This window comes from Streptomyces sp. SAI-135 (assembly GCF_029893805.1).
Classification (GTDB): domain Bacteria; phylum Actinomycetota; class Actinomycetes; order Streptomycetales; family Streptomycetaceae; genus Streptomyces.
Genome location: NZ_JARXYP010000002.1, coordinates 4,628,476 through 4,743,818, shown reverse-complemented (window position 1 = coordinate 4,743,818; position 115,343 = coordinate 4,628,476). Strand labels below are relative to the sequence as shown.

Annotated in this window: 99 protein-coding genes, 4 tRNA genes, 3 pseudogenes and 1 riboswitch (2 of these 107 only partly in view); of the genes and pseudogenes, 50 read left to right on the top strand and 56 right to left on the bottom strand. The window is 69.1% G+C overall.

The features are described 5' to 3' along the window. Positions 1-1,169, top strand: the 3' portion of a protein-coding gene (locus M2163_RS25940; RefSeq protein ID WP_280895166.1) for an ABC transporter permease. Its footprint begins 1,273 nt before the window's first position; 1,169 of the gene's 2,442 nt are visible here — the last part of the coding sequence; its start codon lies off the left edge, out of view; the stop codon is at positions 1,167-1,169. 127 nt (positions 1,170-1,296) lie between these two features. Here M2163_RS25940 and M2163_RS25935 read toward each other — a convergent pair. After that, positions 1,297-1,383: transfer RNA gene (locus M2163_RS25935), tRNA-Leu, on the bottom strand. 467 nt (positions 1,384-1,850) lie between these two features. Here M2163_RS25935 and M2163_RS25930 point away from each other — a divergent pair. The 6 genes from M2163_RS25930 to pknB all read left to right on the top strand — a co-directional run bounded on the left by M2163_RS25930 (position 1,851) and on the right by pknB (position 10,022). Further along, positions 1,851-2,717, top strand: coding sequence for a DUF3662 and FHA domain-containing protein (locus tag M2163_RS25930; RefSeq protein ID WP_280850467.1), 867 nt, complete (start codon positions 1,851-1,853; stop codon positions 2,715-2,717). A 10-nt stretch (positions 2,718-2,727) separates the two neighbouring features. Further along, positions 2,728-3,240, top strand: coding sequence for an FHA domain-containing protein (locus M2163_RS25925; protein WP_280850468.1), 513 nt, complete (start codon positions 2,728-2,730; stop codon positions 3,238-3,240). A gap of 128 nt (positions 3,241-3,368) precedes the next feature. After that, positions 3,369-4,907, top strand: a complete 1,539-nt coding sequence (locus M2163_RS25920) for a Stp1/IreP family PP2C-type Ser/Thr phosphatase (protein WP_280850469.1) — start codon at positions 3,369-3,371, stop codon at positions 4,905-4,907. Positions 4,908-4,934: 27 nt separating this feature from the next. Further along, on the top strand, positions 4,935-6,389 hold the full coding sequence (locus M2163_RS25915; protein ID WP_280850470.1) for an FtsW/RodA/SpoVE family cell cycle protein: 1,455 nt from the start codon (positions 4,935-4,937) through the stop codon (positions 6,387-6,389). After that, positions 6,386-7,858: a penicillin-binding protein 2 gene (locus tag M2163_RS25910; RefSeq protein ID WP_280850471.1), complete on the top strand. Its 1,473-nt coding sequence runs from the start codon at positions 6,386-6,388 to the stop codon at positions 7,856-7,858. Before M2163_RS25915 ends, M2163_RS25910 begins: the two co-directional genes overlap by 4 nt. A gap of 169 nt (positions 7,859-8,027) precedes the next feature. Continuing rightward, positions 8,028-10,022, top strand: coding sequence for a Stk1 family PASTA domain-containing Ser/Thr kinase (gene pknB / locus M2163_RS25905; RefSeq protein WP_280895165.1), 1,995 nt, complete (start codon positions 8,028-8,030; stop codon positions 10,020-10,022). 67 nt (positions 10,023-10,089) lie between these two features. On the opposite strand, the gene M2163_RS25900 is transcribed toward pknB, so the two are convergent. The 6 genes from M2163_RS25900 to M2163_RS25875 are packed head-to-tail and all read right to left on the bottom strand — an operon-like array spanning position 10,090 to position 14,361. Further along, a complete protein-coding gene (locus tag M2163_RS25900; RefSeq protein ID WP_280850473.1) occupies positions 10,090-10,827 on the bottom strand; it encodes a class E sortase in 738 nt (245 codons plus the stop codon). A 13-nt stretch (positions 10,828-10,840) separates the two neighbouring features. Next, the gene (locus M2163_RS25895; protein WP_280850474.1) at positions 10,841-12,019 is read right to left on the bottom strand and encodes a class E sortase; all 1,179 of its coding nucleotides are present in this window, start codon (positions 12,017-12,019) and stop codon (positions 10,841-10,843) included. Next, a complete protein-coding gene (locus M2163_RS25890) occupies positions 12,016-12,654 on the bottom strand; it encodes an aminodeoxychorismate/anthranilate synthase component II (RefSeq protein WP_280895164.1) in 639 nt (212 codons plus the stop codon). Before M2163_RS25890 ends, M2163_RS25895 begins: the two co-directional genes overlap by 4 nt. Next, complete coding sequence (locus M2163_RS25885; protein ID WP_155057297.1) at positions 12,651-12,812, bottom strand: hypothetical protein; 162 nt, start codon at positions 12,810-12,812, stop codon at positions 12,651-12,653. Before M2163_RS25885 ends, M2163_RS25890 begins: the two co-directional genes overlap by 4 nt. A gap of 52 nt (positions 12,813-12,864) precedes the next feature. After that, on the bottom strand, positions 12,865-13,554 hold the full coding sequence (locus tag M2163_RS25880; RefSeq protein ID WP_280895163.1) for a class E sortase: 690 nt from the start codon (positions 13,552-13,554) through the stop codon (positions 12,865-12,867). Positions 13,555-13,581: 27 nt separating this feature from the next. Then, positions 13,582-14,361, bottom strand: a complete 780-nt coding sequence (locus tag M2163_RS25875) for a DUF881 domain-containing protein (protein ID WP_280895162.1) — start codon at positions 14,359-14,361, stop codon at positions 13,582-13,584. A gap of 140 nt (positions 14,362-14,501) precedes the next feature. On the opposite strand from M2163_RS25875, the gene crgA reads away from it, so the two are divergent. Next, positions 14,502-14,756 (top strand): cell division protein CrgA, encoded by a 255-nt coding sequence (gene crgA / locus M2163_RS25870; protein ID WP_007383302.1) that lies wholly within the window; start codon positions 14,502-14,504, stop codon positions 14,754-14,756. Positions 14,757-15,020: 264 nt separating this feature from the next. Here the strand turns inward: crgA and M2163_RS25865 are convergent, their stop codons facing one another. Continuing rightward, positions 15,021-15,905 (bottom strand): rhomboid family intramembrane serine protease, encoded by an 885-nt coding sequence (locus tag M2163_RS25865; protein ID WP_280895161.1) that lies wholly within the window; start codon positions 15,903-15,905, stop codon positions 15,021-15,023. 103 nt (positions 15,906-16,008) lie between these two features. Continuing rightward, on the bottom strand, positions 16,009-16,542 hold the full coding sequence (locus M2163_RS25860; RefSeq protein WP_280850479.1) for a peptidylprolyl isomerase: 534 nt from the start codon (positions 16,540-16,542) through the stop codon (positions 16,009-16,011). A gap of 242 nt (positions 16,543-16,784) precedes the next feature. Here M2163_RS25860 and M2163_RS25855 point away from each other — a divergent pair, with 242 nt between their 5' ends. After that, positions 16,785-17,486 (top strand): DUF5324 family protein, encoded by a 702-nt coding sequence (locus M2163_RS25855; protein ID WP_280850480.1) that lies wholly within the window; start codon positions 16,785-16,787, stop codon positions 17,484-17,486. A 149-nt stretch (positions 17,487-17,635) separates the two neighbouring features. Continuing rightward, positions 17,636-18,580, top strand: a pseudogene (locus tag M2163_RS25850) (glycosyl hydrolase); the annotation flags it as partial. A gap of 91 nt (positions 18,581-18,671) precedes the next feature. Here the strand turns inward: M2163_RS25850 and M2163_RS25845 are convergent. Next, positions 18,672-18,744: transfer RNA gene (locus M2163_RS25845), tRNA-Ala, on the bottom strand. A gap of 184 nt (positions 18,745-18,928) precedes the next feature. Between M2163_RS25845 and M2163_RS25840 the strand changes: the two genes are divergently transcribed. Continuing rightward, positions 18,929-19,477 (top strand): DNA-binding protein, encoded by a 549-nt coding sequence (locus M2163_RS25840; protein ID WP_031036313.1) that lies wholly within the window; start codon positions 18,929-18,931, stop codon positions 19,475-19,477. Positions 19,478-19,718: 241 nt separating this feature from the next. Further along, positions 19,719-20,618: pseudogene (locus M2163_RS25835) on the top strand (serine/threonine-protein kinase); the annotation flags it as partial. Positions 20,619-22,272: 1,654 nt separating this feature from the next. On the opposite strand, the gene M2163_RS25830 reads toward M2163_RS25835, so the two are convergent. Continuing rightward, positions 22,273-23,694: a hypothetical protein gene (locus M2163_RS25830; RefSeq protein ID WP_280895160.1), complete on the bottom strand. Its 1,422-nt coding sequence runs from the start codon at positions 23,692-23,694 to the stop codon at positions 22,273-22,275. A gap of 247 nt (positions 23,695-23,941) precedes the next feature. Then, positions 23,942-24,070 (bottom strand): DLW-39 family protein, encoded by a 129-nt coding sequence (locus M2163_RS25825; protein ID WP_003999697.1) that lies wholly within the window; start codon positions 24,068-24,070, stop codon positions 23,942-23,944. A gap of 350 nt (positions 24,071-24,420) precedes the next feature. Between M2163_RS25825 and M2163_RS25820 the strand changes: the two genes are divergently transcribed. After that, the gene (locus M2163_RS25820; RefSeq protein ID WP_280895159.1) at positions 24,421-24,768 is read left to right on the top strand and encodes a DUF6344 domain-containing protein; all 348 of its coding nucleotides are present in this window, start codon (positions 24,421-24,423) and stop codon (positions 24,766-24,768) included. 251 nt (positions 24,769-25,019) lie between these two features. On the opposite strand, the gene M2163_RS25815 is transcribed toward M2163_RS25820, so the two are convergent. The 10 genes from M2163_RS25815 to dnaA all read right to left on the bottom strand — a co-directional run bounded on the left by M2163_RS25815 (position 25,020) and on the right by dnaA (position 38,156). Next, positions 25,020-25,301, bottom strand: a complete 282-nt coding sequence (locus M2163_RS25815; RefSeq protein WP_348541377.1) for a VOC family protein — start codon at positions 25,299-25,301, stop codon at positions 25,020-25,022. A 26-nt stretch (positions 25,302-25,327) separates the two neighbouring features. Then, positions 25,328-25,404 (bottom strand) — tRNA-Ile (locus tag M2163_RS25810). A gap of 111 nt (positions 25,405-25,515) precedes the next feature. Continuing rightward, a complete protein-coding gene (locus M2163_RS25805; RefSeq protein ID WP_280895157.1) occupies positions 25,516-26,316 on the bottom strand; it encodes a DUF3566 domain-containing protein in 801 nt (266 codons plus the stop codon). 18 nt (positions 26,317-26,334) lie between these two features. Beyond that, entirely contained in the window at positions 26,335-28,932 is a 2,598-nt protein-coding gene (gyrA, locus tag M2163_RS25800; RefSeq protein ID WP_280850499.1) for a DNA gyrase subunit A, read from the bottom strand. A gap of 42 nt (positions 28,933-28,974) precedes the next feature. Beyond that, the gene (gyrB, locus tag M2163_RS25795; RefSeq protein ID WP_280850500.1) at positions 28,975-31,023 is read right to left on the bottom strand and encodes a DNA topoisomerase (ATP-hydrolyzing) subunit B; all 2,049 of its coding nucleotides are present in this window, start codon (positions 31,021-31,023) and stop codon (positions 28,975-28,977) included. Positions 31,024-31,419: 396 nt separating this feature from the next. After that, complete coding sequence (locus tag M2163_RS25790; protein WP_280850501.1) at positions 31,420-31,962, bottom strand: DciA family protein; 543 nt, start codon at positions 31,960-31,962, stop codon at positions 31,420-31,422. Next, positions 31,959-33,080, bottom strand: coding sequence for a DNA replication/repair protein RecF (gene recF, locus M2163_RS25785; protein WP_280850502.1), 1,122 nt, complete (start codon positions 33,078-33,080; stop codon positions 31,959-31,961). The genes M2163_RS25790 and recF overlap by 4 nt, the downstream gene beginning before the upstream one ends. Positions 33,081-33,132: 52 nt before the next feature. Next, a complete protein-coding gene (gnd, locus tag M2163_RS25780) occupies positions 33,133-34,008 on the bottom strand; it encodes a phosphogluconate dehydrogenase (NAD(+)-dependent, decarboxylating) (RefSeq protein ID WP_280850503.1) in 876 nt (291 codons plus the stop codon). A gap of 138 nt (positions 34,009-34,146) precedes the next feature. Beyond that, a complete protein-coding gene (gene dnaN, locus M2163_RS25775) occupies positions 34,147-35,277 on the bottom strand; it encodes a DNA polymerase III subunit beta (RefSeq protein ID WP_037707198.1) in 1,131 nt (376 codons plus the stop codon). Between the two features lie 869 nt (positions 35,278-36,146). Then, positions 36,147-38,156, bottom strand: coding sequence for a chromosomal replication initiator protein DnaA (gene dnaA, locus M2163_RS25770; protein WP_280895156.1), 2,010 nt, complete (start codon positions 38,154-38,156; stop codon positions 36,147-36,149). Between the two features lie 384 nt (positions 38,157-38,540). Here dnaA and rpmH point away from each other — a divergent pair, with 384 nt between their 5' ends. The 9 genes from rpmH (at position 38,541) to M2163_RS25725 (ending at position 45,442) form a co-directional block, all read left to right on the top strand. Next, positions 38,541-38,678, top strand: coding sequence for a 50S ribosomal protein L34 (rpmH, locus tag M2163_RS25765; protein WP_005482975.1), 138 nt, complete (start codon positions 38,541-38,543; stop codon positions 38,676-38,678). Between the two features lie 21 nt (positions 38,679-38,699). After that, a complete protein-coding gene (rnpA, locus tag M2163_RS25760) occupies positions 38,700-39,071 on the top strand; it encodes a ribonuclease P protein component (protein WP_059208182.1) in 372 nt (123 codons plus the stop codon). Next, on the top strand, positions 39,068-39,418 hold the full coding sequence (gene yidD, locus M2163_RS25755) for a membrane protein insertion efficiency factor YidD (protein ID WP_037707204.1): 351 nt from the start codon (positions 39,068-39,070) through the stop codon (positions 39,416-39,418). The genes rnpA and yidD overlap by 4 nt, the downstream gene beginning before the upstream one ends. A 3-nt stretch (positions 39,419-39,421) precedes the next feature. Continuing rightward, on the top strand, positions 39,422-40,705 hold the full coding sequence (gene yidC, locus M2163_RS25750; RefSeq protein ID WP_280850505.1) for a membrane protein insertase YidC: 1,284 nt from the start codon (positions 39,422-39,424) through the stop codon (positions 40,703-40,705). A 15-nt stretch (positions 40,706-40,720) separates the two neighbouring features. Then, positions 40,721-41,233 carry a R3H domain-containing nucleic acid-binding protein gene (locus tag M2163_RS25745; protein ID WP_037707207.1) on the top strand — a complete coding sequence of 171 codons (513 nt, stop codon included), beginning with the start codon at positions 40,721-40,723 and terminating at the stop codon, positions 41,231-41,233. A 118-nt stretch (positions 41,234-41,351) separates the two neighbouring features. After that, positions 41,352-42,068: a 16S rRNA (guanine(527)-N(7))-methyltransferase RsmG gene (gene rsmG / locus M2163_RS25740; protein WP_123990379.1), complete on the top strand. Its 717-nt coding sequence runs from the start codon at positions 41,352-41,354 to the stop codon at positions 42,066-42,068. Between the two features lie 265 nt (positions 42,069-42,333). Continuing rightward, positions 42,334-43,407: a ParA family protein gene (locus M2163_RS25735; protein ID WP_078935937.1), complete on the top strand. Its 1,074-nt coding sequence runs from the start codon at positions 42,334-42,336 to the stop codon at positions 43,405-43,407. Then, a complete protein-coding gene (locus M2163_RS25730) occupies positions 43,404-44,504 on the top strand; it encodes a ParB/RepB/Spo0J family partition protein (RefSeq protein ID WP_280850506.1) in 1,101 nt (366 codons plus the stop codon). The genes M2163_RS25735 and M2163_RS25730 overlap by 4 nt, the downstream gene beginning before the upstream one ends. A gap of 320 nt (positions 44,505-44,824) precedes the next feature. Continuing rightward, positions 44,825-45,442 carry a GNAT family N-acetyltransferase gene (locus M2163_RS25725; RefSeq protein WP_037707216.1) on the top strand — a complete coding sequence of 206 codons (618 nt, stop codon included), beginning with the start codon at positions 44,825-44,827 and terminating at the stop codon, positions 45,440-45,442. A gap of 53 nt (positions 45,443-45,495) precedes the next feature. Here M2163_RS25725 and trxA read toward each other — a convergent pair whose 3' ends face one another. From trxA to M2163_RS25690, 7 genes are all read right to left on the bottom strand, one after another. Then, positions 45,496-45,828, bottom strand: coding sequence for a thioredoxin (gene trxA, locus M2163_RS25720; RefSeq protein ID WP_003991504.1), 333 nt, complete (start codon positions 45,826-45,828; stop codon positions 45,496-45,498). Positions 45,829-45,872: 44 nt separating this feature from the next. Further along, complete coding sequence (gene trxB / locus M2163_RS25715) at positions 45,873-46,841, bottom strand: thioredoxin-disulfide reductase (protein ID WP_280850507.1); 969 nt, start codon at positions 46,839-46,841, stop codon at positions 45,873-45,875. 166 nt (positions 46,842-47,007) lie between these two features. Then, positions 47,008-47,904: a hypothetical protein gene (locus M2163_RS25710; protein WP_280895155.1), complete on the bottom strand. Its 897-nt coding sequence runs from the start codon at positions 47,902-47,904 to the stop codon at positions 47,008-47,010. Beyond that, entirely contained in the window at positions 47,901-48,626 is a 726-nt protein-coding gene (gene sigM, locus M2163_RS25705) for an RNA polymerase sigma factor SigM (protein WP_280850509.1), read from the bottom strand. The genes M2163_RS25710 and sigM overlap by 4 nt, the downstream gene beginning before the upstream one ends. A gap of 18 nt (positions 48,627-48,644) precedes the next feature. Then, a complete protein-coding gene (locus M2163_RS25700; protein WP_280895154.1) occupies positions 48,645-50,333 on the bottom strand; it encodes a protein kinase family protein in 1,689 nt (562 codons plus the stop codon). A 119-nt stretch (positions 50,334-50,452) separates the two neighbouring features. Beyond that, entirely contained in the window at positions 50,453-52,729 is a 2,277-nt protein-coding gene (gene murJ, locus M2163_RS25695) for a murein biosynthesis integral membrane protein MurJ (protein ID WP_280850511.1), read from the bottom strand. A gap of 44 nt (positions 52,730-52,773) precedes the next feature. Then, positions 52,774-55,143, bottom strand: coding sequence for a DUF6049 family protein (locus M2163_RS25690; RefSeq protein WP_280895153.1), 2,370 nt, complete (start codon positions 55,141-55,143; stop codon positions 52,774-52,776). Positions 55,144-55,400: 257 nt separating this feature from the next. Here M2163_RS25690 and M2163_RS25685 point away from each other — a divergent pair, with 257 nt between their 5' ends. Next, entirely contained in the window at positions 55,401-56,843 is a 1,443-nt protein-coding gene (locus M2163_RS25685) for a CCA tRNA nucleotidyltransferase (RefSeq protein ID WP_280895152.1), read from the top strand. Between the two features lie 83 nt (positions 56,844-56,926). Here M2163_RS25685 and M2163_RS25680 read toward each other — a convergent pair whose 3' ends face one another. The 3 genes from M2163_RS25680 to M2163_RS25670 form a co-directional block, all read right to left on the bottom strand. Continuing rightward, complete coding sequence (locus M2163_RS25680; protein ID WP_280895151.1) at positions 56,927-58,201, bottom strand: MFS transporter; 1,275 nt, start codon at positions 58,199-58,201, stop codon at positions 56,927-56,929. An 87-nt stretch (positions 58,202-58,288) separates the two neighbouring features. Beyond that, positions 58,289-59,371, bottom strand: coding sequence for an inositol-3-phosphate synthase (locus M2163_RS25675; RefSeq protein ID WP_125188603.1), 1,083 nt, complete (start codon positions 59,369-59,371; stop codon positions 58,289-58,291). A 44-nt stretch (positions 59,372-59,415) separates the two neighbouring features. Next, complete coding sequence (locus M2163_RS25670; RefSeq protein WP_280850516.1) at positions 59,416-60,096, bottom strand: PadR family transcriptional regulator; 681 nt, start codon at positions 60,094-60,096, stop codon at positions 59,416-59,418. Positions 60,097-60,447: 351 nt separating this feature from the next. On the opposite strand from M2163_RS25670, the gene M2163_RS25665 reads away from it, so the two are divergent. Both M2163_RS25665 and M2163_RS25660 read left to right on the top strand, forming a co-directional pair. Continuing rightward, positions 60,448-63,135, top strand: coding sequence for a transglycosylase domain-containing protein (locus tag M2163_RS25665; RefSeq protein WP_280895150.1), 2,688 nt, complete (start codon positions 60,448-60,450; stop codon positions 63,133-63,135). A 108-nt stretch (positions 63,136-63,243) separates the two neighbouring features. After that, positions 63,244-64,746: a glycosyltransferase 87 family protein gene (locus M2163_RS25660; protein WP_280895149.1), complete on the top strand. Its 1,503-nt coding sequence runs from the start codon at positions 63,244-63,246 to the stop codon at positions 64,744-64,746. A gap of 102 nt (positions 64,747-64,848) precedes the next feature. Here M2163_RS25660 and M2163_RS25655 read toward each other — a convergent pair whose 3' ends face one another. The 3 genes from M2163_RS25655 to M2163_RS25645 all read right to left on the bottom strand — a co-directional run bounded on the left by M2163_RS25655 (position 64,849) and on the right by M2163_RS25645 (position 67,569). Continuing rightward, positions 64,849-65,880, bottom strand: coding sequence for an alanine racemase (locus tag M2163_RS25655; protein ID WP_037707235.1), 1,032 nt, complete (start codon positions 65,878-65,880; stop codon positions 64,849-64,851). 74 nt (positions 65,881-65,954) lie between these two features. Then, a complete protein-coding gene (gene femX, locus M2163_RS25650; RefSeq protein WP_020134135.1) occupies positions 65,955-67,076 on the bottom strand; it encodes a peptidoglycan bridge formation glycyltransferase FemX in 1,122 nt (373 codons plus the stop codon). A gap of 178 nt (positions 67,077-67,254) precedes the next feature. Then, entirely contained in the window at positions 67,255-67,569 is a 315-nt protein-coding gene (locus tag M2163_RS25645; RefSeq protein WP_280850519.1) for a hypothetical protein, read from the bottom strand. A 263-nt stretch (positions 67,570-67,832) separates the two neighbouring features. Between M2163_RS25645 and rpsF the strand changes: the two genes are divergently transcribed. The 4 genes from rpsF to rplI all read left to right on the top strand — a co-directional run bounded on the left by rpsF (position 67,833) and on the right by rplI (position 69,562). Beyond that, entirely contained in the window at positions 67,833-68,123 is a 291-nt protein-coding gene (gene rpsF, locus M2163_RS25640) for a 30S ribosomal protein S6 (protein WP_007383258.1), read from the top strand. Between the two features lie 80 nt (positions 68,124-68,203). Further along, positions 68,204-68,803 carry a single-stranded DNA-binding protein gene (locus tag M2163_RS25635; protein ID WP_280850520.1) on the top strand — a complete coding sequence of 200 codons (600 nt, stop codon included), beginning with the start codon at positions 68,204-68,206 and terminating at the stop codon, positions 68,801-68,803. 57 nt (positions 68,804-68,860) lie between these two features. Then, on the top strand, positions 68,861-69,097 hold the full coding sequence (rpsR, locus tag M2163_RS25630) for a 30S ribosomal protein S18 (protein ID WP_006381652.1): 237 nt from the start codon (positions 68,861-68,863) through the stop codon (positions 69,095-69,097). A gap of 18 nt (positions 69,098-69,115) precedes the next feature. Then, complete coding sequence (rplI, locus tag M2163_RS25625; protein WP_020134131.1) at positions 69,116-69,562, top strand: 50S ribosomal protein L9; 447 nt, start codon at positions 69,116-69,118, stop codon at positions 69,560-69,562. A gap of 140 nt (positions 69,563-69,702) precedes the next feature. On the opposite strand, the gene M2163_RS25620 is transcribed toward rplI, so the two are convergent. Continuing rightward, positions 69,703-71,040 carry an MATE family efflux transporter gene (locus M2163_RS25620; protein ID WP_280895148.1) on the bottom strand — a complete coding sequence of 446 codons (1,338 nt, stop codon included), beginning with the start codon at positions 71,038-71,040 and terminating at the stop codon, positions 69,703-69,705. 459 nt (positions 71,041-71,499) lie between these two features. Here M2163_RS25620 and dnaB point away from each other — a divergent pair, with 459 nt between their 5' ends. After that, the gene (dnaB, locus tag M2163_RS25615) at positions 71,500-72,978 is read left to right on the top strand and encodes a replicative DNA helicase (RefSeq protein ID WP_280895147.1); all 1,479 of its coding nucleotides are present in this window, start codon (positions 71,500-71,502) and stop codon (positions 72,976-72,978) included. A gap of 97 nt (positions 72,979-73,075) precedes the next feature. Further along, complete coding sequence (locus tag M2163_RS25610; protein ID WP_280895146.1) at positions 73,076-74,461, top strand: serine hydrolase domain-containing protein; 1,386 nt, start codon at positions 73,076-73,078, stop codon at positions 74,459-74,461. A gap of 89 nt (positions 74,462-74,550) precedes the next feature. On the opposite strand, the gene M2163_RS25605 is transcribed toward M2163_RS25610, so the two are convergent. Next, positions 74,551-75,003 carry a GNAT family N-acetyltransferase gene (locus M2163_RS25605; RefSeq protein ID WP_280895145.1) on the bottom strand — a complete coding sequence of 151 codons (453 nt, stop codon included), beginning with the start codon at positions 75,001-75,003 and terminating at the stop codon, positions 74,551-74,553. A 220-nt stretch (positions 75,004-75,223) separates the two neighbouring features. Here M2163_RS25605 and M2163_RS25600 point away from each other — a divergent pair, with 220 nt between their 5' ends. Continuing rightward, on the top strand, positions 75,224-76,432 hold the full coding sequence (locus tag M2163_RS25600) for an MFS transporter (protein WP_280895144.1): 1,209 nt from the start codon (positions 75,224-75,226) through the stop codon (positions 76,430-76,432). A gap of 79 nt (positions 76,433-76,511) precedes the next feature. Here the strand turns inward: M2163_RS25600 and M2163_RS25595 are convergent, their stop codons facing one another. After that, positions 76,512-77,378 carry a GNAT family N-acetyltransferase gene (locus tag M2163_RS25595; RefSeq protein ID WP_280895143.1) on the bottom strand — a complete coding sequence of 289 codons (867 nt, stop codon included), beginning with the start codon at positions 77,376-77,378 and terminating at the stop codon, positions 76,512-76,514. Between the two features lie 223 nt (positions 77,379-77,601). Between M2163_RS25595 and M2163_RS25590 the strand changes: the two genes are divergently transcribed. Continuing rightward, positions 77,602-78,234 carry an HAD-IB family phosphatase gene (locus tag M2163_RS25590; protein WP_280895142.1) on the top strand — a complete coding sequence of 211 codons (633 nt, stop codon included), beginning with the start codon at positions 77,602-77,604 and terminating at the stop codon, positions 78,232-78,234. 228 nt (positions 78,235-78,462) lie between these two features. Further along, entirely contained in the window at positions 78,463-79,755 is a 1,293-nt protein-coding gene (locus tag M2163_RS25585) for a globin domain-containing protein (protein WP_280895141.1), read from the top strand. Positions 79,756-79,766: 11 nt separating this feature from the next. Here the strand turns inward: M2163_RS25585 and M2163_RS25580 are convergent, their stop codons facing one another. The 5 genes from M2163_RS25580 to M2163_RS25560 form a co-directional block, all read right to left on the bottom strand. Beyond that, on the bottom strand, positions 79,767-80,249 hold the full coding sequence (locus M2163_RS25580; RefSeq protein WP_280850530.1) for an NUDIX hydrolase: 483 nt from the start codon (positions 80,247-80,249) through the stop codon (positions 79,767-79,769). A gap of 88 nt (positions 80,250-80,337) precedes the next feature. Further along, a complete protein-coding gene (locus M2163_RS25575; RefSeq protein ID WP_280895140.1) occupies positions 80,338-81,258 on the bottom strand; it encodes a LysR family transcriptional regulator in 921 nt (306 codons plus the stop codon). 240 nt (positions 81,259-81,498) lie between these two features. Beyond that, positions 81,499-82,638 carry a cystathionine gamma-lyase gene (locus M2163_RS25570; RefSeq protein ID WP_280895139.1) on the bottom strand — a complete coding sequence of 380 codons (1,140 nt, stop codon included), beginning with the start codon at positions 82,636-82,638 and terminating at the stop codon, positions 81,499-81,501. After that, positions 82,635-83,126, bottom strand: coding sequence for a low molecular weight protein-tyrosine-phosphatase (locus M2163_RS25565; protein ID WP_280895138.1), 492 nt, complete (start codon positions 83,124-83,126; stop codon positions 82,635-82,637). The genes M2163_RS25570 and M2163_RS25565 overlap by 4 nt, the downstream gene beginning before the upstream one ends. 6 nt (positions 83,127-83,132) lie before the next feature. Then, positions 83,133-83,510, bottom strand: a complete 378-nt coding sequence (locus tag M2163_RS25560; protein WP_280850534.1) for a phage holin family protein — start codon at positions 83,508-83,510, stop codon at positions 83,133-83,135. A gap of 58 nt (positions 83,511-83,568) precedes the next feature. Here M2163_RS25560 and M2163_RS25555 point away from each other — a divergent pair, with 58 nt between their 5' ends. The 4 genes from M2163_RS25555 to M2163_RS25540 all read left to right on the top strand — a co-directional run bounded on the left by M2163_RS25555 (position 83,569) and on the right by M2163_RS25540 (position 86,107). Next, positions 83,569-83,886, top strand: a complete 318-nt coding sequence (locus tag M2163_RS25555; protein WP_280850535.1) for a cupin domain-containing protein — start codon at positions 83,569-83,571, stop codon at positions 83,884-83,886. A 158-nt stretch (positions 83,887-84,044) separates the two neighbouring features. Next, a complete protein-coding gene (locus tag M2163_RS25550; RefSeq protein ID WP_037711649.1) occupies positions 84,045-84,257 on the top strand; it encodes a DUF5326 family protein in 213 nt (70 codons plus the stop codon). 577 nt (positions 84,258-84,834) lie between these two features. Beyond that, complete coding sequence (locus tag M2163_RS25545; RefSeq protein WP_280897312.1) at positions 84,835-85,572, top strand: IclR family transcriptional regulator C-terminal domain-containing protein; 738 nt, start codon at positions 84,835-84,837, stop codon at positions 85,570-85,572. Positions 85,573-85,669: 97 nt separating this feature from the next. Beyond that, positions 85,670-86,107, top strand: a complete 438-nt coding sequence (locus tag M2163_RS25540) for an SsgA family sporulation/cell division regulator (protein WP_280850536.1) — start codon at positions 85,670-85,672, stop codon at positions 86,105-86,107. A 242-nt stretch (positions 86,108-86,349) separates the two neighbouring features. Here M2163_RS25540 and M2163_RS25535 read toward each other — a convergent pair whose 3' ends face one another. Continuing rightward, positions 86,350-88,167 carry a YibE/F family protein gene (locus M2163_RS25535; RefSeq protein ID WP_280850537.1) on the bottom strand — a complete coding sequence of 606 codons (1,818 nt, stop codon included), beginning with the start codon at positions 88,165-88,167 and terminating at the stop codon, positions 86,350-86,352. A gap of 72 nt (positions 88,168-88,239) precedes the next feature. Next, a riboswitch (TPP riboswitch) is annotated at positions 88,240-88,429 on the top strand. On the opposite strand from M2163_RS25535, the gene thiC reads away from it, so the two are divergent. Continuing rightward, the gene (gene thiC / locus M2163_RS25530) at positions 88,422-90,200 is read left to right on the top strand and encodes a phosphomethylpyrimidine synthase ThiC (protein WP_280895137.1); all 1,779 of its coding nucleotides are present in this window, start codon (positions 88,422-88,424) and stop codon (positions 90,198-90,200) included. (Overlaps the previous riboswitch by 8 nt.) A gap of 128 nt (positions 90,201-90,328) precedes the next feature. Here thiC and M2163_RS25525 read toward each other — a convergent pair. From M2163_RS25525 to M2163_RS25515, 3 genes and pseudogenes are all read right to left on the bottom strand, one after another. Next, positions 90,329-91,186, bottom strand: a pseudogene (locus M2163_RS25525) (hypothetical protein); the annotation flags it as partial. Between the two features lie 193 nt (positions 91,187-91,379). Further along, the gene (locus tag M2163_RS25520) at positions 91,380-92,444 is read right to left on the bottom strand and encodes a metallophosphoesterase (protein WP_280895136.1); all 1,065 of its coding nucleotides are present in this window, start codon (positions 92,442-92,444) and stop codon (positions 91,380-91,382) included. A 516-nt stretch (positions 92,445-92,960) separates the two neighbouring features. Further along, positions 92,961-94,073 (bottom strand): LacI family DNA-binding transcriptional regulator, encoded by a 1,113-nt coding sequence (locus M2163_RS25515; protein ID WP_078959685.1) that lies wholly within the window; start codon positions 94,071-94,073, stop codon positions 92,961-92,963. Between the two features lie 438 nt (positions 94,074-94,511). Between M2163_RS25515 and hisC the strand changes: the two genes are divergently transcribed. The 5 genes from hisC to M2163_RS25490 all read left to right on the top strand — a co-directional run bounded on the left by hisC (position 94,512) and on the right by M2163_RS25490 (position 103,060). Next, entirely contained in the window at positions 94,512-95,588 is a 1,077-nt protein-coding gene (hisC, locus tag M2163_RS25510; RefSeq protein WP_280895135.1) for a histidinol-phosphate transaminase, read from the top strand. Between the two features lie 233 nt (positions 95,589-95,821). Further along, entirely contained in the window at positions 95,822-97,330 is a 1,509-nt protein-coding gene (locus M2163_RS25505) for a cytochrome ubiquinol oxidase subunit I (RefSeq protein ID WP_280895134.1), read from the top strand. 18 nt (positions 97,331-97,348) lie between these two features. Then, complete coding sequence (gene cydB / locus M2163_RS25500) at positions 97,349-98,353, top strand: cytochrome d ubiquinol oxidase subunit II (protein WP_280850544.1); 1,005 nt, start codon at positions 97,349-97,351, stop codon at positions 98,351-98,353. Positions 98,354-98,412: 59 nt separating this feature from the next. Further along, the gene (gene cydD / locus M2163_RS25495) at positions 98,413-101,904 is read left to right on the top strand and encodes a thiol reductant ABC exporter subunit CydD (RefSeq protein ID WP_280895133.1); all 3,492 of its coding nucleotides are present in this window, start codon (positions 98,413-98,415) and stop codon (positions 101,902-101,904) included. Between the two features lie 94 nt (positions 101,905-101,998). After that, entirely contained in the window at positions 101,999-103,060 is a 1,062-nt protein-coding gene (locus M2163_RS25490; RefSeq protein ID WP_280895132.1) for a M23 family metallopeptidase, read from the top strand. 59 nt (positions 103,061-103,119) lie between these two features. On the opposite strand, the gene M2163_RS25485 is transcribed toward M2163_RS25490, so the two are convergent. The 8 genes from M2163_RS25485 to M2163_RS25450 all read right to left on the bottom strand — a co-directional run bounded on the left by M2163_RS25485 (position 103,120) and on the right by M2163_RS25450 (position 110,580). After that, positions 103,120-104,004 (bottom strand): HAD hydrolase family protein, encoded by an 885-nt coding sequence (locus M2163_RS25485; protein WP_280895131.1) that lies wholly within the window; start codon positions 104,002-104,004, stop codon positions 103,120-103,122. An 83-nt stretch (positions 104,005-104,087) separates the two neighbouring features. Continuing rightward, complete coding sequence (locus M2163_RS25480; protein WP_280895130.1) at positions 104,088-104,990, bottom strand: LLM class flavin-dependent oxidoreductase; 903 nt, start codon at positions 104,988-104,990, stop codon at positions 104,088-104,090. A gap of 52 nt (positions 104,991-105,042) precedes the next feature. Further along, positions 105,043-105,486, bottom strand: coding sequence for a hypothetical protein (locus M2163_RS25475; RefSeq protein ID WP_280850548.1), 444 nt, complete (start codon positions 105,484-105,486; stop codon positions 105,043-105,045). A gap of 25 nt (positions 105,487-105,511) precedes the next feature. Further along, on the bottom strand, positions 105,512-106,060 hold the full coding sequence (locus tag M2163_RS25470) for an RNA 2'-phosphotransferase (RefSeq protein ID WP_280850549.1): 549 nt from the start codon (positions 106,058-106,060) through the stop codon (positions 105,512-105,514). A gap of 122 nt (positions 106,061-106,182) precedes the next feature. Next, positions 106,183-107,121, bottom strand: coding sequence for a MerR family transcriptional regulator (locus tag M2163_RS25465; protein WP_280895129.1), 939 nt, complete (start codon positions 107,119-107,121; stop codon positions 106,183-106,185). After that, positions 107,118-107,987, bottom strand: coding sequence for a metal-dependent hydrolase (locus M2163_RS25460; RefSeq protein WP_280895128.1), 870 nt, complete (start codon positions 107,985-107,987; stop codon positions 107,118-107,120). Before M2163_RS25460 ends, M2163_RS25465 begins: the two co-directional genes overlap by 4 nt. Further along, positions 107,984-109,741, bottom strand: coding sequence for an SDR family oxidoreductase (locus tag M2163_RS25455; protein ID WP_280895127.1), 1,758 nt, complete (start codon positions 109,739-109,741; stop codon positions 107,984-107,986). Before M2163_RS25455 ends, M2163_RS25460 begins: the two co-directional genes overlap by 4 nt. After that, complete coding sequence (locus M2163_RS25450; RefSeq protein ID WP_280895126.1) at positions 109,738-110,580, bottom strand: M24 family metallopeptidase; 843 nt, start codon at positions 110,578-110,580, stop codon at positions 109,738-109,740. The genes M2163_RS25455 and M2163_RS25450 overlap by 4 nt, the downstream gene beginning before the upstream one ends. A 247-nt stretch (positions 110,581-110,827) precedes the next feature. Here M2163_RS25450 and M2163_RS25445 point away from each other — a divergent pair, with 247 nt between their 5' ends. The 6 genes from M2163_RS25445 to M2163_RS25420 all read left to right on the top strand — a co-directional run bounded on the left by M2163_RS25445 (position 110,828) and on the right by M2163_RS25420 (position 114,980). Beyond that, entirely contained in the window at positions 110,828-111,793 is a 966-nt protein-coding gene (locus M2163_RS25445) for an ABC transporter ATP-binding protein (RefSeq protein WP_280854150.1), read from the top strand. After that, a complete protein-coding gene (locus tag M2163_RS25440) occupies positions 111,783-112,691 on the top strand; it encodes an ABC transporter permease subunit (protein WP_280850554.1) in 909 nt (302 codons plus the stop codon). Before M2163_RS25445 ends, M2163_RS25440 begins: the two co-directional genes overlap by 11 nt. Beyond that, complete coding sequence (locus tag M2163_RS25435) at positions 112,688-113,599, top strand: ABC transporter ATP-binding protein (protein WP_059208138.1); 912 nt, start codon at positions 112,688-112,690, stop codon at positions 113,597-113,599. Before M2163_RS25440 ends, M2163_RS25435 begins: the two co-directional genes overlap by 4 nt. A 10-nt stretch (positions 113,600-113,609) precedes the next feature. Beyond that, the gene (locus M2163_RS25430) at positions 113,610-114,329 is read left to right on the top strand and encodes an ABC transporter permease (RefSeq protein WP_280895125.1); all 720 of its coding nucleotides are present in this window, start codon (positions 113,610-113,612) and stop codon (positions 114,327-114,329) included. 99 nt (positions 114,330-114,428) lie between these two features. Next, positions 114,429-114,626, top strand: coding sequence for a hypothetical protein (locus M2163_RS25425; RefSeq protein WP_280850557.1), 198 nt, complete (start codon positions 114,429-114,431; stop codon positions 114,624-114,626). Between the two features lie 266 nt (positions 114,627-114,892). Beyond that, positions 114,893-114,980, top strand: a tRNA-Ser gene (locus M2163_RS25420). Between the two features lie 185 nt (positions 114,981-115,165). Here the strand turns inward: M2163_RS25420 and M2163_RS25415 are convergent. Further along, positions 115,166-115,343: the end of an HAD family hydrolase gene (locus M2163_RS25415; RefSeq protein ID WP_280850558.1), read on the bottom strand. Its footprint extends 626 nt past the window's final position; 178 of the gene's 804 nt are visible here — the last part of the coding sequence; the start codon falls outside the window, past its right edge; the stop codon is at positions 115,166-115,168.

Genomic DNA, 115,343 nt, shown 5'->3' with positions numbered 1-115,343 from the left:
CGCTGCTCGCGCCGGTCCTGGTACGCCCGCTCACCCGGCTGATCGCCTGGCTGCCGGCCCAACTGCCCGGCGCGGGCGGGATGCTGGTGCGGGAGAACGCGGCCGCGGGCATCCGCCGTACGGCCGCCGTCGCGGCGCCGGTCCTGGTCACCGTCGCCCTCGCGGGTTCGCTGCTGGGCGCGACGGCCACCCTGAACGAGGCGAGGGCCACCGAGACGCGCGCACAGACGGCGGCCTCGTTCGTCGTCACCCCGGCCGGGGACACCGGTTTCGACGCGGCGACCGTGCACCGGCTCGAGGCGGTCGAGGGCGCCGTGGTCTCGGCCACCTCGTCGACCGCCGTCCACGTCCTGGAGGAGGGTGTCGCCCTCGTCGAGTCCGAGGCCCGCGCGGCCCGGGCGGGCCCGCTCGCCGAGACCGTCGACCTGCCGCTGACGGCCGGGAAGGCGAGCGACCTCGACGACGACTCGATCATCGTCAACGAGGAGTGGGAGAAGCACACCGTCGGGCAGCGCGTGGACGTGTGGCTCGGGGACGGCACCCGGAAGTCGCTGCGGATCGCCGCGGTGATGACGACGGGCACCGGCGACAACGGCGCCTACGTCACCCCCGCCAACGCCCCCGGCGCGAGCGTCGACCGGGTGGACGTGCGCGTGGCCGACGGTGCCGACCGGGCCGCCGTGGCCGCCGCGCTCGCCGAGGCGGGCGGGCAGGTCCTCACCAAGGACCAGTGGGTGCGGGCCAGTTACCCCGAGACCGACCGGACCACCCGGTACGGCTTCGTGCTGGTCCTCGGCATCGCCCTCCTCTACACCGGCATCTCCCTGGCCAACACCATGGTCATGGCCACCTCCGACCGGGTGCGCGACCTGGCCGTCCTACGGCTGGCCGGGGCCACCCGGCGGCAGGTCCTGCGGCTGGTCGCCGGCGAGGCACTGACGGTCGTCGTGGTCGGCGCAGTGCTCGGACTCCTGGTCGCCGTCCTCAACCTGGCGGGCATGTGGAGCGCGCTCGCCCTGCTGTCGGTGCGGACCCCGGTGGAGATGCCGTGGACGGAGCTCGGGGCGACCACGGGTGCGTGTGCCGTGCTCGCGGTGGTGTCCTCCGTGACCCCGGCCGCGCTGGCCATGCGCCGCCGGGCGGTGGAACTGGCCGGCCTGCGGGAATGACCCCGGACTCCGACACCGGTGATCGGCACGAGTGAGAGAGAGCTCACAACGTGAGCCCCGTTACCATCCCGGCCCCCTGCCGGGACGACAAGAAGCCCCCCAGGTCTAGGACCTGGGGGGCTTCCAGTGGTGCGCGAGGGGGGAGTTGAACCCCCACGCCCTTGCGGGCACTGGAACCTGAATCCAGCGCGTCTGCCTATTCCGCCACCCGCGCATTGGGTGTGTCCTCGGGCCCCTCGCCTTGCGGTGCGGCGCCTTCCGACACGCAGAACATTAGCACGCTGGAGGGGGTGGGTTCACATCGCTTGTCCGGGGGCAGCCGCCCACCAGCGGCTTCGGGAACGGGCCGCCGAACCGGGGTGCCGCCGGCCACGTATCAAGCAGTGCTGCTTCACGTATCAACCTCGTACCGGTAGCGCCCGTTCCCCCAGGACAGGTAGGGGTCCACAGTCAGGTGCGGGACACTGGTCTGCGGCCGCCTCTACGATCCTTGACAGAGGAGTTCGACAGCGGAGTTCGAAGGGGAGCTCCACAGGGAACTTCGGAGGCGTCGACACCCGTCGACCGGGCCGACAGGGGGAACCAGCCGATTCACCGGCGCGTGGATACGATCAGTAAGCAGTACCAGGTAAGCAGCAGCCGGCGCAGTACCCAGGACGGCAAGGACGGAGGAGGTGCCTCATGGGAGTCCTGAAGAAGTTCGAGCAGCGTCTCGAAGGTCTGGTCAACGGCACCTTCGCCAAGGTGTTCAAGTCCGAGGTGCAGCCCGTGGAGATCGCGGGAGCGCTCCAGCGGGAGTGCGACAACAACGCGACCATCTGGAACCGCGACCGCACGGTCGTACCCAATGACTTCATCGTGGAGCTGAGCACGCCGGACTTCGAGCGGCTCAGCCCCTACTCGGGCCAGCTCGGCGACGAGCTCGCCGGCATGGTGGGCGACTACGCCAAGCAGCAGCGCTACACCTTCATGGGCCCCATCAAGGTCAACCTCGAGAAGGCGGACGACCTCGACACCGGTCTGTACCGGGTGCGCAGCCGTACGCTCGCCTCCTCCACCAACCAGCAGGCCCCCGGGCCCGCGGCCCCGGCCGGCCGGCCCGGCGCACCGGGAGCCGGCGGCTACGGCTACCCGCCCGCCGCTCCGGCGGGCGCCCCGCCCATGCCGGCCGCCCCGCCACCGGGCCGCGGCGGCTACGGCTACCCGCAGCCCGCCCAGGCCCCGCGCCCGGGCGGCGGCCCGGTCGGCGCGCCCGCGCCGGGCTCCCGTACCCGCCACTGGATCGAGATCAACGGCACCCGCCATCAGATCTCCCGCGCCACGCTGGTGCTGGGCCGCAGCACCGAAGCCGACGTGCGGATCGACGACCCCGGCGTCTCGCGCCGGCACTGTGAGATCCGGACCGGAACGCCCTCGACGATCCAGGATCTCGGGTCCACCAACGGCATCGTGGTGGACGGGCAGCACACCACCCGCGCTACGCTCCGCGACGGCTCGCGGATCGTCGTGGGCAGCACCACCATCATTTACCGGCAAGCCGAAGGGTGAAGCGGGGGCAATGTCAGAGCTGACCCTCACGGTCATGCGGCTGGGTTTCCTGGCCGTACTGTGGCTGTTCGTGATCGTGGCCGTGCAGGTCATCCGCAGCGACCTGTTCGGTACGCGCGTCACCCAGCGCGGCTCGCGCCGGGAGGCAGGCCGGGCCCAGCAGGCCCAGCGGCAGGCGCCCCCGCAGCAGCGCCAGCAGCCGGCCGCCGGGGGCCGCCAGCGCCGTAACGCCCCCACCAAGCTCGTCGTGTCCGAGGGCACCCTCACCGGCACCACCGTCGCGCTCCAGGGCCAGACCATCACCCTGGGCCGGGCGCACGACAGCACCATCGTGCTGGACGACGACTACGCCTCCAGCCGGCATGCCAGGATCTACCCGGACCGCGACGGCCAGTGGATCGTCGAGGACCTGGGCTCCACCAACGGCACGTATCTCGACCGGAGCCGGCTGACGACCCCGACCCCGATTCCGCTGGGCGCGCCGATCCGCATCGGCAAGACCGTCATCGAGCTGCGGAAGTAGTGCTACATCATGAATAGGCGCGAGCGGAGCGAGCACGCGGCGTGGGCCCCCACCCCGGGCCCCGGCGCGCTCCCGACCGGAGGGTGGGCACCGTGCGGATGTACCCGGAGCCGACGGGCGAGGTGCGCATGAGTCTGTCACTGCGCTTCGCCGCCGGATCGCACAAAGGAATGATCCGGGAGGGCAACGAGGACTCCGGATACGCCGGGCCCCGCCTGCTCGCCATCGCCGACGGCATGGGCGGCGCCGCCGCCGGCGAGGTCGCCTCCTCCGAGGCCATCTCCACCATCGTCGCCCTCGACGACGACGTCCCCGGCTCCGACGTCCTCACCTCGCTCGGCGTGGCCGTCCAGCGCGCCAACGACCAGCTGCGCTCCATGGTCGAGGAGGACCCCCAGCTCGAAGGCATGGGGACCACCCTGACCGCCCTGCTGTGGACGGGCCAGCGGCTCGGCCTCGTGCACGTCGGCGACTCGCGCGCGTACCTGCTGCGCGACGGTGTCCTCACGCAGATCACCCAGGACCACACCTGGGTGCAGCGCCTGGTCGACGAGGGCCGCATCACCGAGGAAGAGGCCACCACCCACCCCCAACGCTCCCTGCTGATGCGGGCGTTGGGCAGCGGTGAGCACGTCGAGCCCGACCTGTCCATCCGTGAGGTCCGCGCCGGCGACCGCTATCTGATCTGCTCCGACGGCCTCTCCGGCGTCGTCTCGCACCAGACCCTCGAGGACACCCTCGCCAGCTACCAGGGCCCCCAGGAGACCGTGCAGGAGCTCATCCAGCTCGCGCTGCGCGGCGGCGGCCCCGACAACATCACGGTCATCGTGGCCGACGTCCTCGACCTGGACACCGGGGACACCCTCGCCGGGCAGCTCTCCGACACCCCGGTCGTGGTCGGCGCGGTCGCCGAGAACCAGCACCAGCTGCACGACAACGGCATCATGCAGACCCCCGCGGGCCGCGCCTCCGGGCTCGGCCGCCAGGGTCACGGGCAGGGCGGAGGCGGCGAGTACGGGCCGCCCGGCTCCTCCGACACCACCGGCTACATCCCCGCGGGCAGCTTCGACGGGTACTCCGACGACGACTTCGTCAAGCCCCGCAAGAGCCGCAAGTGGCTGAAGAGATCCTTCTACTCGGTGCTCGCGCTCGCCGTCATCGGCGGTGGCCTGTACGGCGGTTACCGCTGGACCCAGACCCAGTACTACGTCGGAACCAACGGCGAGCACGTGGCGCTGTACCGGGGCATCAGCCAGGACCTGGCCTGGGTCTCGCTCTCGAAGGTGTCCAAGGACCACCCCGAGATCGAACTCAAGTACCTGCCGCCGTACCAGCAGAAGTCGGTCGAGGGCACCATCGCCGAGGGCGACCTGAAGACGGCCCAGAAGAAGATCGACGAACTGGGCGTCCAGGCCTCCGCGTGCAAGAAGCAGGCCGAGGCGCAGGCCGCGGAGAGCAAGAAGAACTCCAAGACGGGCGAGGGCCAGGCCGGCGGCACCACGGGAACCACTCAGTCCTCCCTCGCGTCCAAGGCCACACCGACCCCGACGAGCACGTCCTCCCCGTCCCCGAACGCTTCCGCATCCCCGACCGCGCCCACTCCCACCCCCGGCCCCACCCTCTCGGACGAGGAGAAGCAGGTCGTCGGGAACTGCGGTACGCAGTAGGCCAGCCGTGAGAGGCCCTGTCACACGATGAGCAGCAGTACTTCGAACACGTCGACGCACCACACGTCCACGATCGGCGCGATCGGCGCTCCAAGCCGCCGCAACACCGAGCTGGCGCTGCTGGTGTTCGCCGTCCTCATCCCGGTCTTCGCCTACGCCAACGTGGGCCTGGCCATCGACGACCAGGTCCCGTCCGGGCTGCTGAGCTACGGCCTGGGCCTCGGCCTGCTGGCCGGCGTCGCCCACCTCGTCGTACGCAAGTTCGCGCCGTACGCGGACCCGCTGATGCTGCCGCTGGCCACCCTGCTCAACGGCCTCGGGCTCGTGGCGATCTGGCGGCTCGACCAGTCCAAGCTGCTCCAGCAGATCGGCCAGGCCGGCGGCAAGGCCACCAACCAGCTGATCTACACGGCGATGGGCATCGCCCTGTTCGCCGTCGTCCTGGTCTTCCTCAAGGACCACCGGGTCCTCCAGCGCTACACCTACATCTCCATGGTCGGCGCGCTGGTCCTGCTGCTCCTCCCGCTGGTCCCGGGCCTGGGCGCCAACATCACCTACGGCGCCAAGATCTGGATCCAGGTCGGCAGCTTCACCATCCAGCCCGGTGAGTTCGCCAAGATCGTGCTCGCGGTGTTCTTCGCCGGCTACCTCATGGTCAAGCGGGACGCCCTGGCCCTCGCCAGCCGCCGCTTCATGGGCCTGTACCTGCCGCGCGGCCGCGACCTCGGCCCGATCATCGTCGTCTGGATGATCTCGATCCTCATCCTGGTCTTCGAGACCGACCTCGGTACCTCGCTGCTGTTCTTCGGAATGTTCATCATCATGCTGTACGTCGCCACCGAGCGGACCAGCTGGATCGTCTTCGGTCTGCTGATGTCCGCGGCCGGCGCGGTCGGCGTGGCGAGCTTCGAACCGCACGTGCAGACCCGTGTCCAGGCGTGGCTCGACCCGATGCGCGAGTACACCCTCAGCCGCAACGGCAGCAACGACGGCATCGTCCACTCCGAGCAGGCCATGCAGGCCCTGTGGGCCTTCGGCTCCGGCGGCACCCTCGGCACCGGCTGGGGACAGGGCCACTCCGAGCTGATCCGGTTCGCCGCCAACTCCGACTTCATCCTCGCCACCTTCGGCGAGGAGCTGGGCCTGGCCGGCCTCATGGCGATCCTGCTGATCTACGGCCTGATCGTGGAGCGCGGCGTACGCACCGCCCTCGCCGCCCGCGACCCGTTCGGCAAGCTGCTCGCCATCGGCCTGTCCGGCGCCTTCGCGCTCCAGGTCTTCGTGGTGGCCGGCGGTGTGATGGGCCTGATCCCGCTGACCGGTATGACGATGCCCTTCCTGGCGTACGGCGGTTCCTCCGTCATCGCCAACTGGGCCCTGATCGGCATCCTGATCAGAATCAGCGACACCGCACGCCGCCCGGCGCCCGCCCCCGCCCCCAGCCCCGACGCCGAGATGACCCAGGTGGTCCGCCCGTCATGAACAAGCCCCTGCGCCGGATCGCGATCTTCTGCGGCCTGCTGGTCCTCGCCCTGCTCATCCGCGACAACTGGCTCCAGTACGTCAAGGCCGACAGCCTCCGCGAGGACCCGGACAACCGCCGCGTGCTCATCGCGCGCTACGCCACGCCCCGCGGCGACATCATCGTCGACGGCAAGGCCATCACCGGGCACGCGGAGACGACGTCGGGTGACTTCAAGTACAAGCGCACCTACAAGGACGGCGCGATGTGGGCGCCGGTCACCGGCTTCGTCTCGCAGGCCTACGGCGCCACCCAGCTGGAGTCCATCGAGGACGGCATCCTTACCGGCACCGACGACCGGCTCTTCTTCCGCAACACCCTCGACATGCTCACCGGCAAGCCGAAGGAGGGCGGCAATGTCGTCACCACTCTCAGCGCCGCCGCGCAGAAGGCCGCCTACGACGGTCTGAAGAAGCAGGGCGGCAAGGGCGCGGTCGCCGCCATCGAGCCGTCCACCGGCAAGATCCTGGCGCTGGCCTCCTACCCGTCGTACGACCCCTCCACGATCGCCGGCGGCAGCGACGCCGACGCCGAGGCGTGGAAGAAGCTCGACAAGAAGAACAACCCCGACGACCCCTCCCTGAACCGGGCGCTGCGCGAGGTCTACCCGCCCGGCTCCACCTTCAAGGTCGTCACCGCGGCCGCCGCGCTGGAGAACGGCCTGTACAAGTCGGCCGACGAGCAGACCGACTCGCCGCTGCCGTGGACCATGCCGGGGACCACGACCCAGCTGAAGAACGAGGGCAACATCCCCTGCAAGAACGCCACCCTGCGGGTCGCGCTCCAGTACTCCTGCAACACCGTCTTCGGCAAGATCGGCTCCCAGCTCGGCAACGACAAGATGCTCGAAGAGGCCAAGAAGTTCGGCTTCACCGAGGAGCAGTTCACGCCGGTCCGCTCCAGCGCGTCCGTCTTCTCCGACGACATGGCGCCCTCCGAGGTCGCGCTCTCCTCGATCGGCCAGTTCAACACCGCGGCGACCCCGCTCCAGATGGCCATGGTCGCCTCGGCCGTCGCCAACAACGGCACCCTGATGAAGCCGTACATGGTCGACTCCCTCCAGGCCCCGAACGTGGACACCCTGGAGAAGACCGAGCCGGAGAAGCTGAGCGAGCCGCTGTCCCCGGAGAACGCCCAGATCCTGCAGTCGATGATGGAGACGGTCGTCGAGAAGGGCACCGGCACCACGGCCCAGATCGACGGCGTCACGGTGGGCGGCAAGACCGGTACCGCCCAGCACGGCGAGAACAACAGCAAGAACCCGTACGCCTGGTTCATCTCGTACGCCAAGGTCGGCGACAGCGCGCCGGTGGCGGTGGCCGTGGTCGTCCAGGACGACAAAGCGGTCCGCGAGAACATCTCCGGCAGTGGTCTCGCGGCGCCCATCGCCAAGAGCGTCATGGAGGCGGTCATCGACTCCAAGAAGTGACCCCGCTCACGTCCCCTTCACATCGGTGCACGTTGCGATACCGGTCCTGTATCGGGTGACGCACTTGGCCAGGTCACACAAAGCTAGCCGGGTACGGTAGGCCCGGAGTGCAGCCTCCGACGGCACACACGTGCCCGTCGGGACCGACGGAGAGGGCTGGTAGGAAGCTATGGAAGAGCCGCGTCGCCTCGGCGGCCGGTACGAGCTGGGCCAGGTGCTCGGCCGTGGTGGCATGGCGGAGGTCTACCTCGCCATGGACACGCGCCTCGGCCGCACGGTGGCGGTGAAGACGCTGCGCGCGGACCTCGCGCGCGATCCGTCCTTCCAGGCCCGGTTCCGCCGGGAGGCCCAGTCGGCCGCCTCGCTCAACCATCCCGCGATCGTGGCGGTCTACGACACGGGCGAGGACTACATCGACGGGGTCTCGATCCCGTACATCGTCATGGAGTACGTCGACGGCTCCACGCTGCGTGAGCTGCTGCACTCCGGCCGCAAGCTGCTGCCGGAGCGCTCCCTGGAGATGACCATCGGGATCCTCCAGGCGCTGGAGTACTCCCACCGCAGCGGGATCGTCCACCGGGACATCAAGCCGGCCAACGTGATGCTCACGCGCAACGGCCAGGTCAAGGTGATGGACTTCGGCATCGCCCGCGCCATGGGCGACTCCGGCATGACGATGACCCAGACGTCCGCGGTGATCGGCACGGCCCAGTACCTCTCGCCGGAGCAGGCGAAGGGCGAGCAGGTCGACGCCAGGTCGGACCTCTACTCCACCGGCTGTCTCCTGTACGAGCTGCTGACGGTCCGGCCGCCCTTCGTGGGCGACTCCCCGGTGGCCGTCGCCTACCAGCACGTACGTGAGGAGGCGCAGCCCCCGTCGGTGTTCGACCCCGAGATCACGCCCGAGATGGACGCCATCGTCCTGCGGGCCCTGGTCAAGGACCCGAACTACCGCTACCAGTCGGCCGACGAGATGCGCGCCGACATCGAGGCCTGCCTCGACGGCCAGCCGGTCGCGGCCACCGCGGCCATGGGCTCGGTGGGCTACGGCGGCTACCCCGACGACCAGCCGACCACGGCCCTGCGCTCCGACGCGGGCGCGACGACCATGCTGCCGCCGATGAACCCGGACGACGGCGGATACGGCTACGACGACCGCCCCGACCGGCGCCGCCAGAAGAAGTCGAACACCTCGACGATCCTGCTGGTGGTGGCGGGCATCCTGGTGCTCGTCGGCGCGATCCTGATCGGCAAGTGGATCTTCAGCGGCGGCGGCGCGGGCAACGACCAGGTGGCCGTGCCGAACTTGGTCAACCAGTCGCAGTCGGCAGCCGAGCAACAGCTGACCAACGTCGATCTGAAACTCGGTGAGGTCACCCAGAAGGCCTGTGAGAACACGGCCAAGGGCAACATCTGCGAGCAGAACCCGACTGCCAACACCAAGGTCGACAAGAACTCCGCCGTCAACATCGTGGTGTCCACCGGGGCGCCGAAGGTGGCCGTCCCCAGTGTTCTCGGCCAGGACGTCGACAAGGCCACGGAGACGCTGCAGGGCGACAAGTACGAGTTCGTCGTCAAGACCAAGCAGGAGGTGTCCACCGAGGAGGTGGGCACGGTGCTGAAGCAGGACCCGGAACTCGGCGCGGAGGTGGAGAAGGGGTCCACCGTCACCCTCACCATCGCCAAGGCCGAGGAGAAGTCCACGGTCCCGGACGTCGTCGGCCGCTCCTGTGACGAGGCCAAGGCGCAGATGCAGGCGAACAACCTGGTCGGCAACTGCACCGAGGTGGAGACCGAGGACACCAACCAGATCGGCAAGGTCATCTCGACCTCGCCGCAGGCCGGCACCCAGGCCGACAAGAACTCGACGGTCACCATCCAGATCGGCAAGGCGGCCGACAAGACCGAGGTCCCGAGCGTCGTGGGCCGCACGGTCGCCCAGGCCCGCCAGATCCTCAACAACGCCGGCTTCACGAACATCCAGTTCGCGAACGGCAGCGACCAGAGCGACAACGCCCTGGTGGCCCAGCAGGATCCCCAGGGCGGCAGCGAGGTGGGCGACCCCGGCAGCACCCCGATCAACCTCACCACGGTGAGCGTCGGCGGCGGCAACAACAACGGCGGCAACAACGGCGGAGGGTTCTTCGGAGGCGGCACCGGCTAGCCGTACGGGCATGAAAGAGCCCCGGCCCCCTCCAGGGGGCCGGGGCTCTTTCATGTGGTGCTTGCTGTCAGCGCAGTTCCTTCGGCAGCGTCCGCTCGCTGTCCACCTTCTCCGTGCGGACCAGTTCGCCCCACACGACGTAGCGGTAGCGCGAGGTGTACACCGGCGTGCACGTCGTCAGCGTGATGTAGTGGCCGGCCTTCTTCTTGCCGGACTCCTCGGGGATCCGGCCGAGGACCTTGACGTTGTACTTCGAGGTCTCGGGGAGGACTGCATAGACCTTGTAGACGTACCACTCGTCCTTGGTCTCGAAGACGATCGGGTCGCCCTTCTTGACCTTGTCGATGTTGTGGAACTTCGCGCCGTGGCCGTCGCGGTGGGCGGCGAGGGAGAAGTTGCCGGTCTTGCCGCTGGTGGGGAGCGTGGCCTTGACCGGGTCGGTGTAGTAGCCGGCGACCCCGTCGTTGAGGATCTTCGTCGAGGTGCCCTTCTCGACCAGGACCTCGCCGTTCTTCATGGCGGGGACGTGCAGGAAGCCGATGCCGTTCCTGGTGTCCAGCGCGCCGGGGCCGGTGTCCCGGTCCTGCATCCAGCTGTCGCGCACCTTGTCGGCTTCCTTGTGGGCCGCGCGGTCGGCGACGACGTTCGTCCACCACAGCGAGTAGACGACGAACAGGCCGAGCACCAGGCCCGCCGTGATGAGGAGTTCACCGAAGACGCTGACCGCCATGGCGATCCGGCCGGTGCCACGTCGGCGCGGCGCGGGGGTGCCGGTGTTCTGCTCTTGCTCGGTGGTCGCTGCCACTAGTCATCTGCCCTTACTGGACGAGCGCATCCGGCTTGCCCTTGCTGCGCGGCCGTTCCTCGACCATCTTGCCCCAGACGATCAACCGGTACTTGCTGGTGAACTCCGGCGTGCAGGTGGTGAGGGTGATGTAGCGGCCGGCCGTGGTGAAACCGGATCCCTTGGGGATGGGGTCGATCACGCTCGTGTTGCTCGGTGCCGTCACCGGCAGCGTCGACGTCATCTTGTAGACGAAGTACTCGTCCTGCGTCTCGACGACGATCGCGTCGCCGGGGCTGAGCTTGTTGATGTACCGGAAGGGCTCGCCGTGGGTGTTGCGGTGCCCCGCGAGGGCGAAGTTGCCGGTCTTGGCGTCGGGCATCGCCGTCTTCAGCGCGCCCTCGCTGTAGTGCCCGACCATGCCCTTGTCGAGGACCTTCTTGTTGCTGACGCCCTCGGCTATCGGCACCACCACGTCCAGCTTGGGGATGTGCAGCAGGGCGAAACCCTGGCCGGGCTCGAAGGTGCCCGGGGCGCCCTTCCCGCTCGCCCAGTCGTTCTGGAGGCTGCTCGCCTCCTTGTCCGCCTGCGCGTGGGCCCGGACGTTGGTCCACCAGAGCTGGTAGCTGACGAACAGCAGCATCAGCACGCCGGTGGTGATGAACACCTCGCCGATCGCCCGGCTGGCGACGACGGCCGCGCCGGGTTTGCGAGCCTTCGCCTGCTTGCGGGCCTCGACGCGGGAGAGCGGTCTGCCGTCCGCCGACTCCTGCTCCGGCTGCGCCTCGGGAACGGCCCCGCCGCCGTGACGCCCGTGGCGGCCCTTGGCGGCCTTCCTGCGGGCCGCACGGCCACCGTGTGGGGATCCAGTGGCGGATGTGACGGAAGAGGCCGCAGAAGCGGATATGGAGGGTGGTGGCGGATCGGGTATCCGCAGTGCCACCGTCTCGTCGTCGGCCGGCGGTACGTACGGCGCCGACGCCCCACCGAGCGGGCCCGCGGTGTAGGGCTCCTCGGTGTACGGCTCCTCGGCGTACGGCTCCTCGGCGTACGGCTTCTGGACGTACGGCTCCTCGGTGTACGGCTCCCGGGCCGGAGTCTCCTCGGCGTAGGCGGCGCCGCCGAAGGACTGACCGCCGTAGGGGTCGCCGCCGTAGGACCCGTACGACGCGTCGCCGTACACGTCCTCGCGCTCGGGGCGCAGGGCCGTCACGCCGTGGCCCTGCCCACCACCGGGGCGAGCCCCGCCGACCTCGCCACCGCGCCCTGGTCCCCGCACTCCACGAGCCAGTTGGCCAGCATCAGGTGACCGTGTTCCGTCAGCACCGACTCGGGGTGGAACTGCACACCCTCGACCGGGAGTTCACGGTGCCTCAGCCCCATGACGATCCCGTCGTGTGTCCGCGCGGTGACCTCCAGCTCGGCCGGCACCGTCGCCGGTTCGGCGGCCAGCGAGTGGTAGCGGGTCGCCGTGAACGGCGTCGGCAGACCGGCGAAGACGCCCTTGCCCTCGTGCTCCACGAGGGAGGTCTTGCCGTGCAGCAGCTCGGGGGCGCGGTCCACGACACCGCCGTACGCCACCTGCATGGACTGCATCCCGAGGCAGACACCGAAGACGGGCACCCCGGTCGCGGCACAGTGGCGCACCATCTCGATGCAGACCCCGGCCTCCTCCGGTGTGCCGGGCCCCGGCGACAGCAGGACGCCGTCGAAGCCGTCCTGGGCGTGCGCCGTCGACACCTCGTCGTTGCGCAGCACCTCGCACTGAGCGCCCAGCTGATAGAGGTACTGGACCAGGTTGAAGACGAAGCTGTCGTAGTTGTCGACGACGAGAATGCGCGCGCTCACTGGTTGTCCACCGTCACATCGTTGAAGGGCAGCAGCGGTTCGGCCCACGGGAACACGTACTGGAACAGGACGTAGACCACAGCAACGACCAGCATGAGTGAGAGCAGCGCCTTCACCCACGCGTTCCCCGGCAGATGCCGCCAGATCCAGCCGTACATGCCGTCCCTTCCGTCGCACCACGGCACCACACACACGCCGTACCGCACCAGACTAACGGCGCAGGGCAACAGGCTTGCCGTCCTCCACAGGCTGTGTGGAGTCCAGGTGTGCCCAGACGATCAGCCGGTGACTGTGTCCCCACTCCGGATCGCACGTGGTCAGCGTGAGATAGCGGCCAGGCCGCGTGTACCCGGATTTACGTGGCACAGGATCGATCACCTCAATGTCGGTGGGCACTGTTTTGTAGGGCCCTTTGTCGATCCGATACGTGAACCAGGTCGTTCCGTCGGTCAGGACGACCGCGTCTCCGCGCCGCAGCCGCGGGAAGTCCTTGAAGGGATCGCCGTAGGTGCGCCGGTGCCCCGCGACCGAGAAGTTGCCCTGCTGCCCGAGCTGGGCGGTGTTCGCGTAGTGGCCGAGGCCCTTCTTCAGGGTGCCGACCTGGGTGCCTTCGAGCACCGGCTTGTTCCACGTGAAACCGAGCCGGGGGATGTACATGATCGCGAAGGGCTTGCCGTTCCGGTACGGCGCCGGCTTCGCGGGAGCGGCGGACGGGTCGGCTGTCGCCTTCGGCTGCCGCACGCTCCCGTGCGACCACTGGTCCTGCAACTGGTCGATCTGGTCGTCCATGACGGTGTCGGCCCGCACACCGGTCCAGAACAGCAGATAGACGACGAACAGCACGATCAGCGCACCGGCGGTGATGAACAGCTCGCTGACGATCCTGACGACGACACGCACCGGCGGCTCCAGGGACTCAGCCCGCGCTCACTCCACGGGCTCGGCGTACTGCAGATCCACTGTGCCCGAGTAACCGGGCAGCGTAACCGTGCCGTCGTCGGCGACATTCCAGCCAAGTCCGTAGACGTTGACGTAGACCATGTAGTTCTGGATCGCCTTGGAGTCCGCGAGCGCCTGCTTCAGCTTTCCGGGGTCACCGACCGCCTGGATCTTGTACGGCGGCGAGTAGACGCGGCCCTGGAGGATCAGGGTGTTGCCGACGCAGCGCACGGCACTGGTGGAGATCAGCCGCTGGTCCATGACCTTGATGCCCTGGGCGCCGCCCTTCCACAGGGCGTTGACCACGGCCTGCAGGTCCTGCTGGTGGATGACCAGGTAGTCGGGCTGCGGCTCGGGATAGCCGGGCAGCTTGGCGGTGGCGTTCGGCGGGGCGTCGTCGAGGGTGACCGTGACCGCCTTGCCCTTGAGCTTCTGGGTGCCGGCCCGGTCCTCCAGGGCGGCGAGCTTGTCGTCCTCGGCCTTGGTGCTGCCGTCGTCGCGCTCGGCCAGCGCCTCGACGTCCCGGCGCAGCGAGCCGTTCGACTCGTCGAGCTCGCCGTTGTTGTGGCTGCGCTCCTGGATGAGGTCCGAGAGCTTCAGCAGGGAGGCGTCGGTGCGGATGTCGGTGCCCTTGGCCGTGTTGAAACTCGTGAAGAAAATGAGGCCCGCGAGAGCGAAGACGCCCGCCGTGAGCACCCGCACCGGCCGGAAACCCCGCCTGCGGACAGGACTGGATCCGGACTGGGGAGAGTCGGCAGAATTGCTCAACGTACCCTTATCTCCTTCGGCGCTGCGGAAGCACTACGCTAACGGACGCCCGGGGGAGCACTCAGTGTCCCCTTGTACGCTGCCCCGAGCCCGACCAGTTACCTGCGCGGCCACGCAGCGCATCGACAGGAGAGACCCTCGTGCCGAAGTCACGTATCCGCAAGAAGGCCGACTACACGCCGCCCCCGGCGAAGCAGGCGACCGCCATCAAGCTGAACAGCCGCGCCTGGGTGGCGCCTGTGATGCTGGCCATGTTCCTCATCGGGCTCGCATGGATCGTCGTCTTCTATGTGACCGACGGTTCCCTGCCCATCGACGCCCTGGACAACTGGAACATCGTGGTGGGCTTCGGTTTCATCGCCGCGGGATTCGCCGTCTCCACTCAGTGGAAGTAGCTCTCCCCAGGGCTATCCGCTGAGTTATCCACAGCCTGGAGCAATTTCCACAGGGCCTGGGGAAAAGACTACGATCTGTGGATAACTCATCGAGTGTTGACGCCGATGCGACCATCACACCAAGCCCCGCAAGCCTGTTCGCCCCCTGCCTGACCTGCGCAAACACGGGTCAGTGACAGGGGGCACAGCTGTTCCCGCACTGTATGCACAAGATCGGCCACTCGCTGTGGACAACGGCCGCTCAGAGGGGTCGCACGAGCCTTTTCAGGTCAGCTGAGCGGTCCTGATCACGATCATGACCACGACGACCAGCAGAACCAGCGCACAGGTGCCGTACTGCACCAGCGCCCGCCGCTCGCGCGGGGCGTGGACCATGCCGTAGCCCGTGATGAGTCCGGCGACCAGGCCGCCGATGTGGGCCTGCCAGGAGATGCTGCTCCAGCCGAAGGTGAAGATCAGGTTGATCACCAGGAGCGCGATGATCGGCCGCAGATCGTAGTTCAGCCGTCGCATCAGGACCGCGGTGGCGCCGAAGAGACCGAAGATGGCACCGGAGGCGCCGAGCGTCTGGGTGACCGGGCCGGCCAGCAGATAGGCCAGCGCGCTGCCCGCGAGGCCGGAGACGAGGTAGACCGCGAGATAGCGGGCCCGGCCCAGGGCCGCCTCCAGGGGGCCGCCGAGCCACCACAGGCTCAGCATGTTGAAGCCGATGTGCCAGATCTCCTGGTGCACGAAGAGCGAGGTCACCAGGCGGTAGTACTGCCCGCCCGCGACACCTTCGGTGGGCGTGAACGGCGCCGGTGGCCAGGCACCGATGAGGCTCAGGTCCGTCGCCAGCGACTCGTGGGCCCGGATGGCGATGAACACCGCGACATTGATCCCGATGAGGATCTTCGTGAACAGCCGGGGGTCCGATGTGACCGCGCCGCCCGCGAGGGTGCGGGGCCGCGCCGCGGCCGGAGCAGGTCCGCTGCCGCCCCCGTCGCGCACGCACTCGGGGCACTGGAAGCCGACGGAGGCGCTGACCATGCACTCCGGGCAGATCGGGCGCTCGCAACGGGTGCAGCGGATGCCGGTCTCACGGTCCGGGTGCCGGTAGCAGCCAGGAAGGTTCTGGGCCTCCGGTGCGCTGCCCGCCTCCTGATTCATGCCATCCCCCAAGTCGCCCTAGGTCGTCGTGCCCACGTGCACCGCCCCGCTCATCCTTACGGTTGAGCGGGGCGTTTGGTTCCCTGCGCGGCGGCCGCCGGGCTCAGCCCTGGCGGGTCTCCACGACGACCTGCTCGATGACGACGTCGTTCACCGGGCGGTCGTTGGGGCGGGTGGTCTTGACGCCGGCGATGGCGTCGACGACCTTCTGGCTGGCCGGGTCGGTGACCTCGCCGAAGATGGTGTGCTTGCGGTTCAGCCACGCCGTCGGGGAGACGGTGATGAAGAACTGCGAGCCGTTGGTGCCGGGGCCGGCGTTGGCCATGGCGAGCAGGTAGGGCTTGTTGAAGCCGAGGTCCGGGTGGAACTCGTCCTCGAACTCGTAGCCCGGGCCGCCGATGCCGGTGCCCAGCGGGTCGCCGCCCTGGATCATGAAGCCGCTGATGACGCGGTGGAAGATCGTGCCGTCGTAGAGCCTCTTGGTGGACTTCTCACCGGTGCCCGGGTGCGTCCACTCGCGCTCGCCCTGGGCGAGTTCGACGAAGTTCCTGACCGTCTTCGGGGCGTGGTTCGGCAGGAGCCGGACTTCGATGTCGCCGTGGTTGGTCTTCAGGGTGGCGTAAAGCTGCTCGGCCACGATCTGCCTTCCGTTGTCTTCCTGTGCCCGACCGATCCTCGCACGGATCCGGCCGAGGAGGGTCCGGGCAGGGGCGCGCAGCAGCGATCCGTGGCATTGTCGTCGACAAGCTCCTGTTGCCACGTATTCATCCGTTATTGATCCGGATGCCCGCCCTCAGGTGCCGGGCTGTACTCCGGCAGGCATGATCCGTAAAAGGGTGGAAAGTCGAATTACCGTACGCCACCGAGGAGGAGGATCCCGTGACCCGCATCGACAGCGTGCGCGCCGCGACCGGCTCGGCGAAGGACAGCGTGCTGCACGCCGCGGAAGTGGTGGCGCCCTACGCCGACACGGCCAAGGACAAGGCCTCGCACTACGCGACGGAGGCACGCGTCTATCTCGCGCCGAAGGTCTCGCAGGCGGCCGAGCAGGCGCGTGTCCAGTACGGCGCCCATGTCGCGCCGCGCCTGGAGCAGGCCCGTACGCATGTTCCGCCGAAGGTCGACCAGGCCGCCCACGAGGCCGCCGTACGCACGCGCAAGGCAGCTCGGCAGGCCGCCGACTACTCCCGCCCGAGGATCGAGCAGGCCGTCGCCGCGGCCGGCCCGGTCCGTGAGGAGGCCACCGCTCGCAGCGTGGCCGCACTGGCCGCGCTGCGCGGTCAGATCTCGCCCAAGGAGGTCCAGAAGCTGGTCCGCAAGCACGAGCGGCGGGCTCGCGCAGGACGGCTCGCCAAGGCGCTGGCGGTCGCGGGCCTCGTGGCGGGCGGTGCCTACGCCGCCTGGAAGTGGTGGGACAAGCAGGCCAACCCCGACTGGCTGGTCGAGCCGCCCGCCGCGACCGAGGTGCCCGAGACGGGCCGACTGACGTCCGTGGACGGCACCGGGCAGTCCGTCCTGGACCCGGAGGTCCAGGCGAAGGAGGCCGAGGAAGACGCCGCGAGGCACGACGAAGGGCGCTGACGCCGGAACCGGCGTGTAGCAGTGGTGGGGCGGACATTCTCCGCCCCATCGCCGTGTTCACCCGACGGTGTGGCCGGGCCGGTGCCGCATGGCTCCCGTGCGTCACAGTCGCGGGGACACCTCCTCGCACCGGACGGACCGCCGCCCTGATGAAGCCCTCGCGCCGCGGGGCGCTCGCCCTGACCGCCGTACTGCTGCTGCTCGCTTCGGCCTGCACCACCCGTGCCCCCGAGCCCGTGCCGGCTTCCGCGTACGGCGCCTACGTGGGCTACGAGCCCGCCGACGTGGAGCGCCTGGGCTCCCTCGGCGCCTGGCTCGGCGGCCGCGCGCCCCGGGTCGGGCACGTGTATCTGCCGGGCGACCGCTGGAGCAACATCGAGGGAGTTCCGGGCTGGCTGGAGTCCTGGGCGGCCTGGCGGCTGGCCGATCCGCGGCGGATGTTCGTCCTGAACGTGCCGATGCTGGAGCGCACGGAGGCCCACCTCCCCGACAGCACGGTGCGCGACCAGCTCCGACGGGGAGCGGCCGGCGACCACGACGGCCACTTCCGCGCCCTGGCCCGACGGCTGACGGCGCTCGGCGTCCCGGACACGATCGTCGTCCTCGGCTGGGAGATGAACGGCACCACCTACACCCACCGCTGCGGCCCGGACCCGGCCGCGTGGAAGGCGTACTGGACGAGGATCGTGCACGCGATGCGCTCCGTGCCCGGCCAACGCTTCCGCTTCGAGTTCACCCCCACCCGGGGCCGGGACGCGATCCCGTGGCCACATTGCTACCCGGGCGACGACGTCGTCGACATCATCGGCATGGACGCCTACGACGCCCCGCGCGGCCTGCCCTTCACCGACCAGGTGAGCGAGCCGTACGGCCTGCGCGCCCACGTCCGCTTCGCCCGCGCCCACGGCAAACCCTTCTCCTACCAGGAATGGGGCCTGTACGAGAACGGCGACAACCCCGCCTACATGCGCGGCATGCTGACCTGGTTCGCGCGCGAGCGGCCCCTCTACCAGGCCATCACCGACTACTGCCCGCACGGCGTGTGGGGCTGCCGGGCCCATCCGATGGCGTCCTCGGTGTATCGCTCGCTCATGCGGGAGGCCGGCGTGCGGGCCGTCGCGTCCACGGCCGGCCACGAAAAACCCCTCCGCCCGCGTATCCGCAGGTCGGAGGGGTCTCCTGGAGTGGAGCCTAGGGGAGTCGAACCCCTGACATCTGCCATGCAAAGACAGCGCTCTACCAACTGAGCTAAGGCCCCGAGAAGAGGGACGTCCGCCGGAAGAACCACTTGCCGGTGGGCGCCGCAGACCAGAGTACCGGGTCATCCCCGGTATTCCGCAAAAAGATTGGGGGTCCCCGCGAACGACCACTCTCCGTAAGATGCTCGGCGTGGTTCGCTGTCGCGAACCACGGTTTTTTGGGGAAGCGATGGGGAGACGCACATGGACGCCGCACAGCAGGAAGCGACCGCGAGAGCGCGGGAACTGCAGCGGAACTGGTACGGGGAGCCGCTGGGGGCGCTCTTCCGCAAGCTCATAGACGACCTGGGCCTCAACCAGGCCCGTCTCGCGGGGGTGCTGGGACTGTCCGCTCCGATGCTGTCGCAGCTGATGAGCGGTCAGCGGGCGAAGATCGGCAATCCCGCCGTGGTCCAGCGGGTGCAGCTGCTGCAGGACCTGGCGGGGCAGGTCGCGGACGGCAGCGTGAGCGCGGCCGAGGCGACCGAGCGCATGGACGAGATCAAGAAGTCGCAGGGGGGCTCGGTGCTCAGCAACACCACGACCACGACCAGCAGTTCGGGCGCGCCGACGGTCAAGCGGGTCGTCCGCGAGATCCAGTCGCTGCTGCGCTCGGTGGCCGCCGCCGGAGACATCATCGACGCGGCCGACACCCTCGCCCCGACCCACCCGGAACTGGCAGAGTTCCTCCGGGTCTACGGTGCCGGCCGCACCTCCGACGCGGTCACGCACTACCAGTCCCACCAGAACTGAGCCGGCCGTCCGGTCGCCCGAAGGGGGTTCGGCGACCGGGCGGGGGGCCGTACCGGTGGCACGGGGGAGCGCGAGGGGGTCGCGCTCCTCACCGGCGGACGGCACGCGGGGGTGTGCCGGCCGTCGGGGAGACGAGGAACACGGGGGCCGTATCTCTCATCCGGGAGGCCACGAGGGGTCGTATCGCTCATCGAGGGGGAAGCAACGGGGGTAGCCGCAGGGGGAGGAGCGACGCGCAGTCATGGGTGAGGTGTTCGCCGGCCGGTACGAACTGGCCGATCCGATCGGACGCGGAGGCGTCGGCGCCGTCTGGCGTGCCTGGGACCACCGGCGCCGCAGGTATGTGGCCGCCAAGGTCCTGTTGCAGAGCGACGCCCACTCCCTGCTGCGCTTCGTCCGCGAACAGGCCCTGCGGATCGACCACCCCCATGTCCTCGCACCGGCCAGCTGGGCCGCCGACGACGACAAGGTCCTGTTCACCATGGACCTGGTCGCCGGCGGCTCGCTGGTCCATCTGATCGGGGACTACGGCCCGCTGCCCCCCGCTTTCGTCTGCACCCTGCTCGACCAGCTCCTCGCGGGGCTGGCCGCGGTGCACGCGGAAGGGGTGGTGCACCGTGACATCAAGCCCGCCAACATCCTGCTCGAGGCGACCGGCACCGCCCGGCCTCGGCTGCGGCTGTCCGACTTCGGCATCGCCATGCGGCTGGGCGAACCCCGGCTGACCGAGACCAACCTCGTGGTGGGCACACCCGGTTATCTCGCCCCCGAACAGATGATGGGCGCGGAACCGGACTTCCCCGCCGACCTGTTCGCCGTCGGCCTGGTCGCGCTGTACCTCCTGGAGGGCGCCAAGCCCGACGCCAAGGCACTCATCCAGTATTTCGCCGCCCACGGCACCCCGGGCGCGCCCCAGAGCGTCCCCGAACCGCTCTGGCAGGTCGTGGCCTCCCTCCTCCAGCCGGACCCCCAGGCCCGCTTCCGCACCGCCACGGGGGCCCGCAAAGCCCTCGCCGCCGCCCGCGAACTCCTCCCGGACCCCGGCCCCGACGACGAGTCCATCGAGATCTTCGACCAACTCGGCCCCCTGCCCCCCGGGTTCGGCCCCCAAGGCCCCCTGAAGCAGGCCCCGGGCGTGGACCCGAACCGCACAGGGAACGGCGGGTTCGGGACGAGTTCCCGAAGCGGGGGCTCTTTTGGGGGCGGCGGAGGGAGCGGGGTTCCTGCCGGGGACGGTGGAGGGGGTTCTGGCGTCGGTGCAGGGGAGGACGGGAGGGGGGCCTTCTGGCGAGGGGGTGGCCAGGGGGATGGTGTCAGCGGCGGTGCGGGGACAGGTTCCGGTGTAGGGGCTGGGGCGGCTGGTGCCTTCGGTGACGGTGCGGGGTCGGGTGGCGCTGCTGGCGGCTTCGGTGGCGGTGCGCGGTCGGGCGGCGCCGCTGCCGGCTTCGGTGCCGGTGGTGAGTCTGGTGCCGGTGAGGTCGGCGGTGCCCGTGAGGTGGGCGGGGCGCCTCCGTGGTCTGGACAGGGCAACGGCATGGCTTACCGACCGCCAGGTGAAGCGGATGAGGCAGGTGGGGCAGGTGGGCCTGCCTCCTGGTTCGGCGAACACCTTGGAGGCGGATCGCGGCCAGGTGAGGGGGGCGACGCAGGTGCCGTAAGCTTCCCGGCCGCCCCGGCGGGTGGAACCCCTCACCCACCCGAGGAGCCAGGCGGAGCGCCTAGCCGGCCCAGTGGCGGAACGGGCCGTTTCTCCCACCCCGGCGCCCCGGGCGAGGCGCCCTCCTGGCACAGCGAGGTGGGCGGGACGAACGGAGCCGCCTACGGGCACGGTGAGCAGAGCTGGCCCCCACACCAGCCCGGCGAGGCGAACGGGGCCGCTCATCACCCTGGTGTGCCCAACCGACCCCCTCACGTGCCTGGCGAGCCGAACAGCCCTGTGCACCGACCCGGCCAGACGTACGGGGCGGAGGCTCCGCCCGACCAAGGAAGCGGCGGCAACTGGCCCCGCCAGGACCGCGAGTCGTCCTGGCCCGCCCAGGGCAACGAGTCCTCCTGGCGGAGCCAGGGCAATGAGCCGTCCCAGCCCGGCTGCGGAGGTGTTGCGAACTCGGCGCCCTGGTCGCAGGAAGCGAACCAGGCGCCCTGGCTCGAACAGGCCCTGCCGCCGTCCTGGCCCCGCGAGACCGGCCCTGTCCCGGGTGCCGAGGCATCCTCCCCCGGCACGGACCACCGAACCCCCTGGCCCGCTCCCACCGACCCGCCCTCGGTGCCCGGCACCGGCAGCTTCCCTCTGCCGCCGCCCCGGCCCACCGGCTCCCCCTCCCAGTCCCCCACTCCACCGCAGCAGCCGGCACAACCACCCCGGCCTGCCACGCCTGCCACCCCGGCGACTCATTCCGGCTACGCGGCCCCCCACGACCCCACACCCTCCACGCACGTCCTGCCCTCCCCCCAACCGCACGCCCCACGCTTCCCCGCGCAGACTCCGGCACCGGCCCCGAACCAGCTCCACGGCGACGCCTCTACTGCTTCGTACACCGCTCAGAGCCCGCGGGTTCCACCTTCCGCGCCACCACTTTCGAGATCACGTCGCAGCGGCCCACCCGCGAAGGTGGCGATCCCCCTCCTGCTCCTGGCCCTGGCCTGCTACGCCGTGGGTTTCTGGGCGTTCACCCAGATCTGAGAACAAGCGGTGCTCCGCCCCCGCCACCCGCCCGGACAGAGCGCCCGGGACAGAGCGTCGTCCAGCCGGACCGGCATCCTCGGCAGTCCCGCAGTCCCGCAGCCCCCGCCCCCTACACCCCCGCAGCCCCCCGCCGCCCCACCAGCACCCACACCCCGAGAACCACCAGAACCAGGGTCCCCACCCCGACCCCCCCGAAGGCCACCAGCTTCATCCCGGCCCCTCCACCGCCGTCCCCGCCCCCGGAGCCGCCGTTCGCCCCCGTGCCCGCCACCGCACCCGAACCCCGCCCGAGCAGCCCCACCTGGAAGATCCCCGACGGCTCGGACTGTCCCGCGTAACCGGGCCCGGCCGTCGCCTCCCCCTTCACCCGCACACGCAGCGTCAGCCCGAACGGCCCGTCCCCGAACTCCTCGCCCACCCGCGCGGCGAGATGCACGACGAGGTAGTAGGACCCGGCGAACCGCATCCCGCCCACCCGGTCGGAGACGGCGTACCGGTTGTCGTAGCCGACCGGCGGCAAGGCAGCGAGCGCCCCCGACTTCTGGCTGCCGTTGTAACTGATGCTCGTGTCGTCGACGAGGCCGCGCACGGGGTTGTACAGCGCCAGATTCACGCCCCCCGGCACGAATCCCCCACCCGCCCCGCCACCGCTCGCACTGCTCAGGCCGGCCGCAGCGTACACCTGCTGTCCCCAGTCGACCGGCACCTCATAGAACAGCGTCTGCCCCGGCCGTATGTCATCGCGCCAGACGCCCTGCTCCAACGCGGCCGCCGAGTCGAAGCCCCCGCCCCCGCCACCCCGCAGGCGCACGGCCTCACCAGCGGGAGGCGACGGCGTGGCCGAGTCCCAGGACTCGGGCGCACTGGTCGGGCCCGCCTTCCGCAGCCTCGGCTCCAGCACCGGCGCGAGCTCCAGGTCCCAGGCGCCCGGTTGGGACTCGGTGCGCAGGACTCGTTCGACGACGACGTAGTACGTACCGGCGCTCCGGCACAGCGACCGGCCCGACGGAAGCTGCCGCGCGCCCCACACGGTGAGGGGACGCGGACTGCGGCCGGCTCCGATGCTGGCGGTATCGGCAGCGGAGCAGGGGCGGCCGTCGGCGTCCTGCAAGGACACCCTGACCCCCTCCGTCGGGCTGACCGCCGCGTCGGCCGGGGGTACGGCCGTCGCGGCGACGTACACGGTCGACGTGCCGTCGAGCACGAGGCGGTAGTAGACCTTCCCGTCGCTCGGCAGCGAACTCCTGTAGGTGGTACCGGGTTCAAGGCGCTCGGCGTCCGCGGTGCCCGTGGCTCCGGTGACCGACGGGGCGCCTTCGGCGAAGGCGTACGAAGAGGTCGTAGAAGAGGAGGCCGAGGGGGAAGCGGAGCCGGAACGCGAGGCGGAAGGAAAAGAGGCGGAAGGAGAAATGGCAAGTGAGGGAGAGGGGGAAGGGGAGGCCGCGAAGCCGGTCCCTCCCGGCGCACCGATCACCGCGCCCAGCACGCCCCCCACGACGGCCACCCGCCACCACGCCGTACGCCGCCCCATCCCGCGCCACCCCTCCGTGCCCGCGCCCGAGCTCCCGTGACCGTCGTCGACACGACATGACCGCCCGTGCGGCCGGGCGGCCGTGGCCCATCCTGCCCCGCCGGGCCGCCGCCCGCCCTCGCAATCCGCACGACCGTCCGAAACCCCGGCCACCACCGGTCGGCCACGGCGACCGGAACCGCCTCGGGCAACACAAAACCCCGACCGCAACAACGGCCGGGGTCTGTTCAGAATCGGATCTCGGTACTCACGAACCCGTGGGCACGGAGTCAGTCGCCTCCGTCCACAGATCCTGCTCGGCGCGATCCGCCTGGATCTGGCGGTACACGAGGAGCCCGCCGATGGCGGCCAGTGCGACCAGGAGAAGCTTCTTCACCGCGCGACCTCGTCTTTCCTTGACGTAGGGGACCTCTGGCGCCCGACTATACACACCGACCGATACCGATCGGTGACCTGCGTCCGGGCCCTCAACTCCCGTCGGGAGCGGCCCAGTAGAAGCGGAACGACGACCTCCGATCAGAAGGTGATCACATGGTGATCACGCCCTCACGGCCGGCCGCTTCAGCCTCTGTCGCCCCGATTCTCCAGTTCTTCGCCCTTCATGCACCCATCCGTGTGGTGTTCATCTGAAGATCGACGCGCCACAGGCTCGGGTACGTGATTTCGCGACGCCCATACACATCATGAGGAAAGTACGCAAATCGCCCAACCCGAAAGTGAGGAACCGTGGCCAAGAACAAGGTCATGAAGCTCTGGACCGTCGTCATCACCGCCTTCATCGCGCTGTTCACGGCGCTCGGACTGATCACGACGACCGCAGCCGCCGCAGTACCGCAGACCCAGCCGGCCCGCAACAGCGCCACGGCCCACCCGGAACTCCCGGCGCCGTCCCACGGCCTCTGGTCCTACGTCAGGTCGCTGCCCCCCACGATGAAGCAGCGCATCCGGGCGGAGGCCCACGGCAAGACTCCCAGCTGCCGCCCCCGCTCCCTCGCCGACACGGACACGGACACGGCCGCGGCCCCGGGCACGGAGGCGGACGTGGCCGAACCGGCCGGAGCGGGCTGCGCCTGACGCCGCCGCCCCCGCCCGAGAAACACCGAAGACGTATCGAAGACGTACCGAAGACGCAGCGCAGAAGCACAGAAGACGAAGACGCAGCAGTGACGCAGCAGAGCCCCACCGAAGAAGCGCCCAGGACCCGCAACCGCAACCGGCTGAAGGTCCGCGTCCCCACCGACACCAAGAGGATGTGCTCCGGAGGACCCCGCACACGATGGACACGCCATCCGTGTACGCCGGCCCTCGCACCCCCTCAGGATCCCTCACTGACGCAGTTGGCCCAGGACACAGAACTCGTTGCCCTCCGGGTCGGCCATGACCACCCACGGCTGGTCACCCTGGCCGATGTCGACGCGCTGGGCACCATGTACCTCGAGGCGAGCCACCTCGGTGGCCCGGCCCCCGGGCCTGAAGCCGAGATGCAGCCGACTCCTGGCCTTCTTGATCTCGTCGATCCCCTCGTCGCCGGAGAAGTGGACCACCACCCAGCCGAAAGCCTGGGCACCCGACGGCTGATGTCGACCCTGGACGACAAAAACCCCCAACCGTGATCGGTTGAGGGTCTTCGTGCTGGTGGGGCTAACAGGATTTGAACCTGTGGCCTCATCCTTATCAGGGATGCGCTCTAACCAACTGAGCTATAGCCCCGCCGCGCTCTGCGGGGTGTGTCCCGCGCGCTGACTCCTGAAGATTAGCGCACGACGTGGGCAGTCCCAAAATCGGTTCTCCCGGGACCGCCCCCGCGGGTTTGAGCGGGCGTTACTCGTCCTCGGCCAGCGTCAGCTCGACGCCGCCGACGAAGCCCGCCGAGAGGTTGTAGATGAACGCGCCGAGGGTCGCGAGAGCCGTCGCGAGGACGACGTCGATGACCGCGATGATCGTCGTGAACATCAGGACGTTCGGCAGGGAGAGGAACGCCTGGAGGTCGAAGCCGTTCGACTCGTTCGAGCCGGTCGCCTCGGAGATCGTCCCGCCGACCGTCGAGAAGACGCCCATCGCGTCCATGACCATCCACAGCACGGCGGCCGCCACGATCGTGCAGATGCCGAGCGCGATGGAGAGCAGGAAGCTGACCTTCATGACCGACCACGGGTCGGCCTTGGCCACCCGCAGACGTGCCTTGCGGGTCCGGGGCACCGTGCGCGCGCCGGTGCGCGGTCGGCGTACGGCACCGGCCGGGGCGGCCTGGGTCGGGTAGGCCTGCGGCGGGTGGTAGGGACCGGCCGGCTGCTGCGGCTGCCGTTCCCCCGGCAGCGGAGAGGGCGAGGGCTGCGGCTGGGCCGCCGCCCGCGGCGGTGCGGCGGGCGCCGTCGGCTGGGCCGGCGGCTGGGTGTCCGTCACAGGTCCCCCCTGGGATGCATGAGTCTCGGGCGAGCGCGACTCGGTCGCCGACGGCTTGATCGCCTTGAGTTGAGTCGTGTGCGTATCTGTCGGGTGGGCTTCCGCCGCCCGCGCGTCCGTCGCACGCGCGGCAGAGCCACGGCCGCCGCCGTCCGCCTCCGTGCCGGGGGAGGACCCCCTAGAGGTTCCGGTCGATCCGGCGCCCGTGGCTCCGCTCACGATGACTCACTCCTCGTGCTACTCGGCCGAGGGTGCCTCACCCTCGTCCGTGCCGATGGTCTCGGCGGCACCTTCGACGGTCTCGTCGTCGGCCACATCGCCGTCGACCTCCTCCGCTTCACGCCCCGCCTCGGCGTTACGTGCGATGCCGACCACGGCATCGCGCTTGCCCAAGTTGATCAGTTGGACGCCCATGGTGTCACGGCCCGTCTCCCTGACCCCGTTGACTCGCGTACGAATCACACCGCCGGACAGCGTGATGGCGAGGATCTCGTCGGTCTCCTCGACCACCAGCGCGCCGACAAGAGAACCGCGGTCCTCCACGATCTTGGCGGCCTTGATGCCGAGGCCGCCGCGACCCTGGACGCGGTACTCGTCGACGGCGGTCCGCTTCGCGTACCCGCCGTCCGTAGCAGTGAACACGAACGTACCGGGTCGAACAACATTCATCGAGAGCAGCTCGTCGCCCTCACGGAAGCTCATGCCCTTGACACCCGAGGTGGCACGGCCCATGGGACGCAGAGTGTCGTCCGAGGCCGTGAACCTGATCGACTGTGCCTTCTTGCTGATCAGGAGCAGATCACTGTCGGACGAGACCAGTTCGGCGCCGATCAGTTCGTCGTCCGAACCGTCCTCGCGCTCGCGCAGGTTGATGGCGATGACGCCACCGGAACGCGGAGAGTCGTAATCCTTCAGTGATGTCTTCTTGACCAGACCCCCCTTGGTGGCGAGCACCAGGTAGGGCGCGGCGTCGTAGTCGCGGATCGCGAGGATCTCGGCGATCGCCTCGTCCGGCTGGAAGGCCAGCAGGTTGGCGACGTGCTGACCGCGCGCGTCACGGCCGGCGTCCGGCAGCTCGTAGGCCTTGGCCCGGTAGACACGGCCCTTGTTGGTGAAGAACAGCAGCCAGTGGTGCGTGGTGGACACGAAGAAGTGGTCGACGATGTCGTCTTCCTTGAGCTTCGTACCGCGGACGCCCTTGCCGCCGCGCTTCTGGGCGCGGTAGTCGACGGTCTTGGTGCGCTTGACGTAACCGCCGCGCGTGACCGTGACGACGATGTCCTCCTCGGCGATGAGGTCCTCGATGGACATGTCACCGTCGTAGGGCACCAGCATGGTCTTGCGGTCGTCACCGTACTTCTCGACGATCGCGGCGAGTTCGGCGCTCACGATGCCGCGCTGGCGGACCGGCGAGGCCAGGATCTCGTTGTACTCGGTGATCTTCGCCTGGAGTTCGTCGTGCTCCTGGATGATCTTCTGGCGCTCCAGGGCGGCGAGTCGGCGCAGCTGCATCTCGAGGATGGCGTTGGCCTGGATCTCGTCGATCTCCAGGAGCTCCATCAGGCCCCCGCGCGCGATCTCGACGGTGTCACTGCGCCGGATCAGCGCGATGACCTCGTCGATGGCGTCCAGGGCCTTCAGCAGGCCGCGCAGGATGTGCGCCCGCTCCTCGGCCTTGCGCAGCCGGAACTTCGTACGCCGGACGATGACCTCGATCTGGTGCGCCACCCAGTGCCGGATGAACGCGTCCAGGGACAGCGTGCGCGGGACGCCGTCGACGAGCGCCAGCATGTTGGCGCCGAAGTTCGACTGGAGGTCCGTGTGCTTGTAGAGGTTGTTCAGGACGACCTTGGCGACCGCGTCGCGCTTGAGGACGATCACGAGCCGCTGGCCCGTGCGCGACGACGTCTCGTCCCGGACGTCCGCGATGCCGCCGACCTTGCCGTCCTTCACCAGGTCGGCGATCTTCTGCGCGAGGTTGTCGGGGTTGGTCTGGTACGGCAGTTCCGTGACCACCAGGCACTGGCGGTTCTGGATCTCCTCGACCTCGACGACCGCGCGCATGGTGATCGAGCCGCGCCCGGTGCGGTACGCCTCCTCGATGCCCTTGCGGCCCACGACGAGCGCGCCGGTCGGGAAGTCGGGGCCCTTGATGCGCTCCATGAGCGCGTCCAGGAGCTCCTCGTGACTGGCTTCCGGGTTCTCCAGGTACCACTGGGCGCCGGCCGCGACCTCGCGCAGGTTGTGCGGCGGGATGTTGGTGGCCATGCCGACCGCGATACCGGCCGAGCCGTTGATCAGCAGGTTCGGGAAGCGGGCCGGCAGGACGGTCGGCTCCTGGGAGCGGCCGTCGTAGTTGTCCGTGAAGTCGACGGTCTCCTCGTCGATGTCACGGACCATCTCCATGGACAGCGGCGCCATCTTGCACTCGGTGTACCGCATGGCGGCCGCCGGGTCGTTGCCGGGGGAGCCGAAGTTGCCGTTGGAGTCCACCAGCGGCATCCGCATCGACCACGGCTGGGCGAGGCGCACCAGGGCGTCGTAGATCGAGGAGTCGCCGTGCGGGTGGTAGTTGCCCATGACGTCGCCGACCACGCGCGCGCACTTGTAGAAGCCGCGCTCGGGGCGGTAGCCGCCGTCGTACATCGCGTACAGGACGCGGCGGTGGACGGGCTTGAGGCCGTCCCGGACGTCCGGCAGCGCACGGGACACGATGACGGACATCGCGTAGTCCAGGTACGAGCGCTGCATCTCCGTCTCGAGCCCGACGGGCTCGACGCGCAGTCCGGCCTCGCCGCCCGCTTCAGGGGTGACGGGAGTGTTCTCGTCGGTCATTGCTGGTGAAGGTCCTTCCTGGTGCGGTCAGCTGAGACCGACTCAGATGTCGAGGAAGCGGACGTCCTTGGCGTTGCGCTGGATGAACTGGCGGCGGGCCTCGACGTCCTCGCCCATCAGGACGGAGAACAGGTCGTCGGCCTGGGCGGCGTCGTCGAGGGTGACCTGGCCGAGGACGCGGTGCTCCTGGTCCATGGTGGTCACGCGCAGTTCCTCGGCGTTCATCTCGCCGAGACCCTTGAAGCGCTGGATGGAGTCCTCGCGGACGCGCTTGCCGCGCTGGCGGCCCATTTCGATCAGCGCGTCGCGCTCGCGGTCCGAGTAGGCGTACTCGACGTCGTCCCGGCCCCACTTGATCTTGTACAGCGGGGGACGGGAGAGATACACGTGCCCGGCCTCGACCAGCGGCCGCATGAAGCGGAACAGGAAGGTCAGCAGCAGGGTGGAGATGTGCTGGCCGTCGACGTCGGCGTCCGCCATCAGGATGATCTTGTGATAGCGCAGCTTCTCGATGTCGAAGTCCTCGTGGACCCCGGTGCCGAAGGCCGAGATCAGCGCCTGGATCTCCTGGTTCTGCAGGATCTTGTCGATCCGCGCCTTCTCGACGTTCAGGATCTTGCCGCGGATCGGGAGGATCGCCTGGTACTCGGGGTTGCGGCCGGACTTGGCCGAGCCGCCGGCGGAGTCACCCTCGACGATGAAGATCTCGCACTTGGTGGGGTCGTTCGACTGGCAGTCGGAGAGCTTGCCCGGGAGGGACGCCGTCTCCAGCAGACCCTTGCGGCGGGTCAGGTCGCGGGCCTTGCGGGCCGCCACGCGCGCGGTGGCCGCCTGGATGGACTTGCGGATGATGTCCGCGGCCTCGACGGGGTTGCGGTCCAGCCAGTCGGTCAGGTGCTCGTAGACCACCTTCTGGACGAAGGTCTTCACCTCGGTGTTGCCCAGCTTGGTCTTGGTCTGGCCCTCGAACTGCGGCTCGCTCAGCTTCACCGAGATGATCGCGGTCAGACCCTCGCGGATGTCGTCACCCGTGAGGTTGTCGTCCTTCTCGCGCAGCAGCTTCTTGTCGCGCGCGTACTTGTTGATCAGCGAGGTCAGCGCCGCGCGGAAGCCCTCCTCGTGCGTGCCGCCCTCGTGCGTGTGGATGATGTTGGCGAAGGAGTACACGCCCTCGCTGTAACCGCCGTTCCACTGCATCGCGAGTTCGAGGGAGAGGTTCTTGTCCTTGTCCTCGGCCTCGAGGTCGATCACGGTGGGGTGGACGACCTCTCCCTTGCGGGAGTTGAGGTACTTCACGAAGTCGACGATGCCGCCCTCGTAGTGGTACGAGACGGTCTTCACCTCGTGCTTCTCGTCCTCGCCCGCCTCGTCCGCGCCGGCGGTGGCCTTCGCCGACTCGCGCTCGTCGGTGAGGTTGATCCGCAGGCCCTTGTTGAGGAACGCCATCTCCTGGAAGCGCCGCGAAAGCGTCTCGAAGGAGTACTCGGTGGTCTCGAAGATGTCGGGGTCGGCCCAGAAGGTGACCGTGGTGCCGTGCTCGTCCGTGGCCTCGTGCTGGGCCAGCGGGGCCGTCGGCACACCCAGCTTGTAGTCCTGCGTCCAGCGGTAACCGTCCGTCTTGATCTCGACGGCGACCTTGGTCGACAGGGCGTTCACGACGGAGACGCCCACGCCGTGCAGACCGCCGGAGACCGCGTAGCCGCCGCCACCGAACTTGCCGCCCGCGTGCAGCACGGTCAGCACGACCTCGACGGCCGGCTTGCCCTCGGAGGCGACGATGCCCACCGGGATGCCACGGCCGTTGTCGACGACGCGCACGCCGCCGTCGGCCAGGATCGTCACGTCGATGGTGTCCGCATAACCCGCCAGCGCCTCGTCGACGGAGTTGTCGACGACCTCCTGCACCAGGTGGTGCAGACCGCGCTCACCGGTCGAGCCGATGTACATACCGGGTCGCTTGCGGACCGCGTCCAGACCCTCGAGGACGGTGATGGCGCTGGCGTCGTACGAGGCGGTTACCTCGCCGTTCGACGAGGTCGCCTCGGCGTCGGTGGACGGAATGTTCTCGTTGGGGTTGCCGGAATCGGCCACGAAGCGCCCTTTCTGGCACAGCACGAGCCGGGCTCGTCGGCGGGTTGCCGGAGCGGCTGCGGCATGTTGCGTTGGTAAGCCTTGATCAGCGTTGCTCAGCTTCTCCCGGGCGGTCCCCACGTTCGGGGCGGGATCTGCTTCCAGTCTACCGGTAGCGCCGACAGTGATGGGGGTTTGCCGGTACCTGAGTCCGCATGTGCCGCCCTGAACCGGCGTCTTCCGGGTCCCCATATACGGAGCGGGGCTCCAAGAGGCTCACGGAGGCACTCAGCGCTTCGAGCTGTCAACCCTTGGCTACTTGGGAGTCAGGTCGGAATTCGCAACCGCGTGCAGTGCTACGACAAAGGCGTCGGCGGCGCCCCGAAGGCACCGCCGACGCCCCTGATGTGATGTCTGTCACCCGTAGGTGTCCCCGGGTCCCGTGCTGCCGGGAGCACGCAGCGGACCGTAGCGACGCGCGGGTCCGCCAGGGCCGTTCACCTTGATCAGGTTCACCGCGCCGTGCCCGAGGTCCTCGTTGAGACGGGCCACCAGCTGCGGGGCGAGCAGCCGCAGGTTGGTCGCCCAGGCCGTCGAGTCGCAGCGCACCACCAGGACCCGCTCGTCCTCGTCGTACCGCTCCGGCACACAGTGCTTGGCCACGTCCTCGCCCACGATCTGCGGCCAGCGCCCCATGACCCCGCCCACCGCGGCCGGCGTCTCCCAGCCGCGCTCGGTGATCAGGCGGTTGATGGCGGCGCCGAACGCCATGGGGTCACGTCCGTCGGCGCGCGCGCCGGAGCGCAGCCCGCCTCCGCGCCGCGCCTGTCGCTTCTGCTGCGCCGCGTCCCCACGCGCGCGTGCCTGTTCCTTGGCGGCCCTGAGCGCCACGCGCGCGAGGTCGACGCCGGAGGGCTCGGCGGACTGGGGCTTCGGCGCCGGGGGCTGTTCGTCGGTCATACGCGCTCCACCGTCCCCTCGGACACGGCGTACCGCGTCCCCGTCAGGACGTGCGGCACGTCGTCGTCGACCGCCGCCGTCACCAGGACCTGCTCCCCGGGCGCGACCAGCTCGGCCAGCCGCTCACGGCGGCGGGTGTCCAGCTCGGCGAACACGTCGTCGAGGATCAGCACCGGTTCGTTCCCCTCGGCCCGGAGCAGGTCGTACGAGGCGAGGCGCAGCGCCAGCGCGTACGACCAGGACTCGCCGTGCGAGGCGTATCCCTTGGCGGGCAACTGGCCGAGTTTGAGGTTCAAGTCGTCGCGGTGCGGCCCCACGAGGGTCACGCCCCGCTCGATCTCCTGCTTGCGCACCTCGGTGAGCGCCGCCATCAGCTGCTCGTGGAGAGCCTCACGCGTGTGTGCCTCGCCCGGCGCGGACGGCTTGTACTCCAGCGCGACCGGGCCGCCGCCGGGGGCCAGCTGCTCGTACGCCTTGTCGGCCAGCGGCTGGAGGGCGGCGATCAGGTCCAGCCGCTGGGCGAGCAGCTCGGCACCCACGCGCGCGAGGTGCTGGTCCCACACGTCGAGGGTGGACAGGTCCATCGAGCGGCCGCCGTGCCGCCTCGCGAGGGCGGCCGACTTCAGCAGGGTGTTGCGCTGCTTGAGGACGCGCTCGTAGTCGGAGCGGACGCCGGCCATGCGCGGGGAGCGCGCGGTGATCAGCTCGTCCAGGAAGCGCCGCCGCTCGCCCGGGTCGCCCTTCACCAGAGCGAGGTCCTCCGGCGCGAACAGCACGGTCCGCACGATCCCCAGCACGTCACGGGGCCTGACCTGCGAGGACCTGTTGATGCGGGCCCGGTTCGCCTTGCCGGGGTTCAGCTCCAGCTCGACCAGCTGCTGCCGCTCGCCCTGTCTGACCTGCGCCCGGACGATCGCGCGGTCGGCGCCCATGCGGACCAGGGGCGCGTCGGAGGCGACCCGGTGGCTGCCGAGAGTGGCGAGATAGCCGATCGCCTCGACCAGGTTCGTCTTGCCCTGCCCATTGGGGCCCACGAACGCGGTGACGCCCGGGTCGAGCGGAACTTCGACCCGGGCGTACGAGCGGAAGTCGGCCAGCGACAGATGCGTGACGTGCATGGTCGGTCGCCGACCTCCCCCAGGTTGTGGACTGTGTGAACAGCCCTGTGGATTACTTCGTCTCGACCGCGTGGCCGCCGAACTGGTTGCGCAGCGCCGCGATCATCTTCATCTGCGGCGAGTCGTCCTGACGGGACGAGAACCGCGCGAACAGGGACGCGGTGATCGCCGGCAGCGGCACCGCGTGGTCGATGGCGGCCTCCACGGTCCACCGGCCCTCGCCGGAGTCCTGTGCGAAACCGCGCAGCTTGTCGAGGTGCTCGTCCTCGTCGAGGGCGTTGACCGCGAGGTCGAGCAGCCAGGAACGGATCACGGTGCCCTCCTGCCAGGAGCGGAAGACCTCCCGGACGTCGGTCACCGAGTCGACCTTCTCCAGGAGCTCCCAGCCCTCGGCGTAGGCCTGCATCATCGCGTACTCGATGCCGTTGTGGACCATCTTCGCGAAGTGGCCCGCGCCGACCTTGCCCGCGTGCACCGATCCGGCGTCGCCCTCGGGCTTGAGGGCGTCGAAGACCGGCTGCACCTTGGCGACGTTCTCCGCGTCGCCGCCGTACATCAGCGCGTAGCCGTTCTCCAGGCCCCACACGCCGCCGGAGACTCCGCAGTCGACGAAGCCGATGCCCTTGGCGGCCAGTTCCCCGGCGTGCTTCTCGTCGTCCGTCCAACGGGAGTTCCCGCCGTCCACCACGACGTCACCGGGCTCCAGGAGCTCGGCCAGCTCGTCGATGGTCGCCTGGGTCGGCGCACCGGCCGGGACCATCACCCACACGACCCGCGGACCCTGCAACGCGTCCACAAGCTCCTTGAGGCTGTGGACATCGGCGAGGTCCGGGTTGCGGTCGTATCCGATCACGGTGTGGCCTGCGCGGCGGATCCGCTCGCGCATGTTGCCGCCCATCTTGCCGAGGCCGACGAGACCGAGCTCCATCAGTTGTTCCTTAGGTTGCTGTGGCGTGTGGGGCACCTTCGTACCCACGTACGAGCCTAAACCCGGACGCTCACGCACACCTGTGGGCATACGCGCTCAAACGTATGCCCTCACCTGGGGCTTTCCGACGACGGCCGCTCAGCCGCTGAGCCGCACCGGCATGATCAGGTACTTGTAGGCCTCGTCCGCCTCGGCGTCCAGGGCCGGCTTGCCGCTCAGCAGCGCCGGCTTGGTGGACGTCGTGAAGGAGAGCTGCGCCACCGGGGAGTCGATGGCGCTCAGGCCGTCCAGCAGGAAGGTCGGGTTGAAGGCGATCGAGATGTCGTCGCCCTCCAGCTGGGCGTCGACCCTTTCCACAGCCTGTGCGTCGTCGCTGGAGCCGGCCTCCAGGATCAGCACGCCCTGCTCGAAGCTGAGCCGCACCGGGGTGTTGCGCTCGGCGACCAGGGCCACGCGCTTGACGGCCTCCACGAAGGGGGCCGTCTCGATCACGGCGACGGAGTTGAACTCCGTCGGGAACAGCGTGCGGTACTTCGGCAGGTCGCCTTCGAGCAGTCGCGTGGTCGTACGGCGGCCCGCGCCCTCGAAACCGATCAGGCCCTCGCCCGCCCCGGAGCCGGAGAGCGCCAGGATGACGCTGTCGCCGCTCGTGAGCGCCTTGGCGGTGTCCAGGAGCGTCTTGGCGGGCACCAGGGCCACCGCGGACGCCTCGGGGTTCTCCGGCTTCCACAGGAACTCACGGACCGCGAAGCGGTAGCGGTCGGTGGACGCGAGCGTGACGGTGTCGCCCTCGATCTCGATACGCACACCGGTCAGCACGGGGAGCGTGTCGTCGCGGCCCGCGGCGATGGCCACCTGGGAGGCGGCGGAGGCGAAGACCTCACCGGGGACGGTGCCGGTCGCGCTCGGCATCTGCGGCAGCGCCGGGTACTCCTCCACAGGCAGGGTGTGGAGTGTGAACCGCGAGGAGCCGCAGACCACGGTCGCCCGTACACCGTCTGTGGAAATCTCCACCGGACGGTTGGGCAGGGCGCGGCAGATGTCGGCGAGCAGGCGGCCGGAGACGAGGACCGTGCCCTCCTCCTCGACCTCGGCCTCCACCGAGACCCGCGCGGAGACCTCGTAGTCGAAGCTGGACAGGCTCAGCTGGCCTTCCTCGGCCTTCAGCAGAAGGCCGGCGAGGACAGGCGCCGGCGGACGGGCCGGGAGGCTGCGAGCCGCCCAGGCCACTGCCTCCGCGAGTACGTCGCGTTCCACCCGGATCTTCACTGTTGCCGCCTCCTGCTGTTGCCGGCGCTGCTCGGCCTGCCTGGCTTCGTCGTCTTGTCGGCGTCATCGGCCCCTGTGACGGGAAGGACACCGGGGAACAGTCTGACGCACCCCACTGACAGTAGGTGCCTCTCGGGGTCAAGTCGTGACGAGGGGCAGTCGGGCGCCGGACAGCGAGTTGTGCACAGGGCCCCCTTCGAAACGGATTCCCAGCTCTCTCTAGTTGGGAGTAGTAGTAGGGGCTGTGGATACCGTGGATAACCCTGTTTTCCCAGCTCAGAGCAGGAATTTTGTCCACGGGCCCTGTGGGCGACACCGGTGGACAACCAGGCGTATCTGTGGAGAACAGAAAGTTCTGCACACTCCGTGCACAGCCTGAGGCGACTTCTCCCCAGCGCCGTCCCCAGCTTTACCCACCTTTCCCACAGCCCAACCCGGCACCTTCGTGTGACGCCTTTCACTCGCCCCGGTGATCAGGCGCGTCGCGTTGCCGAACAGTGGACAGGCATGTGGAGAAGCCGCTGATCGCTGGGGACAACCGGCCCCGGCCTGTGGGCAGTCGGTGGACAACTCGGTGCACAGCCTGTGGATCTTTTCGCTGTCCACAGTCTGTGGAGATCGGTCGTCCACGAATCCACAGCCACCTGACCTGGCCCGATGGCTTTACGACGGGGACCCTGTGGACCGCGATCTGGACAACTTCGCAGTCCCCAGGATGTGGACGGGAAAAAGTGCCCGGATCTGTGGAGGGAGGCCGTAACCCGGCGGAGAATCGAACACCGGGCAACGGTGTCGTGACCCGGGGAATGACGAAGGGCGCCCCGGGACCTCGTCCCCAGGGCGCCCTGGACGCCGTGACTGCGGTGCTCTCAGCCGTTCTTGATGCGGTTCGTCAGCTCGGTCACCTGGTTGTAGATGGAGCGGCGCTCGGCCATCAGATTGCGGATCTTGCGGTCCGCGTGCATCACGGTCGTGTGGTCGCGGCCGCCGAACAGCGCGCCGATCTTCGGCAGCGAGAGGTCGGTGAGCTCGCGGCACAGGTACATGGCGATCTGGCGGGCCGTGACGAGCGCACGGCCCCGCGAGGTGCCGCACAGGTCCTCGACGGTCAGGCCGAAGTAGTCGGCGGTGGCGCTCATGATGGCCGTCGAGGTGATCTCGGGCGCCGAGTCCTCGCCGCCGGGGATCAGGTCCTTCAGCACGATCTCCGTCAGGCCCAGGTCCACCGGCTGCCGGTTGAGCGACGCGAACGCCGTGACCCGGATCAGCGCGCCCTCCAGCTCGCGGATGTTGCGCGAGATGCGGGAGGCGATGAACTCCAGGACCTCCGGCGGGGCGTTGAGCTGCTCCTGGACCGCCTTCTTGCGCAGGATCGCGATCCGGGTCTCCAGCTCGGGGGGCTGGACGTCGGTGATCAGACCCCACTCGAAACGGTTCCGCAGCCGGTCCTCCAGGGTCACCAGCTGCTTGGGCGGCCGGTCGCTGGAGAGCACGATCTGCTTGTTGGCGTTGTGCAGGGTGTTGAATGTGTGGAAGAACTCCTCCTGCGTCGACTCCTTGTCCGCGAGGAACTGGATGTCGTCGACGAGCAGGATGTCCATCTCGCGGTAGCGCTTGCGGAAGCTGTCGCCCTTGCCGTCGCGGATGGAGTTGATGAACTCGTTGGTGAACTCCTCCGAGCTCACGTACCGCACGCGCGTGCCGGGGTACAGGCTGCGCGCGTAGTGCCCGATCGCGTGCAGCAGGTGTGTCTTGCCGAGCCCCGACTCCCCGTAGATGAACAGGGGGTTGTAGGCCTTGGCCGGAGCCTCGGCGACCGCCACCGCGGCCGCGTGCGCGAAGCGGTTGGAGGCGCCGATGACGAACGTGTCGAAGAGGTACTTCGGGTTCAGCCGCGCGGTGGGCTCACCGGGTCCGGTCGCCGGCGCGGGCTGCGCGGCCAGCGGGCCGGGGGCGCCAGTGGTGGGCAGGTTGGAGCCGACCGGGCCGCCCCGGTGCACATGCCCGGAGCCGGGCGGGGGGTCGGGCAGGTCCCGGCGGCCGTCGCGCTGGTCGTAGTCGGACCGCGGCTTGTCGTAGTCGGACCGTTTGTCGTAGTCCGGCCGCTGGTCGTAGTCGGAGCGCGGGCCGTCGTAGGACGAGCGCTCCATCGGCTGCGGGCGGTAGTCCTGCGACGGGGGGCCGTACGAGTCCTTCGGGTACGACTCCTGCTGATACGGCTCCTGGTTGTAGGACTCCTGGTTGTAGGACTCCTGCGGGTACGGCTCCTGGGACGGCGACGCGTAGGGGTCGCGTTCGGGGAAGCCGAGCCGCTGCTGCTGCCAGCCGTACTCGTCCTGCGCGGGGCGCGGCCAGGCGCCGGGTTCGGGGCGCTGGTACTCCGAGGGGTACGCGGGGCGCGCGGTCGGGAGCTGGTCCGGACGCGGCGAGTGCTCGCCCTGGCCTCCCGGGCGCTGATCGCCGCGGCCCGGGCGGGGGTCGTCGGCGCGGTGGCGGCCGTAGCCCTCGTACTGGTTGTCGTACTGACCGGAGGGGAGCTCCGGCTCCTCGTAGCGCGGCTGGGGCCGGGGGGACGGAGGCGCGGGCGGTGCCGGGGGATCGCCCGCGGAGTCGTCGACGGTGATCGCGATGCGGATCGGGCGGCCGCACTCGCGGCTCAGCGTCTCACTGACGGCCGGGGCCAGTCGGCCCTCCAGTACGCCTTTCGCAAATTCGTTCGGTACGGCGAGCAGGGCGGTGTCGGCGACCAGCGCGAGCGGCTGGCAGCGGCGGATCCAGTGCTCGTCCTTCGCCTCCACACCCTGGACGCGGCCCTCACCGAGGAGTTGCTCGAGTACGCGTGGCCACACTGCGGCAAGATCGGCAGGTACGTCAGCCACAGGGCACGCTCTCTCACGGGTCCCACGAACGTGTGGTTGTGGGACGAGTCGGGATTCAAATGGGGTGGAGCCGAAACACAGGGGGTCAAGGGAACGAATCGGAGTTCAGCCACGGTAGTCAGGGCGACGGGTGCGGTTCAAGTTGTTGTCCCCAGCCTGTGGATAGTGTCTCCCGGTGACCACTGGTTTGACCGGATGGCGTAGCCGCGCGTACCGTAACCAGGTCGAGTTGTCGATGGCTGCTGCCGCCTGCCTCCGATGGGCACAGATCGCGTCAGGTGATCGGGAAGCGGTGCACACGGGCGTAACTGCGAGCTACTCGTGGGCGCACGGTGACAGCCAGGACGGCACCCGCCACCACCGATTGATTTCTGGAGCCCCCGAGTGAGCAAGCGCACCTTCCAGCCGAACAACCGTCGTCGCGCCAAGACCCACGGCTTCCGTCTGCGGATGCGTACCCGTGCCGGCCGCGCGATTCTGGCGAACCGCCGCAGCAAGGGTCGCGCCAGCCTGTCCGCCTGATCCCGGTCAGGTCATGCCGTCGTGCTGCCCACCGAGAACCGGCTGAGGCGGCGCGAGGACTTCGCGACCGCGGTACGACGAGGGCGCCGGGCCGGACGCCCGTCCCTCGTCGTCCATTTTCGTAGCGGTGCCACGGACCCGCACGCGCCTGGGGAGAGCGCTCCCCCGACGCGTGCGGGTTTCGTCGTGAGCAAGGCCGTGGGCGGCGCTGTGGTGCGCAACAAGGTGAAGCGCAGGCTTCGCCATCTGATGCGCGACAGGGTCGCCCTGTTTCCCCCCGGTAGCCTGGTAGTCGTACGAGCGTTGCCCGAGGCGGGTGACGCCGATCATGAACAACTGGCCCGAGACCTGGATGCCGCCGTTCAGCGGCTGCTGGGAGGGGGCGCACGATGAAGTACCCGCTGCTGGCGCTGATCAAGCTGTACCAGTGGACCATCAGCCCGCTGCTCGGGCCGGTGTGCAAGTACTACCCGTCGTGCTCCCACTACGGCTACCAGGCCATCGACCGGCACGGTGCGATCAAGGGAACGGCACTCACCGCCTGGCGCATCCTGCGGTGCAATCCGTGGTCGCTGGGCGGTGTGGACCATGTCCCGCCGCGCAAGCGTCCGCGGTGGCACGAAATGCTGCGTAACGCTTGGCGTGCACGTAGGGGCGGGCCCTCCGCCGCCTCGGCCACCGAGGGGCAAACTCCTTCGAGCCCGGCCGCAGAGACTCCGTCCCATGCCCAAGGAGCATGATTAGTGGACACGATTGCCAGTCTTTTCAGCTTCATCACGACACCCGTCTCCTGGGTCATCGTCCAGTTCCACAAGGTGTACGGCGCCATCTTCGGCCCCGACACCGGGTGGGCCTGGGGCCTGTCGATCGTGTCCCTCGTGATCCTGATCCGTATCTGCCTGATCCCGCTCTTCGTGAAGCAGATCAAGGCGACGCGGGCCATGCAGACGCTCCAGCCCGAGATGAAGAAGATCCAGGAGCGCTACAAGAACGACAAGCAGCGTCAGTCCGAAGAGATGATGAAGCTGTACAAGGAGACGGGCACCAACCCGCTCTCCTCGTGCCTTCCCATCCTGGCGCAGTCGCCGTTCTTCTTCGCCCTGTATCACGTGCTCAACGGCATCGCGACGGGCGACACCATCGGTGTCATCAACGAGTCGCTGCTGGCCAGCGCCCGTAAGGCGCATATCTTCGGCGCGCCCCTTGCCGCGAAGTTCACGGACGGTTCGAGCAAGGTCGAGGCGCTCGGAGCCTCGCTGACCGACGTCCGCGTCGTCACCGCGGTCATGATCGTCCTGATGTCGGCGTCGCAGTTCTACACACAGCGCCAGCTGATGACGAAGAACGTCGACACCACGGTCAAGACGCCGTTCATGCAGCAGCAGAAGATGCTGATGTACGTCTTCCCGGTCATGTTCGCCGTCTTCGGCATCAACTTCCCCGTCGGTGTCCTCGTCTACTGGCTGACCACCAACGTGTGGACCATGGGCCAGCAGATGTACGTCATCCGCAACAACCCGACCCCGGGTTCCAAGGCGCAGGCCGCCTACCTGGAGCGCCTGACCAAGCACGTCACCACTCACGGCAAGGCCCGCAGGCGCAGCGAGCGCACCATCATCAAGGCGATCGTCGCCAAGGGCCGCGACCGCAACGAGTTCGAGCGCAAGTTCATCAACGGTCTGAACAAGGCCGGCCTCGCCGCCCAGGCCGACGGTTCGGTCATCCAGAGCGAGTCCCAGGCCGCGGTCCAGACCGAGGACGGTTCGACGGCGAGCGCGGCGGCTCCCAAGCGTCAGCAGCCCAAGCGGCAGAGCAAGTCCCAGCGGCAGTCGGGTGCGGCGTCGGCCGGCTCGAAGGCGGTTGGTGACAGCCAGGCGGAGCCGACCTCGCTGACCAAGTCCGACGAGCCCGAGGACGCCAAGCCCGCCGCTCCGGCCAAGAAGCAGTCCGGCGGCGGTACCCGCAGCAAGGCCCAGTCCGGACAGCGCAAGGGTCCGCAGCGGCCCAAGTCCCCGTCCAAGAAGTAAGAAGGAGTCCATCCCGTGACGGAAGGCACCACCTCCGCCGCTGCCGAGGGTGCAGACACCCTGACCCGCCTCGAGCAGGAGGGTGAGATCGCGGCGGACTACCTCGAGGGTCTGCTCGACATCGCCGATCTCGACGGCGACATCGACATGGACGTCGAGGCCGACCGAGCCGCTGTCTCGATCATCAGCGACTCGGGCAGCCGCGACCTGCAGAAGCTGGTCGGTCGTGACGGCGAGGTGCTGGAAGCCCTGCAGGAGCTGACCCGCCTGGCCGTGCACCGGGAGACCGGGGACCGCAGCCGTCTGATGCTGGACATCGGGGGGTACCGGGCCAAGAAGCGTGCCGAGCTCTCCGAGCTGGGCGCCAAGGCCGCCGCCGAGGTGAAGAGCACCGGCGAGTCCGTGAAGCTCAAGCCGATGACGCCGTTCGAGCGCAAGGTCGTGCACGACGCGATCAAGGCCGCCGGACTGCGCAGCGAGTCCGAGGGCGAGGAGCCGCAGCGCTTCGTCGTCGTGCTTCCCGCCTGATCGGTCCGTACGTTCCACCGGCCCCGTCTGTAGAGCAGGCGGGGCCGAACTTTGTCAGCCTGATAGTTCTGATGGTCGGCGCCCGGTGCGCCGATGCGGTACGGAAGGACGGTTCCCCGTGACGGAGGCAGCGGAGCTTCCCCCCGCGCCCGAGCAGGCGCGTGAGGTGTTCGGCGATCGCTTCGAGGACGCGGTGCGCTATGCCGAGCTCCTCGCCGAGGCGGGTGTGCAGCGCGGTCTCATCGGTCCCCGGGAGGTGCCCCGACTGTGGGAGCGGCATCTGCTGAACTGCGCGGTGCTCTCGGAGGTCGTTCCCGAGGGCGTGACGGTGTGCGACGTCGGCTCCGGTGCCGGTCTGCCCGGCATCCCCCTGGCTCTCGTCCGTGAGGACCTGAAGATCACGCTGCTGGAACCGCTGCTGAGGCGTACGACGTTCCTGACGGAGGTCGTGGAACTGCTGGGCCTGGACCATGTGACGGTCGTGCGCGGCCGTGCCGAGGAGGTCATGGGCAAGCTGACCCCCGTGCACGTGGTGACGGCACGAGCCGTGGCCCCGCTGGACCGGCTGGCGACGTGGGGCGTTCCGCTGCTGCGTCCCTACGGCGAGATGCTGGCACTCAAGGGTGACACCGCGGAGGAGGAGCTCAAGGCCGCGGGTACGGCCCTGAGCAAGCTCGGTGCGGTGGGGACCTCCATCCTGCATGTGGGTGAAGGCGTGGTCGATCCGCTGTCCACCGTGGTGAGGGTCGAGGTCGGAGAGAGCCCCGGCGGTGTGCGCTTCGCTGCCAAGCGCGCCAAGGCGGCCCGCACCGGCCGTACTCGTCGGCGTCGCTGATCCGTCCTGACGACGAGACGTACTCCACACAAGCTGCCAAACCTATGCATGCCGGAGTGTCGCGGCAGAACGGGCACGGCTGCCCTGCATCGTGTTTCACGTGAAACGTCGCTCACTGCTGCACGGCATCATCAGCCGGGGCCGCGCCGCGGCCGAACCCCGCGACCGAAAGCCTCTCGGGTCACTCGGAGAGGTAACGGAGTTGTCCACAGAGGTGGATTTCTCCACAGAACAACAGGCCTCACTGGTTCACGACCCCGAAGACATGGGAGGCTCTGTTCATTGCGAGCCTGAAGTCGAGGAGAGTGAATCCTTGCGGTCCGACGCCAACATCGCGGGACCGATGACCGATCCGGTCCCCGGTCCCCGAACCGAGTCGATGGGGGAGGATGTTTCACGTGAAACACCGCCCCCGATGGACGACACTCCGATCGGTCGTGCTGCCCAACTGGCGGTAGAGGCTCTTGGCCGCGCCGGCGAGGGCCTGCCACGGCCCGAGCAGACCCGGATCATGGTCGTTGCCAACCAGAAGGGCGGGGTGGGCAAGACGACGACGACCGTCAACCTTGCTGCCTCGCTGGCTCTGCACGGCGGCCGTGTCCTGGTGATCGACCTCGACCCCCAGGGCAACGCGTCCACCGCGCTGGGCATCGACCACCACGCCGAAGTCCCGTCCATCTACGACGTCCTGGTCGAGAGCAGACCACTGGCCGAGGTCGTCCAGCCGGTCCCGGATGTCGAAGGTCTCTTCTGTGCCCCCGCCACCATCGATCTCGCCGGTGCGGAGATCGAGCTGGTGTCTCTGGTGGCACGAGAGAGCCGACTGCAGCGTGCGATCCAAGCGTATGAGCAGCCTCTGGACTACATCCTCATCGACTGCCCGCCCTCGCTCGGCCTGCTGACGGTCAACGCGCTCGTGGCGGGCGCGGAGGTCCTCATCCCGATCCAGTGCGAGTACTACGCGCTGGAGGGTCTGGGACAGCTGCTGCGTAACGTCGATCTGGTGCGCGGTCACCTCAACCCGACCTTGCACGTATCGACCATCCTGCTCACCATGTACGACGGCCGTACGCGTCTCGCGTCCCAGGTCGCGGACGAGGTGCGCACCCACTTCGGCGACGAGGTGCTGCGGACGAGCATTCCCCGCTCGGTCCGTATCTCCGAGGCGCCGAGTTATGGGCAGACAGTGCTGACCTACGATCCAGGATCGAGTGGCGCCCTGTCCTACCTTGAGGCGGCGCGAGAGATCGCGCTGAAGGGCGTCGGCGTCAGCTATGACCCGACGCAGGCGCACATCGGCGCACAGAGCAACCCGAGCATGGTGGAGGGGATCCAGTGAGCGAGCGACGGAGGGGTTTGGGTCGTGGTCTCGGCGCACTGATCCCCGCTGCCCCGACGGAGAAGACGCCGACCCCGGCGGCGATGGGTGGCGCTGGTTCCGCGTCTCCGTCGTCCGTACCGGTGTTGACGACCGACCGTGGGGTGGCCGCGGCGAAGGTGGCCACCCTGCCGCCTGTTGCACAGGAAACCGAGGCGCAGTCGGTCAACGGCTATGCGGAGACGCCCGCGCCCCCCATGGGCGCGCACTTCGCGGAGCTTCCCCTCGACTCCATCACGCCGAACCCGCGCCAGCCGCGTGAGGTGTTCGACGAGGACGCACTCCAGGAGCTGGTCACCTCCATCCAGGAGGTCGGCCTCCTCCAGCCGGTCGTCGTACGGCAGGTCGGTCCCTCCCGCTACGAGCTCATCATGGGTGAGCGGCGCTGGCGGGCCAGTCGTGAGGCGGGCCTGGACGCGATCCCGGCGATTGTCCGGGCCACCGATGACGACAAGCTGCTCCTGGACGCCCTCCTGGAGAACCTGCACCGTGCTCAGCTGAACCCGCTGGAAGAGGCAGCCGCCTACGACCAGTTGCTGAAGGACTTCAACTGCACGCACGACCAGCTGGCGGACCGTATCGGCCGGTCCCGTCCGCAGGTCTCCAACACCCTGCGTCTGCTGAAGCTCTCGCCGGCAGTCCAGCGCCGAGTGGCCGCCGGAGTGCTCTCCGCCGGGCACGCCCGCGCCCTGCTCTCCGTCGACGACTCGGAGGAGCAGGACCGACTGGCCCACCGGATCGTGGCCGAGGGACTCTCGGTCCGTGCGGTCGAGGAGATCGTGACCCTCATGGGGTCGCGGCCGCAGACCCCGCAGCGTTCCAAGGGGCCGCGGGCCGGCGGCCGGGTGTCTCCGGCGCTGACCGACCTCGCGACGCGTCTTTCGGACCGTTTCGAGACGCGGGTCAAGGTCGACCTGGGGCAGAAGAAGGGCAAGATCACCGTCGAGTTCGCCTCGATGGAGGACCTTGAGCGCATCCTCAGCTCCCTCGCCCCTGGAGAGGGACCGGTTCTGCAGAAGAGCCTGCTGGACGGCGAGGACGAAGAAGCGGAAGCCTGAGCTGGGACTCGCCAGGGTGCCGCCCAGGCGGGACAAGAAGAGCGGGCCGTGTCCGGTGTGTCCCGGAACACGGCCCGCTCTTTGCTTTCAGGCGGTATCGATGGAATCGCTGTGTGGATACGATGCGAAGGGGTGCGCACATCCACCCGGCAGTACCTCTGAGGGGAGGCAGGGGCCATGCGAACGATGAGCAGAAGCGGACTGGTGAGCGCGGGCCTGGGACTGGGGGCGGTCGGCGGATTCGTCGGCAGCCTGCTCAGGGAACGGAGCGCTCTGACGGCCGCCCGCGACGCGGCGGGCGAAGGAGAGGAACAGCCTGCATGGGGCGTCGGCTCGTACCGCTCACGCTGGACAACCTTCCGGACCTACCCCAGCGCTGCCGCTCGTGTGTCTTCTGGGAGCTGGACCCCGTCAGCGGAGAAGCCGCGGTAAAGGCCGGAACACCCGCTCTGGAGAAGGAAGCCTGGATCTCCGCCGTCCTGCTGGACTGGGGATCGTGCGGCCGGGTCGTCTACGTCGACGACGTACCGGTCGGCTTCGTGCTCTACGCCCCTCCCGCGTATGTCCCTCGCTCGACGGCGTTTCCCACCAGTCCTGTCTCCCCCGACGCCGTCCAGCTGATGACGTCGTTCATCATGCCGGGCTATCAGGGGCAGGGCCTGGGGCGTGTGATGGTGCAGACGGTCGCCAAGGACCTGCTGCGACGGGGCTTCAAGGCCATCGAGGCCTTCGGTGATGCTCGTTGGAAAGAGCCCGCTTGTCTGCTTCCCGCAGACCATCTCCTCGCCGTGGGCTTCAAGACGGTCAGGCCCCATCCCACGTATCCGAGGCTGAGGCTGGAGCTGCGCACCACGCTCTCCTGGAAGGAAGACGTGGAGATGGCGCTGGACCGGCTTCTGGGGGCGGTACAGAAGGAACCGGCGCTGCGTCCCCTGTAAAGCGAATGGGGCCGATCCTTACGGACCAGCCCCATCGTGTTTCACGTGAAACATCACTCGGCGATGAAGTCCTCGAGGTCGCGGACGATCGCGGCCTTCGGCTTGGCACCGACGATGGTCTTGGCGACCTCGCCGCCCTGGTACACGTTCAGCGTCGGGATGGACATGACGCCGTACTTGGCGGCCGTACCCGGGTTCTCGTCGATGTTCAGCTTGACGACCTCGATCTTGTCGCCGTACTCGGCGGCGATCGCCTCGAGGGACGGCGCGATCTGACGGCACGGTCCGCACCAGGCGGCCCAGAAGTCCACCAGAACGGGCTTGTCGCTCTTCAGGACGTCCTGCTCGAAGGAATCGTCGGTCACATTCTTCAGGGTGCCGGCCACGGCGGGCTCCTTAACTGGGTTGGTGCGGTGGGGCGGAACGGGGGTCAGACAGCGGTCTTCTCGGGCTCGGCGTTCTCCGCGTCCGCGAGGGCGGCGAGGAAGCGCTCGGCGTCGAGAGCGGCCGAACAGCCGGTACCGGCCGCGGTGATCGCCTGGCGGTAGGTGTGGTCGACCACGTCACCGGCGCCGAAGACGCCGGTCAGGTTGGTGCGGGTCGAGGGTGCTTCCACCTTCAGGTAGCCCTCGGCGTCGAGTTCGAGCTGGCCCTTGAAGAGCTCGGTGCGCGGGTCGTGGCCGATCGCGATGAACAGGCCGGTGACCGCCAGGTCCGAGAGCTCGCCGGTCTTGAGGTTGCGCAGCTTCAGGCCTGACAGCTTCGGGTCACCCTGGATCTCGGCCACTTCGCTGTCCCACACGAACTTGATCTTCGGGTCGGCGAAGGCGCGCTCCTGCATCGCCTTGGAGGCGCGCAGGGTGTCACGGCGGTGGACGATCGTCACCGACTTCGCGAAGCGGGAGAGGAAGGTCGCCTCCTCCATCGCGGTGTCACCGCCGCCGATGACGGCGATGTCCTGGTCCTTGAAGAAGAAGCCGTCACAGGTGGCACACCACGAGACACCGCGCCCGGAGAGGGCGTCCTCGTTCGGCAGGCCGAGCTTGCGGTGCTGCGAGCCGGTGGTGACGATCACGGCCTTCGCCCGGTGGACCGTGCCCGAGGTGTCGGTGACGGTCTTGATCTCGCCGGTCAGGTCGACGCTGACGATGTCGTCCGGGACGAGCTCGGCACCGAAGCGCTCCGCCTGGGCACGCATGTTGTCCATGAGCTCGGGGCCCATGATGCCGTCCTGGAAGCCGGGGAAGTTCTCCACCTCGGTGGTGTTCATCAGCGCGCCACCGGCGGTGACGGCGCCCTCGAACACCAGCGGCTTCAGCGACGCGCGCGCGGTGTAGAGCGCCGCCGTGTAGCCGGCGGGCCCGGAGCCGATGATGATCACGTTACGGACGTCGCTCACGGCTTGGTTCCTCGTCTCTGGACTGCGTCGTCGGACCGGTGGAGCCTCTCAGAACTCTCACCCCACCCAACGGATCCTAAGGGGCGCGCATTCCCGGTGTGTCCGGGCACACGGAGAGGCCACACCGTACGCATTACCGCGCGGGACGGAGGCGAAGCGTGAACGCTCAGGAGCGTGTGTAGGACCGCTTCAGCAGAACCTTCGCGGTGCCGGTTGGCGCGTTCTTCACACAGGAGGCATCCACGATGTAGGCCGTGACCCGGGTGCTGTCGGAGGGGTCACGCAGGACGACGAGCAGCGAGTCCGTGCCCTTGTAGACGCCGTCCTCGGTCGCGAGCGGGGCGTCACTGCTGTGGATGCCGTTCTGGATGCACAGGGGGACCTCGGGCGTCACCAGGATGCGGGGGTCCTCGGAGCCGGGGACGGTTGCTGCGCCCATGTTGCTGTGCGGAGCCCGAGACTCTCCGCCTGCGGCCTTCTTCTCGGTGAGAAGCTCCGAGACCTGCTTCTCGAGCCCGCTCGCGGAGAAGGTGTCGGCAGAACTGGTCACCTGTCCACCGGCTGTGTCCTTCGCCTTGCCGTCGTCCAACGACGTCAGCAGGACGGAGCCGAACCCGAGGGCGGCGACAGTGAAGACGGCACCGAGGATGGCAACCTTGCGGCGTCCAGTCCTCTTGCGGTCCTTCCTGCCCGGACCGGTCGTGGAAGTACGAGCATGCCCCGTGGGGCGGTCGCCGATGGACGATGTTTCACGTGAAACACGCGTGCTCTCGACTGGTGCAGGCGCGTTCACGGTCTCGGGCGCCGTTGCCTGTAGCAGAGCTTCGGCGGCGAGGGCGGCGTCGATCCTGCCGGCGACGTCTGCCGGCATGTGCGGCGGGCCCGGCAGCGTGCCGAGCAGGCCGCGGATCTCCTCAAGCGACGCGTGTACGTCCGCGCAGAGTTCGCACTCGTCCAGATGGCGACGTACGTCCGCTGTCCGGGCGGTGGGGAGGATGCCTTCGGTGAGGTCGGAGATCTCCGCGACGTCCGGGTGCCCGTCTGTGTCTGTCGTGGAAGTCACGCTCGCCCACCTCCGCCCTTCACTGCGGCTGAATCACTTGATCCCGTATCCGGCGGCCCTCCTGACGGAGGCCCCGCTGCGGGTGGGACGGATGTCCCCTGCGTCCGGTTCCGTCCAGCGCCCGCTTCTCTGCCGTCTCCGGCGCTTTCGGGCCGCAGATGGCTGAGGAGCGGGAGCAGTCTCGCTCTGCCTCGGGCACAACGGCTCTTCACCGTCCCCGTGGGCACGTCGAGCACGCGGGCGGCTTCGGCGACGGGGTAGCCCTGCATGTCCACGAGGACCAGGGCGGCACGTTGGTCGGGCGGGAGCGTGCCGAGGGCCTCCAGGAGCTGGCGGTGGAGGTCGTTGCGTTCCGCGGGCGCCGAGGCGGACTCGTGCGGCTCCAGGAGCTGCTCCAGGCGCTCGGTGTCGTCCACGGGAGAGGTCTTGCGGGAGGCCGCCTTCCTGGCACGGTCCAGACAGGCGTTCACCGTGATCCGGTGCAGCCAGGTCGTGACCGCCGACTGGCCCCGAAAGGTGTGAGCGGCCCGGTAGGCGGAGACCAGGGCGTCCTGCACCGCGTCAGCGGCTTCCTCACGGTCCCCGAGCGTGCGGAGGGCCACGGCCCAGAGCCGGTCCCGATGCCGTCGCACGAGCTCACCGAAGGCATCGGGGTCGCCCTCTACGTGACGGGCCAGGAGGTCCTGATCGCTGGTGTCGCCGTACGCGGTGTCATCTGCCATCGGACCCCCTCCTCAGCCTCAGCTGGTGACCTTGATGTCCGCCACCCGGCCGCGGTAGGTGCCTTCCTCCGTCAGAGGCAGCTTGGTCAGCCAGACCAGAAGGTAGCGGGACTTCACGGCCTTGTCCGGCTTGAGCGGGACACCCGTACCGGAGCCCTCGGCGACCTTGGTGTAGGCGTCGAAGGTGGTCGGGCGGGAAGTTGCGTCGCTTGTGGCGGCCCGCAGTTCGACGGACGTGTTGCCCATGAACGTGACGGTGACCTTGCCGATGTCCTGCACCTTGCCGAGATCGAGGATTATCCCCAGGCCCGGCTTGAGGTTCCCGAAGTCGGCGCCCGCGTAGTAATCCGTCTGCCAGTACGACGAGGTGTCGCTGTCGTAGGCCTTCTTTATGTCGGTCGGCTTCTCGGATCCGTCGCCGAACGGGTCGAAGTCGTACCCCTTGACGATGGAGATCGGAACGCTGGCCTTCTTCGTCGGGCTCTTGTCGCCGTCGTCGGTCGTCTGGGTCTGGTTCTCGTCCGACTTGCCGCCCCGGTCCATCAGCGCGTCCGCGAGCTGCCAACTGCCGAGGCCCAGCGCGGCGATGAGGAGAGCGGAGACCGCCCACTTCAGGGCCCGGCCCGTGCGGCTCTGCAGCGGCGGTGGCGGGGGCGCTACGGGCTGGGTGACACCGGGGTGCGGGGCCGGCCGGCCGTACGTGCCCTGCTGGTACGTCGTGCGCTGGTACTCGGGCGGCGCGGTGAACGCCGGCTCCGGCGGGCGGATGCGGGGCATCTCACCGAGCGCCTTGACCAGTTCCTCGGGCGTCGTGCATGCCGACTCGTGCCGCGAGGCGGTCGCACCGTCGTTGGCGAGCGCCCGCATGGACAGCTCGGACAGCCCACGGTGGACACCCGCCCGCACCTGGTCCGGTGCGATCAGACCTACGTCCTTGGGCAGACCGGCCAGACCGTAGGCGTCGTTCTCGTACGGCCACCGCTGGGTGAGCGCCGCGTACAGGAGCGCCCCGATCGCCTCGGTGTCCGCGCGCTGCGGAGTCTCCGAACTGACGCCTCGCAGGGCGGCGTTCACGGCGAGGCCGCGGATGCGCCACTGGCCGCTCGATGTGCGCAGAACCGCGTTCGGGTTCAGCCGCAGGTGCGCGAGGCCCTCACGGTGGGCCGCGGCCATGGCGGAGGCGACCTGAGTGACCATCTGGTAGGCGTCGTACACCTCCAGCGGGCCCGGTGCGAGGAGAGTGGTCAGCTCGGTCGCGTCGGGAAGCCATTCGTGGACGACGTAGACGAGGTCGTTCTCCTCGACGGCGTCCAGCACCTGGACGAACCGCGGGTCGCCCAGCAACGCGGAGGAACGGGCCGCGGCCAGGACGGAACGCGCCCGGGCATGGTCCGCGGGCAGGATGTGCACGCCGACGGCCCGACGGAGTTTCTCGTCGACGGCACGCCAACTGCTGAACCCGTCCAGACGGGTGACGCACTCCTCGAGACGATAGCGTCTGGCGAGTTTGTGGCCGCTGTGCAACTCCGGCGGTGACGCCTTGCCAGGACTCTCGGTCCCGCCACTCCCCTGTGCCTCGACGTCTTCCGTGTCCCGCTCCCGGTTCTTGGCGACGCCGTCGGCCGTGGACTGCTCCGCCTTGGCGGTCAGCGGTTCGTCACCGCTGGTGTCTGCCACGTCGACGGCAGCCGTGCTCCGTTCCGCCACCGTCGTTCCCTGCCTCCCCATTCATTGCGCGCCGTGCGACGCAGAATCCAATTGTGCCCACAGTCCGCCGCTATGCACGACACACGGTGGCGGACGATGGTTGTGCGCGTACCCCTGCCTCAGCGGCCCAGACGCCCCCGGACCATGCCGACCAGTGAGTTGAGTTCCTCGATCCGCATCCTGCGTGCGGCGACGAAGAAGATCCCGAGCAGAACCGCCCCGCCCGCGATCAGAGCGGCGAACGAACCGATGACTCCCTGGCCGAGCGAGTGCCCGATGCCGTAGCAGGCCGCTCCGCTGAGCAGCGCCGCCGGGACGGATGCGATGCAGAGCCGGGCGTAGGTCCGCAGGACGCGGTTGCCGTCCAGGTCGCCGCCGAGGCGCTTGCGCAGCCGGTTCCAGGCGACGCCGACGCCGATCGCGTAGGCGAGACCGTACGAGGCGGCCATGCCGGCCACGGCCCAGCGCGGCGGCAGCACCACGTAACACAGCGCCGACGCTCCCGCGTTGACCGCTGCGACGATGACCGTGTTGTAGAAGGGGGTCCGGGTGTCCTCGTAGGCGTAGAAGGCGCGCAGGACGACGTACTGGACGGAGTAGGGGATCAGGCCGAGGCCGAAGGCCATCAGCATGTACCCCATGTTGGTGGCCTCGCTGGTGCCCGAGGAGCCGAAGATCAGCGTGCACATCGGGATGCCGAGGGCGAGGAACCCGAAGGAGATCGGCACGATGGCGACGGCCGTGGTGCGCAGGCCCTGGGAGATGTCGTCGCGGACGGCGCCGCCGTCCTCCTCGGCCGCCGAGCGGGCCAGACGCGGGAGCAGAGCCGCCATCAGAGAGACGGTGATGATGGCCTGCGGCAGGCCCCAGATCAGTTGGGCGTTGGCGTAGGCGGAGAATCCGGTGCCGTCGACGGGAGAGGCCTTGCCGGACGCGGTGGACAGCTGGGTGACCACGAGCGCGCCGGCCTGGTTGGCCAGGACGAACAGGACGGTCCACTTGGCGAGGGTCACGGCCTTGCCGAGTCCGTGGCCCCTCCAGTCGAAGCGCAGCCGAAGCCGGAACCCGGTCTCGCGCAGGTAGGGAATCATCGCCAACGCCTGGACCACGAGGCCGAGCAGAACACCGATGCCGAGGAGGCGCTGCCCCTCCGGCGGGATGTTCGTGACCTTCATGCCCGAGTTGGCCGCGCTGCCGTAGACGTAGATGAACATCCCGAGCGTCACGATGATGACGATGTTGTTCAGGACGGGGGTCCACATCATCGCGCCGAACTTCCCGCGCGCGTTGAGGATCTGTCCCATCACCACGTGGATGCCCATGAAGAAGATCGAGGGCAGGAAGTAGCGGACGAAGGTGACACCGACCTCGTTGGCCGCCGGGTCGCCGGCCACCGAGTCGGACAGCAGCCTGATCAGGAACGGGGCGCCGAGGACCGCGAGGGCGGTCAGAGCGCCGAGTGCCACCATCACCAGGGTCAGCAGTCGGTTGGCGTACGCCTCGCCGCCGTCCTCGTCCTCCTTCATGGCGCGCACGAGCTGCGGCACGAACACGGAGTTGAGGCCACCGCCGACAGTGAGGATGTAGATCATCGTCGGCAGCTGGTAGGCGACCTGGAAGGTGTCACCGAGCAGACCGACACCCAACGCCGACACGATCAGGGCCGAACGGATGAAACCGGTAAGGCGCGAGACCATCGTGCCGGCCGCCATCACGGCGCTCGACTTGAGCAGGCCCGTGGCCTTCCCGCCCTTCTTCGCGGGAGCTGCGGGAGCTGCTGGTGCCGCGGGGGCGGCCGAAGCCGCCATGGCCGGCGCCGTACCCAGGTTCATGGTCTCGTCGGCCGAGGGCACCGCGGGAGCCTGGAACCGCGGCGGCGCCGACGGTCCACCTGGTGCGGGCACCGACGGGGGATCCGTCGGGCGGCCGCCCCGCTGCTGCTGGTCGCGGAAGAGGTGGGCGAACGCGTCCGGCTCGTGGCGTTCCTCGCCGGCCTGGCTCACCAGATCGTCGACCCCCACGAACTGCGTGGTGCGCGGGTCGTCGCCGTACGGCAGGTACTGGGTCGGGCCCTCCGGCTCGGGCGCCGGTGTCTGCGCCCAGACGTGCGGGTCCGGAGCGTAGGGAGACTGGGGCGGCTGGGAGTAGAGCGGCTGCTGCGGCTGGTAGGTGCCGGGGGGTGGCGGGGGGTGCGCCGCCCGGTCGTAGAGGGCCTCGGCGACCGGGTCCTGGGCATGGAGGTCCTGCGCCCGGTAGGGGTCCTGGTCGTAGGCGTCCTGGAGGTACATGTCCGCGGGAGCCTGCGGCGGCACCTGGCCATGCTCGGGCGGCGGCCCCTCGGGGCGGCCCGAGTCGTCCGCGCCCTGACCGCGATCACCGTCGTACGGCGCGTTCATGGTTACCCCACCTCATCGTCCCGGGCCCACCGGCCACGACATCCTCAACGGTCCACTCTCTCACCCGTGCCGGACGGGTCGGCGCTTTCCGCTTCGGTGTCCGCTGTCAGGTCACTCGGCTGCTCCGGGTCGTCCGCCCGGGGTCCGGTGCCGGACTCCTCCTTGAGACGGTCCTCGGAGCCTTCCGGGTTCTCCGGGCCCTCCACGGCTTCGCCCGCCTCGTCGTCCGGACCCTGCTGCCCGGCCCCACGGGCGGTCGCGCGCTTGCGCTGGGTGTACATCCGGAATCCTGCCAGCACCAGCAGCAGGACACCGCCGCCGATGACCAGCATGACCGTGGCCGTGAACTCGGTGACCTTCACGTCGAACCTGACGGGCTCGCCGTACGGCTGTCCGTCCTCGGTGTACAACTGGGCGATCACCGAGGCCTTGCCGTTGGCGTTGGCCGTCGTGGTGAACTTCACCGTCTGGCTATGGCCGCCCGAGACATCCACGGGCTGCTCGTAGTAGGAGGAGCCGCCGATCTCGAGCCGGTTCGGGCTCAGCGAGGTCAGCCGCAGCCTCAGGTGCTCCACTCCCTGCACCAGGTTGTTCTGGACCGTCACGGGGATCGTGGCGCTGCGGCCGGAGAGCTTGGTCTCCGACTTGTCGATCAGGCTCACCTGGGAGGTCAGTTCGTCGAGGTATGCCTCGACGTCACTGCGGAAGCTGCTCGCCTCGGTGGCGCGGCCCCGCCACGACGTGGACATCTCGCGGTTCATGGCCCGCCCGAAGGGGGTCACGACTCGGGACTGGTCGGAGAGGATCACCTTGAAGTTGTCGAGCTTGTTCTGGGTGCTCGCGATCTGCTGGAAGGCCCACTTCGGCAGTTCCTGCTTGCGCAGCGAGGCGGGATAGGCGGACGCGGAGGGCACCTTGGTGGTGGCCCCGGGGTCGGGCTTGGCCGCGGCCGCCGCCGTGAGCTTCTGGGTCTGCGACCAGTTCCCGCCCTGCAGCGCTGTGATCGCCTGGGCCATGGCAGCGGCCTGGCTCGCCGTGGGCATGCGCTGCGGGGCGACGACGATGCTGCGCTGCTTGTCCGTCTGGAGGCCCAGAGCCAGGCTCTGGGCCAGGAACCGCTGAACGGCGAGCGTGGTGGCGGAAGCCTGGGTCAGATCGCCCTGGAAGGCCGTGGACAGCCGTGCGTCCGCTACGACCGCCGTGGTGCCGCCGCCGATGGGGCGGGCCGCGGAAGGCGTGTACGACAGTCCGCCGGTCTCCTGGAGGCTGTCGCTGCGGGCGATCACCTTGTCGGCGCCGGCGGAGGTGGCGACCTTGACGATCGACGGGTCCACCGCGCCGTTCACCGGCCAGGCGAAGTCGGTGCTCGGTGTCACGTGGAGCACGGTCCGCACCGTGGTCGCCGCGACGTCGGTGGCCTCGTCGAGATGGCTGAGCGAGCCGGTGACGCTCGTGCCGTTGTGGGCGAGGGAGGCGAGGTCGGGGTCGGCGAACGGGAGCGCGACGACTTCCTTGTCCTCCACAGCCCTCTGCAGCTTGGCCAGCCACTGCTTGGCGAGTGCCTGGTGGGTGCCGGCGGTGGTGGTGTCGCCCTCGCCCTGGATCCGGTAGCTGCGGGTCATCGCGTCGACGGACGCCAGCAGATCCGGGTCGATCACCCAGGTGACGTCAAGGTTCTCGCCCAGCGACAGCATCTGGTCCAGTCGGCCGCCCGCCGAGATCTCCTCGGCGAGGTCGTCGTTGAGGAAGACCGGCGTCTGCTGGGCGTTCGAGCCGGTCTCCGCCGTCATGTGCACGGTGGAGATCAGCGGCCACAGGAACGTCGTCTTCGTCCTCGGGTCCGCTTCGTCGGACTGCCAGGGCAGGAAGGTGCGCTGGACGCCCAGTGGCTGGTCCCACGGCTGTGCCGCAGTCTTGCCCGACACGGAGACGGCGAACTGGTAGACACCGGAGTCACCGAGGTCCAGCTCGTCGACCGGCACGGAGATGGAGAAGGGCTCGGACACCCCGGGGGTCAGCTTCGTGAACTTCGTCTCGTACTTGCCGCCGACCTCGGACCCCGTGGCGCCCTGGAGCGAGTTCTTGTTGTCGGTGACGGTGTCGATCGACGAGCGGGTGTTCAGCTCCGGGCCCACTTGCAGTCCCACGTGGGCGGCCGTGACGGCCTGCTTGCCGTGGTTGGTCACCGTCCCCGACACGGTGAGGGTGTCACCGTCCGTAGGCGCGCTGGGGCTGAGTGTGTCGACCGCGACGGAGACCGACCCGGAGTCGTCGGCGGCCTGGGCGGGCGCCGCGGCGGAGAACTGGCACAGGCCGGCCAGCAGTGGGGCACCTGCGAGCAGGGCTCCGGTACGCCGCAGCCAGCGGCGGGCAGGTGAGGGACTCGTCCCCTGGAAGTCTGCCGCCTCGGCCACGCGCTCGCCCGTCCCTCGTCGTCGTCAGTGGTCGTCGGAATGTGCGTCCACGCATGGTAACGATGCGCGCTGAGGGGAAGTGCCGCGGACTGGTCCACAAGATCGGGGGAGGCCGTCGCACTGTCCCGAATGTGCATGTATGAAGGGGAGCACGTCCGTGAGTCTCCGGAGCAGACCTTGTGCAGGTCCGGATGGCGAGTCTGTGCACGTTTAATGGAGGCGCCCGGGAACCTTTGGGCCACGTACCCTCTTCTGTTGTGCCGAACGCCAACGAAGACAACCTCAGTGCCCCGAGTCAGGTGCAGGACCGCGTGGTGGACGAACCGATCCGGGTCGCACCTGTCGCCGACGAACTCGCCCGCCGCTTCCAGGAGGCCGGGTTCTCACTCGCCCTGGTCGGCGGTTCGGTCAGGGACGCACTGCTCGGCCGGCTCGGCAACGACCTGGACTTCACGACCGACGCCCGTCCTCAGGACGTTCTGAAGATCGTTCGACCGTGGGCGGACGCCGTGTGGGAGGTCGGGATCGCCTTCGGCACCGTGGGAGCGCAGAAGGACGGTTACCAGATCGAGGTGACCACCTACCGGTCCGAGGCGTACGACCGCACCTCGCGCAAGCCAGAGGTGTCGTACGGCGACTCCATCGAGGAGGACCTCGTCCGGCGTGACTTCACCGTGAACGCGATGGCCGTCGCCCTCCCGGAGAAGAAGTTCATCGACCCGCACGGCGGCCGCGACGATCTCGCGGCGCGGGTGCTGCGGACGCCGGGCACTCCGGAGGCGTCCTTCTCGGACGATCCGCTGCGGATGATGCGGGCAGCGCGCTTCGCGGCGCAGCTCGACTTCGAGGTGGCGCCCGAGGTGGTCACCGCGATGACGGAGATGTCCGGGCGTCTGGAGATCGTCTCCGCGGAGCGGGTCAGGGACGAGCTGAACAAGCTGATCCTGTCCGCCCACCCGCGCAAGGGACTGACCCTGCTGGTCGACACGGGACTCGCCGAGCACGTGCTGCCTGAGCTTCCGGCCCTGCGACTGGAGAGCGATGAGCACCACCGGCACAAGGATGTCTACGAGCACACGCTGATCGTCCTGGAGCAGGCCATCGCGCTGGAGAAGGAAGGGCCCGACCTGACCCTCCGCCTGTCCGCGCTGCTCCACGACATCGGCAAGCCGCGCACCCGCCGCTTCGAGAAGGACGGCCGGGTCTCGTTCCACCACCACGAAGTGGTCGGAGCGAAGATGACCAAGAAGCGGATGACGGCGCTCAAGTACTCCAATGAGCTCGTGAAGGACGTCTCGCGGCTCGTCGAACTCCATCTGCGTTTCCACGGGTACGGCACCGGGGAGTGGACCGACTCGGCGGTGCGCCGCTATGTGCGGGACGCGGGCCCGCTGCTCGACCGGCTCCACAAGCTGACCCGCTCGGACTGCACAACCAGGAACAAGCGCAAGGCGGCGGCACTGTCGCGTGCCTACGACGGTCTGGAGGAGCGGATCTCCCAGCTTCAGGAGCAGGAGGAGCTGGACTCGATCAGGCCCGACCTCGACGGCAACCAGATCATGGAGATCCTCGGTGTGGGGCCCGGCCCTGCCGTGGGCCGCGCTTACAAGCACATGCTGGAGCTCCGCCTGGAGAACGGGCCGATGGAGCACGATGAAGCGGTGGCCGCGCTGAAGGAATGGTGGGCCGCGCAGGACTGAGGTCGTCGAACGGCGCCATGTTTCACGTGAAACATGGCGCCAGACGTATCGAGGGGCGGTGTTTCACGTGAAACACCGCCCCTTCATCGTTCGGCCGCCATCTGCCGTTCTTTCGTCATGACTACGGCGATCGCTGCATAGAGGACGGCGACCGTGACCACGAGGGGGGCCGAGCGGCCGTCCGGCGGCAGAATCAGGGCGGCCACGGCCGCGGCGCCCACGAAGGCGATGTTGAACAGGACGTCGTAGACGGAGAAGATCCGGCCCCGGAACCCGTCGTCGACGGAGGACTGCACGATGGTGTCCGTCGCGATCTTCGCTCCCTGGGTGATCAGACCCAGAATGAACGCCGCGACAAGCATGGGGACGGTGGCGAAGGGCAGTCCGAGTGCGGGCACCAGTACCGCGGCGGTCGCCGCGCACACGGCGATCCATCGTTCCGGTCCGAGTTTCCCCGCGGTCCACGGGGTGATGACCGCGGCGACGAAGAACCCAGCGCCGGAGATTCCCAGCGCCAGGCCCAGCAGGGCCAGTCCGGCGTCGGGATCGGATGTCAGGGCGTATCGGCAGAGCATCAGCACCATGACGAGCAGAGCGCCGTAACAGAACCGCATGACCGACATCGCGGTGAGCGCTCGGGCAGCCGACCGGCGCGCGGGTGCGGCGAGATGCCGTACACCGGCGGCCAGGTCACGGGCTGTTCCCGTGAGGGCGGCGCCGAGGTGGGGCTGGATCAACTCGCGGTCGGGGCCCAGCAGTTCCGCGGGCATCCGCAGGGCGGCGAGCGCCCCGCACAGGTACAGCCCCGCTCCCAGGAGCACCACCGCGGCATCCGAATCGGCGACCAGTAGTCGTACGACGAACGCGAGGCCCCCGCCTGCTGTCGCGGCGAGCGTTCCGGCTGTCGGGGAGAGTGAGTTGGCGATCACCAGCCGTTGCTCGTCCACGACACGGGGCAGTGCTGCGGACAGGCCGGACAGGACGAAGCGGTTGACGGCGGTGACGCACAGGGCTGAGGCGTAGAAGAGCCAGTCCGGGACGTGGCTGAGCATCAGGACAGCCGTCGCTGAGGCCAGCAGGGCGCGCACCAGATTGCCGTAGAGGAAGACCTGGCGGCGGCGCCAGCGGTCCAGGAGGACGCCGGCGAACGGTCCCACCAAGGAGTACGGGAGCAACAGGACCGCCATCGCGGAGGCGATCGCCGCGGCGGAGGTCTGTTTCTCCGGGGAGAACACGACGTAGGCGGCGAGTGCGATCTGGTAGACGCCGTCGGCGCCCTGGGAGAGCAGGCGCACAGAGAGCAGACGCCGGAAGTCCCGGAAGCGGAGAAGGGCACGCAGATCGCGGACGACGGACATGGGGCACAGCCTCACATACGGCGAAGGTCCCCGGGCGATACAGCCCGGGGACCTTCTGCAGCCCTGGCAGGAGCGTTTGAGTGAGCCTTAGCGCTCGACTTCACCCTTGATGAACTTCTCGACGTTCTCGCGGGCCTCGTCGTCGAAGTACTGGACCGGCGGGGACTTCATGAAGTAGCTGGAGGCCGACAGGATCGGGCCGCCGATACCGCGGTCCTTGGCGATCTTCGCGGCGCGCAGCGCGTCGATGATGACACCCGCGGAGTTCGGGGAGTCCCAGACCTCGAGCTTGTACTCCAGGTTCAGCGGGACGTCACCGAAGGCCCGGCCCTCGAGGCGGACGTAGGCCCACTTGCGGTCGTCGAGCCAGGCCACGTAGTCCGACGGGCCGATGTGGACGTTCTTCTCGCCGAGGTCCCGGTCGGGGATCTGGGAGGTGACGGCCTGCGTCTTGGAGATCTTCTTGGACTCGAGGCGGTCCCGCTCGAGCATGTTCTTGAAGTCCATGTTGCCGCCGACGTTCAGCTGCATCGTGCGGTCCAGGACGACGCCCCGGTCCTCGAACAGCTTCGCCATGACGCGGTGCGTGATGGTGGCGCCGACCTGGGACTTGATGTCGTCACCGACGATCGGGACGCCCGCCTCGGTGAACTTGTCCGCCCACTCCTTGGTGCCGGCGATGAAGACCGGGAGGGCGTTGACGAAGGCGACCTTGGCGTCGATCGCGCACTGGGCGTAGAACTTCGCCGCGTCCTCGGATCCGACGGGCAGGTAGCAGACGAGGACGTCGACCTGCTTGTCCTTGAGGACCTGGACGACGTCGACCGGGGCCTCGGCCGACTCCTCGATGGTCTCGCGGTAGTACTTGCCGAGGCCGTCGAGGGTGTGGCCGCGCTGGACGGTCACGCCGGTGTTCGGCACGTCGCAGATCTTGATGGTGTTGTTCTCGGAGGCGCCGATGGCGTCGGCGAGGTCGAGACCGACCTTCTTCGCGTCGACGTCGAACGCCGCGACGAACTCGACGTCACGAACGTGGTAGTCGCCGAACTGGACGTGCATCAGTCCGGGGACCCTCGACGCCGGGTCGGCGTCCTTGTAGTACTCGACTCCCTGAACCAGCGACGCGGCGCAGTTGCCCACGCCGACGACGGCTACGCGAACCGAACCCATTCCGGTTGCTCCCTGTGTGTACGAGTGAGGCCCTGGCAGGGACCTCACGTGGCGGTGTCGCCGGGCGTATCCGGACCGGGGGTGTCCCCGGGCCGGGGCAGGACGCCCGGCGCTCCCTCTGTGGTGTCGCGAGCGGCTTCTCCTTGGCCGGGGCCCTTCCGGTCCCGGCCGGCCCGCTCGCTCTCGATGAGCTCGTTCAGCCAGCGCACTTCGCGCTCCACGGACTCCATCCCGTGGCGCTGGAGCTCGAGTGTGTAGTCGTCGAGGCGCTCCCGGGTGCGTGCCAGCGAGGCACTCATCTTCTCCAGGCGCTCCTCCAGCCGGCTGCGGCGGCCTTCGAGGACTCGCATGCGGACGTCGCGTGAGGTCTGCCCGAAGAAGGCGAAACGAGCGGCGAAGTGCTCGTCCTCGTACGCGTCGGGACCCGTCTGCGAGAGCAGTTCCTCGAAGTGCTCCTTACCTTCCGCCGTCAACCGGTAGACGATCTTGGCGCGACGCCCTGCGAGTGGTGCGGCGAGGGCGTCCTCGGTGGTGTTCCCCGGTTCCTCGATCAACCAGCCGTTGGCGACCAGCGTCTTGAGGCAGGGGTAGAGCGTGCCGTAGCTGAACGCCCTGAACACGCCCAAGGACGTGTTGAGACGTTTGCGCAGCTCATAGCCGTGCATCGGGGACTCGCGGAGCAGGCCGAGCACGGCGAATTCGAGGATCCCGGAACGCCGGCTCATCGTCGCCTCCTCGTCACTGTCTCGCACCGATGTATCGACTCGATACATCAAGACGATAGAACGCCCTTCCGGAAGCGACAAGTGGGGGGCCGGTGACCGGGATCACATCAAGGTTTCATGCGAGCCAAGTTGCCGGATTTGGGGTGAACTTCGGGCCTCAGCGGGTTTTGACGGTGCGTAGTCTGTGCGGCATGCACACCACCGGGAACCGAGTGACGCCTGGGGAGCGTCGCTGTCCCGGTGCGGTACGGATGAATGAGCGACCGACCACATCCGTACTTCGGGGGGACCGGAAACCAGCCGCCGTTTCCAGGCGCGCAAGGGTGCGCCTGCCCGAGGAGTAGTCGTTCGATGAGCGAGCACCGTCGCAAACCGCCGCAGCCGCAGGGAGGCGGACGTGCCGCGGCCCGACGCGGCCAGTCCGGCTCGTCCTCCGGCCGCCGCGCGGCTCCGCGAGGCGCCACCGGGTCTCTTTCCGACTCCTATGGGACGAGCTCCCAGGAGTCGGCGTCCTACGGTCCGGGAGGCGAGGAACGTCCGTACGGCGGCCGTGCCGAGGCCCGCCGCGCGGCTCAGAGAAGCACGGGTGGCGGTGGTCGCCGCAGAGGGGCGGAGCCTGCTCGCGGAGCAAGGCGCGGGGCTCCGGCCGGCCGGGGGCGCGCATCCGATCCGGGCAAGAAGCGGCTCATCGACTACCCGCGCGCGGGCAAGTACGGTGTGGCGCGCTGGGTGCCGTCCTGGAAGCTGGTGACAGGCCTGTTCATCGGCTTCATCGGAAGCCTGGTCGCGGTCGCCGGAGTCGGTTACGCGCTCGTGAGCGTTCCGAACGTCGCCGAGACCGCGACGGCGCAGAACAACGTCTACTACTGGTCGGACAACACCGAGATGGTCTCCACCGGTGGTGAGACCAACCGCCAGATCGTCAACCTCGCCCAGATCCCCAAGGCGATGCAGTACGCCGTCGTCTCGCAGGAGAACAAGACCTTCTACACCGACAGCGGCATCGACCCCAAGGGCATCGCCCGCGCCGTGTTCAACATGGCGAGGGGCGGCAACACGCAGGGTGGCTCCACCATCACCCAGCAGTACGTCAAGAACGCGCGCCTGGACGACCAGTCCCAGACCGTCACGCGCAAGTTCAAGGAGATCTTCATCTCCATCAAGGTGGGCGCCACGGTCAACAAGGACGAGATCATGGCGGGGTACCTGAACTCGGCGTACTACGGGCGCAACGCGTACGGCATCCAGGCGGCCGCGCGCGCGTACTTCAACAAGGACGCCAAGGACCTGAATCCGGGCGAGTGCGCCTTCCTCTCCGCCATGCTCAAGGGCGCCACGTACTACGACCCGGCGGGCGCGCAATCGATCGACCCGACCAACGCCTCGCCTGAGGCCAACAGCCGGCGGGCCCTGCGGCAGATGCAGGACACCCTCAGCAAGATGGTCGAGTACGGCCACCTCAGCGCGGCGGAGCGGGCGAAGTACACCACGCTGCCCAAGTGGCAGAACCCTCGGTCCAACACCCAGCTCAAGGGGCAGGTCGGCTATCTGGTCGACCTCGCCAAGGCCTATCTGGTCAACAACAAGATCATCAGCGCCGACCAGCTCCAGCGGGGCGGCTACTCGATCTACACGACCTTCGACAAGAAGAAGGTCGGTGAGCTCGAGGCAGCGGTCAAGAAGGTCCGCAAGGAGAACATCGACCCCAAGAAGCGCCCGGACAAGGACACCTACGTCCAGTTCGGCGGGGCGTCGGTGGAGCCGGCCACCGGGGCGATCCGGGCCTGCTACGGCGGTGAGGACGCGACCACCCACTTCACCAACAACTGCGACTCCACCGGTGCCCAGGTCGGCTCGACGTTCAAGACGTTCGTGCTCGCCGCGGCGATGAAGTGGGGCGTGCGCGATCCGGACCTCGGTGAGAGCCAGGCGCAGGACGAGCGCACCGTCGTCAACGCGAAGAGCCTGTTCAGCGGCAAGAACGACCTCAAGATCAAGAACTACGACGGTTCGATCTGGAAGAACGAGGAGGGCAAGGAGTGGCTCCAGGAGAACGACGGCAAGCAGTCCTACGGCTCTCCGCCCAAGTACCAGATCGATCTTCGTGAGGCGATGCGGGAGTCGGTGAACTCCGCCTTCGTGCAGCTCGGCATGGACGTCGGCCTGGACAAGGTGAAGGAGGCGGCCATGGACGCCGGCCTCAAGGAGAACAGCCTGGCCGGCACCAACTACCCGTCCTTCTCCATCGGTATCTCCGACCCCAGCGCTATCCGCATGGCGGGCGCGTACGCGACCTTCGCGGCGAGCGGCAAGCAGAACGAGCCGTACTCCGTCGAGAAGGTCACGAGCAAGGACGGCGACGTCTTCACGCACAAGGCGCAGCCCGAGCAGGCCTTCGAGAAGAAGGTCGCCGACAACGTCACCGATGTCCTCAAGACCGTGGTCGAGGACGGTACGGGTACGAACGCCCAGCTGACCGGCCGTGAAGTGGCGGGCAAGACCGGTACCACCGACGGCAACAAGTCCGCCTGGTTCGTCGGGTACACCCCGCAGCTCTCCACGTCGATCACCATGTTCCGGCTGGACGACGACGAGACCAAGAAGAACCGTACGTTCCTCGAGATGTACGGGACGGGTGGCCAGGAGAAGATCCACGGTGCGTCGTTCCCGTCCGAGATCTGGCACGACTACATGGAACAGGCTCTGAAGGACCAGAAGGCGATCGACTTCCCGACGCCGGAGCCCATCGGTGAGATCGTCAACGAGGAGCCGAGCCCGACGCCCACTCCGACGCCCAGCGAGACCGAGTCGGCGACGCCGACTCCGACTCCGACGCCCAGCCAGACGCTCACGTCACCGACGCCCACAGCGACGGAGACCTGTCGGTTCGACTGGCAGTGCAGCGACGCGGGCGGTACGGACAACGGGGGCACCGACGGAGGCGTGACCTCGTCCCCCACGGCCACCTCGACGGACGGGAGCGGCGGCAATACCAACGGCAATGGCAATGGGGGCCTCTTCGGCGGCTCAGGCGGTTAGTCGCCAAATGCCCCGTCGAGGGTGTTTCACGTGAAACATGGGCCGTCGCACCCACCAGGTGCGGCGGCCCTCGGCGTACTCATGGCCTCGTACGGCAGGATGGGCCGCATGCCCAGTGCTGAATCGACGCCAGCGAGCGTGCACGAGTCGGACCCGGTGCGTCCGACCAAGGACGACGAGGTCGCCAGGAACGGCAGCGAGTTCATCGGCGGCCCACTCGGGCGGCGCGCCCTGCTGGGGACCTCCTGGTGGACGCCTGTCCGGATCATCGCGCTCGTGGCCATCGGAATGTTCGCGCTCGGCCTGGTCCAAAAGGCGCCCTGCTACAACGGCGGCTGGTTCTTCGGGGCCAGCTCCCAGTACACCCACGCGTGCTACTCGGACATCCCGCACCTCTATCAGGGGCGCGGCTTCGCCGACGGGCTCGTCCCGTACTTCGACAAGCTTCCCGGTGACATGCAGTACCTCGAATACCCGGTGCTGACCGGTGTGTTCATGGAGGTTGCCGCCTGGCTCACACCGGGGAGCGGCAGCATCCAGGACCAGGAGCAGTGGTACTGGATGGTCAATGCCGGGATGCTGATGGCCTGTGCGGCCGTCATCGTCGTCTGCGTGAGCCGTACCCACGCCCGCCGCCCGTGGGACGGCCTGCTGGTCGCCCTGGCGCCGGCCTTCGCGCTGACCGCCACCATCAACTGGGACCTGCTGGCGGTCGCTCTGACGGCCTCCGCGATGCTGATGTGGGCGCGGGGCCGTTCGCTCGCCTTCGGCGTCCTCCTGGGGCTCGCCACAGCCGCCAAGCTCTACCCGGTCTTCCTGCTCGGGCCGTTGTTCGTGCTGTGCTGGCGGGCGGGCAAGTGGCGGGACTTCGGCAAGGCCCTGGGCGGCGCGCTCGTCTCCTGGCTCGTGGTGAACCTGCCGGTGATGCTCTTCGCCTTCGACGGCTGGTCGAAGTTCTACACGTTCAGCCAGGAGCGGGGTGTGGACTTCGGTTCCTTCTGGCTGATCCTGGCCCAGAACTCCTCCGACCCGCTGAGTACCGAAACGGTCAACACCCTCGCCACGCTGCTGGTGCTGCTGTGCTGCGCGGGCATCGCGGCGCTGGCCCTGACCGCCCCGCGCCGACCGCGCTTCGCCCAGCTGGCGTTCCTGATCGTCGCGGCGTTCATCCTCACCAACAAGGTCTACTCGCCGCAGTACGTCCTGTGGATGGTGCCGCTGGCCGTACTGGCTCGCCCCAAGTGGCGCGACTTCCTCATCTGGCAGGCGTGCGAGGTGGCGTACTTCCTGGGGATCTGGATGTACCTCGCCTACACGACCAGCGGCAACGCTCACAAGGGTCTGCCGACCGACGGCTACCACTGGGCCATCGCCCTGCACCTCCTGGGCACCGCCTACCTGTGCGTGATGGTCGTGCGCGACATCCTCATGCCGGAACGGGACGTGGTACGCCGGGCCGGCGACGACGATCCCTCGGGTGGCGTGCTCGACGGAGCCGAAGACGTCTTCGTGCTGGGTCCCGCCGCCCACCCGCCAAGGCACGCGGCCCACTTCGAGGGGCCGCAGGTGGAGTGGGGCAACGACCGGGAGGCCACCGACCGTTCGCTGTGAGCGAACAGGCCCCGTATGGCGTACGCCGATTGCGGCACACGCGTCAAAGGCCGTACACGGACATCCCGTGTACGGCCTTTTCGCCTGTGGAGCCTCAGGTGGTCAGCGGTCGACGATGCGGTCGAACTGCGTGGTGGTGTGGCGCAGATGGGCCACCAGTTCCTCGCCGACCTTCGGCTCGGGGGCGTCCGAGGGCACGAACAAGATGGAGACCTGCATGTGCGGCGGCTCTGCGAACCAGCGCTGCTTGCCGCCCCAGACGAACGGAGAAAGGTTCCGGTTGACCGTGGCCAGGCCGGCCCGGGCGACCCCCTTGGCGCGCGGCATGACGCCGTGCAGGGCCTTCGGGGCCTCCAGGCCCACACCGTGCGAGGTACCGCCCGCCACGACGACCAGGAAGCCGTCGGAGGCCGCCTTCTGCTGCCGGTAGCCGAAGCGGTCCCCCTTGGAGACGCGGGTGACGTCCAGGACGGCCCCGCGGTACTCGGTGGCGTCGTGGTCCCCGAGCCACAGCCGGGTCCCGATGCGGGCCCGGAAACGGGTCTGCGGGAACTGCTGCTGCAGTCGGGCGAGATCCTCGGCCTTGAGGTGGCTCACGAACATGGTGTGCAGCGGCAGCCGGGCCGCGCGCAGCCGGTCCATCCAGCCGATGACCTCCTCGACGGCGTCGGAGCCGTCGGTGCGGTCGAGCGGGAGGTGGATCGCGAAGCCCTCCAGGCGGACGTTCTCTATGGCGGCGTGCAACTGCGGCAGGTCCTGCTCGCTGATGCCGTGCCGCTTCATCGAGGACATCACCTCGATGACCACGCGGGCGCCCACGAGGCCGTAGACACCGTCGATGGACGACACCGACCGGATGACCCGGTCGGGCAGCGGAACGGGCTCCTCGCCGCGCCGGTACGGCGTCAGCACCAGCAGGTCACCGCCGAACCAGTCCTTGATCCGTGCGGCCTCGTAGGTCGTGCCGACGGCGAGGACGTCCGAGCCCAGCCGGGTGGCCTCCTCCGCCAGCCGCTCGTGCCCGAAGCCGTAGCCGTTGCCCTTGCAGACCGGGACGAGCCCCGGGAACTGCTCCTGCACGTGCTTGTGGTGCGCCCGCCAGCGCGCGGTGTCGACGTAGAGCGTGAGCGCCATGGCCGGACCCGGAACCTTTCTAGTGGCTGCGGTGTATCAGAGGTATGCGAGCTATTGAAGCGAACAGCGCGACGTCAGCGGCGCGACATGTAGATGTCGAGAGCCTTGTGGAGCAGCTTGTTGAGCGGGAAGTCCCACTCGCCGAGGTACTCGGCCGCCTGACCGCCCGTGCCCACCTTGAACTGGATCAGACCGAAGAGGTGGTCGGTCTCGTCCAGCGAGTCGGAGATGCCCCGCAGGTCGTAGACGGTCGCGCCGAGCGCGTAGGCGTCGCGCAGCATCCGCCACTGCATCGCGTTCGAGGGCCGGACCTCGCGGCCGATGTTGTCGGAGGCGCCGTAGGAGTACCAGACGTGGCCGCCGACGATCAGCATGGTCGCCGCCGACAGGTTCACACCCTCGTGCCGGGCGAAGTACAGCCGCATCCGGTTGGGGTCCTCGGTGTTGAGGGCCGTCCACATGCGCTGGAAGTACGACAGGGGGCGGGGCCGGAAGTGGTCGCGCACCGCGGTGATCTCGTACAGCCGCTGCCATTCCTCGAGGTCCTGGTAGCCGCCCTGGACGACCTCGACGCCGGCCTTCTCGGCCTTCTTGATGTTGCGGCGCCACAGCTGGTTGAAGTTCTTGTGGACCTCTTCCAGGGAGCGGTTCGCGAGCGGCACCTGGTAGACGTAGCGGGGCTGGACGTCACCGAAGCCGGCTCCCCCGTCCTCGCCCTGCTGCCAGCCCATGCGGCGCAGCTTGTCGGCGACCTCGAAGGCGCGCGGCTCGATGAAGTCGGCCTCGATGTCCCGCAGGCGCTTCACGTCCGGGTTCTGGATGCCCGCCTTGATGGAGGTGGCCTCCCAGCGCCGGATGATCACCGGCGGGCCCATCTTCACCGAGAAGGCGCCCTGGTGCTTGAGGTGCGCGAGCATCGGTTCCAGCCACTCGGTCAGATTCGGCGCGAACCAGTTGATGACCGGGCCCTCGGGCAGATAGGCGAGATAGCGCTTGATCTTGGGCAGCTGGCGGTAGAGGACGAGACCCGCGCCGACGAGCTCGCCGGTCTTCTCGTCGAACCAGCCGAGGCTCTCGGAGCGCCATTCCGCCTTGACGTCTGCCCAGGCAGGAACCTGCATGTGGCTCGCCGAGGGCAGGCTCTGGATGTATGCCAGATGCTGCTCGCGACTGATCGTCCTCAGGGTCAGGCTCATTCGGGGCGCTCCTCGGGCTGGTGTGTCCCCATGGGTACAGGGGCTCCGGCTCTCGCGCCGAAGCCTACTGCGCCTGGGGAGCGCCCCGGCTGGGCGCACGGAACCTGCGCCCCGGCTCAGAGGCCGCCGAGGCGTTCCGTGGTGCTTTGGGTGGTGTCGGGGGACGGTGCCCGTGGCGTCAGTTGATGACCCCGCCGAAGAGGCCGCCGTGCGCCATGCCGAGGAAGAACCCGACCGCGGCGGCGCCGAGGCCCAGGATCAGTCCGAAGCGCTCCCGTGTGGTCTCCGAGATCCACTGGCCGTACGCGCCGGTGAGGATGCCCACCAGGCCGGTCCAGGAGCTGAGCAGGTGCAGGTTGTCGAACATCGCCGTGACGAAGGCCGTGATGCCCAGCACCAGGGTCACCGCGAGCAGCGTGTCCTGGAGGGGGTGGGGCTTTCCGTCCGTGGCGAAAAGGCCTCCGGCGGTGTTGGGTCGCATTGCCTGTGCCATAGGGCACCTCCTGCGGAAGGCGGCGCATCGTAGCGCCATACACACCCGATGTGTACAGAGTGACCGCCCCCGGGGCCGGATTTCAACCGGAAGCCGGTGTGCGGGTAGTCTGTACCGTCTGCACGGTGTCTGCCCATGTCACGACCGGGACTACCGCGAGGAAGCCCCGATTGTCAGTGGCGGCCGATACCGTTGCGTACGCATCACAACCCTCCTGCCACGGAACGACCGTGGCCGTTGAGTCCAAAGGAGGTGGGTTCCACATGCGTCACTACGAGGTGATGGTCATCCTCGACCCCGATCTGGAGGAGCGCGCTGTCGCCCCCCTGATCGAGAACTTCCTCTCCGTCGTCCGTGAGGGCAACGGCAAGGTGGAGAAGGTCGACACCTGGGGCCGTCGTCGGCTCTCGTACGAGATCAAGAAGAAGCCCGAGGGCATCTACTCGGTCATCGACCTGCAGGCCGAGCCTGCGGTCGTCAAGGAGCTCGACCGCCAGCTGAACCTGAACGAGTCGGTCCTCCGGACCAAGGTCCTCCGCCCCGAGACCCACTGAGCTCTCCCGCTCAGTTGATCCCGGGATCCGAGTAGCAGCAGCAACCAAGCAGCCAGAGCAAACCCGCCGAGAGGTTCCCCATGGCAGGCGAGACCGTCATCACGGTCGTCGGCAATCTTGTCGACGACCCCGAGCTGCGCTTCACCCCTTCCGGTGCGGCGGTCGCGAAGTTCCGTGTCGCGTCCACCCCCCGCACCTTCGACCGTCAGACGAACGAGTGGAAGGACGGCGAGAGCCTGTTCCTGACCTGCTCGGTCTGGCGTCAGGCGGCGGAGAACGTCGCCGAGTCGCTCCAGCGAGGCATGCGCGTCATCGTGCAGGGCCGGCTGAAGCAGCGGTCCTACGAGGACCGTGAGGGCGTCAAGCGCACGGTCTACGAGCTGGACGTCGAGGAAGTCGGCGCCAGCCTGCGCAGTGCCACGGCCAAGGTCACCAAGACGGCCGGTGGTGCCGGTCGTGGTGGCCAGGGCGGTTACGGCGGCGGTGGAGCCGGCGGCCAGGGTGGCGGCGGCTGGGGCGGCGGCCCCGGCGGCGGTCAGCAGGGCGGCGGCGCTCCTGCCGACGACCCGTGGGCGACCGGCGCTCCCGCCGGTGGCAACCAGGGCGGCGGTGGCGGCGGCTGGGGTGGAAACTCCGGCGGCGGCGGTGGCGGCGGCTACTCGGACGAGCCCCCCTTCTAGGCCTCGGGCCGAGGGGTGGGTCGTACCCACACTTCTTGATCACACAGGAGAAACACCATGGCGAAGCCGCCTGTGCGCAAGCCTAAGAAGAAGGTCTGCGCTTTCTGCAAGGACAAGGTCCAGTACGTGGACTACAAGGACACGAACATGCTGCGGAAGTTCATTTCCGACCGCGGCAAGATCCGTGCCCGCCGCGTGACCGGCAACTGCACGCAGCACCAGCGTGACGTCGCCACGGCCGTGAAGAACAGCCGTGAGATGGCGCTGCTGCCCTACACGTCCACCGCGCGATAAGGGAAGGGTGACCGACTAATGAAGATCATCCTCACCCACGAGGTCTCCGGCCTCGGTGCCGCGGGCGACGTCGTCGACGTCAAGGACGGTTACGCTCGTAACTACCTGATCCCGCGGAACTTCGCGATCCGTTGGACCAAGGGTGGCGAGAAGGACGTCGAGCAGATCCGTCGTGCTCGCAAGATCCACGAGATCCAGACCATCGAGCAGGCCAACCAGGTGAAGGCCCAGCTCGAGGGCGTCAAGGTCCGCCTGGCCGTCCGCTCCGGCGACGCCGGTCGTCTCTTCGGTTCCGTCACCCCGGCCGACATCGCGTCCGCGATCAAGGCTTCCGGTGGCCCCGAGGTCGACAAGCGCCGCATCGAGCTGGGCTCGCCGATCAAGACGCTGGGCGCTCACGAGACGTCCGTGCGTCTGCACCCCGAGGTTGCCGCCAAGGTCAACATCGAGGTCGTCGCGGCCTGATTGCTGCGCGTGGCTTGAGCAGTAGTGAGAGGGGCCGTACCTGTTGGGGTACGGCCCCTCTTGCTTGTCCTGGCGCCGTCGTGAAGGTCCCGGTGTTTCACGTGAAACGGGACGGGCTCACGGTGTTTCACGTGAAACGGTCAGCGGGTCGCCCCGGTGACGAGCCAGCGACCTGAGCGAGTGCGCAGCCAGAGCGTCAGCATGCGGATCAGCATCATCAGGGTCATCGCCGCCCACAGGGCCGTGAGACCGCCGTCCAGGGCGGGCACGAGGAGTGCTACCGGGGCGAAGGCGGCCAGGGTGATCACCATGGCCCAGGCGAGGTAGGGCCCATCGCCTGCACCCATCAGTACGCCGTCCAGGACGAAGACGACACCGCAGATCGGCTGGGAGAGCGCCACGATCACCAGAGCGGGCAGGGCGGTGTCCTTGACCGTGGAGTCACTGGTGAACAGGGGCAGGAACAGCGGTCGGGAGAGTACGACCAGGACGCCGAGAACAACCCCGACCGCGATGCCCCACTCGACCATCCGACGGCATGCCTGCCGGGCACCTTCGGTGTCGCCGGCTCCCAGATAGCGGCCGATGATGGCCTGCCCGGCGATGGCGATGGCGTCCAAAGCGAAGGCGAGCAGGCTCCACAGGGACAGAATGATCTGGTGGGCGGCGATGTCGGCGTCCCCCAGTCGGGCTGCAACGGCTGTCGCGATCATCAGGATCGCCCTCAGGGAAAGCGTGCGGACCAGCAGAGGTACACCGGCTTGGGCGGAGGCTCTGATCCCTGCGGCGTCAGGACGCAAGGAAGCGCCGTGCCTGCGGGCTCCTCGGACGACAACCACGAGATAGGCGGCCGCCATACCGCACTGGGCGATGACTGTGCCCCATGCAGAGCCCGCGATGCCGAGGTCGGCGCCGTAGACGAGGCCTGCGTTGAGAACGGCGTTGGCCACGAAGCCGGCGATGGCGACATAGAGAGGGGTCCTGGTGTCCTGCAGCCCGCGGAGTACCCCGGTCGAGGCGAGGACCACCAGCATGGCAGGGATGCCCAGGGCAGAGATGCGCAGATAGGTCGTGGCGTAGGGAGCCGCGGTGTCAGAGGCCCCGAAGAGTTCCACGATCGACGGGGCGGTGGGGAGGACGACGGCGATGACCGCTGCCCCGAGCAGCAGTGCCAGCCAGATGCCGTCCATGCCCTGACGGATCGCGGCCTGGAGATCGCCCGCTCCTACACGGCGGGCTACGGCGGCCGTAGTGGCGTAGGCGAGGAAGACGAAGACACTGACGGCCGTCATCAGAAGGGCTGAGGCGATGCCGAGACCGGCGAGTTGCGCAGTACCCAGATGGCCGACGATCGCGCTGTCGACCATGACGAAAAGGGGCTCGGCGACAAGCGCGCCGAAGGCCGGGACGGCGAGGGCGACGATCTCGCGGTCGTGCTGTCGCCGGGTGGCCTTGGGGGCCGCGGACGCCTGTGTCATGTGCATCAATCTAATCGTCCACAGGTAAGAGATGCAATCTGGATTGGACCCTTACTTGTGTTCGGGGGGTGTGCACAGCTGTGTACAGTTCGAACTGATCTTGAGCCGACCGGGAAAGTTTTTCTTCTGCACAGCCGGTGGACGGCGAAGCCGCAGGTCAAAGCCCCTCTTGGCGAATGAGGCAGAGCTTGTTCACAGGGCTGTCCACCGGGTCGTGCACAGGTTTTGTGGAGTTCTCCACAGCATCCGGGCGGTCGTCCACATGGCCTGTGGATAACCAGATTGGCTGACGGTGCCCGCGGGCCTACGGTGGTCCGGCGCCCGCTCCGTTCGTCGGCTGGGAAACCAGCACAAAACCGACGCGCCAGAACCGGAGTTGGGCGTCTCATTTGTCAGTGTCGTGCCGTAGAACTGAGAAGCACGGCGAGGTCCGCTCGGCGGACGGGAGGAGGTGGCTCGGTGAGTATTTCCGAGCCCTTGGACGACCCGTGGGCCGACAGCGGGCCCAGTGATCGTCTGCCTTCCTCGCGCCGCCGCGGCGACGGGGGCCGGGGGCGCGACGAGCAGCACGACCGCGGCAGGGACACCGGTGAATGGGACGGCGGAGGCACGGCCTTCGAGCGTGTCCCACCCCAGGACCTGGACGCCGAGCAGTCCGTCCTGGGCGGCATGCTCCTGTCCAAGGACGCCATCGCGGACGTCGTCGAGGTCCTCAAGGGCCACGACTTCTACAAGCCCGCCCACGAGACGATCTTCCAGGCGATCCTGGACGTCTACGCCAAGGGTGAGCCGGCCGACCCCATCACGATCGCCGCCGAGCTCACCAAGCGCGGCGAGATCAACAAGGTGGGCGGCGCATCGTATCTGCACACGCTCGTCCAGACCGTGCCGACGGCGGCGAACGCCGAGTACTACGCGGAGATCGTCCACGAGCGAGCCGTCCTGCGGCGCCTGGTCGAGGCGGGGACGCGCATCACCCAGATGGGATACGCGGCCGACGACGACGTCGACGAGATCGTCAACCGCGCCCAGGCCGAGATCTACGCGGTCACCGAGCAGCGCACCAGCGAGGACTATCTGCCGCTCGGCGACATCATGGAAGGCGCGCTCGACGAGATCGAGGCGATCGGCTCACGCAGTGGCGAGATGACCGGTGTGCCCACCGGCTTCACCGACCTCGACTCGCTCACCAACGGTCTGCACCCGGGACAGATGATCGTCATCGCGGCCCGCCCCGCCATGGGCAAGTCCACTCTCGCGCTGGACTTCGCCCGCGCGGCCTCGATCAAGCACAACCTGGCCAGCGTCATCTTCTCCCTCGAAATGGGGCGCAACGAGATCGCGATGCGCCTTCTGTCGGCCGAGGCGCGGGTGGCCCTGCACCACATGCGCTCGGGCACCATGACGGACGAGGACTGGACCCGCCTGGCGCGCCGGATGCCCGAGGTGTCCTCCGCCCCGCTCTACATCGACGACTCCCCGAACCTGTCGATGATGGAGATCCGCGCGAAGTGCCGGCGGCTGAAACAGCGCAACGACATCAAGCTCGTGATCATCGACTATCTCCAGCTGATGCAGGCCGGTGGTTCCAAGCGCTCCGAGAGCCGGCAGCAGGAGGTCTCGGACATGTCCCGTAACCTCAAGCTCCTGGCCAAGGAGCTGGAGGTCCCGGTGATCGCGCTCTCGCAGCTCAACCGTGGTCCCGAGCAGCGCACGGACAAGAAGCCCATGGTGTCCGACCTGCGTGAGTCGGGCTCCATCGAGCAGGACGCCGACATGGTGATCCTGCTGCACCGTGAGGACGCCTACGAGAAGGAGTCACCCCGCGCGGGCGAGGCGGACATCATCGTGGGCAAGCACCGTAACGGCCCCACGGCGACGATCACCGTCGCCTTCCAGGGCCACTACTCGCGCTTTGTGGACATGGCCCAGACCTGACGCGGGTGCCTCTCTGGGGCGTTCGTTGCCGGAAGAGCTCCGCACCCCGGGCCTAAAGAAGTCGACGCCCGCGTCCCCCACGGGATGGACTGGGGGCATGACGACATCTCAGGAAGAGCTGCTTCCCGGTACACGCCGGGCGCTGCTGCACCGTATCGCCGTGGCCCAGGCGGAGGGGAGGGCGCCCTCGCTGGTCGCGGCGGTCGTGCGGGACGGACGAACCGTGTGGGGCGGTGCGCGCACCTCGGTGGACGGGCACGGACCTGACGAGAACGTGCAGTACCGCATCGGCTCGATCACCAAGACCTTCACCGCCGTCCTCGTCCTGCGACTGCGTGACGAGGGGCTGATCGACCTCGGTGACCCGCTGGAGAAGCACGTACCCGGTACGGGAGCGGGGGAGGTCACCGTCGCCGAACTTCTGGCTCACACCGGCGGGTTGGCGGCCGAGTCCCCGGCGCCCTGGTGGGAGCGCTCCTCGGCGGAGCTGCGTCCCGAACTCGCCGATGTACTGGGCGAGCAGCCCTTCCTGCACCCGGTGGGACGTCTCTTCCACTATTCGAACCCCGGTTACACCCTGCTGGGGGCGCTCGTCGAGAAGGTGCGCGGGGCGCCGTGGGAGGAGGTGCTGCGGCGGGAAGTTCTGGCACCTCTGGGGCTCGACCGCACGAGTGTCCGTCCCCAGGCACCGCATGCGGGCGGCTGGGCGGTGCATCCGTGGGCCGATGTGATGCTGCCCGAGCCGGCCGAGGACCTCGGGCGGATGGCTCCGGCCGGCCAACTCTGGTCCACAGCGGCGGACTTGGCCCGCTTTGCGGTCTTCCTGACGAACGGTGACGACCGGGTGCTGTGCGCGGAGACGGTGCGTGAGATGCGCACACCCGCAGCACCGGCCGGGGTGGGGGAGCTCGCCGACGGTGCCACGTACGGGCTCGGGTTGCAGATCCAGCACCGGGACGGGCGGCTGCTCGTGGGCCATTCCGGGTCACTGCCGGGCTTTCTCGCGAATCTCACGATCAGCGTGGCGGACGATGTCGCCGCGGTCGTGCTGGCCAACTGCACCTCCGGTCCGCTGCTGTCCGTCGTGGGATCCGATCTCGTACGGATCGTCGCCGAGGCCGAGCCCAGGATCCCCGAGCCGTGGCGACCGATGCGCGAGGCCGAGACGCCCGCTCTGGAGCTGGCGGGTCAGTGGTACTGGGGAACGAACGGATTCGCCCTACGGCTGACGGCGGATGGACTCGTCTCGCTGGAGCCCTTGTCGGGCGCAGGCCGGCGCTCGCGATTCCGGGCCAACGGCGACGGCACCTGGACCGGTCTGGAGGGTTACTTCAACGGGGAGGTTCTGAAGGCCGTACGGCGGTCTGACGGAACCGTGGACCACCTGGACCTCGGTTCGTTCGTGTTCACCCGGCAGCCGTACGACCAGGGGTCGTCCGTGCCTGGGGGTGTGGATCCGGAGGGATGGCGGGGCATCGGGTAGACGGCGCCCTGACCGATGGACCGGGAGGCGTCCGGTTTCACGTGAAACCGGACGCCTCCGGCGTAGAGAGGAAACAGTCCACGAGCCGGTCACAGGGCCAGCTTGAAGCCCACGTGTGAGGCTGTGAAACCGAGCCGTTCGTAGAAGCGGTGGGCGTCCGTGCGGGTGTTGTCCGACGTCAGCTGCACCAGCCGGCAGTTCTGGCGGCGGGATTCCTCGATCGCCCACTCGATGAGTCGCGACCCGAGGCCACTGCCACGCTCGTCGGCGTGGATGCGCACCCCCTCGATGATCGATCTGGTGGCACCGCGCCGGGACAGGCCCGGAACGACGGTGAGCTGGAGCGTGCCGACCACCCGGTGCTCTCGTGTGGCGACGACCAGATGCTGGTTCGGGTCGGAGCTGAGGCGTTCCAGCGCCGCCAGGTAGGGGGCCAGGTCGTCCGGGGACTCGCGCTGGGCGCCCAAGGGGTCGTCGGCGAGCATGCCGACGATCGCGGGAATGTCGTCCGCCGTAGCGTGCCGAATCTCAAGATCTCCCATGTCCGCACCCTATGCGGGGACCTGGTGCGAGCACGCCGCAGGTGCCCGGAGGCATTCCAGACCCGTACGAGTGGGGCGAGTTCGGGGGTGCCTCCTCCGTCCTGTGCCGTACGCGGCAGGAGCGAACCTAAATTGCCGTCGCTTGCAAATATAGAGCGTCTGCAATTATTGTGAGGGTGCGCAACATGCTCATGCAATCGTCTGGAAGGTGTCACCCCCCATGCCGCTCGCGCTCCTGGCTCTCGCGATCGGGGCCTTCGGAATCGGAACGACCGAGTTCGTGATCATGGGGCTGCTGCCCGAGGTCGCGGACGACTTCGGGGTCTCCATCCCCACCGCCGGGTTCCTGGTCACCGGCTACGCGCTCGGTGTCATGTTCGGCGCCCCGCTGATGACCGCCCTCGGCACCAAGATCTCCCGCAAGCGGATGCTGATGCTGCTGATGGGCCTGTTCATCGTGGGCAACCTGCTCTCCGCCCTGGCCCCGGCCTTCACCGTCATGCTCATCGGCCGCGTGGTCGCCTCCCTCGCCCACGGAGCCTTCTTCGGGATCGGCTCAGTCGTCGCCGCGGACCTGGTGGCACCGCACAAGAGGGCCGGAGCCATCGCGATGATGTTCACCGGCCTGACCGTCGCCAACGTCGTGGGCGTCCCGCTGGGCACACTGATCGGCCAGAGTGCGGGCTGGCGTCTCACCTTCGCGATCGTCGCGGGCCTCGGTGTCGTCGGCCTGATCGGCATCGCCAGGCTCGTCCCGGAGGTTCCCCGGCCGGAGGGCGTGCATCTGCGTCACGAACTGGCCGCCTTCAAGAACGCCCAGGTGCTGCTCGCCATGGCGATGACCGTCCTCGGCTTCGGCGGTGTCTTCGCGGCCATCACCTACATCGCCCCGATGATGACCCACGTGGCAGGCTTCGCCGACGGCTCGGTGACCTGGCTGCTGGTCCTCTTCGGCCTGGGTATGGTCGGCGGCAACCTCATCGGCGGCAAGTACGCCGACCGCGCCCTGATGCCCATGCTGTACGTCTCCCTGGGCGCCCTGGCTGTCGTGCTCGCGCTTTTCACGGTCACCGCGCATCACAAGCTGCTGGCCGGCGTCACGATCGCTCTCATCGGCGCCCTGGGCTTCGCCGCCGTACCGCCGCTCCAGAAGAGGGTCCTCGACCATGCGCACGAGGCACCGACGCTCGCCTCGGCCGTCAACATCGGTGCCTTCAACCTCGGCAACGCCCTCTCCGCCTGGCTCGGCGGCCTGGTCATCTCGGCCGGCTTGGGCTACACCGCCCCCAACTGGGTGGGCGCCGCCCTGGCCGCGGCTGCCCTGCTCCTCGCCTTCCTCTCGGCCGCGCTGGAGCGCCGTGACAACGCTCCGAGCGTCGTGGTCGCAGGAGCGACACCCGCTGACCAGCGGTCCGCCGTGCACCACTGACGCATGACCCGCAGCCGCGCGTGACGACGGCGCCGGTGCCCCGCAGTTCGGGGCACCGGCGCCGTCGTACAGCTGTGTCTCAGAGCGCGGCCACGGTCAGTGGGGCGAACCGGCGGCTCCAGTCGCCGGGCAGCTCGGGGATCCCGTACGTCATGACCGAGTTGAAGGCGACCGACGCCAGACCGCGTTCCTTGGCCCAGCCCCGCAGCTCTTCGTGACGTACGTCGATGTCGGTGCGCAGCGGGCGGTCGGTGCCGGCGGCGAGCGACGTGAGGAGCGCCTGGGCCGTCTCGGTGTCACGGGCGACAAGCGGGCCCACCACATGGGTGTCCATGTTGGGCCAGGCGGCGGCGTACCCGATGATCCGGCCGTTCTCCTCGGCGACGCGGAACTGGTCGGCGAAGGCGGGCAGCCGGGTGATGAGGTGCGTGCGATCCGTGCCGAGCACCTCCTCGTCGAGCCGGAGAATCGCGGAGAGGTCCTCGGCACCTGCCGCACGCGTGCTCACCGTCGGCGCCGGACTACCCGGGGTGAACTGGCCGCGGAGCATCTCCGCCCGGCCAGTGACCTTGAAGCCCAGTTCCTCGTACAGCGGGCGGCCGTACGGCGTCGCGTGAAGAGTCAGTGGGGTGGTGCCCATCGCGGAGAGAATGTGGCGCATGAGCCGGCGGCCGATGCCCTGTCGGGCGTGCCGTTCGGCGACCAGCACCATCCCGATCGCTCCCAGATCGGGCTCGCTGTAGGGCCCGTACTCCGTGACCACACATGCGGTGACGAGCCCTCCGGCGGGGTCGTCGATGCCGTAACCCTTTCCGGCCGTGAGGAGGAGGCCCCACTTGTGCTCCTCGCGTGGCCACCCCCGGTCCTCGGACAAGTCCGCGCAGGCGGTGAGATCGCGAAGCGTCAGACGACGGATGGGGAGAGCGGCAAGAGAAGGAGTAGGCACGCAGGTCAGGCTGTCCGACACGGCCCCTCGGCGTCCACCGGTTTCCCGGGGTGTGTAGAAGCTTTTGGCCATGTCGTAGCCAAGCGCGCACCGCGCGATCAGATGCCGGGTGTTTCACGTGAAACATCGGAGAACGGCGACCGTCCGACGATCGGCCGAAGGTGCACGATGTCTCACCGGTCTCTTGAACACGAGCCTTCGCCGGACCACTAGCCTCAAGCACATGCCGCGACTTCATCTCTTCGACATGGACGGCACTTTGCTGCACGGGACCAGTGCGCCCGTGCAGATTTCCCGACAGCTCGGACTCGAGGCCGAGACGGTGGCACTCGACCAGGCGATCGGGGCTGGACTGATAGGGCCGCCCGAATACGCGCAGCAGGTGTACGCGTTGTGGGCATCCCTGACGGAGGCACACGTCGCCGCGGCCTTCCAAGATGCTCCGTGGCTGGCCCGCATCCGTGAGGTCTGGGCGGAAATCAGGGAGCAGGGGGACTACTGCGCGGTCGTATCGCTCTCACCGTCCTTCTTCGTGGAACGGCTCACCAGTTGGGGAGCACATGCCACGTACGGGTCCCGGTTTCCGGCTGTCCCCTTCACTGAGCCCATGGACCCTGCCGGAGTGCTCAGCGCCGCCGCCAAGGTGTTGATCGCTGACCGCTTGTGCGCGCAGTTCGGCGTGACGAGAGCCGATTGCGTCGCCTATGGCGACTCATCTTCCGACAGGGACCTGTTCGCCGCGGTACCGATCTCGGTCGCGGTCAATGCGGACCAGCACCTGTCCGATATCTCGACCCACTCCTACAGGGGCATGGATCTGTGGGAAGCCTATGAATTGGTGCGCCACGCACGGTAATCCGCACCGGGGGTGCGAACCCTGGGCGGCAGCGAGCGGGGCAATGCAGCCTAACGGGACGGAGAGATCGAAGACCTGCATTCGTGGGTATGCGGTCGGCGCATTCGTGCGCAGTGGGACGCTGCGGTGAGGGTGCTGTGGGGGTCGTGACGCCCAGGGGGAAAGCAAGCCGTCTGCGGGGGAAAGCAGGCAACTTCCGACCGAGGAATTGCGCAGACCGACCGAAAGATGTTCGAGGCGAGGCACACCATGGACGCTCCGACCGGCACGCCGGCCGACGACGGCACTTCCGGGGGCGGGGCCGGCTGGTTCTCTTCCGACAGCCGGCCGACGTCGGAGGCCGACCGAGGAGCGGCTGCACCTGCCGGGAAAGCAGAGTTCGCGGGCCTGCCCCCGACGGACCAGCCGCCCTCCCCGGACGCCGTCCGTATCCGCCGGACCATGGCCGAGGTCGCGCCCGTCGCGGAGCAGGTCACGTCGTATTTCTACGCGCTGCTCTTCGTACGCCACCCCTATCTGCGCCCGTTGTTCCCCGCCGCCATGGACGCCCAGCGGGACCGCCTGCTCAGGGCGCTGCTGACGGCGGCCGAGCTCATCGACAACACCGCGGCACTGGAGGACTACCTGGAGAACCTCGGGCGCGGCCATCGCAAGTACGGCACTCGCGCCGAGCACTACCCGGCGGTCGGGGAGTGCCTCATCGGCGCATTGAGCAGGTATGCCTCCAGCAGCTGGGACACGGAGACCGAAGCGGCCTGGGTCCGGGCGTACACGACGATCTCGCAGATGATGATCGACGCGGCGGCCGCGGACGAACTGCGCGCTCCGGCCTGGTGGCACGCGGAGGTGGTGTCGCACGACCTGCGAACCCCGGACGTCGCCGTCGTCACGGTCCGGCCCGACCAGCCCTATCCGTTCCTCGCCGGCCAGTACGCAAGCCTGGAGACGCCGTGGTGGCCGCGCATATGGCGGCACTATTCGTTCGCCTCGGCGCCCCGCTCGGACGGGCTTCTGTCGTTCCACGTGAAGGCCGTCCCCGCGGGTTGGGTCTCCGGTGCCCTCGTGCACCGGGCCCGCCCGGGGGACATCATCCGGCTCGGTCCGCCCAGTGGGTCCATGACCGTGGACCACACCACCGACAGCGGACTGCTCTGCCTGGGCGGCGGTACCGGGATAGCTCCGATCAAGGCGCTGGTCGAGGACGTGGCCGAACACGGCGCACGGCGCTCGGTCGAGGTGTTCTACGGAGCCCGCACCGACAACGACCTGTACGACATCGACACGATGCTCAGGCTCCAGCAGTCCCACCCGTGGCTGTCGGTCCGGGCCATCGTCGATCAGCAGGCCCGTCTCCAGCTCCCGGACGCCATTCGCGCGTACGGCCCGTGGCACGAGTACGAGGCCTACCTCTCGGGCCCGCCGGGCATGATCCGCAGCGGTGTGGACACGCTCAGGTCCATCGGGATCCCCTCGGAACGCATACGTCACGACTCCGTGGAGGAACTCGTCCTGGCCCGGTGACCCGGTGAGAGTCAGCCCAGGTCCGGTGCGTGCATGGCCCGTACGCCCTCGATGTTGCCGTCCAGATAGTGGCGCAGGGACAGCGGAACCAGGTGGACGGAGGCGATCCCGACGCGGGTGAACGGCACCCGGACGATCTCGTACTCCCCGACCGGCTCGTCCACTTCGGGTCCGTGCCGCAAGGACGTGTCCATCGACTCCAGGTGGCAGACGAAGAAGTGCTGCACCTTGACTCCGGTCGCCCCGCCATCGTCGCCGATGTGCTCGACAGTGTCCACGAAGCAGGGGACCACGTCGGTGATCTTCGCGCCGAGCTCCTCGTACACCTCGCGGTGCAGGGCGTCGACGACGGTCGTGTCCGTCGGCTCGACTCCACCGCCGGGAGTCAGCCAGTAAGGATCCATGCCGGGTTTGGTGCGCTTGATCAGGATCAGATCATCGCCGTCGAGCAGGACGGCACGGGCGGTGCGCTTGACCACGGGTCGGACGGTCATGGGGGGTATGTGGCCCGGATGGTTCCACGTGAAACATCGCTTGGTGTCACCGGTCGGGCTCCCTGCGTGAAATGCATGAAACCCCTGCTCAGCACCAGTCGGCAGCCGCCCGCAGCAGCCATTCGTGCGCCCGCGCGATATGCGGCATGGCCAGTGTCCCGGTGCGCACCACCAGGAAGTAGGTGCGCAGGGGCGGCACGGCGGGCTCGTGCAGCGCGACGACGTCCCCCCGCCCCAGGGCGTCCGCACACAGATAGCGCGGCAGTACCGCGAGCCCGGCGCCCGCGACCGCGCAGGCAAGGACGGCACGCAGGTCGGGGACGACGACGGTGCCCGGTGCGGCCGGGCGGGAATCGAAGACGGAGGCCCAGTAGCGGGAGACGAAGGGCAGCGATTCGTGCACCTCGATCACGGGGACGTCTTCGAACACGGGCGCTCGCTTGACGGCGGGAAGGGTCCTGGTCTCGTCTCCCGCCCCGAGCCGTCCGGCCCAGCCCGGGGCGGCGATCAGGACGTGTTCCTCGTCGCAGAGCGTGCTCGCGGTGAGCAGCGCACCCCGCGGACGGGCCGTGCTGATGGCCAGATCGTGATGTCCGGCGGCCAGCCCCTCCAGGGTCTCCTCGGCGTTCCCGAAGGAGACGCGCAGGGCGAAGCCCTGGCCGTCCTCGCCGGTCAGTTCGGTGAGAGCGGGAAGCGCCCGCTCGGCCGTGAACTCGGGAGGCCCCGCGAGATGCAGCGTGCGCAGCGACGACTCGTCGTCGAGGCCGGTCTCGGTGATCTCCACCAAGGCGTCGAGATGTGGTGCGGCCTTGTGGGCGAGTTCGTCGCCGATGCTCGTAGGAGTCACGCCGCGGGCCTGCCGTAAGAACAGGGGGCGGCCCAACTGCCGTTCCAGGGTGCGGATCTGCGAGGTGACGGCCGGCTGCGACAATCCGAGCAGGGCGGCGGCGCGGGTGAAGGAACCGGCCCGGTGCACCGTCACGAAGGTGCGCAGCAAGGCCAGATCCATGGTGACGTCCCCTTCCCTGCCCCTTTCCCGGCCCCGAGGCAAGGGCCCAACTATAAATATGTCGATAGGTCTCTGTCGCTACTGTGATTGGACACTGACACAGAGTCAACTAGCCTTGTTCGCGCGGTTCTTCGCGCGCGGAACCGGGGCGGTCCGAGCCACGAGGGGGGAGGCTCGGACCGTCCGTCGTACGTAGCCCGGCATGGCCGCGCGGCGCCATGAGAATGCCTGCCGGGGCGGTCAGCCGGCCGACTCGTCCAGGGCACGCAGTACATCCGCCACGAGGTCCTCGGGATCCTCGGCGCCGACGGAGAAACGGATGAAGCCCTCCGGCACGTCGTCCCCGCCCCAGCGCCGACGCCGCTCGGCCGTGGAGCGCACCCCGCCGAAGCTCGTCGCGTCGTCCACGAGCCGCAGGGCGTCGAGGAAACGGTCGGCACGCGTGTGCGTGGGCAGCGTGAAGGACACCACGCATCCATAGCGGCGCATCTGCTGCGAGGCGATCTTGTGCGAGGGGTCCTCGGGCAGCCCCGGGTAGCGCAGCCCGGTCACCTCGGGCCGCTCCCGCAGGGCCCGGGCGAGCACGAGAGCGGTCGCGTTCTGCCGGTCGACCCGCATCTGGAGCGTGGCGATCGAGCGATGGGCGAGCCAGGCCTCCATGGGCCCGGCGATCGCCCCGACGATCTTCCGCCAGCGGCGTACGGCGTCCATGGCCTCGCCCTCGCGACCGGTGACGTATCCGAGGAGGACGTCTCCGTGCCCCGTCAGCTGCTTGGTGCCGCTGGCCACGGAGAAGTCCGCGCCGAGCTCCAGCGGGCGCTGTCCGAGCGGTGTGGCGAGCGTGTTGTCGACGGCGACGAGCGCACCGCGCGCGTGTGCCGCCTCGACGAGCCGCCGGATGTCGCACACGTCGAGACCGGGGTTGGACGGGCTCTCGATCCACAGCAGCCGCGCCCCGTCGAGGACGTCGAGCTGGGCGTCACCGCCGGTCGGCGCGGTGCGCACCTCGATGCCGTACGCCTCCAGCTGGGCGCGGATCAGCGGCAGCACCTGGTAGCCGTCGCTGGGCAGGACGACCGTGTCCCCGGCACGCAGCTGCGAGAAGAGCACGGCGGAGATGGCGGCCATGCCCGAGGCGAAGACCAGGGTCTCCACGCCGTCCCGCCCCGGCGCCTCCAGCTCACCGATGGCCCGCTCCAGCAGGCTCCAGCTCGGGTTGGTGTCGCGGCCGTAGGTGTACGGGCCGTCGACCTCCCCCGGCAGATGGAAGTGGGCGGCGAAGGTCGGTCCGGGCAGGGTCGGTTCGTTCTTGACCGCCTCGGGCAGTCCGGCCCGCACCGCGCGCGTGCCCTCCCCCTGGTCCGCAGCCCTCTCGCTCATGCCACCCGTCCTTCCGTCTGTTCGCGCACCGCGGCGAGCAGACCCTCGCTCGCCGCCTCCACCATCTCAAGACACTCCTCGAAGCCGTCGAGGCCCCCGTAGTACGGGTCCGGGACGTCGAGGTCGGCGCCCGCGGCGGGATCGTACGAACGCAGCAGCCGTACCTTCCCGGCGTCCTCCGGGGTGGGCGCGAGACGCCGCAGTGTCTTCAGATGGCCGGCGTCGAGGGCGACGACGAGATCGAGGCGGGAGAACCAGGAGCGCTGGAACTGCCGGGCCGTGTGGGTGCCGTCGTAGCCGTGCTCCTCGAGGACGGACACCGTGCGCGGATCCGCGCCGTCGCCCTCGTGCCAGCCGTCCGTACCGGCACTGTCGACCTCGACCAGGCCGTTCAGGCCGGCTTCCGCGATGCGCGCGCGGAAGACCGACTCGGCGATCGGGGAACGGCAGATGTTGCCCGTGCAGACGAAACAGACGCGGTAGGTCATGCCACCTCAGTCCTCGTCGGGCAGGACGACGTGCAGGGCCCAGGACACGATCGAGATGATCAGGCCGCCCAGGACGGCGGTCCAGAAGCCCTCGACATGGAAGCTCAGGTTGAGCACGTCGGAGAGCCACGAGGTCAGCAGCAGCATCAGTGCGTTGACGACCAGCGTGAACAGGCCGAGCGTCAGGATGAACAGAGGGAAGGTCAGGACCTTCACGACCGGCTTGACCAGCCAGTTCACCAGACCGAAGACCAGGGCGACGAGGATCAGCGTCCAGACCTTCTTGCCGGTGCTGTCACCGGTCAGGGTGATCTTGTCGAGCAGCCAGACGGCGACCGCCAGAGCACCCGCGTTGGCGATCGTCTTGACTAGGAAATTCTTCATGTGTCTGATCGTGGCAGAAGAGATCGGTCATGGGCACTGACGAGGGCGGACTTAGTCGATGAAGGCATTCCGGTTGGATGAACTGGAGGCGGAGCGGGCCGCCAACGACGGCGCCTACCTCCAGTTCCTGCGGGAGCGGAACATGTCGGTCGGCCTGTACGCACTCGACGCCGGGGCGCAGGACCCGCAGCAACCGCACCGTCAGGACGAGGTCTACTTCGTGGTCAGCGGGCGCGCGGCGATCACCGTGGGCATGGAGACCACCCAGGTGGCGCGGGGCAGCGTGGTGTACGTGCCGGCCGGTGTCGCCCACAAGTTCCACCACATCACCGAGGACCTCAGGGTCATGGTGGTGTTCTCTCCCCCCGAGAGCTGACCTGGGATCTCGGGGTTCCCTAGGGGATCAGTCAGGGGAGGACAAGGGGTGCGAAGCCCCCGCGGCGACACCTCGCGGCCCTAGCATCGACTGCAGGACATTGGTGGATCCGGTACCAGAGGGGCCGGACAGTGCCGGACTGCAGAGAGGTAAGTGCGATGGGAGAGATCTTCGCGGGGCTGCCGTGGTGGGTGAAGTGGATCGCGGTGCCGGTCATCGCCCTGGTCGTGTTCGGCGGGCTGATAGCCACGGTCGTCGGCTTCGTCATCGGCCTGCTCTTCAAGCTGCTGGTCTTCGTGGCCCTGGTCGGCGGACTCGTCTACGTCGTACGGAAGTTCATGTCGAGCTCCTCGTCGCGCAGCGACTGGTGAGCGTGCGGGGCGGGCGGGGCGACCGGTAACAGGAATCCCCTGTTCCCTCGGGCGAGGGAAGTTTCCCGGACGGGCCGTATACGTGCGGTGGCGGACCGTTAAAGTCCGGAACTCGACGCGGGGACGACCCCGCGAGCGGAGTACACCCCCTCCCGTGTTCCCCGCACGGGCTGCCCCCCTCGCGCTCCGGGAGTGCCCCTTGGCCACGGTTGACACCGCACCCGCACAGATCGACGCCCGCTCGACGACGCCACCGAGTCGGCCGACGCCTCCGACCCAGCCGACGGCTTCGGTACGGCCGACGGTTCCTGGAAGCCCGGCAGCTCCCGCTCAGCCGGGAGGGTCGACGCGGCCCACAGAGCCCACCGGACGGGCCACTCCTGCTCAGTCGCCGGCCCCGGCCACGGTCCCGGCAGGGGCGTCGGCTCCCGAGCAACCGTCCGCTTCCGCCCGGCCGACGGCGCCGGTCGGGGCTTCGGCCCCCGTGCAGCCCGCGACCTCCGTACGACCGTCAGCCCCCGTCCAGCGGCACGCGGCCCCCTCCTGCGAAGCTGCCGATCAGTCTCACTCGGCGACCCTGATCGGGTCTGTGCAGCGCGCGATGCGCCTGCTCGAATCCGTCGCACAGCACGAGTACGGAGCCCCCGCCAAACAACTCGCCCGCGAGACCGGGCTGGCCCTCCCCACGGCGTACCACCTGCTGCGCACCCTCGTGCACGAGGGCTATCTGCACCGCGACAAGGGCCTGTTCTTCCTCGGGGAGGCGGCTGAGCGGCTGAGCAGCAGCGGAGCCGAGCAGAAACGTCGCAGCACCGTCGTCGAGGCGCTGGCGCACTGGCGCGACCTGATCGGCGTCCCGGTGTACTACGCGCAGTACCGCGACGGCGAGATCGAGGTCCTCTGTGTCTCCGAGAGTCCGGGAAACCCGGCGGTCGAGGAGTGGGCCGACTTCCGCGAGACCGGGCACGCACACGCCATCGGGCAGTGTCTGCTGTCCCAGCTCGACGACGAGGCCCGGCGCGACCACCTCGACCGGTATCCCGTGCAGTCCCTCACGCCGTACACCGTGCGCGACGGCCACAGTCTGCTCCGGCGTCTCGAACGGACGGCACGGATGGGACCGGTGATCGAGCGTCAGGAGTACGCCCTGGGGGCCGTGTGCGCGGCGATTCCGATCACCGTGGGTAACGCTGCGGCGACGATGGCCATCTCTCTGCCCGCCCATCAGGCGGGCCGGTTGTTGGCCGCCACCCAGCAATTGCAAGAAGAAATCGGTCGCTTGATGGGCTCGCTGGCGATCTCTATCAGTATCTGAAAACTCACTCCTTGTGATCTGTCGTGCACGTTCAGCAAGATGCCACCAGTGTCAGAGGGTTCATTCCGGCCAATGAAGGCAGATGACGGGGTAGGCGATGCGCGAGACCGTACAAGCAGAGGTCATGATGAGCTTTCTCGTCTCCGAGGAGCTCTCCTTCCGCATTCCCGTGGAGCTGCGCTATGAGGCCTGCGATCCTTACGCGGTCAGGCTCACCTTTCACCTCCCGGGCGATGCCCCGGTGACCTGGGCTTTCGGCCGCGAGCTGCTGATCGACGGGGTGGGCAGGCCCTGCGGGGAGGGCGATGTGCGGGTCGCGCCCGCCGGTTCCGACCTGCTGGGCGACGTCCTGATCAGGCTTCAGGTGGGCGGTGACCAGGCCCTGTTCCGCTCGTCGACGGCGCCGATCATCGCGTTCCTCGACCGCACCGACAAGCTGGTTCCGCTGGGCCAGGAGGCGGCACTGGCCGATTTCGACACCCATCTCGACGAGGCGCTGGACCGGATCCTGGCGGAGGAACAGAGCGCGGGCTGACCCCTTGACGCCCTGACGGCAACGAGGTGGCGGAACGCTTCATCGATAGGACGGGAGGGTGCAGGAACGCTTCTGCCCCGGCCTGCGCCGGGTTCGCGAGGGCGCTCCGACGGAGTTCTGCGGTGGGCGTGCCCCAGGAGGACTCTGGACTGGGCACTGAGAACCGATCACCGGACCCCTGCGGTCAGGGGAGCCAGGAGGTGGCGCCGACCCCGGCCCAACCCCTGGGCGTCCCCGTGACATCAGCGCCTGCGCCGCCGCCCCTTGCCACCACGCCCGGCCGCCGGACGGCTGTCGGCCGTGCCCGCGCTCACGCTGGTCGCCGGGGCCGGCACCGACGCCCCCGCCGTCTCTACGCCCGGTCGGTCGGCCGAGACCACGAGGGCCGCGAGGGCCGTGGTGACCGGCACCGAGGCGACAAGGCCGATCGAGCCGACCAGCGTGCGCACGATCTCCTCCGCGACCAACTCGCTGTTGGCGACGGTCCCCACGCTGGACTGCGCGATGGAGAAGAGCAGCAGCAGCGGCAGCGCGGCACCGGCGTAGGCGAGGACGAGCGTGTTGACGACGGATGCGATGTGGTCGCGGCCGATCCGGATACCCGCGCGGTACAGCCCGCGCCAGCCCATCGTCGGGTTGGCCTCGTGCAGCTCCCAGACCGCCGAGGTCTGCGTGACCGTCACGTCGTCGAGGACACCGAGCGAGCCGATGATGACGCCGGCGAGCAGCAGACCGCTCATGTCGATCGTCGGATAGAGCCCGTGGATGAGCCCGGTGTTGTCGTCCGTGTTGCCGGTCAGCGCGGCCCAGTCGATGAACGCCGAGCCGAGGACGCCGATCAGCAACAGGGAGATCAACGTGCCCAGCACCGCCACTGAGGTGCGGGCGGACAGACCGTGACACATGTAAAGGGCGATCAGCATGATGGCGCTCGACCCGATCACCGCCACGACCAGCGGGTTCGAGCCCTGGAGAATCGCGGGCAGGATGAAGAAGTTCAGCACCATGAAGCTGATGGCCAATGCGACCAGCGCCATGACTCCGCGCAGCCGCCCGACGACCACCACGGCGAGCGCGAAGATGCCGGCGAGCAGACCCATTGGGAACCTGCGGTTCACGTCGGCGACCGAGTACTGCAGATCCCTGGGCGCCGAGGGCTCGTAGGCGACCACGACCTTCTGGCCCTCGTGCAACTGCCGTGTCTGGTCCGGCTGGACGATCTCGGTGAAGGTGCGGCCCTTGTCCTGGCCGGTGTCGACCCGGATCGTCGCCTTCTTGCAGGTGCCGTTCGCCTGCTGCTGGGCGGACGAGCCCTCGGCCGTGGAGGTGTCCCCGGTCGGGGTCTCCCCCGAGGCGTTCACCGACTTGCAGCTGACGCTCACGACCTTGCTGACCGTGGCCTGCTGGGTCTGCCGGTCGAAGCCGACGCCGGTGCGCTCGTGCGCCGGGGCTCCGCCGGGCCAGAGCACGAAGAGCCCCACCAGGACGGCCGCCCCGAACGGGATCAGGATGGCTGCGATGACCTTGCGCAGGTGTTTGGAGACGGGAGCCGCCGGCCCGTGACCATGGCCGTGCGAGTGGCCGTGCCCACCGCCGGAACCGGGCCCGCTCCCATGCCCGTGGCCGTCCCCGGGACCGTGCCCATGTCCGTCGCCGTGCCCACGCCCGTCGCCGGGGCCATAGCCCTGCCCCTCACCACCGTGACCCCCGCCGCCCCCCGGACCGCCGACGCTGCCCTGGCCGGCACGACCCGCGCCCTGATCGTGGCCGTGACCCTGGCCGTACCCGGGACCACCACCACGTCCGCCACCGGACCCCTGCCGCTGCCCCTGCTCATGCTCGTGCCAGCCGCCGACCCCGCCGTTTCCACCGGCTCCGCCGACTCCATCGGTCCCGCTCCCGCCGAAGCCCCGGCCGTCTCCGAAGCCCCGGCCGTCTCCGAAGCCGTCACGGGAGCCGCTGCCAGGGCCGTGTCCTGTACCGGGCCCAGGGCCGTTTCCGGAGCCCGGTCGGCGCGGGGGCTCGGGGGGCGGGTACGGGGGCTGATGCGTCGTGGTCACCGCCCGATCATCGCAAGAACGACAGGGGCCCCCTGTTCACCGCGCCCGAATTGACGCTAGCGTGGAGCCACCTTTTGTACACGCGGGAGCTCGGAGCACCGGGCTGAGAGGGCGCTGACCTCCGTCCCAGCGATGTTTCACGTGGAACGTCATCTCCAGCGAGTGACGTTCCCCACGAAATGTCGGCAGACGGAAACCGCTGCGTCGACCGCCGAACCTGTTACCGGGTAATGCCGGCGTAGGGAGTAGGTCTCATGACCAACAAGGACGCGCGCACGCCTGCCTCCGACCAGCTCGACGCGGAGGCCGGGAAGTCCATCGGCTGGCACAAGGCGTACATCGAGGGCTCACGCCCCGATCTGCGGGTGCCGGTCCGCCAGGTGCACCTCACCAACGGGCAGTCGGTCACGCTGTACGACACGTCGGGCCCGTACACCGATCCGCTCACCGAGACGGACGTCCGCCGGGGCCTCGTGCCACTGCGGGAGAACTGGATCATCGCCCGTGGGGACACCGAGGAGTACGCGGGCCGTCCCGTGCGCCCCGAGGACGACGGGATCAAGCACACCTCGCCCCGGGGCGGCCTGCGTAACCTCGACGCTGTCTTCCCGGGGCGGTCCCGCCAGCCGCGCCGTAGCCGTGACGGCCAGGCGGTCACCCAGCTCGCCTACGCACGCCGCGGCGAGATCACCCCCGAGATGGAGTACGTGGCCATCCGGGAGAACGTCTCTCCCGAGGTCGTTCGGGAGGAGATCGCGGCGGGCCGAGCGGTCCTCCCGGCGAACGTGAACCACCCGGAGATCGAGCCGATGATCATCGGCAAGCGGTTCCTGGTGAAGGTCAACGCCAACATCGGCAACTCCGCGGTGACCTCCTCCATCGAGGAGGAGGTCGAGAAGATGACCTGGGCGACCCGCTGGGGCGCCGACACGGTCATGGACCTGTCGACCGGCCGCAACATCCACACCACCCGTGAGTGGGTGCTGCGCAACTCCCCCGTCCCCATCGGCACGGTGCCGCTCTACCAGGCGCTGGAGAAGGTGGACGGCCGCGCCGAGGAACTGACCTGGGAGATCTACAAGGACACGGTCATCGAGCAGGCCGAGCAGGGCGTGGACTACATGACGGTCCACGCGGGCGTGCGCCTGCCGTACGTACCGCTGACGGCCAACCGCAAGACGGGCATCGTCTCGCGTGGTGGCTCGATCATGGCGGCCTGGTGCCTGGCGCACCACAAGGAGTCGTTCCTGTACGAGAACTTCGAGGAACTGTGCGAGATCCTCGCCGCCTACGACGTCACGTACTCGCTGGGAGACGGCCTCCGGCCCGGTTCGATCGCGGACGCCAACGACGAGGCGCAGTTCGCGGAGTTGCGCACGCTCGGGGAACTCAACCGGATCGCGAAGCGTTTCAACGTACAGACCATGATCGAGGGCCCGGGGCATGTCCCGATGCACAAGATCAAGGAGAACATCGACCTTCAGCAGGAGATCTGCGATGAAGCTCCGTTCTATACGCTCGGCCCGCTGACCACCGACGTCGCGCCGGCCTACGACCACATCACCTCCGGCATCGGCGCCGCGATGATCGCATGGTGGGGCACGGCGATGCTCTGCTACGTCACGCCCAAGGAGCACTTGGGCCTGCCCAACCGGGACGACGTCAAGACGGGGGTCATCACCTACAAGATCGCCGCCCACGCGGCCGACCTCGCCAAGGGACACCCGGGCGCCCAGGAGTGGGACGACGCCCTCTCCGACGCTCGGTTCGAATTCCGTTGGGAGGACCAGTTCAACCTGGCCCTCGACCCCGACACGGCCCGGGAGTTCCACGACGAGACCCTCCCGGCCGAACCGGCCAAGACGGCTCACTTCTGCTCCATGTGCGGGCCGAAGTTCTGCTCGATGAAGATCTCCCAGGACATCCGCCGACGCCACGGCGACAGTCAGGAGGAGATCGAGGAGGGCATGGCCCAGAAGTCGAAGGAGTTCGCGGCGGCGGGCAACCGGGTCTATCTGCCGATCACCGACTGAGAAGGCCAAACCGTCGACGGCCGAACCGTCAGCGGGTGAACCGTCGGCGAGTGGCCCGCGGCCGGGTCTTCGGCTTGCGCTCCCCGTGGTGGGGGCGCAAGCCGAGGGGCTGTGCCGGGTGCTACTCCCGGCTGGTGCTCCGGCCCCCCGAAGTCCGGGCTGGTGTAGTCCGGGCTGGTGAAGCTCGGACGGGCACCGGAGGCTCCGTCGTCCGGACTGCTGAAGCCGGGGCGGTCGTAGCCGAGGCTGGGCATCCGGCTGGTCGGTGCGGGTGGTGCCGTGTGGTGCAGTGCGGCGGTGCCGGGGTCGGCCAGGGCCTCCCTGAGGAAGGGGAGGAGACCCCGTTCCAGCAGCGCCTCGCGCCAGTCGTCCCTGGCCCGTGCCACCTCCTCGCTGAGCTCGCCGTACCCCGCGTCCGGCGAGGGCCGGTTGCGCAGCGCGGTGATCAGCAGGCCGACGGCGGCGACCAGGATGGCGGCCGCGGTCAGCGCGCCGAACACCCATCCGATAGTGATCATCGCGTGGGCGAACGCCGGCGGGGGGCTGAGCATCTGGAGGATGTAGCCCACGAGCAGGAAGATCGCCGCGGCGATTCCGGCGAGGACGGGCGTCAGGACGGCGGCGACGGCGACGGCGCCCGCACCGGCGGTCTCGGCGACCTCTCCCATGGTGGTGGCGAGCCCCATCGCACCCGTGCCCGACTCGGCGGGGCCGGGTTCGTGCACGGACGACAGGGTGGACGGCGTCGCCGGGCGGCGCTGTTCCTCGCGGACCTTCACGTAGTGCTGGTACTCGGTCGCCGCGGCCGCCGTGATGATCGCGGTGGCGTTGAGCGCCATGGTGCGCAGCTGTTCGGGATTCAGCCGCTGTCCGACGGCGGCCAGTTCGGGACGGTGTGGTGCGGAGCGCAGCGCCCCATCGAGGATCCGCTCGTACTCCTGGCGGTCCTCGCTGTGCAGGTGCTGCGGAACGCTGTTCATGTGCATCCCCCGATGCTCCGTAGGGCTTGGGGCTCGCATGACAACGAGCCGTCGGGCAGAAACGGAGGGGAGCCTGCTACGGATAAGCAGATGGTAGAGCGGTCACGGCACAGGGTGACAGGGGGTTTCCAGAAATTGGCCTCTGGCCTGCGCGGTCGACGGGCGGCCCGTCCTGGGGGAACCTCTGCCCCGTGAAGGCTCAGATATCCAGGGGCAGTTGCTGGACCAGCAGTTTTCCGGCCATGGTCACTCCGCCGTCCATCGCGATGGCCAGGCCGTCGGCGTAGACGTGCGGTCCCTCGACCACCGGACCGGATTCTTCCTTGTCCTCCTCGGAGCCCACTTCGCCCAGCAGATAGGGGATCGGGCTGTGGCCGTGCACGATGCGGCTGCCGCCGTAGGTGTCGAGCAGGGAGCGCACGTGGTCGGCGCCGCCTTCGTCGCGGAAGGAGAAGCGCTTGGTGAACTTGCGGAACAGGTCCCACACTTCGTCCGCGTCGTTGCGCGTGAGGGTCTCGCGGACGGTGTCGTTGACCGCCTCGATCGAGTCGCCGTAGTCGAGATAGGCGGTGGTGTCGGAGTGCACGAGCAGATGGCCGTCGACCTCCTCGACGGCGTCGAGCCGGGCCATCCACTGCAGGTGGTGGTCCTGGAGGCGGTCCATGTCGGTCTTCTGCCCGCCGTTGAGCAGCCAGGCGGCCTGGAAGGTGGCGGTGCCCGCGCCGGAGTTGACGGGGGTGTCGCCGAACCGCTTGGCGCCGATCAGCAGCAGCTCGTGGTTGCCCATGAGGGCCTTGCAGTAGCCGCCCGCCGCGGCGGCCTCCGCGGAGAGCCGCATCACGAGGTCGATGACGCCGATGCCGTCGGGCCCGCGGTCGGTGAAGTCGCCGAGGAACCACAGCCGGGCGGTGCCCGCGCACCAGTTGCCCGCGGCGTCGACCAGGCCCTTCTCGTGGAGGGCGGCCATCAGTTCGTCGAGGTAGCCGTGGACGTCGCCGACGACGAACAGCGGACCGGGACCGTCCACCGCCTGCTCGGCGGGGTCGGCGACGGGCTGGAACCCTTCACCGTGGTCGATGACCGGCAGATCCTGCTCGGTGGGGGTGTACCCCTCCGGGTAGGCCTCCTCGTGGGCGGGAATGACGTCGCCGGGGTGCGTGCTGTGGCCGTACGGACCGGTCTCGTTGACGTACGCGGGCACCCGGAAGTCGCGCAGCACTGCCGTGCGCTCCACCTCGGGTCCCTGACCGGCCCCCTGAGTCATCAGACCCCTCCACCATCGCGCCGCATCTGCACCGCTTCGGACTGCCTGGTCGCAGCGGCCCGCGGTGTCGTGGGCCCATCATAGGAATGCGGATCGCGCCGTGTGATGACCCAGGGGTGGTGAATCGGAGCAAGACTCCTGTTCACCGCGGCATTCGCCCCGATTGGGCCGGGCTTCGACCCCTGCCGGGCGCTCCGCTGCGGCAGCTGTACGGCGGATCGGGTCACCGGCGCGGGAGGCGGCGGATCGCCCCGCGGTGTTGACGGCGGGTGCGGCGGCCGAGGGCCCGGCCACCCTCTGCATCGCAGGCCCAGGCACCCTCGGTGTCGTCGGCCCGGCCACCCTCGGCACCGGGGGCCCCGACACCCTCGGGACCGACCAGGAGCCTGGACGCCCGGGAACCGCACCGCCGTACACCCGGCCGCACCACCGCACCACCGCACCACGGCACCACCGCACCCGCCCCCGTCGACCGGAGCCGCTGGTTCGCCGCGCCCCGATCCGCCGACCGACGGCCTACTCCTCCTCGGGCGACCGCGGCGGGCTGACCGTCGTGCGCGGGGCACGCCGCTGGGACGAGGTGCGCACGATCAGCTCGGTCGGTATCACCTGCTCGACCGGCTGGTCCGATTCGACCCCTTCGATGGCGTCGATGAGGAGCTGGATCACGGCCGTGCCGATGCGTCGGGGCTTGAGGGAGAGCGTGGTGACGGGCGGCTCGGTGCTGGCGTACACGGTGGACTCGCTGCAGCAGACGATGAGCAGGTCGTCCGGGACGCGCAGTCCGTAGCGGCGGGCGGCGGCCAGCAGGTCCGTGCCGTTCGGGTCGAACAGGCCGTAGACCGCGTCGGGCCGGTCCGGGCGGGCGAGCAGCCGGTCGGCGGCGACGGCGCCCGCACACGGATCGTGCGCCGGGTAGGCCTCGTAGACCGGGTCCTGGCCCACCCGCTCGCACCAGCGCAGATACGCGGTGGTCGACAGATGGGTGTACGTGTCCGTCGTCGTCCCGGTCAGCAGGCCGATGCGGCGGGCGCCGGCGTCGGCCAGATGGTCGAGGATCCCGAGGACGGCGGCCTCGTGGTCGTTGTCGACCCAGGCGGTGACCGGGAGGGCGCCGGCCGGGCGCCCGTCGGAGACCACCGGCAGACCCTGTCGGACCAGTTCGCTGACGACCGGGTCCTGGTCGGACGGGTCGATGACCACCGTGCCGTCCAGGGCGACGTTCGACCACACGTCGTGGCGCGAGGTCGCCGGCAGGATGACCAGGGCGTAACCGCGGGCCAGCGCGGCCGAGGTGGCGGCCCGCGCCATCTCGGCGAAGTACGCGAACTCGGTGAAGGTGAAAGGTTCATCCCCGTATGTCGTCACGGTCAGGCCGATGAGCCCCGACTTGCCGGTACGGAGGGTTCTGGCCGCGGCCGAGGGCCGGTAGCCCAGTCGGTCGGCGACCTCCCTGACATGGCGGCGGGTGGCGTCCGGGAGCCTGCCCTTGCCGTTCAGGGCGTCGGAGACGGTCGTGATGGAGACTCCGGCGGCGGCGGCCACGTCTCTGATGCCCGCCCGGCCCGGCCGGCTGCCTCGACGTGAGGTTTCCGCGCGGCTCACCTGGTGCTTCCCTGCTGCTGTCATGGCGAGCCGATAGTAGGGCTCATGCGGTGGGGTAGGGCGGACGCATATGCACGCGTTGACAGGCACGTTTCTGCAAGGTCATTTGGTGTCAACTGCCTTTGAAACAGAGTCAGTTAAACGATCCAATGGCACTACGTAACTTGTCGGCGCGCATGGGCCTGCCAAGTCCCCGATGTTTCGAAGAGGTCTCAACTCACCTGCACGGGTGATGCGCGCTACGGCGTGAGCCACCGGCGCATAGATATATGTGACCGCGCCCCTTGATTCGTCTGTCTTCGTACGGTGATGCCCCTGATGCCTGTGGGGCGGATGAGGTTGGTTCTCACCTGTACGCAGCGGCGCGCAATCCTCATAAGGTGAGCAGTATTGGAAGCCGGCTGCCGGAGTCGGCCGCCATGAGTCGGTGGTCATGAGTCGGTGGTCATGAGGAGGACTGCGGTGAGCGAGACAAGCCCCAAGCTGCGCGCCGAGCTGGAGGGTATTCCCACGTACAAGCCGGGCAAGCCCGCCGCCGACGGTCCGGTGGCCTACAAGCTGTCCTCCAACGAGAACCCGTATCCACCGCTGCCCGGTGTGCTGGAGACCGTGACGGCCGCGGTCTCCTCCTTCAACCGCTACCCGGACATGGCCTGCACGTCCCTGATGAACGAGCTGTCCGAGCGCTTCGGTGTCCCGCTCTCCCATCTGGCCACGGGCACCGGCTCCGTCGGTGTCGCCCAGCAGCTGATCCAGGCGACCTCGGGACCGGGTGACGAGGTGATCTACGCCTGGCGCTCCTTCGAGGCGTACCCGATCATCACGCAGATCAGCGGTGCCACCTCGGTGCGGGTGCCGCTGACGCCGGGTGATGTGCACGACCTGGACGCGATGGCCGACGCGATCACCGACCGGACTCGGCTGATCTTCGTCTGCAACCCCAACAACCCGACGGGCACGGTCGTGAAGCGGGCCGAGCTGGAACGATTCCTCGACCGGGTGCCGAGTGATGTGCTGGTGGTGCTGGACGAGGCCTACCGCGAGTTCATCCGCGACCCCGAGGTGCCGGACGGCGTGGAGCTGTACCGCACCCGCCCGAATGTCTGCGTCCTGCGTACCTTCTCCAAGGCGTACGGTCTCGCGGGCCTCCGGGTGGGCTTCGCGATCGCCCATGAGCCCGTGGCCGCGGCGCTGCGCAAGACAGCGGTGCCCTTCGGGGTGAGCCAGATCGCGCAGGAGGCGGCGATCGCCTCGCTGCGGGCCGAGGACGAGCTCCTGGGCCGGGTCGGCTCGCTGGTCTGCGAGCGCAACCGTGTGGTGGAAGGGTTGCGAGCCCAGGGCTGGACGGTGCCCGAGACCCAGGCCAACTTCGTCTGGCTGCGGCTGGGGGAGCGCACGGCCGACTTCGCGGCGGCGTGTGAGCAGCACGGTGTGGTCGTCCGGCCCTTCGCCGGCGAGGGCGTGCGGGTGACGGTCGGGGAGGCCGAGGCGAACGACATCTTCCTGAAGGTGGCGGAGGGCTTCCGCAAGCAGCTGTGACGCGCGGCGAGTGACTCTGTGGAAGGCCGGGGTTTCACGTGAAACCCCGGCCTTCTGTGCGCCAGGGGCCGATCGGTCCCTTCAGATGTGACCTATCGGACCCGCTCAGGGACCCCCCGCCCATCCCGCGTCGAACTGCCATGCGTCATAATTGCTTGTGAATGTGAACGCTTTCACAAGCGCTCGCTTTACAAGCATTTGTTCCACAAGCCTGTGAGGTAAGGAGCGGCGACGTGGACCTGGCTCTGGCGCCGGAGACCCTGGCGCGCTGGCAGTTCGGCATCACCACCGTCTACCACTTCCTGTTCGTCCCCCTGACGATCTCCCTGGCCGCCCTCACGGCGGGCCTCCAGACCGCATGGGTGCGCACGGAGAAGGAGAAGTACCTCAGGGCCACCAAGTTCTGGGGCAAGCTCTTCCTGATCAACATCGCGATGGGCGTGGTCACCGGCATCGTGCAGGAGTTCCAGTTCGGCATGAACTGGTCCGACTACTCGCGGTTCGTCGGTGACGTCTTCGGTGCCCCGCTCGCCTTCGAAGCACTGATCGCCTTCTTCTTCGAGTCCACCTTCATCGGCCTGTGGATCTTCGGCTGGGACAAGCTGCCCAAGAAGGTCCACCTGGCCTGCATATGGATGGTCTCGATCGGCACGATCCTGTCGGCGTACTTCATCCTCGCGGCCAACTCGTGGATGCAGCACCCCGTCGGCTACCGGATCAACAAGGAGCGGGGCCGCGCCGAACTCACGGACTTCTGGGCGGTGCTGACCCAGAACACCGCGCTCACCCAGGTCTTCCACACCATGTCGGCCGCCTTCCTGACCGGTGGCGCCTTCATGGTCGGCATCGCGGCCTTCCATCTGTTCCGCAAGAAGCACATCGCCGTGATGAAGACCTCGCTGCGCCTCGGCCTCGTCACCGTGGTCGTGGCCGGCATGCTCACCGCGATCAGCGGTGACACGCTCGGCAAGGTCATGTTCAAGCAGCAGCCGATGAAGATGGCCGCCGCCGAGGCCCTGTGGGACGGCCAGGACTCCGCACCCTTCTCGATCTTCGCCTACGGCGACGTGGAGAAGGGCCACAACAGCGTGGCCATCGAGATCCCGGGCCTGCTGTCCTTCCTCGCCAACGACGACTTCACCTCGTACGTCCCCGGCATCAACGACGTCAACAAGGCCGAGCAGCAGAAGTACGGGCCGGGCGACTACCGTCCCAACATCCCCGTCACCTTCTGGGCCTTCCGCTGGATGATCGGCTTCGGCATGGCGTCCTTCGCCATCGGTCTCGCCGGACTCTGGCTGACCCGCAAGAAGTTCATGCTCCCGCAGCACCTGAGGGTCGGCGAGGACGAGGTGCCGCACCTGGTCCTGTTCAAGAACAAGGCCCTCAGCCCCAAGCTCGGCAGGCTCTACTGGCTCGTGGCGATCTGGACCCTGGGTTTCCCCCTGATCGCCAACTCCTGGGGCTGGATCTTCACCGAGATGGGCCGCCAGCCGTGGGTCGTCTACGGCGTCCTGCAGACCCGGCACGCGGTCTCCCCCGGCGTCTCCCAGGCCGAGGTCCTCATCTCGATGCTCGTCTTCACGGCTCTGTACGCCATCCTCGCCGTCGTCGAGGTCAAGCTGCTCGTGAAGTACGTCAAGGCCGGCCCGCCCGAGCTCAGCGAGGCCGACCTCAACCCGCCCACGAAGATCGGCGGCGACACCCGTGACGCCGACAAGCCGATGGCCTTCTCGTACTAGGCCGAGGGAGATCGAGTCATGGAACTTCACGACGTCTGGTTCGTGCTCATCGCCGTCCTGTGGATCGGCTACTTCTTCCTGGAGGGCTTCGACTTCGGAGTCGGTGTCCTCACCAAGCTGCTCGCCCGCGACCGGACCGAGAAGCGCGTCCTGATCAACACCATCGGTCCCGTGTGGGACGGCAACGAGGTCTGGCTGCTGACGGCGGGCGGTGCGACCTTCGCCGCCTTCCCCGACTGGTACGCGACCCTCTTCTCCGGCTTCTACCTGCCGCTGCTGGTCATCCTGGTCTGCCTGATCGTCCGGGGTGTCGCCTTCGAGTACCGGGCCAAGCGGCCCGAGGAGAACTGGCAGCGCAACTGGGAGAACGCGATCTTCTGGGCCTCCCTGATCCCCGCGTTCCTGTGGGGCGTGGCCTTCGGCAACATCGTGCGCGGGGTGAAGATCGACCAGCACTTCGAGTACGTGGGTTCCCTCTGGGACCTGCTCAATCCGTACGCCCTGCTCGGCGGGCTGGTGACGCTGACCCTGTTCACCTTCCACGGAACGGTGTTCACGGCCCTGAAGACCGTCGGGGAGATCAGGGAGCGGGCCCGGAAGCTGGCGACCCGGATCGGTCTTGTCACGGCTGTGCTGGCGCTGGTCTTCCTGCTCTGGACGCAGGTCGACAGCGGTGACGCCAAGAGCCTGGTCGCGCTGGTGGTCGCCGTGGCCGCGCTGGTCGCCGCCCTGGTGGCCAACCAGGCGGGTCGTGAGGGCTGGTCGTTCGCGCTGTCGGGCGTCACCATCGTGGCCGCCGTGGCCATGCTCTTCCTGACGCTCTTCCCGAACGTCATGCCGTCCTCCCTCGACGCGGACTGGAACCTGACGGTCACCAACGCCTCGTCGAGCCCGTACACCCTGAAGATCATGACCTGGTGTGCGGGGATCGCCACACCGATCGTCCTGCTCTACCAGGGCTGGACGTACTGGGTCTTCCGTAAGCGCATCGGTACGCAGCACATCGCCGAAGCCGCACACTGAGCCCGATATGGGGCATGTTTCACGTGAAACATGCCCTTTGAGAAGAGGGTGTGTTTCACGTGAAACCGATCGACCCGCGTCTGCTCCGATACACCCGGGCCACCCGCCTGTTCCTGGCGGCCGTCGTGGGCCTGGGAGGCGTCGGAGCCCTGCTGGTCATCGCGCAGGCGATGCTCATCGCCGAGATCGTGGTCGGAGCGTTCCAGCACGGCCTGGCGGTTGCCGAACTCCGCACTCCCCTGCTGCTGTTGGCGACGGTCGCCGTCGGCCGTGGACTCGTCGCCTGGCTCACCGAGCTCGCCGCACACCGGGCGAGTGCGGCGGTGAAGTCGGAGCTGAGGGGGCGACTGCTGGAACGGGCGACCACGCTCGGGCCCGGCTGGCTGAGCGGGCAGCGGACGGGTTCCCTGGTCGCCCTCGCCACGAGGGGAGTCGACGCCCTCGACGACTACTTCTCGCGCTATCTGCCTCAGTTGGGCCTTGCGGTGGTCGTGCCGGTGGCGGTGCTGGCGCGGATCGTGACCGAGGACTGGGTCTCGGCGGCCATCATCGTCGGAACCCTGCCTCTCATCCCGGTCTTCATGGTGCTGATCGGCTGGGCCACGCAGTCCCGGATGGACCGTCAGTGGCAGTTGCTGTCGCGCTTGTCAGGCCACTTCCTGGACGTCGTCGCGGGGCTGCCGACGCTGAAGGTGTTCGGCCGGGCCAAGGCGCAGGCCGAGTCGATCCGGCGCATCACCGGGGAGTACCGGCAGGCGACCATGCGGACGCTGCGGATCGCCTTCATCTCCTCCTTCGCCCTGGAGCTGCTGTCGACGCTCTCGGTGGCGCTGGTCGCCGTCACGATCGGGATGCGTCTGGTCCACGGCGAGATGGACCTGTACGACGGCCTGGTCATCCTCATCCTGGCCCCCGAGGCGTATCTGCCGCTGCGGCAGGTGGGTGCGCAGTATCACGCGGCGGCGGAGGGGCTGGCGGCCGCCGAGGAGATCTTCTCGGTGCTGGAGACGCCGGTACCGGAATCGGGCACGGCTGTCGCACCCGCCGGTGCGCTGGCCTTCGAGGGGGTCACGGTCAGGTACCCCGGCCGCTCGGGGGACGCCGTCACGGACGTGTCCTTCGAGGTGGCGCCGGGTGAGACGGTCGCGCTGGTCGGGCCCAGCGGGGCGGGCAAGTCGACGCTGCTGAACGTCCTGCTGGGATTCGTGTCCCCGACCGAGGGGCGGGTGCGGATCGGGGGAACCGATCTCACCGAGGCCGACCTGGAGCAGTGGCGGTCACGCATCGCATGGGTGCCGCAGAGGCCGCAGCTGTTCGCCGGGACGATCGCCGAGAACGTCAAGCTGGCACGACCCGACGCCGACCAGAACGCGGTACGGCGGGCGTTGGCCGACGCGGGAGCCCTCGAGTTCGTCGACGCCCTTCCTCTGGGTTCCGACACCGTGCTCGGTGAGGACGGGGCCGGGCTCTCCGCCGGGCAGCGGCAACGGCTCGCGCTGGCCCGGGCGTTCCTCGCGGACCGTCCGGTCCTGCTCCTGGACGAGCCGACGGCGGCGCTCGACGGGGCGACCGAGGCGGAGGTCGTGGCGGCGGTACGGCGGCTGGCGGCCGGGAGGACGGTGCTGCTGGTGGTGCACCGGCCGGCGCTGCTCGGGGTGGCGGACCGGGTCGTGCGGCTGTCGGAGCCCGCGGCACCGGTCCCCGCGCCCACCGTGACCGGCACGGCCCCGGCGCGCACGATCGAGGCCGTCGGACCCGTGAACGCCGAGCACGGGAAGGAAGAGCAGAACGTCCGGGCGCGCAGCGTTCTCGCCCGTGTCCGTGCCATGTCCGGCCCCCGACGAGGCCGGCTCGCGCTCGCGCTGCTGCTCGGCAGCCTGGCCCTCGGCAGTGCCGTGGGACTGATGGCCACCTCCGGCTGGCTGATCTCGCGGGCCTCGCAGCAGCCGCCCGTGCTGTATCTGATGGTGGCCGTGACGGCGACCCGGGCCTTCGGGATCGGGCGGGCCGTGTTCCGGTACGCGGAGCGGCTGGTGTCGCACGACGCGGTGCTGCGCATGCTCGCCGACACCCGGGTCGCCGTGTACCGGCGTCTGGAGCGGCTGGCGCCCGCCGGTCTGCGCACGGCTCGCCGGGGGGATCTGCTCTCGCGGCTCGTCGCCGATGTGGACGCGCTGCAGGACTACTGGCTGCGCTGGCTGCTGCCCGCCGGTGCCGCCGTCGTGGTGTCGGCGGCCTCCGTGGGCTTCACGGCCTGGCTGCTGCCGGAGGCCGGTGCGGCGCTGGCCGTGGGCCTGCTGGCCGCCGGTGCCGGTGTCCCGCTCATCACGGGGGCCGTGGCCCGCCGTGCCGAGCGCAGGCTGGCCCCCGCCCGCGGGGAACTGTCGACCCGCGTGACCGATCTCCTCACCGGCACCGCGGAGTTGACGGTCGCAGGTGCCCTGCCGGGCCGTGCCGCCGAGGCACGGCGGGCCGACGGCGTCCTCACCCGGATCGCCTCCCGCGCCGCCACCGCCACCGCACTCGGTGACGGCCTCACCGCCCTGATCTGCGGCCTGACCGTCACCGCGACCGCTCTTGTCGGCGCCCAGGCGGTCGCGGCCGGGCGGCTCGGCGGGGTCGCCATGGCCGTCGTCGTGCTCACTCCGCTGGCTGCCTTCGAGGCGGTCCTCGGACTGCCGCTCGCCGTGCAGTACCGCCAGCGGGTGCGCAGGAGCGCGGAGCGCGTCCACGAGGTCCTGGACGCGCCCGAGCCGGTACGGGAGCCGGAGCACGCTCGGCAGGCGCCCGCCTCGCCGTTCCCGGTCGTCCTCAGGGGAGTGACCGCCAGGCACGAGGGCCAGGACCGGGACGCGCTCGCCGGTCTCGACCTCACCCTCGCGGAGGGCAGGAGGATCGCCGTGGTCGGCGCCTCAGGCTCCGGCAAGACGACGCTCGCACAGGTACTGCTGCGCTTCCTGGACGCGGACTCCGGCACCTACACCCTGGGGGGTGTGGACGCCTACGGGCTGCACAGCGACGACGTACGGCGGCTGGTGGGTCTGTGCGCCCAGGACGCCCACCTCTTCGACAGCTCGGTGCGGGAGAACCTGCTCCTCGCCAAGAAGGACGCGAGTGAGGAGGAGTTGCGGGACGCACTGCGGCGGGCCCGGCTGCTCGACTGGGCCGAGAGCCTGCCCGACGGGCTGGACACCCTGGTCGGCGAGCACGGGGCATGGCTGTCCGGTGGCCAGCGCCAGCGGCTCGCGCTGGCCCGGGCACTGCTCGCCGACTTCCCCGTCCTGCTGCTGGACGAGCCGGCCGAACATCTCGACCTGCCGACCGCCGACGCGCTCACGGCCGATCTGCTGGCCGCCACCGAGGGCCGTACGACCCTTCTCATCACGCACCGGCTGGCCGGGCTCGAGTCGGTGGACGAGGTGGTCGTTCTCGACGAGGGGCGGGTCGTGCAGCGGGGTTCCTATGCGGAGCTGGCGGCGGGTGTGGAGGGGCCCCTGCGGGGGATGGCCGAGCGGGAGGCGGAGTCGGAGCTGCTGGTGGCGGCGCGTTGAGGCCCCTCGTGCTGAACCCGTCCGCAGCAATGGGTCCCCCGGCCGTACGACTTGAACAGGACCGCGTCCGGACGCCCGGGACAGGATCGCTGACATGCGATCACCTCGCCGCCATCCGCTGCTCGTTCCGGCTCTGCTGTGCGCGTGCGTGATGCTGGCGGCACGGCCGGCGGACGCCGCGGACGGCCGGGGCCCCCGGACGGACGGTGATCCGGGGGCCGGTGCGCAGGTGCTGCGGCTGTACCAGGACGCGGCGCTGGCGACCCAACGGTACGAGGCGGGGCGCCAGGAGGCGGAGGCGCAGCGGGCGCGGACGCAGTGGTTCGACGAGCTCCTGGGGAGGGAGCGGCGGGAGATCGCCGTGCTGCGCCAGGAACTCGGCCGTATCGCCCGGGCCCAGTACCGCGACGGCGGCGGTCTCCCGCTCACCGCACAGATCATCTTCGCCACCGATCCCGCCGACCTGATGCGGGGCCAACACGTGTTCTCCCGGACGAGGCTGGCCGTCGACAACGCGGTCGAGAAGAGCCGACGGGCCGAGGCGCGGCTGGTGGCGGACGAAGCGAAGGCGGCGGCGGTCTGGCGCGGCTTGGAGCGGCGCAGGGCCGAACTCGCCGCTCTGAAGGGGGAGATCGAGCAGACACTGGAGGAGGCGCGAGGGCGGTTGCAGGGACAGGCCGACGCCTCGGTGGCGGCCGGTTCGTGCCGGGGCGCCGTGCCCCTGGACCAACCGCAGCGGGCCGCGGAGGGCACCTGGGTCGCTCCGGTGGTGGGGTACGAGCTGTCCGCCGGGTTCGGCAGCGGTGGGACGCGGTGGGCGAGCCGGCACACGGGGCAGGACTTCGCGGTGCCGATCGGGACGCCGGTGCGGGCGGTGGGCGCGGGGCGGGTGGTGAAGGTGTCCTGCGGCGGTGCCTTCGGCATCGAGATCGTGATCGAGCACGCGGACGGCTACTTCACGCAGTACGCCCACCTCGCCGCCGTCACCGTCGACCAGGGGGCGAGCGTCGCGTCCGGGCAGTGGATCGGCCAGTCGGGCACCAGCGGCAACTCGACCGGCCCGCACCTGCACTTCGAGGTGCGGGTCACACCCGAGACCGGCTCGGCCGTGGACCCGGTGCCGTGGCTGTCGGCCCGCGGGGTGCCGGTCGGCTGAGCCGAGCGGGGTGTTCCTCCGCGGACCCGCGACGCCCCTACAGCCGCTCCGACGGCCCGCTACAGCCGCTCCAGCATCCGCTCGATCACCACGGCCACCCCGTCGTCGTTGTTGGCGACGGTCCGCCCTGAGGCCGCCGCGATCACGTCGGGGTGGGCGTTGCCCATCGCGTACGACTGTCCCGCCCAGGTGAGCATCTCGACGTCGTTGGGCATGTCTCCGAAAGCCACGACCTGCTCGTGCGAGATGCCGCGCTCGGCGCAGCACAGGGCGAGCGTGCTGGCCTTGGAGACGTCGGGGCCGCTGATCTCCAGCAGGGCGCTGGGGCTGGACCGGGTGACGTTGGCACGGTCGCCGATGGCCAGCCGGGACAGGGTGAGGAAGGCGTCCGGGTCGAGCGAGGGGTGGTAGGCGAGGATCTTCAGCACCGGCTCGGCGGCACCGGGACCGTCCTCGGCCAGCAGTTCCTCGGCGGGCGCGAGGTTGTCCGGGATCTCCATGTGCAGCTTCGGATAGTCCGGCTCCTGGTAGAAGCCGTACGTCTGCTCGACCGCGTACACCGTGCCGGGTGCCGCCTCCCGCAGCAGCCGTACGGCGTCCAGCGCGTTCTCCCGGGCCAGCTCGCGCACCTTCACGAACCGGTGGGCACCGGGACCGCCGTGCAGGTCGACCACCGCGGCGCCGTTGCCGCAGATGGCGAGGCCGTGGCCGTGGACGTGGTCGCTGACGACATCCATCCAGCGGGCCGGGCGACCGGTGACGAAGAAGACCTCGATGCCGGCCTCCTCGGCGGCGGCGAGGGCCGCGACCGTGCGTGGGGACACCGACTTGTCGTCGCGCAGCAGAGTGCCGTCGAGATCGGTGGCGATCAGGCGCGGCGGTATGCCGGCGGCCGGGGTCTCGGGCTGTCGAGTCGCTGAGGTCACCCGCTCATTCTCCCGCATATGCGTGCACGTCCGTGCGGGTGCCCGCACGGGTGAGACACGGACGACACGGGGCGGGCCCCACCCGCCCCGGGAACGCCCTCTCAGCCCAGCTGTGCCGGGGCCTCCATGGCGATCTGCTCGAAGACCTTCTGCTCGGCGGCGAAGTCCGAGTCGGGGATCGGCCAGTGGATCACGAGCTCCGTGAAGCCCAGTTCCCGGTGGCGCCCCGCGAAGTCGACGAACGCGTCGAGGGAGGTGAGCGGACGTCCGCGGTCCGGGGTGAAACCGGTGAGCAGGATCCGGTCCAGTGTGCTCACGTCCCGGCCGATCGCCGCGCAGCTGTCGGTGAGCTTGTCGATCTGGCCGCGGAGGGCCTGGAGGGACTGCTCGGGTGTGCCGTTCTCGTACAGCTTCGGGTCACCGGTGGTCACCCACGCCTGCCCGTGGCGGGCGGCGAGCTTCAGGCCGCGCGGACCGGTGGCGGCCACGGCGAAGGGCAGCCGGGGCCGCTGGACGCAGCCGGGGATGTTGCGGGCCTCGTGCGCCGAGTAGAAGTCGCCCTCGTAGGACACGGAGTCCTCGGTGAGGAGGCGGTCGAGCAGCGGGATGAACTCGGCGAGGCGGTCGGCGCGCTCGCGCGGGCTCCAGGGGTCCTGGCCGAGTGCGGTGGCGTCGAAACCGGTGCCGCCCGCGCCGATGCCGAGGGTGACGCGGCCACCGGAGATGTCGTCGAGGGTGATCAGTTCCTTGGCGAGGGTCACCGGGTGCCGGAAGTTCGGCGAGGTCACCAGGGTGCCCAGGCGCAGCCGGTCGGTCACGCCCGCGGCCGCGGTCAGGGTGGGCACGGCACCGAACCAGGGCCCGTCACGGAAGGTGCGCCAGGAGAGGTGGTCGTAGGTGTATCCGGTGTGGAAGCCGAGCTGCTCCGCGCGCTGCCAGGTCTCACGGCCCCCCTCGTTCCAGCGGCGGTGGGGGAGGATCACGGTGCTCAGACGCAGACTCATGTGTCCGAGCGTATGCGCCGGGCCGTGTTTCACGTGAAACAGTGACGCAGGGTCACCGCGTCCGGCCGCTGAGCCAGGGGCTGAGGCCGACCGGGATGAACTCCTTGTGCACGCGGTCACCCGGGAGCGGCACCATCAGGAAGTGGCCGGGCGGGAAGCGGCGCGCCTTGACCCAGGCGTGGCCTTCGTAGAGGGCGCGCAGGAAGGCGGGGACGTCGTCGCGGGCGAGGTCGGGGCACTCGACTCCGTCGACGGTGATCAGGGCGTCGTCGTCCGGGAAGAGGCGGATGTCCACCTGGGGTCGGCCGCCGAGTTCGATGTAGGCCTCGTGGGGCAGGGTGCCGTCCGGGTCGGTGATGACGCCGACGCCCGCGGCGCTGCGACGGGAGGTCTGGTCGGCGCCGATGTCGTGGGTCACCTCTATGGCGAGCCCGTACTCGGCGGCGAGTAGGCGGATCGCGGTGACGGCGGCCTCGGTGGTGGAGAGGTGGTCCATACCACTGATCATGCCTGGAAGGGGGTCAGTGCGACTCGGGAAACCGCACATAGCGCGGCGGTACGGTCCGGGTCAGCCACACCCCGTTCGCGCTGACGTGGAAGACATGGCCGTCGCGGTGCATGGCTGCCGCGTCCACGGAGAGCACGACGGGGCGTCCGCGGCGGGCGCCGACCCGGGTCGCGGTCTCGCGGTCGGCGGACAGGTGCACGTCGTGCCGGTTCATGGGGCGCAGTCCCTCGGCGCGGATGGCGTCCAGGACGCGGGCCACGGTGCCGTGGTAGAGGTACGGCGGCGGGGTCGCCGGGGGAAGTCCGAGGTCGACCTCGATGCTGTGGCCCTGGCTGGCGCGGATGCGGGTGCCGTCGACGGCGAAGCGTTGTTTGTCGTTCGCGGCGACGACCTGGTCCAGTTCTTCACGGCTGATGCGGAAGTTGTGCGCGGCGGTCGCGGCGAGCAGGGCGTCGATCTCGACCCAGCCCGCCTCGTCGAGAGTGAGCCCGATCCGCTCGGGCTGGTGGCGCAGGTGTTTCGAGAGGTACTTCGACACCTTCACGGTGCGTCTTTCGTCCATGTCGCCAGGGTGCCGGGAGAGACGTGAATCACGCGAATGATTTTGGTCCGCATGTTTGGTCCACAACCAACTGTAGTTATCCACAGGGCACTTGGCATTTCTGTGGACAACTACCCGTCATGTCAGCCCCCTTCGTCAACATCGTCAGGCGGCCGTCCACTTGACGTGAGCGCATCCAACTTCCTTGCCCGCACCTCCCGTTCGGCCGCCAGCACAAAGAAATCCGCCACCCGCTCCTCCCCAACAAGCTCCTCCACGGCCCGAATCGTCTCCTCGGGCACCGCCACGAACCGTGACTCCGACCGCCCTTCGGGCTGCTCCCCGGAGCCCAGGTGCTGTCGCAGGTGCCGTACCGCCAACAGACGCATCGCACGCGCCAGTTCCGCGTCCACGGTCTGCTGCGCGAGCGGTCGCAGCCGTCGTACGAGTGAGGCGGCTTCGGCGGCGTCGGCGTCGGTCGGCTGGTGCGGGCCCTGCAGGTAGCGGGCGAAGACGTGCTCGGTGGTGAACTCCAGGAAACGGGAGGCGATGTGCTCGACCTGTCCTCTCAACTCCCGCAGGTGGCGCGCGATCGCGGAGAGCGGGACTCCTGAGGCATGCAACTCGACGGCCACGGCGAGCTCTTGGGGACTCGGTACGAGGAAGGAGTCCTCGTCGCCGGGCACCGGCTCCAGCACACCGAGTTCTACCGCCTCGGCGACCGCGGCCTCGTCGGGCGTGCCGCCGAAGCGTGCGTCCAGTTCGGCGCGGGAGATCCTGCCGGCCTCCTCGTCGGTCCACGGACCGTCGACCTCGGCGACCAGGCCGAGGATCCCGCCGAGGCCGCGGCCGGAGTCGTACGCCTCCAGCAACTCCTTGATGGACGCCAGGCCGTAACCGCGGTCGAGGAGATCGGAGATCTGCCGCAGCCGGGCGAGGTGGGTGCCGGTGTAGATGTTGGCGCGGCCGCGGCGCTCGGGGCGGGGGAGCAGTCCGCGGTCCTGGTAGGCGCGGATGGTGCGGACGGTGGCCCCGCTGAGGTGGGCGAGGTCCTCGATCCGGTAGGCGGGGGTGTCGCTCACGAGGCCGCCTTCGCCGCCGGGGACCGCTTCAGGTACTCCACCGCACGGCTCAACGACCCTTCCCGCGAAGGGTGGTAGGACCGCCGGAGGTAGCGCGGTACGGCCGCGCCCAGTTCCCGCCAGGCCGGCAGCAGACCCTTTCGTACGGCCTTCTCGTGTTCCTTGAGGGAGTAGCGCAGCCGCCCGGCCAGCTGTGGATCGTGACGCATGAGGTAGGCAGTGCCCCATACCCACAGGTACAGCATCACCGGGGCCGTCACCGCCATGCCCGCGATCCGGCGGGCGTAGCGGGGTGCGCCGGTGCCGCCGCAGTGCTGGTACATGTCGAAGGCGACCGCGCGGTGTTCGACCTCTTCGGCGCCGTGCCAGCGCAGCAGGTCGAGCATGACCTCGTCGGCGCCGGCCCGGTCGAGGGCGTCCGCGGCCAGCACCCAGTCGCCGAGCACCGCCGTGAACTGTTCGACGGCGGCGACGACCGACAGCCGGAACCGCAGCCACTCGCGCGCGGGGACGGGCGCGTTGAGCGGTGGGCGTTCGCCGAGCAGCCGCTCGAAGAGGAAGTCGACGTACTTGGTGAAGGCGGCGGTGTCGAGCCGTTGTGCCGCCAGGTGGTCCAGCACATGCGTGTGCTGGACGCTGTGGGTGGCCTCCTGGCCCATGAACCCCTTGACCGCCGCGCGGAGTTCGGGGTCCGTGACCAGCGGCAGCCCCTCCTTGAAGACCTTCACGAACCAGCGCTCCCCCGCCGGCAGCAGCAGGTGCAGGACGTTGATGACGTGGGTGGCGGTGGGCTCGCCCGGGATCCAGTGCAGCGGCGTGCGGGACCAGTCGAAGGCCACCCTGCGCGGGGCGATCCGGTGGCTCACCGCGGCGGCTCCAGCCGTGCGATCGCCCGCAGTGCCCTCGGCGCCCACCGGGACAGGGCGAGCGCGCCGCGGGCCTCGGGGGTGACGGGTACGACGGCCTGGTTGCGTACGACCGCCCGCAGGATCGCGTCGGCGACCTTCTCGGGCGGGTAGTTGCGCAGCCTGTAGAGGCGGGCCGTGCGTTTCTGGCGGCGTTTCTCCTCGTCGGCGTCGACGCCCGCGAAGCGGGCCGTGGAGGTGATGGCGGTGTTGACGAACCCGGGACAGATCGCCGAGACACCGATCCCCCGGCCGGCCAGTTCCGCGCGCAGGCTCTCGCTGAGCATGAGGACGGCGGCCTTGGAGGCGCCGTAGGCGGACAGCGCCCTGGAGGGCTGGTAGGCGGCGGCCGAGGCGGTGTTGACGATGTGCCCGCCCTGCCCGCGCTCGGCCATCTGCCGTCCGAAGAGCCGGCAGCCGTGGATGACGCCCCACAGATTGACGTCGAGGACCTTCTTCCAGTCCTCGGTGGTGGTGTCGAGGAAGGGCCCGCCGAGACCGATGCCGGCGTTGTTGACCAGGACGTCCACCACGCCGTACTCGGCGGCGACCTTGGCGGCGAGTTTCTCCATGGCCTGTTCGTCGGAGACGTCGACGGTCTCCGCCCAGGCCTCGGGGGCGCCGAGCAGTCTGGACAGTTCGGCGGTGCGGGCGGCGGACTCGGCGTCCCGGTCGACGGCGACCACGCGCGCGCCGGCCTCGGCGAAGGCGAACGCGGTGGCCCGTCCGATGCCGCTGCCCGCGCCGGTGACGAGGACGAGCTGTCCGCCGAACCGGTCGGCGTACTTGCCGGTCGCCCGGACGGCGGGCCGGCCCCCTTCTACGGAGGTCACGAACTGCGTGATCCATGCGGACAGCTGGTCGGGCCGGGAGCGGGGGATCCAGTGCTTGGCGGGCAGGGTGCGCCGGGTCAGCTGCGGTGCCCACTGCTCCAGGCCGTCGTAGAGCTTCTCGGAGAGGAACGCGTCTCCCAGGGGCGTGATGAGCTGCACAGGCGCGTGTGCGTACGCGTCGGCGCGCGGGTGGCGCAGCCGGGGCCGGATGTTGTCCCGGTACAGCCAGGCGCCGTGGGCCGCGTCGCGGGACAGTGAGGCGGTCGGGTAGCCGTGGGCGGGAACCCCCTCCGCGCGCTCCAGAATGCGGGGCCACGCCTTGCCGAGGGGGCCGCGCCAGGCCAGTTCGGGCAGGGCGGGGGTGTGCAGGGCGTACACGTACCAGGACCTGGCGCCCTGACCGAGGAGCTGGCCGATCCGGCGGGGGGTGGGGCGGCTCAGGCGGCCCGCGATCCAGTGGCCGAAGTGGTCGAGGGACGGTCCGGACATCGAGGTGAAGGAGGCGATGCGGCCCTCGGTGCGCCGCACGGTGACGAACTCCCAGGACTGCACCGAGCCCCAGTCGTGTCCGACCAGGTGCACGGGCCGGTCCGGGCTGACGGCGTCCGCGACGGCCAGGAAGTCGTCCGTCAGCTTCTCCAGGGTGAACCCTCCGCGCAGCGGCCGGGGTGCCGTGGACCGGCCGTGGCCGCGGACGTCGTAGAGGACGACGTGGAAGCGGTCGGCGAGGCGTGGGGCGACCTCGGACCAGACCTCCTTGCTGTCCGGGTAGCCGTGCACCAGGATCACGGTCGGCCGGCCCGGGTCGCCCAGTTCGGCCACGGACAGTTCGACGCCGCCGGTGCGTACCCGGCGCTCGCGCGCACCTTCGAGCAAGGTCACTTCTCCTCCGCCCAGCGCCGCACGTGCGGCAGATCGTCGTCCAGCCAGAAGGCGCTCTCCTCGGGGTCCCGGGAGTCGGTGACCACCAGGATCTCCTCGAACTTGGCGCCGGTGCCCCGGAAGCCGAGGTGGGGTTCGACCGCCCACAGCCCCGGCTGCGGCGGGTGGTCGGAGAAGCGGTACGGCGACCACAGCGGTGACCAGCCCTCCCGGTGACCGTGCAGCGCGTCGGTGGCGAGGCCCTTCAGGGACTGGACGCCGAACCCGAACACATGGGGTGTCCAGCGCCGCTGCCTGACCTGGTCGACCTTGTGGGCGATCACGCCGAAGGGGTAGGCGCGGTGCCGGTTGGCGTAGCCCTGGCGGACCATGAGGCGGTCGACGTCCTCGTAGATCTCGCGCAGCGACCGCCGCTCGCGGACCTCGCGCAGGATCAGCTCGCGGTGTGTTTCCAGGTCGGCCATCAGTCTGTCCTGGACGGGGTTGACACCGAGCGAGCCGGAGTAGCCGATGTCCGCGGTGCAGCCCTCGTACACCGGGGCCATGTCCAGGATGAACGGCATCCCGGGCTCCAGGCGGCGGTCGGTGGGGAAGAACTGGAGCGGGACGCGGAAGCCGGTGAACGCCGTGCGGTCCCCGAACCAGGCGAAGGGCAGATGGAACCAGTCCCGTACGCCCCGCGCGCGCAGCCACTCGCGCTGCATCCGGGCGGCCTGCCGCTCGGTCACACCGGGTTCCAGGCGGGCCGCGACCGCTTCCGCGCACTCGTACGCGAGCCTTTGGACCTTCCGGAACCCCCGCAACCCGGTGGAGCGTTCGCCGTGCATCGCTGTGGTCATGCCGCCTCGTCCCCATCGACCGCGGTACGTGTCCGTAACGTGACACTGGCGAATGTGACAGTCATCGGAGGCTGCGTCAATAGGGCCGGTCGGCCTGTGGAAAAACCCGCCGATGTGGAAAGGGCGGGCACGGTTGTCGGACCTCAGGGTGACCCCTAGGTGCCCGTACGCCTGGAGTCTGATGCCGATGCAGCTCTGCGGGGTGACGACCTGAGTGGTCCGCGTCACTACTGTCGGAGATGTGACTGTGATCGCGACCGAAAGCCTGAGCAAGCGGTTCCCCCGGGTGACCGCGCTTGACCGGCTCTCCTTGGATGTCGGGCCCGGTGTTACCGGCCTCGTCGGCGCCAACGGAGCCGGCAAGTCCACCATGATCAAGATCCTGCTGGGTCTGTCCCCCGCCACCGAGGGCCGCGCCGAAGTGCTCGGGCTCGACGTCGCGACCAAGGGCGCCGCCATCCGCGAGCGGGTCGGATACATGCCGGAGCACGACTGCCTGCCGCCCGACGTCTCGGCCACCGAGTTCGTCGTGCACATGGCCCGGATGTCCGGACTGCCGCCCACCGCCGCGCGCGAGCGCACCGCGGACACCCTGCGCCATGTCGGCCTGTACGAGGAGCGCTACCGCCCCATCGGCGGCTACTCCACCGGCATGAAGCAGCGAGTGAAACTCGCCCAGGCGCTGGTGCACGACCCGCAGCTGGTCTTCCTCGACGAGCCGACCAACGGCCTCGACCCGGTCGGCCGCGACGACATGCTGGGCCTGATCCGCCGCATCTGGACCGACTTCGGCATCTCGGTCCTGGTCACCTCCCACCTGCTGGGCGAGCTGGAGCGCACCTGCGACCACGTCGTCGTCATCGACGGCGGCAAACTGCTGCGCTCCAGCTCCACCACCGACTTCACCCAGACCACCACGACGCTCGCGGTCGAGGTCACCGACAGCGACGACCACCCGGACGGCACCAGCGCGGTGCGCGAGGCGCTCCACGCGCGCGGGGTGGAGGTCCTCGACTCCCGGACCGGTCTGCCGGGCGCCGGCCACATCCTGCTGCTGACCGCCCAGGGCGAGGAGACCTACGACGTCGTCCGGGACGTCGTCGCCGATCTCGGCCTCGGCCTGGTCCGCATGGAGCAGCGCAGGCACCACATCTCGGAAGTCTTCACGAACGAGGACGAGCAGCGGAAGGAGGCCGTCGGCCATGGCAGTTGAGCACCCGGTCACCGCCCCCTCGGGTGACCAGACCCGCATCCACAACATCGGCTACCGCGCCTACGACGGCCCCCGCCTCGGCCGTTCCTACGCCACCCGCTCGCTCTACTCGCAGTCCCTGCGCGGCGCCTACGGCCTCGGCCGCTCGGTCAAGTCCAAGGTGCTGCCGATGCTGCTGTTCGCGGTGATGTGCGTGCCGGCGGCGATCATGGTGGCCGTCGCGGTCGCCACCAAGGCGAACGACCTGCCGGTCGACTACACCCGCTACGCGATCATCATGCAGTCCGTGATCTGCCTGTACGTCGCCTCGCAGGCGCCCCAGTCCGTCTCGCGCGACCTGCGCTTCAAGACCGTGCCGCTGTACTTCTCGCGGCCCATCGAGACCGCCGACTACGTGCGCGCCAAGTACGCGGCCCTGGCCACCGCGATGTTCATCCTGACCGCCGCCCCGCTGATCGTGCTCTACGTGGGCGCGCTGCTGGCCAAGCTGGACTTCACGGACCAGACCAAGGGATTCGGCCAGGGACTCGTCTCCGTGGCGCTGCTCTCGCTGCTCTTCGCCGGTATCGGCCTGGTCATCGCCGCGGTGACCCCGCGCCGCGGCTTCGGCATCGCGGCCGTGATCGCCGTCTTCACCATCTCCTACGGCGCCGTCACCACCCTCCAGGCCATCGCCGACGCCCAGGGCAGCACGTCCGCCATTCCGTGGATCGGCCTGTTCTCGCCGGTCACGCTGATCGACGGAGTGCAGTCCGCCTTCCTGGGCGCGACCGCGGCCCTGCCGGGCGAACACGGCCCCTCGACCGGCCAGGGCGTGGTGTACGTCCTGCTCACCCTCGGCCTGATCGCCGCCAGTTACGGCCTCCTGATGCGCCGCTACAAGAAGGTGGGACTGTGACCACGCTCCAGATCGACCACGTCTCCCGCTGGTTCGGCAACGTGGTCGCCGTCAACGACATCACCATGACGATCGGCCCCGGCGTCACCGGCCTCCTCGGCCCCAACGGCGCCGGGAAGTCCACCCTCATCAACATGATGGGCGGCTTCCTCGCCCCCTCCACCGGCACCGTCACCCTCGACGGACAGCAGGTGTGGCGCAACGAGGCCATCTACCGGCACATCGGCATCGTCCCCGAGCGCGAGGCGATGTACGACTTCCTCACCGGCCGCGAGTTCGTCGTCGCCAACGCCGAGTTGCACGGCCTGGGCGCCAAGGCCGCCCAGAAGGCGCTGGCCACGGTCGAGATGGAGTACGCGCAGGACCGCAAGATCTCCACGTACTCCAAGGGCATGCGCCAGCGCGTGAAGATGGCGTCCGCGCTGGTCCACGACCCCTCGCTGCTCCTGCTCGACGAGCCGTTCAACGGCATGGACCCGCGCCAGCGCATGCAGCTCATGGACCTGCTGCGGCGGATGGGCGACGAGGGCCGCACCGTGCTGTTCTCCTCGCACATCCTGGAGGAGGTCGAGCAGCTCGCCTGGCACATCGAGGTCGTCGTCGCCGGCCGGCACGCGGCCAGCGGTGACTTCCGCAGGATCCGCCGTCTGATGACGGACCGCCCGCACCGCTATCTGGTGCGCTCCAGCGACGACCGCGCGCTCGCGGCCGCGCTGATCGCCGACCCGTCGACGTCCGGCATCGAGGTCGACCTGGCGGAGGGCGCGTTGCGCATCCAGGCCGTCGACTTCGGCCGCTTCACCGCGTTGCTGCCCAAGGTCGCGCGCGACCACGGCATCCGGCTGCTCACGGTCTCGCCGTCCGACGAGTCGCTCGAGTCCGTCTTCTCGTATCTCGTCGCGGCGTAGGAGGCCGAAGATGTACGACCCCACAGTCGCCCGACTCACCTACCGGGCCCTGCTCGGCCGCCGCCGGGCCCTCATCCTGGGCGCCCTGCCGGTGCTGCTGATCCTGATCTCCGTGATCGTGCGCGGTCTGGTCGGCGCCGACGACCAGACCGCCTCCGACCTGCTGGGCGGACTCGCGCTCGCCACGATGGTGCCCATCATCGGTGTCATCGCCGGAACGGGCGCGATCGGCCCGGAGATCGACGACGGCTCGGTGGTGTACCTGCTGTCCAAGCCCGTCAAGCGGCCGACGATCATCTTCACCAAGCTGATCGTGGCGATCGCCGTCACGATGGTGTTCTCGGCGCTGCCGACGCTGATCGCGGGCTTCATCCTCAACGGCAACGGCCAGCAGATCGCCGTCGCCTACACGGTGGCCGCACTGGTCTCCTCGATCGCCTACGCGGCGCTCTTCCTGCTGCTCGGCACGGTGTCCCGGCACGCGGTGGTCTTCGGGCTCGTCTACGCGCTGGTCTGGGAGGCCCTGTTCGGCTCCCTGGTCTCCGGGGCGAGGACCCTGAGCGTCCAGCAGTGGTCGCTCGCCGTCGCCCACAAGGTCGCGGGCGGGGACCTGGTCACCTCGGACGTCGGACTGCCGACGGCCACGGTGCTGCTGGTCGTGGTGACCGTCCTCGCGACCTGGTACGCGGGACAGAAGCTGCGGTCGCTGACGCCGGCGGGCGAGGAGTAGGAACCTCCCCTCACCTCCCGCTTACTGACGGGGACTTCATCGGTGTCCGGCCACACTGGGCACAGGGCAATGCCGGGCTGCGAGTCGAAGGGGAAGGGCATGGCAGACGACTGGGACGACCTCGTGCTGGACGAGGACTTCATACGGTCCGCCGGGACGACCGAGCCGTCTGCCCGCGCCCGGATGCTGGCCGCGCGCTGGCGCGAGGAGGAGCCCGAACCGCAGCCCTGGCGCTCGGACGAGCCACCTGCCGGGTGGTTCTTCAGCAAGCGCCGGCGGCGGTGGCGGCGCCGGTAGATTTCGAACACCCGGCCGCATTTATTCAGTGGCGCCCAACTCGTCGCACGGGCACAGTGGTGGTGTCCACACCGCCGGACGACGGTCCGGCGCCGCGATCCGGGGAGGAGCGGGGCGATGTCCATGCACGACAGTCCGTCCAGCTCCCGCCAGGGCGGCCCGCGGAGGACTCCGGTGTAGTTACGCCACCGTCGAGTCCACCCGCAGGAAGCCCGGGGCGGCCGCTTCGAGCACGCGATGTCGCTCTCGCGTGAGGCCGCCCACCCGGAGGATTGGCCGAGTGGTAAGGCACTGGCTTGCTAAGCCAAGGTCGGGCCTGAAAAGCCCGCGCACGTTCGATTCGTGCATCCTCCGCGAGACGTTGTCACTGGGACTCAGCCGGGCTTCTGCCGGAGTGGGTCACGAAGGGCCGGGGTTCCGCTCGGTGTTGCCGCCGCCACCGGGCCGGGGCGCCGGCCTGCCCTCGACCTCGCTCCTGGACCATGTCCCCATGTCCCCAGGTCCCCTTGATCCCGCCCCTGCGGGACCAGGTGGGACCGTCAGCCCAGCAACCGCTCCAGCACCACCGCGATCCCGTCCTCCTCGGGGGAGGACGTCACCTCGTCGGCCACCGCCTTGAGCTCTTCGTGCGCGTCCGCCATCGCCACGCCGTAGGAGGCCCAGGCGAACATCGGGATGTCGTTGGGCATGTCGCCGAAGGCGATCGTGTCCGCGGCC

Bases quoted from the DNA above. Each gene is read 5' to 3' on its own strand.
- M2163_RS25930 (WP_280850467.1), top strand. From the start codon at position 1,851: ATGGGAGTCCTGAAGAAGTTCGAGCAGCGTCTCGAAGGTCTGGTCAAC.
- M2163_RS25925 (WP_280850468.1), top strand. From the start codon at position 2,728: ATGTCAGAGCTGACCCTCACGGTCATGCGGCTGGGTTTCCTGGCCGTA.
- M2163_RS25920 (WP_280850469.1), top strand. From the start codon at position 3,369: ATGAGTCTGTCACTGCGCTTCGCCGCCGGATCGCACAAAGGAATGATC.
- M2163_RS25915 (WP_280850470.1), top strand. From the start codon at position 4,935: ATGAGCAGCAGTACTTCGAACACGTCGACGCACCACACGTCCACGATC.
- M2163_RS25910 (WP_280850471.1), top strand. From the start codon at position 6,386: ATGAACAAGCCCCTGCGCCGGATCGCGATCTTCTGCGGCCTGCTGGTC.
- pknB (WP_280895165.1), top strand. From the start codon at position 8,028: ATGGAAGAGCCGCGTCGCCTCGGCGGCCGGTACGAGCTGGGCCAGGTG.
- M2163_RS25885 (WP_155057297.1), bottom strand. From the start codon at position 12,812: ATGTACGGCTGGATCTGGCGGCATCTGCCGGGGAACGCGTGGGTGAAG.
- M2163_RS25865 (WP_280895161.1), bottom strand. From the start codon at position 15,905: ATGAATCAGGAGGCGGGCAGCGCACCGGAGGCCCAGAACCTTCCTGGC.
- M2163_RS25840 (WP_031036313.1), top strand. From the start codon at position 18,929: ATGGACGCCGCACAGCAGGAAGCGACCGCGAGAGCGCGGGAACTGCAG.
- M2163_RS25830 (WP_280895160.1), bottom strand. From the start codon at position 23,694: ATGGGGCGGCGTACGGCGTGGTGGCGGGTGGCCGTCGTGGGGGGCGTG.
- gyrA (WP_280850499.1), bottom strand. From the start codon at position 28,932: ATGACCGACGAGAACACTCCCGTCACCCCTGAAGCGGGCGGCGAGGCC.
- M2163_RS25790 (WP_280850501.1), bottom strand. From the start codon at position 31,962: ATGACCGACGAACAGCCCCCGGCGCCGAAGCCCCAGTCCGCCGAGCCC.
- recF (WP_280850502.1), bottom strand. From the start codon at position 33,080: ATGCACGTCACGCATCTGTCGCTGGCCGACTTCCGCTCGTACGCCCGG.
- gnd (WP_280850503.1), bottom strand. From the start codon at position 34,008: ATGGAGCTCGGTCTCGTCGGCCTCGGCAAGATGGGCGGCAACATGCGC.
- yidD (WP_037707204.1), top strand. From the start codon at position 39,068: ATGAAGTACCCGCTGCTGGCGCTGATCAAGCTGTACCAGTGGACCATC.
- M2163_RS25735 (WP_078935937.1), top strand. From the start codon at position 42,334: ATGGGAGGCTCTGTTCATTGCGAGCCTGAAGTCGAGGAGAGTGAATCC.
- M2163_RS25725 (WP_037707216.1), top strand. From the start codon at position 44,825: ATGGGGCGTCGGCTCGTACCGCTCACGCTGGACAACCTTCCGGACCTA.
- sigM (WP_280850509.1), bottom strand. From the start codon at position 48,626: ATGGCAGATGACACCGCGTACGGCGACACCAGCGATCAGGACCTCCTG.
- murJ (WP_280850511.1), bottom strand. From the start codon at position 52,729: ATGAACGCGCCGTACGACGGTGATCGCGGTCAGGGCGCGGACGACTCG.
- M2163_RS25680 (WP_280895151.1), bottom strand. From the start codon at position 58,201: ATGTCCGTCGTCCGCGATCTGCGTGCCCTTCTCCGCTTCCGGGACTTC.
- M2163_RS25675 (WP_125188603.1), bottom strand. From the start codon at position 59,371: ATGGGTTCGGTTCGCGTAGCCGTCGTCGGCGTGGGCAACTGCGCCGCG.
- M2163_RS25670 (WP_280850516.1), bottom strand. From the start codon at position 60,096: ATGAGCCGGCGTTCCGGGATCCTCGAATTCGCCGTGCTCGGCCTGCTC.
- M2163_RS25665 (WP_280895150.1), top strand. From the start codon at position 60,448: ATGAGCGAGCACCGTCGCAAACCGCCGCAGCCGCAGGGAGGCGGACGT.
- M2163_RS25660 (WP_280895149.1), top strand. From the start codon at position 63,244: ATGCCCAGTGCTGAATCGACGCCAGCGAGCGTGCACGAGTCGGACCCG.
- M2163_RS25655 (WP_037707235.1), bottom strand. From the start codon at position 65,880: ATGGCGCTCACGCTCTACGTCGACACCGCGCGCTGGCGGGCGCACCAC.
- femX (WP_020134135.1), bottom strand. From the start codon at position 67,076: ATGAGCCTGACCCTGAGGACGATCAGTCGCGAGCAGCATCTGGCATAC.
- M2163_RS25645 (WP_280850519.1), bottom strand. From the start codon at position 67,569: ATGGCACAGGCAATGCGACCCAACACCGCCGGAGGCCTTTTCGCCACG.
- rpsF (WP_007383258.1), top strand. From the start codon at position 67,833: ATGCGTCACTACGAGGTGATGGTCATCCTCGACCCCGATCTGGAGGAG.
- M2163_RS25635 (WP_280850520.1), top strand. From the start codon at position 68,204: ATGGCAGGCGAGACCGTCATCACGGTCGTCGGCAATCTTGTCGACGAC.
- rpsR (WP_006381652.1), top strand. From the start codon at position 68,861: ATGGCGAAGCCGCCTGTGCGCAAGCCTAAGAAGAAGGTCTGCGCTTTC.
- rplI (WP_020134131.1), top strand. From the start codon at position 69,116: ATGAAGATCATCCTCACCCACGAGGTCTCCGGCCTCGGTGCCGCGGGC.
- M2163_RS25620 (WP_280895148.1), bottom strand. From the start codon at position 71,040: ATGACACAGGCGTCCGCGGCCCCCAAGGCCACCCGGCGACAGCACGAC.
- M2163_RS25610 (WP_280895146.1), top strand. From the start codon at position 73,076: ATGACGACATCTCAGGAAGAGCTGCTTCCCGGTACACGCCGGGCGCTG.
- M2163_RS25605 (WP_280895145.1), bottom strand. From the start codon at position 75,003: ATGGGAGATCTTGAGATTCGGCACGCTACGGCGGACGACATTCCCGCG.
- M2163_RS25600 (WP_280895144.1), top strand. From the start codon at position 75,224: ATGCCGCTCGCGCTCCTGGCTCTCGCGATCGGGGCCTTCGGAATCGGA.
- M2163_RS25590 (WP_280895142.1), top strand. From the start codon at position 77,602: ATGCCGCGACTTCATCTCTTCGACATGGACGGCACTTTGCTGCACGGG.
- M2163_RS25585 (WP_280895141.1), top strand. From the start codon at position 78,463: ATGTTCGAGGCGAGGCACACCATGGACGCTCCGACCGGCACGCCGGCC.
- M2163_RS25580 (WP_280850530.1), bottom strand. From the start codon at position 80,249: ATGACCGTCCGACCCGTGGTCAAGCGCACCGCCCGTGCCGTCCTGCTC.
- M2163_RS25575 (WP_280895140.1), bottom strand. From the start codon at position 81,258: ATGGATCTGGCCTTGCTGCGCACCTTCGTGACGGTGCACCGGGCCGGT.
- M2163_RS25570 (WP_280895139.1), bottom strand. From the start codon at position 82,638: ATGAGCGAGAGGGCTGCGGACCAGGGGGAGGGCACGCGCGCGGTGCGG.
- M2163_RS25565 (WP_280895138.1), bottom strand. From the start codon at position 83,126: ATGACCTACCGCGTCTGTTTCGTCTGCACGGGCAACATCTGCCGTTCC.
- M2163_RS25560 (WP_280850534.1), bottom strand. From the start codon at position 83,510: ATGAAGAATTTCCTAGTCAAGACGATCGCCAACGCGGGTGCTCTGGCG.
- M2163_RS25555 (WP_280850535.1), top strand. From the start codon at position 83,569: ATGAAGGCATTCCGGTTGGATGAACTGGAGGCGGAGCGGGCCGCCAAC.
- M2163_RS25550 (WP_037711649.1), top strand. From the start codon at position 84,045: ATGGGAGAGATCTTCGCGGGGCTGCCGTGGTGGGTGAAGTGGATCGCG.
- M2163_RS25540 (WP_280850536.1), top strand. From the start codon at position 85,670: ATGCGCGAGACCGTACAAGCAGAGGTCATGATGAGCTTTCTCGTCTCC.
- thiC (WP_280895137.1), top strand. From the start codon at position 88,422: ATGACCAACAAGGACGCGCGCACGCCTGCCTCCGACCAGCTCGACGCG.
- M2163_RS25520 (WP_280895136.1), bottom strand. From the start codon at position 92,444: ATGACTCAGGGGGCCGGTCAGGGACCCGAGGTGGAGCGCACGGCAGTG.
- M2163_RS25515 (WP_078959685.1), bottom strand. From the start codon at position 94,073: ATGACAGCAGCAGGGAAGCACCAGGTGAGCCGCGCGGAAACCTCACGT.
- cydB (WP_280850544.1), top strand. From the start codon at position 97,349: ATGGAACTTCACGACGTCTGGTTCGTGCTCATCGCCGTCCTGTGGATC.
- M2163_RS25490 (WP_280895132.1), top strand. From the start codon at position 101,999: ATGCGATCACCTCGCCGCCATCCGCTGCTCGTTCCGGCTCTGCTGTGC.
- M2163_RS25485 (WP_280895131.1), bottom strand. From the start codon at position 104,004: ATGCGGGAGAATGAGCGGGTGACCTCAGCGACTCGACAGCCCGAGACC.
- M2163_RS25480 (WP_280895130.1), bottom strand. From the start codon at position 104,990: ATGAGTCTGCGTCTGAGCACCGTGATCCTCCCCCACCGCCGCTGGAAC.
- M2163_RS25475 (WP_280850548.1), bottom strand. From the start codon at position 105,486: ATGGACCACCTCTCCACCACCGAGGCCGCCGTCACCGCGATCCGCCTA.
- M2163_RS25470 (WP_280850549.1), bottom strand. From the start codon at position 106,060: ATGGACGAAAGACGCACCGTGAAGGTGTCGAAGTACCTCTCGAAACAC.
- M2163_RS25450 (WP_280895126.1), bottom strand. From the start codon at position 110,580: ATGACCACAGCGATGCACGGCGAACGCTCCACCGGGTTGCGGGGGTTC.
- M2163_RS25440 (WP_280850554.1), top strand. From the start codon at position 111,783: ATGGCAGTTGAGCACCCGGTCACCGCCCCCTCGGGTGACCAGACCCGC.
- M2163_RS25430 (WP_280895125.1), top strand. From the start codon at position 113,610: ATGTACGACCCCACAGTCGCCCGACTCACCTACCGGGCCCTGCTCGGC.
- M2163_RS25425 (WP_280850557.1), top strand. From the start codon at position 114,429: ATGGCAGACGACTGGGACGACCTCGTGCTGGACGAGGACTTCATACGG.